The organism is Listeria aquatica (assembly GCF_014223975.1).
Lineage (GTDB): Bacteria > Bacillota > Bacilli > Lactobacillales > Listeriaceae > Listeria > Listeria aquatica.
The window spans coordinates 57,672-173,014 of record NZ_JAARRM010000004.1 but is presented as its reverse complement, the minus strand read 5'-3'; the positions used below and the strand labels follow the sequence as shown (position 1 = coordinate 173,014).

The following is a 115,343-nucleotide window of genomic DNA, read 5'->3' as shown; positions in this document are numbered from 1 at the left end:
GAATCAATATAGCTTCGTAATTCCTTCACATCATAGTCGATCGAAACCCCGCCCGATCGCTCTCGTTCAATTTTGCGGAAAAACTGCATCTTCATTTGAAACAGTAAAAATTCTTCATAAACCATACGCCTACGCGCTTGTTTTAATTCCGTCTCACTTTTTGGAAAATGCAAGCTTTTAACAGCATCTACGCGAGAAATTAATTTATACTTTTGCAAGAACTCCTCAGGAATGACTTCTTCAATTTGATTCCCGTAAAGCTCGAAAGCTTGCTTTGTATATTTCAAAATCGTCTTATTACGCAAATTTCCTTTTAGGCGATAAACGCCTTCAAAGTTTTCCTCCTGCGCTTTTAGTCCCGCATGAAATTTACTGGCTGTAATTTGAGCACGGTTTTGATCCCATTTTCCGGAAATAGTCACCTCACTATTTAATTCCACTTTATTCTTCAAATAAGGCTGATTGAAAAAATCAATCTTTAAAACTTGTCCATTTGCTGACAAGCGAAAAGATAGTTTCGATTTTTTTCGACCGTAGTAAGAAACCGTCGGCTCCGTCAAAACTTCACCAAATACCGTAATTCGTTCTCCATTTTCCACTTCCGTTAAATCACGCATCCGGTAATCTTCATAGCGATAAGGAAAATTCCAAAGCAAGTCATAAATCGTTTCAATGCCGAGCTCCTTGAATGCTTTAGCCATTTCCTCGCCAATCCCTTTAAGCGTCGTAAGTGGAAGGCTATTTAAATTATTCACCAATGCCGTCTGGCGACAATCCAAAGATCTTCGCTTGAATCATACGTCCCGTTGGCGTTGCCGCAAGTCCTCCTTCAGCTGTTTCTCTTAAACTACTCGGCATTTGGAGTCCAACACGGTGCATCGCTTCAATAACTTCATCGCAAGGAATTCGGCTTTTAATGCCAGCAAGTGCCATGTCTGCCGAAATAATTGCTTGTGAAGAACCTAGAGCATTTCGTTTCACACAAGGCACTTCAACAAGACCTGCAACAGGGTCACATACAAGCCCCAACATATTTTTCATCGTCATCGCCATCGCGTGTGCCGACTGTTCAGGCGTTCCATGAGCCGCTTCAACAACTGCCGCTGAAGCCATTGCACTCGCTGACCCTACTTCTGCTTGACACCCGCCCGCAGCGCCACTGATAAAAGCATTATTAGCCACAACATAGCCAAACGCTCCTGCTGTAAATAAGAAGTTAACCATTTCTTCCCGCGAAAGACCAAGCTTATCTTTAACGGCAAACAAAACGCCGGGAACGACACCCGCGCTTCCTGCTGTAGGAGTTGCGCAAATAACACCCATTGCAGCGTTCACTTCATTCGTCGCAATCGCTTTTTGAACAGACCGGAGCAAAACTTCCCCCGACAAAAATTGACCTTTTTCAATATAGTCATTCATTAAAACAGCGTCTCCGCCAGTTAATCCAGTTGTTGACTCAACGCCTGCTTCGCCTTGTTTGATCGCCTCTTCCATGACATCAAGATTTCGTTCCATCGCCTCAAAAACTTCTTCACGTGATTTACCGGAAACACCCATTTCACGTTCAATCATGATTTCCGAAACAGCTTTATTCTCACGTTCTGCGATATCGACTAGTTCTGCGACTGTACGAAACATAACTTTCATCCTCCTAAATTAAATAATAATGCTCGCTACCTGGAAAACGCCGTCTAATTTTGCAATTTCATCGAGCAGATCTTGTTCAACAAGTTGGTCGACTTCGATGACCATGAGCGCATCGTCACCTTTCACTTTCCGAGAAACCTTCATCGCGCCAATGTTAATTTCATGATTCGCGATAATTTTTGTCGTACTCGCGATTAAACCAAATTTATCTTCATGCAAGACAAGAAGTGCTGGAGCCGTCCCTGTGAATTCAAGTTCAAATTCATTCAAACGAATGATTTCCACTTTCCCCCCGCCAATAGACGCTCCGACAAGTGTCATTTGTTTCATTCCATTTTTAAGAACCAGTTTGACAGTATTTGGATGAGGGGCTTCTTCTGTTTCTTCGATGAATTGAATGTGCATTCCCGCTTCACTTGCTAATTCTGCAGCATTTTTAATCCTAGGATCGTCTGGCTCAAAGCCAAGCAAACCGCCAATTAATGCCACATCCGTTCCGTGTCCCTTATAAGTTTTCGCAAACGAGCCATATAAATGAATATCGACTTGAGCTGGCTGCTCGCCAAAGACACTTCTTGCAATCGAACCAATTCGACTGGCCCCCGCCGTGTGCGAACTGGACGGTCCGATCATAACTGGACCAATGACGTCGAAAACACTATTAAATTTCATCTCTTACCACCCTTTCCTCATCCTCATTTTCTCCTTTTATTCCACTGAAAAGATATACGGATAGACAGGCTGACCACCGTCATGAAGTTCAAACTGAGCATCAGGGAATGCCTCTACAAGCGCGTCACAAAGTTGCTCTGCATCCTCTTTAGAAGTGCCTTCTCCGTAAAGCACGGTTACAATCTCACTCTCTTCATCAAGCATCGCTTCTAGCGTTTTTTGCGCTGCATCTTGAAGGGCTTTTTCACTGAATTTAATTTTACCAGCCACCATGCCGATAAATTCATCTTTATGAATTTCAACCCCATCAATCGTCGTATCACGAACAGCCGTTGTCACAGATCCACTTGTCACATCTTGAATCGCCTCTGTCATCGCTCCTGTATTTTCAGCAAATGACGTTTGCGGTTGATAAATTAGCATAGCAGCAAGTCCTTCTGGAATCGTCTTCGTTGGAATGACTTGCACCGTTTCTTCACCAAGTACCGCTCCCGCTTGATTTGCTGCCATCAAGATATTTTTATTGTTTGGCAAAACAAAAACTTGCTCTGCGTTGACTTCCTCAATAGCCTTTACGATATCTTCCGTGCTTGGATTCATTGTTTGCCCGCCTGAAAGAACTTTCGCACCCATACTTTCAAATAGTTGCTTTGTTCCTTCACCAGCAGCTACTGCGACAACTCCAACAGCTACCCGCTCAGTTTTTACTTCTTCAGGCTTCGCGATAATCGCATCGTGCTGTTCTCGCATATTTTCAACCTTCATTTTAATCAAGCTACCAAATTCTTGCCCATAATTGAAAACATCGCCTGGGTGCTCTGTATGAACATGGACTTTAGCGACTTCATCATCCGCAACAACAAGAAGTGAATCTCCCATTGTGCTTAAATGCTCGCGAAATTCCGACTCATTAAATTTCTTTTGACCCGCTTTATTTTCATTAATACGCACCATAATCTCTGTGCAATAACCATATTTTATATCATCTGTTGACATGAAATCTTGGACATGTTTGTGATGCTCGGCGGTTACAAGTTCACTCATAGATAGCATATAATCTGGAATTTCCATATTTCCTGTAAGTGCACCATAAAAGCCTTCATAGATAATAATCAAACCTTGTCCACCACTATCAACTACTCCAACTTCTTTTAAAACTGGAAGCTGCTCGGGTGTTTTTTGTAAGGCTTCTCTACCTTTTTCAAGAATTCCATGCATCACCATTTCAATCGTTGCATTTTCCTTTTTTGCTGCTTCAATACCTGCTTTTGCAGCTTCGCGAGCAACGGTAAGGATCGTCCCTTCAACAGGCTTCATAACAGCCTTGTAAGCTGTCTCTACGCCCTTTACAAATCCGCCAGCAAAATCAACTACAGAAAGCGTTTCTTTGCCTTCTACAGCTTTTGAAAAACCGCGAAACAGTTGAGACAAAATCACGCCTGAGTTTCCTCGTGCACCCATCAAAAGTCCTTTTGCAAGATTCGCACTAACAGCTCCTGCATGTGTTCTTTCGTTTGTTTTGACTTCTTCTGCGCCACTTGTCATCGATAAATTCATATTCGTTCCCGTATCTCCATCTGGAACTGGAAACACATTTAATGAATCCACGAAATCTGCATTTTTCGTTAAATTTTCAGCACCAAGTGCAATCATTGTCGCCCATTTTTCACCGTTTAACTGATAAGTAGTATCCAAATTTCATAAACCTCCCTTAATCCTCGTCCAAAACTTTAACGCCTTGAACAAAGATATTTACAGAGTCAACTGTAAGTCCAAGTGTTTTTTCAAGCGTATATTTTACGCGTTCCTGAACATTATGTGCTACTTCAGAGATTTTTGTTCCAAACCGGACGATAATATACATATCAATGTGAAGTCCATTTTCTTCTTTGCGAACAATGACACCTTTTGTATAGTTTTCACGTCGTAAAATTTCCGTTAAGCCATCACGAATTTGATGGCGACTTGCCATACCGACAATTCCAAAGTTTTCTTCCGCTGCCCCGCCAGCAATGGTCGCAATCACATCATCCGTAATCGCTACTTTGCCGTGCTTCGTTTCTATTTCAAGTGACATTAAATTTCCTCCTTGAAATCAGTTCCATTAACTGATTTAGTCTGCTTCGAAAGCGTTTAGTTTCCTTATCAGCCTCTATTTTACTATAATCCCCAAACGATTGAAAGCCTCTCTTCCCGAGGTTCATTCTTTCTTTTAGTGTCAAGTAAAAAATCTTTGCAGCAATTTCGCATAAGTCCTTGCAAGAAATGAATTTCTATGATAAATTATTCTAGTGTATGAAAATAACCGTAAAGATGCTCTTTAGATTTTCTTTCTGAAACATCTTTGAGAAGTTTGGTATAAGGAGGGGTTATAATGGCTAAAGAATGTGTGATTACAGGTCGTAAATCTCGTTCTGGTAACCGTCGTTCCCACGCGATGAATTCAAGCAAACGTACATGGAAAGCGAACTTGCAAAAAGTCCGTATCCTCGTAGATGGAAAACCTAAAAAAGTTTGGGTTTCAACTCGTGCGCTTAAATCTGGTAAAGTAGAACGTGTTTAAAAGATAGGAATGCAGCGGAGCCTCGTTGCATTTTTTCTTTGCTTAAAAATGACAAAAGAAAAAATCGGGTAGCTTGCCAAAATCGCCTTCAGCGCTTTCGCTTGAAGGTGGTTTAGCTTTACCCGATTTTTTTATGGTTTAAATTCTGGTTCAGAAGCCTTTCCGAGAAGCCCACAGATGACCATAAACATTCCCGCAAAAATATGAACAAAAATAAAGGACGGAATTCCACTTACGAAAATGATTGGAATCGCGATCTTGAATTTTTTTTGCACGAGAAATGAGTAGCCTACGACAAATCCAATAATAAAAACGAGGCTTGCAATTGTCATAATCATCACAGGAACTTTCAAATTTTCCGAGTAATTGGCAGAAAAGGCATTTCTCACAGTAAAAATTTGGACAACTAAACTAAAAATAATGCCCAGTCCACCAGAAATGAGTGACCAGGTATACTTACTTTTCAAAATGAGCCTCGCCCCTTTCCTGTTAGTCTTTACTTTGAATCATCAAAATAAGCCCAGAATCAAACGAAAACGTTCCAGAATCTTGGAGAAATTCATTACTCGAAAGCGCCCTTGCAAATGGGAACGTCGCATTTTGAAGCGGATATTTAAATCCCGTAAGCGTGAGCCCCGTTACATTTTCCATCGTAATAAACGCAGCATAGCGCATTTCTTGTAGTTTCTGAATTTCATGATGACCTGGTAAATACATTTTCATCCAATTATAGCAATCAATAATTTCAACAAGCGGAACCGCCTGCCTAAATTCCGGTTTCGTAAGCATCATCAAATTGGCTAACAAATGATCCATCCGACCACCTGTTGCTCCAAAAATCCGAATTACATCCGGTTTCTCTTCCATGGCAGCCATTAAGCCAATTTCCGTATCCGTCAAATCCTTTTCAGCAGGAAACTCCGTCACATCTCGCACTCGTTGCTTTAGTTGCGTAAGCTCCTCCGCTGATAGCGAATCAAAGTCGCCCAGTGCCTTTTTCATTGGAATATCGAATTCAAGAAGACGCTTTGCACCGCCATCAATACCAATCCATTCAGCATCCGCCAAGTAAGAATCAAGCGGTGGAACGAGTTCCACCGGTCCCCCTACCATAATGTGTATTGCTTTCAAATCCCCAACCCCTTTTACGGCCAAAAAGTCTTATCTAGCCTTTTTTCCTGCTACTATTCTCCAACGACTTGGCGCAGTTTATCGACTGGAATCGAGCGATCGGGATTTCCGTAAATATAACTTCCTGCAACAAAAATATTAGCACCCGCTTCAAGGCACAATTTAGCCGTTTCTTCATTGACGCCACCATCGACTTCAATGTCAATTTCGTATCCACGTTCAGCGATGTAGGCTTTAAAAGCAGCAATTTTATTCAGAACTTCCGGTATAAAGCTTTGACCTCCAAATCCGGGGTTTACTGTCATAAACAGCACCATGTCAAGCTCATCTAACACATGGAAAAGCGTATCAATCGGTGTAGCCGGATTTAAAACAGCAGAAGCTTTCACATCAAAAGAACGAATGTGTTGTAAGGTGCGGTGCAGGTGCGGACAAGTTTCCACGTGAACGGAAATTACGTCTGCACCAGCTTTTGCAAATTGCGGAATATAGGCATCCGGATCTTCAATCATCAAATGCACATCCAGAGGTAGCTTCGTTCGTGGACGAATCGCTTTTACCACATCTGGTCCAAAAGTTAGATTTGGAACAAAATGTCCATCCATCACATCCACATGCAAATAGTCAGCCCCAAGATCCTCAACTTCTTTAATATCTCGTTCTAAATTCGCAAAGTCAGCGCTCAAAATTGAAGGTGCAATTTTTCCCATTTTCAATACCTCGGCTTTCTATTTTTTAGTTCCGTCAAAATTTGTAAATAATCTTCATAACGAAAACGCGCAATTTCATTTTCAGCAACCGCTGTTTTCACAGCACAAGCAGGTTCATTTTCATGTAGACAACCACGAAACTTGCAGCCCGTTCGCCTGTCTTCAATTTCTGGAAAACAAAACTGCAAATTTCCAGGGGAAAGATCGTCGTAGTCAATCGAACTAAACCCAGGCGTATCCGCAATGAAACCATCGCCAATTGGAAGGAGCTCAACATGTCGCGTCGTATGCCTCCCGCGTCCAAGCGCATTCGAGATTTCCGCCGTACTAAGCGTCAATTCAGGATTGAGTTGATTGAGCAAAGTTGATTTTCCAACACCAGACTGGCCAGCGATCACAGCAACCCGGCCGTTTACAAGCTCAAGTAACGCTTCTTGGCTAACTTGTTCGTTAGTCAAAAAGATTTCATAGCCGGCCGCCTCATAAACTTCTTTCACTTCTTTCACTACCTCTTGTTCGCTCTTTGAGGCGATATCCATCTTACTGATACAAATAACCGGTGTGATATCTTCTTTTTCAATCGCAACAAGAAAGCGATCCGCTAAATTCGTCGAAAAGGACGGTTCCGTAGCTGAAAAAACCAAAATGGCAATGTCGATATTCGCAATTGGCGGGCGAACCAATTCGTTTTCACGTGGCAAGATTTCTAAAATATAGCCGTCGGTTGTGTTATCAGCTTGAAACTCCACATCATCACCGACAAGCGGCGTTAGCTTTCGCTTTCTAAAGTTCCCCCGTGCTCTTGTTTGATACGTCTTCCCGTCGCTGTAAACGTAATAAAATCCACTCAGTGCCTTAATAATTTGACCTTTCAGTACGAAAACCTCCTTTTTTCAGCTTATTAACCCGGATAAGCAACCGTTTCTTCGCTGACTACAGAGCCATTATTTAACACTTTATAACTCGCACTTGAACCTTCTTCAATTTCAAAAGAAATGGTGACATTCGTATTTTGCGTAATGTCCATTTCCCGGTAAGGTGAGGACATGCTATGATTCTTATCTTCGATGTAGATCACAATATGCTGTGGTTCAGGGGAAGGCTCTTCCTCATTTGAATCACTATCTGAATTCTCTTCATCTGCTTGATAAGGAATTTGCAAAGTTTTAGTCACCTTTTTAACTTGCTTTTCTTTAGGTCCTTTCGACAAAACAACATTAATCGTCGCTCCACTACTTACACTAGAACCCGCGGAAGGACTTTGAGAAATCACTTGTCCTTTTTCGACAGAATCCGAATATTCCTCAGTCGATTTAATAGTAATCCCATTGGACGATGCGTAATCATCAAGCGCCCTTTGATTGTAGCCACGCAGATCTTTCAGCGTGATCGGCGGAGCTCCTTTACTAACAGTGAAGTTTATGCTCGTCTCTTTTGCTATCACTTCTGTTCCAGCAGAAGGATCTTGCGAGATAATCTTCCCAGCTTCAACCGAACTACTGTATTCTTCATCCTTAGTAATGGATTTAAACCCTTGTTCTTCAAGCGTTTTCTTCGTTTCCTCATAATTCTCACCACTATAGTCTTCAAGCGAGATTTTTTTCGATCCGATACTGATATAAAGCGTGACTTTCGTGCCCTTCGCTTTTTCTTCGCCCGCTTTCGGATCAGAACTAATCACGCGCCCTTCCTTGACTGAGTCGCTGTTGCGCTCCACCGTTCGGCCAATTGAAAACCCGTCTTTTTGTAAAATTGATAGGGCTTCCGCTTCCGTTTTCCCAAGAACATCCGGCATCGTTAAATCATCCGGTCCGCGACCAATTGCCCAAAGTGTCGTAATTAGACCCGCAAAAAGGAGAATAATCACCAAAATGATCCAAAATGCTTTTTTCTTCTTACTTTTTTTCTTTTTACTTTTCTTTGACTCCTCTATGTTCGCCGAGTCTCCCTCGTCAGACACAACTTGTTCAGCTTGGTTATCCGTGTTTTCCGGGACAAGCGTTTCATCCAAATTCCGAGCAGCCACTTTTGAGGGAATGATCGGAACCGTTTTCGTATCTCCCTCATCTGTCTTCAAAATATACTTGGGTTCATTCAGCCGATCAGGATCCAAACAAGTTCGCAAATCTGCTTCCATCTCTTCAGCTGATTGATAGCGAGCAAATGGATCTTTCGCTGTAGCCTTGATAATGATATTTTCAAGACTTTGTGGGATATCCGGATTCGTTTTTCGTACAGAAGGAATCTGAGCTTGCAAATGTTTGATGGCAATTGAAACAGCCGATTCCCCGTCGTAAGGAACTTCGCCACTTAAAAGCTCATACATGACGATTCCAAGTGAGTAGACATCTGATTTTTGTGTTGCCATTCCACCGCGCGCTTGCTCAGGTGACAAATAGTGCACAGAGCCAAGGAGCGAATTAGTTTGCGTAATTGATGTTTCAGAAAGTGCCATCGCGATACCAAAATCGGTAATTTTCACAATGCCTTTTTGGTCGATCAAAATATTCTGTGGTTTAATATCTCGGTGAATAATATGACGCTCATGCGCTGCAGAAACAGCCGATACAATTTGCCGCATAATATCAACCGCTTTTTCAAACGAAATCGGATGATTTTCTTGAATATAGCGTTTTAAATCCATACCATCCACATATTCCATCACAATATAATGCAAGTCATTTTCATCCCCGACATCATAGATGCTCACAATATTAGGATGATCTAAACTCGTCGCTGATTGCGCTTCGCGTTGGAACCTTCGAATCAAGTTGCTTTCATCGGTTAAGTCAATTCTTAAAATCTTAACCGCCACATCGCGATTCAAAATCATGTCATGCGCCAGAAAAACATTTGCCATTCCGCCGCCGCCAATCGGACTTAAAATCTTATAGCGTCCATTCAAACGTTTACCGATCATCATCTTTTCGTCTCTCCCCCTTCTTTAAGATTTCTAGTTAGGAGAAGAACTGTAATATTATCTTTGCCCCCATTAGCGTTTGCTTTTGCAATAAAAGCATCTGCCTTTTCGCTTAGCGTACGCTCACTTAAAAGCACCTGCTCCATTTCCGTTTCGGGAATCATATTGCTGAGGCCATCCGAACAAAGCAGAAGAATATCGCTCGCTTCAAATGGAACAGCAAACGTATCCGTTTCAACACTACCTTCAACACCAAGCGCACGTAGTAAAATATTTTTACGCGGATGATTTTCCGCATCTTCTTTTGAAATCTCACCTTTTCTTAGCAGCTCGTTTACAAGCGAATGATCTTCTGTAATTTGCTGCAACCGTTCACGATTCAAAAGATAAGCACGACTGTCGCCAACGTTTGCAATCACAACTTGACTGCGTGTAAAAACAGCAGCAACAAGCGTCGTTCCCATTCCCTTTAAGTCAGATTCTTCACGAGCATAAGCCACAATTTCCTGATTGATCTTTTGAATGGTTTCACGGAACCAGTCTTCCACATCAGGTGCATATAGAAATTCCTCCGTTTTTTTCCAAGCCTCACTGAGTAAGCGCACAGCCATTTCAGAGGCCACATCACCTGCACGGTGTCCGCCCATTCCATCCGCTACAATCACAATAGGATTGCCCGTTTGATTATGGAAAACTCCGCCATTATCTTCATTATGATGTCTGATTTTTCCTTTGTCGGTTCTAAATTCTACGTGCATAATCTGCTTTTCTCTCCATTCTTAAGGACGTCTTTTGAAACTAGAAACATAAAAACCGTCGCTTCCAAAATCAGTTGGTAAAACTTGCAAGTCATCGCCCGTTTTCAAGTGCCTCAATGTTTCCGGGACCGTAACAGAAAGTTGTTCAAATTCCGGATGCTTCTCCAAAAAGGCCGTCACCACCCCACGATTTTCTTCTTGATCAATCGTGCAGGTACTATAAACTAATATACCATTTTCTTTAACAAGTTGGCTAACTTCATCTAAAATATCCAGCTGAATTTTGGACAGCCTCAAGATGTCTTCTTCTCGCTTAGTATATTTAATATCAGGCTTTCGTCGCAAAACACCAAATCCCGAGCACGGTGCATCCACAAGTACACGATCAAAACTCGCCGCATCAAACTCTTCGCCTGCTTTTCTAGCATCAAGCTCATGCGCACGAATATTTAAAAGACTAAGCCTACTTGCGGCTTGCTCAATTAATTTAGTTTTATGACGATGAATATCAAGCGCCGTTACCGTACCTGTCCCGTGCATTCTTTCAGCAATATGCGTCGTTTTCCCGCCTGGTGCTGCACAAGCGTCAAGCACATGTAAGTCATCTGTCAGCTCAAGTGCATAAGCCACAAGCATCGAACTTTCATCTTGGATTGAGCATTTTCCATTTCGAAATGCAGCTGTGTCTGCCACGCTACCATGTTTAATTCGAATCGCTTCCGCAATCTCAGGAGACGGTTCCGCCTCTATTCCTTCTTTTTGAAGATCAGAAAGAAGAGCCTTACGCGTTGTCTCTGTTTCATTTACCCGAACCGTTTGATGTGGCGGGATAAGGAAAGCGGCCGCGATTTCTTCCGCTTGCGCGGCACCAAATTGGTCAATCCAACGACGCGCTAAAAAGTCAGGCAAGCTCCCCCTAACGGCTAGTTTTTTCACGGGGTCTTGTATCTCATCTGGATTTTTCACACCTTCTCGAAGCAAATTTCGCAAAACACCATTCACAAAATTAGTTATCCCCGCATGCCCTTTGCGCTTCGCAATCTCACCAGCTTCATGCAAAACGGCATGTTCTGGGATCTTATCCAGAAACTCTAATTGATAAACCGAAAGTCTTAAAAGCATCTGCACCCAGTCTTCCGGCTTTTTCTTCAAAAAAGGGTCTAAAAAATAATCCAAAGTAATAGTTCGCTGTAACGTTCCGTAAACAAGTTCCGTAAGTAACGCCTTATCTTCACGCTTCAGTGGATATTTTTTCAAAGTTTCATTAATCAAAAGATGACTATAAGAACCTTGTTTTTCAATTTTCAAAAGCAATTCCAGTGCGAGCTCACGTGTCGTTTTTTTCATTTATTCACCAAACCTCGTTTCTTCGCTCATCTGTCTTCCAGCCCCTTGCATAAATGCCGCCGTTTCCATTTTGGGTTTTCCTGTCGGCTGAATGACATCCGGTGCGATCACGCCTCCATCCCCGCAAACAATCCCAAATGCTGATTTAGTAAGAAGAAGAAAACTTCCCGGTTTCAGCTTGCTCGTCTGTTCGGACAAATGTGCCTTTGAAATTTTAAAGGGCTTCCCTTCAAGCGTTGTATAAGCCGTTGGAAAAGGGGAAAGACCACGTATTTGATTGAACACATCGCGAGCAGGCCGCCCCCAATCAATTTTTTCTTGTTCACGTGTAATATTTCGTGCATAACTCACCTCAGACTCTTGTTGCGGGATCGCCGTGAACTCCCCAGCAAAAAAGGCAGGTAAAGTTTCCATCAAAAGTGTTGCCCCAACTTCTGAAAGTTTTTGGAACATCACTCCTGTGTCATCTTGATCCGTAATCGGGATCTTGCGCTGAGCAATCATATCTCCTGCATCAAGTTGCTCCACCATATACATAATCGTAACACCCGTTTCTTTTTCCCCGTTCATCACTGCATAATGAATCGGCGCCCCACCTCTATAAGCAGGAAGAAGTGAAGCATGCACATTAATCGCTCCATATTTTTCCGCTTCAAGTAAACGCTTCGGTAAAATTTGACCGTACGCTGCAGTTACAAGTAAATCCGCTTGTAAATCGATAAGCGTTTCAAGTGCTTCCGACTGCCGTAATTTTTCTGGTTGAAAAACAGGAAGTCCGAGTTCTTCTGCCTTCTTTTTCACAGGCGGAGGTGTTAAAACTCGTTTTCTTCCAACTGGGCGGTCAGGTTGCGTGACAACCGCTACCACCTCGTATTTATTTGCCAGTTGTTCAAGAACAGGGACTGCAAAATCCGGTGTTCCCATAAAAATGATTCGTTTCATGTTTGACCTCCTACATTAAAACATATGGCTGAACATCAATTGAAATCGTGAGTCCTTTAGCCTGTTCTTTTTGATAATGATCGAGCAGTGTTTTTAGTTCTTTTTTTAATTCAGGTTCAACTTTATATTTAATCATGCACTGATAGCGATACTTATTATTAATACGGCTAATCGTACTAGGCACAGGACCAAGTATCAAAGACTTCTCAGTTAATTTTGTTTGTAAATAGCGACTCATTTCTTGAATTGTTTGAATGACTTTTCGTTCATTTTGATCGCTTACGCTAATCAAAGTTAAATAATAAAATGGTGGATATTCCCCTCGTTTTCGCATTCTCATTTCATGTTGATAAAATCCTAAGTAGTCATGTTCTTTTGCAAAACGAATACTGTAGTGTTCAGGCGCATAACTTTGAACAACAACTTCGCCTGGTAGCTCGTGCCTTCCAGCTCGTCCACTTACTTGTGTGAGTAGTTGAAAAGTCCGTTCTGCCGCTCTAAAATCGGGTAAAAATAACATCGTATCGGCATTTAGCACCCCAACCAGTGTGATATTCGGAAAATCAAGTCCTTTTGCAATCATTTGTGTTCCAAGTAAAATATCTGCCTCTTGGTTTTTAAATCGAGTTAATAATTTTTCATGTGCACCTTTTGTCCGTGTAGTATCAACATCCATTCGAATAATCCGCGCTTCTGGAATCAACTTAGTGAGGCTCTCTTCAATTTTTTGAGTTCCCGTTCCGAAATAGCGAATATGTTCACTCCCGCAAGAAGGACAATTTGAAGGGACTTGCTCTTCATGACCGCAGTAGTGACATTTCATCCTGTTCCCAGTTTGATGATAAGTTAGAGAAATGTCACAGTTTGGGCATTCCATTACAAAACCGCAATCGCGACACATGACAAAAGAGGCGTATCCACGCTTATTAAGCAAAAGCACAACTTGTTCTTTTCTTTCGATTCGTTCTTTTATTTTTTCAAGCAAATCCACCGAAAATTCCGTGCGGTTTTCACTGCGCAATTCTTCTCGCATATCCACCACTTCAACTTTCGGTAACACTTGTTGATTAATGCGTTCTGGCAGTTCTAGTAAGGTGTAAACCTCTTTTTGAGCTCGAGCAAAAGACTCAAGCGAAGGTGTGGCGCTGCCGAGCACAACCGGACAACCGTAACGCTTTGCCCGCCAAATCGCGACATCGCGAGCATGATAGCGCGGATTTTCTTCTTGTTTATAGCTTGATTCATGTTCTTCGTCAATAATGATAATGCCAATATTTTCAAACGGCGCAAAAATCGCTGAACGAGCACCCACTGCCACTTTTGCTTCTCCTCGTTCAATTTTACGCCACTCATCATATTTTTCGCCGTGTGAAAGCGCGCTATGCAGCACAGCCACTTCTTCACCAAAACGACTTTTAAATCGCTCTACCATTTGCGGCGTAAGCGAAATTTCTGGAACAAGCACAATCGCTTCTTTTCCTTGTTCGAGAACTTCCGCAATGGATTGCAAGTAAATCTCTGTTTTCCCGCTCCCCGTCACCCCATGCAGTAGAAAGGTTTCAGCACTTCGGGCCGCAAGAATGGCATCAAGCGCTTTTTGCTGCGCCGGCAAAAGAGCAAGCGGCTCACTTTGTTCAAACTGTCTTCCTTTATAGGGATCACGCCCAACTACTTGTTCCGTAATCCGAATAAGCCCCTCTTTTTCAAGGCTCGTAACCGTACTTGCTGAAGCCTTCGTTTTTTCCCGAAGCTCAGAAAGCGGTAAAGTGGCATTTGTTTGCTCGGCAAGAAAAAGTAGAACGCGCGCTTTAGCTTTTGCGTTTTTAGGAAGGTCTTGAATAGCTTCATCCATCCGTTCCACGCTCGCAAGTCGTTCCACAACTTTTGCTTTTTTCTTCACGGCCTTATTTTTCACTTCATAAGCGATTTCAATTTCGCCATCATGTAAGTAACGTTTTAACGCAGGAAGCAATTCGTTTTGTTCTGCCTTTTTGAAATCGAGCGTCTCTGCCCCTTCAAATAAAGCTTCAAGCTCCTCGTCACTTTCGTCAAGTCGAATAAAATACTTTTCATATTTTGCTCGGAGTGCAGCAGGTAGCATTGCTTGATAAACCGAAACACGGAAAGAAAGGGTCTCAGCAGCTATCCAGTCTCCAAGTTCTAGCAATTCTTGATTAAGTACGGGTACAATATCCATCGCAGCATCAATGGTCTTTAACTTATCTGTATCTGCTTCACCTTGGATTGCAACAACAAATCCCTGTACCTTTCGGTTGCCGAAAGGTACAGAAACACGCGTCCCTACTTGAACAATTTCTAAAAGTTCTGTTGGAATCAAATAGTCAAACGGGCGATCAACTTGTCTAGCCGGAACATCGACGATGACTTTGGCTACTTGGTTCATTTAAGTACGCCCCAATTTTCTTGCAAGTTTTTCCGTGATTTTTTCCGCAACCTCACGTTTTTCTAAAAGTGGCAGTTCTTCTTTGCTTCCGTCTGCTCCATAAATCGTCACGATATTTGTATCTCCTTCAAAGCCTGCTCCTTCTCGTGAGACATCATTTGCTACAATGTAATCGGCATTTTTCGCTTCTAGCTTCCGAAGTGCGTTTTCCTCCACATTCTCTGTTTCAGCAGCAAAGCCAAACACTACCTGATTAGCCCGCTTCGTTTTTCCAACCTCAGCTAAGATATCTTTCGTTCGTTTCATTTCAAACGTTTTATCGCCCGGCGTTTTTTTCATTTTTTGCTCAGAAACATGAGCTGGCGTATAATCCGCAACAGCGGCTGCCATCACAAAAGCGTCTTGCTTGTCCGCTCTTTCCATCACCGCCTGGTACATATCTTCTGCTGAATCAACAGCAACGACTTCCACTTGATCTGGGAGTAGCGGATTTTTAACAGCGGTCACAACTGTTACATGAGCCCCTCGCAACAAGGCCTGTTCAGCGACTTGAAAGCCCATTTTTCCGCTCGATCGATTGGTTAAATACCGAACTGGATCGATTTTTTCGCGAGTAGCTCCAGCTGTTACGAGGACACGTTTACCAAATAAACTTTTCTCTTCTTCTTGAAAAAAGTGGTGGATGTGGTTTACGATTTTTTCTGGTTCTTCAAGCCGCCCTCTTCCGACATAACCACACGCAAGGTAGCCTTCTTCTGGCTCGATAAAGCGCACGCCATCCCGGTATAGACGCTCGATATTTCGAACAACTGCTGGGTGCCTCATCATATGCACATTCATAGCAGGAGCTACCCACACAGGGGCTTCCGTTGCAAGAATGGTTGTTGTGACCATATCGTCAGCAATGCCATTCGCCATTTTCCCAATGACATTGGCGGTAGCTGGTGCAACGATAACAAGATCCGCCCAATCCGCTAAATCAATGTGCGCAACAACGGCAGGATCTTTTTCATCAAATGTATCTGTATAGACATCATTTCTGGATAAAACTTGAAAAGAAAGCGGTGGAACAAATTCCTGTGCGTGACGTGTCATCATCACTTTTACATTGGCACCTGCTTGCGTGAGTTTACTCGTTAGCGCTACTGCTTTATAAACTGCAATGCCGCCAGACACTGCAAGTAGAATATTTTTTCCGTTCATGTTTTCCACCCCTCTAGCACAAAAGTTTACTGTTATTATAACATGATTCAGCCAAAGAAAAACGAAACAAATTTCCCCAAAGATAAAGGAAAACTCCACATGCAATCTTTACATGCGGAGTTCATTTTTATACTTCGTGATCATCCAGAACGAGCTTACCGGCATAAATTTCCTCAAGTGCTTTACCGACATATTTATGTGATTCATAGCTTGGAAGAACACCTGGGTCATTCGTTGCTTGCATCTCGCGAGCACGACTTGCAGAAACCGTTACAAGCGAATATTTAGAATCAATCTTTAAAAGTAAATTATCAATCGATGGATATAACATCATTTTAAAATCCCTCCAGCATATTTTGGTAACGGTAAAGTATCCGTTCCGTTTTTAAATGTTCCGTTTCAACGATACCTTTAATTTTACGTACCGCCTCACTAACAACATCATTTACAACAGCATAATCATAGGAAGCCATCATTTCAATTTCAGCACGAGCTGTTTTCATACGCTCGTTAATGACTTCAAGCGGTTCTGTTCCCCGACCAATCAAACGGTTCTTAAGCTCCGCAAGATCGGGCGGTGTAAGAAAGATGAAGATTCCTTCAGGCATGCGTTCTTTCACCTTCATGGCACCTTTAATTTCAATTTCAAGAAAGATATCAACACCACTTGCTAGTTTTTCTTCTACGTAATCAAGAGGAGTGCCGTAATAATTACCGACATATTCCGCATATTCGAGCATACGACCTTCTTTAATCGCCGCTTCAAATTGTTCGCGGTTTCTAAAGTAATAATCGACGCCTTCTTTTTCACCTTCACGCGGTTTTCTCGTTGTCATCGAAATCGAATACTCAAATTTTGTCTCCGGATCTTTAAAAATGGCTTCTCGAACCGTGCCTTTTCCGACACCACTCGGACCCGAAAGAACGATCAACAGACCTCTTTCAGCCATGCTCTTTTTCCCTCATTTCTTCATCTATTCCACATTTTGAACTTGTTCGCGGATTTTTTCAAGTGTTGTTTTCATTTCCACTACACTTTGCGTGACTTGAAGAGACATCGCTTTTGAGCCCATCGTATTGACTTCCCGGTTCATTTCCTGAATCAAAAAATCAAGTTTTCTTCCAATCGCGCCTTCCTGCGTAAGTATACTATAAAATTGCTTCAAATGGCTAGCAAATCTTTCAATTTCTTCATTGATATCCGCTTTTTCTAGTAAAAGAGCGAGTTCACTTAGCACGATTTTTTTATCAAACTCCGCACCAACAAGCTTATTAAGCCGGTCTTCGAGTTTTTCACGATAAGCTTTTTCCATTTCAGGAAGTGCCGCTTTCACCGCTTCAAGCAAGCCCTCAAGCTTCACTAAGTGCTCCTTCAAGTAAAGCGCGAGTTCCGTCCCTTCTAGCGAGCGCATGTCATCCAGCCGAGTCACTGCTTTTTCTAAAACAGACGTAATAAGGGCAGGAAGCTCGGGGTCTGCTTCGCTCGATTCATTGACTGTTAAAAAAGCTGGATCACTGAGGAGCGCCTTGAAGTTCACCTCTTCTTGAATCGTATAGCGTTCCTTCGCTTGGCGTAAAAAACGAACATAATGGTCAAGCAATTCCCAGTCTACAGAAAGATGCTGCTGAGCTACTTTTGCCCCTTCAAAAGAAAAAAAGCATTCCAGCCTGCCTCGTTTCACTTTTTGTGCAACAACCTTTTTAAGTGAAGCTTCCATATAGTGAAACTGCCTTGGAAGTCTAAACACCGTTTCTAAATAACGATGGTTCACCGCTTTTAGCTCAATCGTCACTTTAAAATCTTCTGTTTCTTTTGAAGCACGTCCGAATCCTGTCATACTTTTGACCATGTATTTCGCCACCTCAATCCTTTTTTCACCCCATTATTATAGCAAAACTGCAGTTAAAATCCTAGTTAAACGTGAATTGAAAGATTTTATGCTACAATAGATGAAGACTACTTTGGAAAAGGAAGAAAAATAATGGCTTTTGATGCAATGTTCTTAAAATCAATCACTCAAGAAATCAAGGAAAGTGCCGAAAGCGGCCGAATTATGAAAATTCACCAGCCGTTTCCGCATGAACTGATTCTTTATATTCGTAAAAACCGCGAAAATAAGCGGCTTCTTATCTCTGCTCATCCGAGCTATTCAAGGCTGCAGTGGACAAGTGATATTCCACAAAATCCTGCTGAGCCTCCCATGTTTTGCATGTTGCTCCGAAAACACTTGGAAGGCGCAATTATCGAAAACATTCAGCAAATTCCAAACGAACGAATTCTCATTTTTGAAATCTTAAGCAAGGATGACATCGGTGAAAAGCGCTACGTTGATCTTTATATCGAAATTATGGGCCGGCATAGTAATATTACTCTTGTCGATCGTGAGAAAAAAACCATTATCGATTGTATTAAGCATCTCTCCCCCGCTCAAAATAGCTACCGGACACTACTTCCTGGAGCTCCTTATGTACTCCCTCCAGCAGGGGATAAAAAAAATCCTTTTGAAGTAACGCGCGAGGAATTTGAAGCGGAAAACTTTGAAGTTGGGGCGAATCTTTCCAAGCAACTGGTTGGAAAGTTCGCTGGATTTAGCCCACTTCTTGCGGGGGAAATCGTGCTTCGCTACCAAGAAACGAACGATTTATTTCAAGCCTTTTCAAGTGTTGTCGCTGAAACTAGCCGATTCTTGGGAGAAAATGCTTCTCCTAATGAATTTACTCGAGCGGGAAAAAGTGATTACTATTTTATGCCGCTCACGTCCGTTTCAGACCGCCAAATATTTCCTTCGCTGAGTGCGCTGTTAGACCACTTTTATAGTGGAAAAGCGAGGCGTGACCGGGTTCATCAAATGGGGCATGACCTCGAACGAATGCTTTCGACTGAAAAGGCCAAAAACGATCTAAAACTGCAAAAACTTGAGCAAACCCTAGAAGATTCGGAAAAAGCTGATCGCTATCGCATCATGGGAGAGCTTCTCACAAGTAATCTTCATCTCGTCAAAAAAGGAATGAAGGAAGTAACCGTTCAAAATTTTTACGAGGAAAATTCACCGGAAATGGTGATTCCGCTTGATCTCCAGCTTTCGCCGTCACAAAATGCGCAACGTTACTTTACGCGCTATCAAAAACTGAGAAATTCGGTTTCTCATGTCAATGAACAAATAAAACAAACCAACGAAGAAAATGCTTACCTCGAAGAAATTTTGTCGCAGCTAGAAACTGCTGAGCCCGAAGATGTAGAAGAAATCAGGCAAGAACTGGCGGAGGAAGGCTACTTACGACTTAAAAAATCCAAACAGCCGAAAAAGAAAAATGCCGCGCCAAAACTCGACAAATACCGCTCTTCAACCGGACTTTTGATATTAGTTGGAAAAAACAATAAGCAAAATGACTATTTAACGAATAAACTAGCACGAAATCAAGAATTGTGGTTCCATGTGAAAGATTTACCTGGGTCACATGTTGTCATTCAGTCAACTGAACCAGATGAAACCTCTATCCAAGAAGCCGCCATGATTGCTGCTTACTATTCAAAAGCGCGCCTTTCAGGAAGTGTGCCTGTCGATGCAACACTTGTTAAAAACGTCAAAAAACCAAATGGTTCTAAACCTGGATACGTGATTTATGACAATCAAACCACTTACTTCACAACACCAGACGAGGATACTGTGCTTAAACTACGTGAAGCTTAAACAAACCCTGCCGCACTTATGCGGCAGGGTTTGTTATTTTCCAATAAAAAATCGATTTTTAGTTTTGGTTTCCGCGAGCTGCTTCAAAAAAACAAGTCTTTCTTGTGGTGTTTTACGTGCATCCAGTGCGGCATCTAACTTGGCAAAAGAGAAGGTATCCGAATCCCGTTTAAAGCTAAAATCATCCGTTTCTTGAGTGAGTGAAGCTTCGGTTTCTTTTTCTTTAAAGGCATGGACGGCCGGTCTCATCCAAAAAACGTTGCGTTTCAACACTTTGGCAGGATTTCCGCCGATGCTCGCATTTGAAGGGAATTTCTTCGTCAAAACGGCAAAACCTGCTGCAATCGCCCCCGACCCGATTTGCGTTCCCTTCAAAAACTTTGCTTCCTGTCCAACCCAAACGTGATCGCCGATAAAAATACTTTGGCTCAAATTGAGACGCTTCTTTGTTTCGACATCATAAATCAAATGTGGATCAGCATTTCGGAACAATACATCATAAGAAAACATATTATCATCTCCAACGAACAGATGCTTTTGCTCCGAAAGAATAATCCGCGTTTGCCCATTAAAGGAATTATCTCGTCCAAAATGAAGCACATTGTCATGATGAAGATCGGCTTCAAGTTGATAAGGCCAAGCAGATTTCGCGAGATAAACCACGGAATTGTTTCCTGCAAACAGCAGTTTTGTATCCACGATTTTGGCTCCATCTTCTACAAAAAGTACATTCCCTGTTCCTTTAAAGCGGACGCTACTATTAAAAAAACAACTAGCTTCTGTTTGATTCAAATGAATGGTATTTGATTGAATGCTTGCGACATCTTGATAACTTTCCACTACTTCCAAGTTTATCCCTACCTTTATCGCTTCGATTTCACGCCTTTATCATACCATTTTTTCTGTTCGCATCTAAATGATAGCTCCTCTAACTAAATAAAAGACTTAATCTCACGATTTTTCGTACCTGAAAAGCTTGTTGTATAAGTTAACGCTTCAAAAATCCCGTCAAAACAGAAATCGCAAACGGAATTGCTTCTTCTTTAGGATTAAGTTTTGCATGGTGAAGTCCATACGGAGAATCCACACCTAGCCAAAACATCATACCTGGAATTTCATCTAGAAAATAGCCAAAGTCTTCTCCTGTCATCGCGGCACTTGCTTCCACGTAAGCATCTGGAAACTCCTGCTTAACGAATTCAACAAATTGTTTCGTTTCAGAAGCATGATTGTATACTTCAAGATAAGCCGAACCTGACAAAAACTCCACTTCACATTGAAAGGCTTCCTCCATGCCACGCGCTAGCGCTTTGAGGCGTGTCCAAATCAGCTCCATCGTTTCTTTCTTTGCGGTACGAATCGTCCCCTCAAGTAGCGCTGAACCCGCGATCACATTTTGCACATCACCGCCTGTGATTTTCCCTACCGTAATAACCGCCGCATCCATAGGATCCACATTCCGACTGATAATCGTCTGAATTTGACCGACAAACTGACTAGCCGCAACAACCATATCATTCGCCAAATGAGGATAAGCGGCATGCCCGGATAAACCTTTAAACGAAATAAAAAGTTCAGCAGTATTGGCAAACAAGAGCCCTTCTCTTGTCGCAATTTGTCCAACTTGATACTCTGGCGCGATGTGGAGGGCATAAATTTCGTCTGGGCGAAAATCTTCAAATTCTGCGCTTTCAAGTAGCGGCTTCGCCCCACCAGGGCCTTCCTCTGCTGGTTGGAAAATAAAGACCAAATGATTTTTCGGTTGATTTTTTGCAAAAAAAGCGAGCACGCCGAGTGCAATACTCATATGAAAATCATGCCCACACGCATGCATCTTTCCCTCATGTTTTGAAGCAAATGGTAAACCCGTTTCCTCTTTAATCGGAAGGGCATCCATGTCCGTTCGGTAACCAATCGTTTTTTCTGGCATAGTCCCGCGAAGTCGAACCAAAATCCCCGTGCGCCAAGTCCTTAATTCCAGAAAATCGCAGTTCAAGTTTTCAATAAAGTCGAGCAAGTAGCGCTGTGTTTGCACTTCCTCAAACCCAGTTTCCGGAATTTCATGTAGTTTTCTTCTAATCTCAATAAATTGATCCATCGCTTATTTGCTCCTTTTCATAAAAAAAGCCGGATTTAGCCTATCACGCCAAATCCAGCCATTTTTCTTATAATTGACGCAAGCCTTGCATGATCTCTGTTTTCGATGCCGTCTTTGCATCTAGCTCCTTAAGCACACGTGCTGGGATTCCTGCAACAACTGTTCCCGGCTCAACATCTTTTGTGACAATTGCGCCAGCTGCTACGACTGCTCCTTTTCCAACGCGAACGCCTTCTAAAACAACAACATTTGCACCAATCACAACGTCATCTTCAATCACAACCGGATTAGCGGATGGTGGCTCGATAACGCCCGCAAGCACTGAACCAGCTCCAATATGACAGTTTTTACCAACCGTCGCCCGACCACCAAGCACTACATTCATATCAATCATTGTGCCTTCACCAATCACAGAACCAATATTGATCGAAGCCCCCATCATGACAACAGCATTATCGTGAATGGTTACTTGGTCACGAATAATCGCACCAGGTTCGATCCGCGCATTAACCTTTTTAAGATCAAGCATTGGAATCGCTGAATTTCTACGATCATTTTCAATCACTGAGTCAATAATCTCAGCTTCATATTTTTTAAGAAGGGGTTCAATAACGGCCCATTCACCAAAAATAGTTCCCACTTCATCATGAATAAACGTTTGAACACCTTTTGGAAAATCTATTTTTGAAAGATTCCCTTTTAAGTAAACCTTGACAGGTGTGCTTTTCTCACTATGTTGAATAAACGAAATAATTTGATGCGCATCCATTTGTTCCATTAACTAATCCTCCTAAAGTTTCATCTTGCTTTAAGTTTGCCATAGCTACAGATGAGTTGCAAGATATTCATTCATCACTTTCATAAAAGCATCCACTTGCGGAAGTGCAAGCGATTGCTCATAGGCAAGCAAAGTCGTTTCTCTACCAAGAACAGAGCCATCTTTTTCAACAAGCGGAATCTCATTAATCCCTTCTGTATCCCCTAAAAGCGTGATTTCTGGCAAAATCGCAAATCCAATGCCATTTAATGCCATCTGCCTTGAGGTTTCCATTTGATCGACAAACATAGCTTGTTTCGGCATTTTGCCAAAATTCCGTTGCCAATAGTCTTGAATCACTTGATAATAGTTCGAATCACTTCTAAACTGAATAAACGGTCGCTCCGACTCAAAAACTTCTTCAATCCGCTCAATTTCCTGATCCACCAAAACGAGCTTATCCTTAAATAAGGGCTTTCTCACACTTTTCCAGTTTGTTCCCCCACGAACGATCCCAAAATGAACAACTCCTTGTGCAAGAAGCTGATGAACTTCACTACTCCAACCTGTTTGCAGAGAAATCCTCACTTTCGGATAACGCGCTGAAAACTCCTTCAACACCCGTGGTAAAAACGACTGAGCGACAACGCTTGCGCATGCAATTCGTAGCGTTCCGCGAACCACGCCTTCCATTGCTTCCAAGTTTTCCTGAATCTCACGCTCTTTTTCAATCACACTGGCCGCATGCTGAACGATCGCTTCCCCTTCCGGTGTTAGTAACAGTCCTTTTTGTGTCCGTACAAAAATCTTGGTGTTCCATCGGCTTTCAATCGTTTGTAGGCGCTGAGAAAGAGCTGGTTGGCTTAAGAAAAGCTTTTCCGCACTTTTTCGCATATTAAGCTCATCAGCGAGACAAACAAGCAGTTCATATTCTGTTACAATCATGTTCTATCCTCCACTTTAGAATGAATAAACCGGTTCACTTGTTTTAAAATAACACGCCGAGTGAGGATCCCTTGAAATTCTCGTTCCTCATTTACAACACTGATAAAAGGAGCATCAACAAGCATACTAACTACACGTTCAGCATCAAAGTTTTCTTTAACAACAGGAATATCCGTTTGCATAACATCTTCTACTTTCATCGTTTCCAGTCGTTCAAATTCAATCTTTTCAAGCCCTAAAATGGCTTCTGTAATCATTGCTGCACTGATTAAGCCATAAAGTTTAAAATTATAATCCAAAACAGGAATCACAGAATAACCGCATTTTGTTAATACTAAAAGCGCATGCTCTAAGTTATTTCCAAGCTGCACATGAGCGACTTTTTCGGCAGAGATCATATTTTCTTCAAGTTGATTCTTTATAAAAAATCCAAATTGATTTGAAATCATTTTCATCTTTCCTCTTCTCAAGTATTCTCTTGAATCTTTTTCTCTTTTCCTTCAAACGCTTCCACTTAAACACTCGCTTTCATTTTACCATAGTCAGTTGATGATTTCCTCTCTAATAAATCTTTTTTCGGGCAAAAAAAATACTAGAACAGAAAAATCTGTTCTAGTTGTTTCTGCTTAATTTTCTTGTAGAGCTTCGAAAATTTCAATTGCTGTCATATCAATATCATCAAAATTATACTTACTGTTTGAATCGTGAATTTCGATTTCAAAAGACTGAGAAGGCTCGAAATATTTTACCTCGCAAATCACCTTTCCATCTTTTTCAAATCGTCTCGATTGTGTTTCAGCAGCATCATCGTTCTGCATGGCCTCCAACCGTTGAATTATTCCTTTTAACTGAGACATAGTACATTCTCCTCTCAAAATCCACCTGATGAGTTTTCCTCATCCACTACTTAATAATACTATCAAATTTTAGCGCAAATCACACCCAATAAGCAAGCATTCTTTCAAAATTTCACATAATATTTTTTTAGACTGCATGAAACAAAGCAAAACCGCCTTGATTTTCAAGGCGGTTTCTCTATTATTGATCTGTTTTTTCATTTTTAACAGATTGAAGTCTTAACTTAACAGCTCGCATAATGGTTTTTTTGCGATTAAAACCTTTTACACAAATAGTTTCAGAACCAAGCGTTACGAACACTTCTCCCCATGAGCCACATGGATTAAAACCATACGCATGCACTTTTAGCAAACCTTCTCTCGTTGGGAAAAACAACATTTCATAATTTCCAGCCTTTGACATTCGCCAAACTCCTTCCTCCTACAATTTGAGCAACTAGCGATTGAAAATGATTCTCAATTATTATAGTCTTCATTTTACGGGAAAGAAGCAAAATATGCAACTTTTTCTTCAAAAAAGAGGAGCTTGTTCGGCTTAAGCTCCTCTCTTTCCTTTACAATCCAAATGCCGCATAGAGTTTCTCAAAAAATTCTGTTTCATTCTTGATCTCCCACTTTTCATGATTATCCTCATCACGTTTTAAGCGAAGTGTTACTTTCGTTTCCTTTTTCTTAGCTGGACTGTTTAAATAAATATACTCAAGCATTTCAAAGCTCGTTTGATTAACTAGTTTTTTCATCTCATCATCTGTACTATCAGCCGTGATTTTTGATTCCACGTTTTTTACTAGTTCATCCGTTTTGGCTTGTACAGCTTTATCATTTAAATCAAGCCCCTTAACATTAACTGAAACTACAGCTTCTTTATTGCTTTCTTTTTTCACATCAACCGTATAACTCGTTGTTTTCTTTAAATGAGCAATAAATTTTTGATTGAGTTGGGTGATTTTTTCTTTCTCAACCCCACTAAGTTCGCTTTCAACAGATGTCACGAATTCATTTTCATTTTCTTTTTGGATCCGCGTATCATCGAGTCCATAAATCTCTTGTAATTCTGGAACATCTTCTTGATAGATATAACTGTCTACAAGCGCTTTTGTCGATACATCTGCTTTTTCAGGGTGACTACAACTGGCTAGCAGAAAAATCGCAGCACATAATATACCGAAAAAAATACCTTTTTTCATTTGTTCCTCCTAGTGATGACTCTGATTATAATTTTTCTTTTCTTGGATGATTTTTTGACGCTCTGAATCTGAAAGATTAGGATCTCCCAATTTTTTCCCGTATTCCCGGTTTTTCTCTCCAATTTCACGGCCTCTTTGGCTGGCACTTGTTGTTGCATCGCTTTTAGAATGAGTTGATCCATTACTACCAGAGGTACTATTTGAACTCCCCGTTTGCGGAGCTTTGTCTGAACCGCTTGCTGCTTGATTTCCCCCTGCAGACTGAACAGGCTCTTTGTGTGTGACTTTACTTTGCTCAGATTGCTTGCTATTTTCAGCAGCTGCTACTTGCGCTTTCTTTTGTTCAGCCGCTTTTTTTGCTTCCGCTTGTTTTTTTGCAACTTCTTGTTTTTTCACAGCAACTTTTTCTGTATGGACAGCCTTTACTTTCGATTCTACTCGCGAACGAATTGAATTAATTTTTGTTTGAAGAGCTTCCCGCTGTACTTTTGAAAAACTAGAAAGTGGAGCTGCTTCAACGGGCTGAATGTGACTCAACCCAAAAAAGATTCCTGCTGCAAATACTAAAAACCACATTCTTTTTTTCCTTTTCATGGTGTTTTCCTCCTAAATAATAATTATTTTAACCAATAGTCCGGGGTATAAAATACCTTTTTCCTATTTGGATAATATGCACTTTTAAGTCCATTTTTAGATGGATAATGTCGTAAAGAAGTTTTTGGATTATAAGTAAATAGGCTCCCTCCATTTAAACGCGGAGAGTCCCACCAAATCGAAAAGGCTTTAACCGTCCCAGAAAACTTATCTGTTCCTTTAACCGGCTTCAACCCGACTACCATGGAATGATAGATATAACCACTCATCCATTTTCCATTCACTTGGACACTTGTCTTATACCAATACGAAGAATATTTTCGCACCTGAATTTTTGTCCCCGTTCGCCACATTCGAAGTGGAGTTTTATCATTAAAATTCGTGCTGTGAAGAAGCGGAGCTCCGTCTACAACACTCGCCTTGATACTCGTTGAACTTTGTTCAGCATTAAATGCTTCTTTGTCCCAAGCATCCAATTGATATTGCTTAATCAATGAAATCAGTTTGTTTGCATATTGTGGATCTGTCGCATAACCGTCTTGTTTCAATCTGTTTGCGACAAGTTGATAGTCTTTCACATTAACAATATTTTTATAGCGTGATTTCTGTAAAAATGCTCCGTGGTCTTCAGTGCTTACATTTTTATTTGGATATTTACGAAATTTAGCTTGTATAGTGATCCATTTTCCATTTTGATATTCAAGCGTTGGCATTACAACATATTGCCCTTTATAATCCCCTTTAACTCCAAATAGATTATGAGCTCGCGTGGCAAGTTCTGATTTTCCCCAGCCACTTTCAAGAATAGCTTGTGCACTTGTAATAGAAGGTAAAATTTTATATTTTTTCCATCCACTGATAGACCCTTGCTTAATACTTGCTAGAAAAGCTGATGTATTTGTTGCAGCACGTGTTTCTCGCGCTTCAGTTGTAGAATAATAGCCTGGACCTAATTCACTGTTCGGTTTTAAAGTAGCTATTTGATTTTCTTCCGCTAAGACCGGCTGCAATGAAAGAATGGATGAGAAAGCTAAAAAGCAAGTAAGCAAACTGATGATAAGTATTTTTTTCATTACTTCTCCTTTTTTTATGAGAAAATGACTCGATCGATTCAATCGAGTCATTTTCATTTGTGTATCTATTTTAAAGATTGAATAGCTTATTTAATTTTAAATTCAAATTCGGATTTGTTTGGGAATTCTACTTCATATTTGAATTTCTTGAAGTTGTTTTTTAGTTTAAGTTCGCCAAGTACGTGACTTACGATTTGGTTTTTATTTTTAGACTTCATATTGAAATCAGCAAAGATACCTTCAATAATGCGTTGTGCTTTCGCACCTTTCACTTCTACGCCAGTGAATTCATTTTCATATTTCGCTTCAACTGTACCATTTTTCTTCACTTCATATTGTAATTCAACGTCAAAGTTTTTGTACTCGATGTCAACATCAAGTTCTTTAACTGCTAATTTACCTGTAGAAGGTTTCACAGTTTCATTGTTGTTCGAGTTATCTTCGACATCGCCACCTGGTTCAACGATTGTTCCATTGTCATTTCCTTCTTCAGTATTGCCTTCGTTTTCTCTATCCCCGTATCCGCCAGTATATTCAGTACCGAAATTAATTTGCTCATTCCAAGCTTTATCTACATAAATTACTTTCAGACTCTTATTGCTGCTTGCTGCGATACCGCTCAAAATTCCTTTTAGTTGGTAAGTATACGCACTTACACCTTGAGCAATTTTTGCTGCTTGTGCTTTTGAATAACCTGCATCTACCCAAGTAGCCGCCTTCGTCAATTTGTTATAAACTGAGTCAACATTTTTTGCTGTTAGCGTGATTCCTGTTAGTGTTTGTAAGTCTGACTTGCTGAAAGTCTTGATTGTTTTGTAAGCGTCCTGATAAATAGTGTTTCCTTCTACGCTTGCTGCTTCCGATACTACTGGTGCGAGTGTTGCTACCCCCATTGTAAGAGCTAGCCCTGTTGCTGCTGTAACTTTAACTAGTTTGTTCATAATTGTATTTCTCCTTTATGGTTTTATAGTTTGCATAGTATTGTTTTATTTATACTAGCTGAATTAACTATAACTTGAATAAATAAAAACGTCAACCTTTTTCTACTATTTTTTTTATAATAGTATTTTAGTAATTGCCTTAAAGTATTGATAATGCTATACTTATAACTACCTAAACTAATATAAAAAAATGAATAGTATTTCGCAGGAGGAATAAAGAATGCGTCCAACCGCTCAATTTAAAAAAGGCGTTTTAGACATTTGCGTGTTGTACTTATTACAATACAGTGATCAATACGGGTACGATCTTACACAAAAAGTTAACAAACACATCCCGATTACTGAAGGTGCGCTGTATCCTTCTTTGCGTCGACTTGTAAAAGATGGTTATTGTTCCACTTATTTGCAAGAGTCTCCAAACGGTCCTTCCAGAAAGTATTACCATATCACAAACACAGGCAGAGTTTATTTACAAGACATGCTTGAGGAGTGGGACCACTTTGTTACAAGTTTTAAAGACTTACGAGAGGAAGCTGATCAACATGGATAAGCAAAAATTTTTAAAAGAATTGAATAAAGCAGCTTCAGGTCTTCCGAAAGAAGAACGTGAAGAACTTTTACAATACTATGATGAATATTTGACTAGTGCATTATTAGAAGGAAAAAGTGAAGAAGAGATTCGACAAGAAATTGGTTCACCTACTCAAATAGCGGGTGCCTTTATAGAAGCAAGTAGTGAAGAAGAGATTGAAAAAAAGGCCTATAAACGCGTGGCAAGAATTGGCTGGCTAAAGCGAACAGGTATTTCTACCTGGTTTGCTTTTCTAGCGTGCCTCCTTTTTCTTTTCTTGTTCGGGGGAATTGCAAGTATTGTTTTTCTCGGAATTGATGTGATTTTGTTTCAACAAATTCATGTTTTCCAAATTTTTATGGTCCTATTTTCCGCGGGAATTAGCTACTTAGCCTTCTTAGTACTTAAAATTCTCTACAAATTCTATCTCACACGAAAAGGACGATTTTCATGAAAAAACAAATTGGAATTGCTTTTATACTTATTTTCATCGGACTTGCCGGTTTAATTGCCTGCTTTATAGCCAAAAATAGTCAGGATATTGGACAAAACTATTATAAAGAGTGGAACATTTCAGCGAATCAAACCAAAAATCTGCAGATAAGCAGTGAAAAAGATACTGATTTACGTGTAAAGCGTACCTCAGATAACAAAGTTAGTTTGCGGGTAGAAGGAAAAATGGCGAAGGCCGAAGTGAAAGACCTTAAGGCTCTAACTGGAACAAAAAACGCTTTTCATTTAACACTAGGAACAAAGCACAACTGGCTTGAAAAATGGCACCGCCCTCATTACGGAGTTCAAAAAGTGACTTTGCTGATTCCTGAAAGTATGTCACTTGGAGAACTGAAAGCAGATTTGAACAAAGCCAATGTTCGCTTGGATAAAGTACAAGGAAAGAAGCTTGCGATTACTATTTATGATGGTGAAGTGATCGGCTCACATGGTCGCTTTGATGTCACTAAAATTGATACAAAGAAAAGTTTAACGGATTTGAGCTATTGGGATGGGACTATCTCGATGTTTTCTGAAAAAGGCGATCAATTTCTTAAAGACTCATCAGGCAATTTTACATTACAAAATCAATCGGGGTTGTCTCAAGTTCATCGTCACGGGGGAACAAAGGGAGAAATTCTTAACTTCTCTGGGAAAGTGATTGCAACGGAATCGCACTTGGATCATTTAACGATCAATTCCACTGAAGGAACGGAAATCGTGCAGGGCCTTCGTGGTGATCTTCTTCTCAGTACGAAGAAGGGAAAAAGCATTTTGCGGGATAATCGCGGTGAGCAGCTGGTTAGTAGCGAAAACGGTGATGTGATTGTGAGTCAAACCCATTTGATGAAAAAAATGAATGTGAAAAGTAAGAAAGGGCTAATTAAGTTAACTTTAAACAAGTCCTATCAGAAGCAGCCTATCACAATTAATGCCCCACTCGGTTCAGTCGAATCTGATTTTCACTGGCAATCCAAGCAAAAAAATGCTCGGATCGTATTAACAACAACGAAAGGTGAGATTAAAGTTTTTCAGGAAGAATAAAGCTACCTTTGGAAAACTACGCTACAAAAAAGTAGCGTAGTTTTTTCTTCGCACAAATTGCTATAGCCTCTCCCCACTTTCTCATTAAAAATTAGGGTTTTAACTATTTTTTCAAAATCTCTATTAAAAATTCTTCATCTTTTTTCGCTTTCGTGATAAAATGAACTTGAATGATAATGATTCTCAGTAGATGGGCAACATAGGAGGAAAAAATATGCAACTGAATGAAGCAGCTGTTGGTGATCACGTCACGATTACGCATTTAAATGTTTCAAGCGACTTGCTTAAAAAACGGCTTCTTGCACTTGGGTGTGTGGAAGGTTGTGAACTTTGTATCAAACAAAAGGGGTTTTTTCGTGGTCCCTGTACTTTCGAAACAAAGGGGCAACACATTAGTATCAGAAACTGCGATGCCTGTGAAATCATGGTAGAACTTCATGGAAAATAGCAGGTACTGTTTACTTGGCAATCCCAATACGGGGAAAACATCTTTATTTAATGCACTTACTGGTTCTTATGAATACGTGGGGAATTGGAGCGGTGTCACGGTTGAGAAAAAAATCGGAACGCTACACGGGAAAAAAGGCAAATTAGTCGATTTACCTGGCGTTTATGATTTAAATCCGATTTCGCGTGACGAAAGCGTCGTTGCTCGCTTTTTATATGAAGAGTCTTTTGATTCTATGCTCAATATTGTAGATGCTTCACAAATTGAACGAAACTTGAATTTGACGGTGGAGCTACTCGAATACGGAGCACCTGTCGTTATGGGACTTAACATGGTGGATGTGGCTCTTTCTCGAGGAATTAAAATTGATATCCCGCGCCTTACAAAAATACTCAAGATCCCTGTTCTTCCTGTTATTGCTCGCTCGGGAAAAGGAACGAACGATTTGCTTTCGGCTCTTACAGAAAAACATCCCGCGCCTCAAAAACCTTTGCTTCTGCAGTACGGCGAATTAGTGGATGAAGCTATTTCCAAACTTTCTGGGTTATTTTCGGGTATACGCGTAAAGAAAGAACAACGCTGGCTTGCCCTTCAGTTTTTGAGTAAAAACCCTGTTATTCACGAAAAATTACAAGCAGAATCTTTTTATGAACAAGCGGAACAAATTCGACTTGAAGTCGAACAAAAGCTTGAAGTTCCACTTGCCGAACATATCCATAAAGTTCGCTCTGCTTTTATTGCAGATATCTGTTTAGAAGCTGTTACTTACACGAAAAAGGCACACCTTCCTTTTTCTGATAAGCTTGATAAGCTTTTCACGCACCGTTTTCTCGGGATCCCAATTTTTCTTGCCATCATGTGGCTTGTTTTTCAAACCACCTTTGCTTGGGTTGGAACGCCCATTTCTGACTGGCTCGACAGCATTATCAATGGTCCTTTCAAAGAAGGTGTCGCAAGTTTTCTCACTTCAATCGGAGTCATTGATTTTCTCGTCAAACTTGTCACTGATGGTATCATTGCCGGAGTGGGCGGTGTCCTTGTCTTTATCCCACAAATTTTGATTATTTTCTTTTTCATTTCGATATTAGAAGATTCCGGTTATATGGCACGAATTGCCGTTGTCATGGACCGGATCATGGAACTATTTGGGTTGAATGGGAAATCGTTTATTCCCATGATTATTGGATTTGGTTGTAATGTTCCTGGCATTATGGCCGCTCGTTCGATTGAAGAATCCAAGGAACGAATGATCACGATTTTAATTACACCATTTATGTCTTGTTCCGCACGACTTCCTGTATATGCTTTATTTGCCGGTGTTTTTTTCGCTAAATATCAAGCGCTTGTAGTGTTGTCACTTTATGTGATCGGAATCATTATGGCTCTTCTCATTACAAAGCTACTATCAAAAACGATTTTAAAAAATGAAAACTCTGTGTTTGTCGTCGAATTGCCACCCTACCGCATCCCTTCGCTACGCACATTATGGCGAAGCACTTGGGAAAAAGGAAAAGGTTTTCTCAAGAAAGCTGGAACATTTATCTTTGCTGGTTCAGTGCTCATTTGGCTACTTAACTATGCAGGCCCTAGTGGCTTTGATGTTCCAATGGGCCAAAGCTTCCTAGCTATAATCGGCGGGTTTCTTGCGCCAATTCTTGCACCTCTAGGTTTTGGAACTTGGCAAGCTGGAGCCACATTAATTCCAGGTTTTCTTGCAAAAGAAGTTATTATTTCAACCATGGCGATTATTTATTCGGTTAGTGAAAATAGCCTAACCCAAATCGTCACGCAGTTTTATACGCCTCTTTCTGCTTATGCCTTTATGTTATTTATTTTACTTTACATTCCTTGCTTGGCTACTGTTGCGGCGATTCGAAAAGAAACTTCTTCCTGGAAATGGACGATTTTTGCAATCATCTACCCGCTTGTAACAGCTTATGTACTCACACTGATTTTCTACCAAGTAGGACGTTTATTTTTCTAAGAAAGGATGACAAAAATGCTTACTCTTTTACTCAATATCTTGCTTGGGGCATGCATTTTCGGCTACACCGCCTATGCACTCATTCGTTTTGTAAAGCGTAGCAAGAAAGGCAAGTGTGCGGCCTGCGAACTTGAAGAGACTTGTGAACATGAAACTTCTTTACCTCGTCATCTAAAACCTTAATAAACAAAACCGGAATTTGGCGAGTAGGCTAAATTCCGGTTTTATTTGTCGTAAGGACGATACTTATCTCGAAGAGCCGTTTGCTTTTCGCGTCGAAGTTCAAGGTCTATCCGGTGAAAGAGCGTCATCTTTCCTTTCTTGCAGGAAGGAATCTTATGACGTTTGGCTAGTGACAAAAGTGCTTGCTTGGAAATCCCTAAAAACGCTGCTGCTTCTTCAGATGTCAAAAAAGTTTCATTTAACCACATTCGATCTTTTTCTTGCGAATTTATTTCCATCCGAGCACCTCTTCTCTTTTCTAGTTTAGAAAAACAAACGAGTTTTTTCAAGTAAATCATTAACAGTTTCCAAAAAAAACGCTATACTTAAAGAAAATATACAGATGAGGTGATCGATTTGAATCCTGTTATTCTTCAAATGATGAAACATCGCTCCATTCGTTCTTACAAAGCGGATGAAACCATTCCAGATGAAAAGCTTGACCAAATTATTCGAGCGGCGCAAAGTGCGCCTTCCTGGATTAACGGTCAGCACTATTCCATTATCGGTGTAAAAGATAAGTCACGAAAGCAAAAGCTTGCAGAATATACCAAAAATCCTTATGTGGCTGATTGCTCTGTTTTCCTCGTTTTCGTTGGCGATTTTTATCGTGTGGAACTTGCAAGTGAAAAACATCAAAAACACTTTACAACAAGATCAGAGGAAGACTTGCTGCTTATCGCTTCTGTTGATGTTGGACTAGCTTGTCAAAATGCGTTAACAGCTGCTGAAAGCTTAGGCTACGGCACTGTTTGCATCGGTGGAATTCGCCGCAATATTTCGGATGTAGCAGACTTTCTTGGACTTCCAGAAATGACGTTCCCAATTGTCGGTCTTTGTATCGGGGTTCCAGATCAAGATTCACCTGTGAAACCGCGTCTACCTAAGGAAGCTGTTTATTTTGAAGAAGTCTATCAACCGGACACTTTGCCGCTTCTTGAAGCCTATGACAAAACTATTATTCCCTTCTCAAAACGCGAGGGAAGCATTGGATTCACAGAACGAATGGCAAATTTTTATGACAAACCTTATTATAGCGGGATTACAGAGTTTTTGAAAAAGCAAGGATTCCTAAAGGGTTCCAAGTAGCTTTTTTACAAAGGTTAGTATATACTTTTAATCGAAAATGAGCTTTAATGGCTCAAATTTGGAGGTTGAACGATGGAAAAGGAAGCACTATTTTTAAAACCTGTTTTTCAGGAGCGCATATGGGGCGGTACGAAGTTGCATGACTATTTCGGCTATCAAATTCCGACAGATAAAACTGGTGAAGATTGGGCCATTTCTGCTCATCCAAATGGTCCTTCGACGGTGAAAAATGGGACCTATCAAAGGGAAACTCTGGATACACTCTGGAAAACGCACCCCGAACTTTTTGGAAATCCAAGTGAGCCTGTTTTTCCTCTTCTCACTAAAATTTTAGATGCGAATACGGATCTTTCCGTGCAAGTGCATCCCGATGATGCCTATGCGAAAGTACATGAAAATGGAGAACTTGGGAAAACAGAGTGCTGGTACATTATTGATTGCGCAAAAGATGCGGAAATCGTTTATGGGCATAGCGCAGATTCGAAAGAAGCCTTTACCGAGATGGTTCAAAATGGCGAATGGGACAAATTACTCCGCAAAGTAAAGATTAAACCAGGTGATTTTTATTATGTTCCTAGTGGAACGATTCATGCGCTTGGAACAGGTACGCTTGTCCTAGAAACTCAGCAAAGTTCGGATACGACTTACCGGGTTTACGATTATGATCGCACGGATAAAGATGGAAATAAGCGAGAACTTCATCTTGAAAAAGCGATTGATGTGACGACGATTCCGCATGTAGATGCCAAGCTAGATATTCAAACAGAACAACGTGACCATGCGTCAATCACAACCTTTGTTTCCAATTCATTTTTCAGTGTGTATAAATGGGAAATAGCTGGTAAAGCTTCATTTGAAAAGATAGCTCCTTATACACTTGTCAGCATTTTAGATGGCAAAGCGGAACTTATCATTGATGGCAAAGCGGAAACTATTCAAAAAGGGGATCATTTTATTTTACCTTATGCCGTTACAGATTGGACAATTGATGGCAACGTGACAGCTATTGTTTCAACACCCCCACTTCATCATTAAGTTTCTAGCTCCTCTTCGGGGGAGTTTTTTTGTGGATGATTTCCTGAGCCTTTTTCACTGTGGTAGCCCCACCTCCTGTTCCAGTCATGAAAAAAGACATTGAACTCGAGGTGTGATAAAATTAACATTAAGTGAAATAACATACATAAAGGAGTGTCTTGCATGAATGAAGCTGTAAAAACGTTAGATGGTTGGTACTGTCTACATGATTTCCGCTCGGTAGATTGGACGAGCTGGCGCGAACTTTCAGAAGCTGAACGGTCGCGGATTTTAACGGAATTTAGTAAATTTCTTTCTGAACTTGAACTAACTAAAAATATTGGGGAAGGCGAGCAAACTTTTTACTCTATTGTTGGCCAAAAAGCCGATTTTGTCTTTTTCTTGCTTCGCCCAACGCTTGAAGATATCAATGCGATTGAAAATCGCTTGAACAAACTAGAAATTGCAGATTTTCTTATTCCAACTTATTCTTATGTTTCGGTTGTTGAGCTAAGTAATTACTTAGCGGCGCACATGGCAGGTGACGAAGATCCATATGAAAATAAACACGTTCGTGCGCGTCTTTATCCAGAGCTTCCACCGAAAAAACATATTTGTTTCTATCCGATGAACAAAAAACGTGAAGGTAATGATAACTGGTATATGCTCGACATGGAAGAGCGTCGCCGAATGATTCGCGATCACGGTTCAATTGGTCGAACTTATGCAGGTAAAGTCAATCAAATTATTGGCGGATCGATCGGTTTGGATGATTACGAATGGGGCGTAACTTTATTTGCAGATGACGCGCTAGATTTCAAACGAATTGTAACAGAGATGCGCTTTGATGAAACAAGTGCTCGATTTGGCGAATTTGGAGCTTTCTTTGTTGGAAACCTCCTTCCACTAGAAGAAATTGAAGCTTTCTTTAAAATTTAAAAGATACAGGCACGTGTCCCGTAGCGGGACGTGCCTGTTTTTATTTTGGAGGTTGAATCAAGACGTTGCCACACTGATATTTTTTACGCTACAATAGAGCAGAAAAAAGCTTCAGCATTCAAACAAACTAGCCAAGATGACGAATTTGTAAGGGTGGCGTGTCTTTTTGTCATCTTATAAGCAGGCAGAATGATACGTTTTGCAGTAAACTGATACTGGAGATCTTTTTAGGAGGAAGCTATTATGGAACCCGTTTTAGAAGCCAAACATGTTCGTAAAGTTTACGGAAGTAAGGGAAATGTGTATACTGCACTCGCGAACATCAGTCTAGAAATATACGAAGGCGAATTTGTTGGAATCATGGGGCCTTCTGGTGCTGGAAAGTCTACACTTTTGAATGTGCTTTCAACAATTGACCAACCGACATCCGGCGAAGTAATGATTAACGGTCGTGATTTAGAAGACATGGATGAACAGGAAATGTCTTTATTCAGACGTAATCAGCTTGGCTTTATTTTTCAAGACTACAATTTACTGGATACTCTTTCACTTCGCGAGAATATCATTTTACCACTTGCGCTTGCCAAACATTCAGTTGCAGAAATTGAAGAACGTCTTGATTTCGTTGCTGATGTTTTTTCTATTCGGCCTATTCTTGATAAATATCCAACCGAAGTATCTGGTGGGCAAAAACAGCGCACCGCTGCAAGCCGAGCTATTATTGCAAACCCTAATTTAATTTTTGCTGATGAACCCACGGGCGCGCTAGATTCAAAATCAGCAGCGGATTTGCTTGAAAGTTTTTGCAGTCTTAATGAAGAAAGAAAATCGACCATTTTGATGGTTACTCATGACGCTTTTGCAGCAAGTTTCTGTAAACGGATTTTATTTATTACAGATGGAGAAATTTATACAGAAATTTATCGTGGATCAAAAACTCGCAAAGAGTTCTTCCAGAAGATTTTAGATATTTTAGCTAAACTCGGAGGAAATATGAATGACATTATATGATCTAGCTAGAAAAAATATTAAGCATAATTTTATCCACTATTTTCTTTATTTTGCTTCTATGAGTTTTTCTATCATGATCTACTATACGCTCGTGGTTCTTTCCAAGGATCCGACTGTGACGGCAAGAATTAATCGCTCTGAACGGCTATCAGCTGCTTTTACAGCGGCTTCTATCATTCTATTGATTTTCATCATTATATTTATTTTATACTCCAATAATTTTTTTATGCGTAAGCGAAAAAAAGAAATTGGGCTTTATAATCTGCTTGGTCTGCGAAAATTCGAAATTTCTCGGATGCTTTTTTATGAAAATTTTATCATGGGGATTGGCTCCCTCGTTATAGGCATCATTCTTGGAACTTTTCTTTCCAAGCTTTTTGTAGCCATTTTATTACGCCTTATGAACGATGCCCTTCCAAGTAGCTTTATTTTTTCTTGGAGTGCCGTTATCAATGCTAGCCTTGTTTTTGTTTTAGTAACCCTCATTACTTCGCTTCTCAGTTTCTGGACTATTTACCGAAATTCATTATTAGATTTATTTCATTCGGAAGCAAAACGTGAAAAGGCACTGAAACCCTCACTTTTATGGACATGTATCGCCCTTGCTTTCATCATTACCGGCTACGTCATTGCTTTGCAGCCATTAACTGTCCAAAATTCGATTTGGAGCATACTTGGGGTTCCCCTTACGTCTTTACTTATTTTATTTTTCACCATCGTGGGCACTGTTCTTTTCATTAGTTTTTTCTTACCATATTTTTTAAAAAAATTACGCACTCGAAAAGCTTCATTTTATCGTGGGACGAATCTTGTAACAAATGCACAGCTTTCTTTTCGCATCTCTTCAAATGCCAAGACGCTCTCTGTCATTGCGATTTTAAGTGCCATTACGCTTTCTGCAATAGGAGCCATTGGCAGCGTTTATTATAACATCAATCAAAGTGTGCAAAAAGAAGTTTCGACCTCATTTGAATATACGATTCCATCAGATTCTAAAAAAGCAAACAAAGCACTAGCAGTTGTTGAGTCAAATCCTTCTCACCCTGTTACATTTAAACAAGCAACTACTATCTATCTTTTGAAACCAGATATGCCTACAAAAAAAATAAACGATATTTTCCTTTATGAAGATCAGTTTCAGGTGATGAGTGAAAGCCAATATAAACGGCTCTTCCATGAACTTTATCCCAAGGAAATGTCTATAAATTTAGGTAAAGAAAAGGCGCTTTTCATTTTACCTACGAGTGTAGCTGAGCTAGACAAAATAAATCAAAAGCCAGCTACGATTCATCTTGGCAAATCAAATACTTTTCAAGTGAGTTATGATAACCGCTCGGTCTTACAGAGCCTATATGGTGGTATCCTCGTTTTACCTGATGGGGCAATCAAATCACTTCATCCAGAAAAATATCTTCACATCCAGTCCATTAATATTTCAAATGAAAAACAAGCCTTCGATCTCAGTAAAAAACTAGAAGCGCAGCTTTCCTCAGATGCTGATCTTCTTAGCTATCCTGAAACATATCGTTATGTCATGAACACTATGGGCGTTTTATTATTTATCGGATTGTTTATTGGACTTGTTTTTTTAGCGGCAACAGGTTGTATTATTTATTTTAAACTTTTGACAGAAGCCTATAGTGACAGAGAAACTTATGTCATTCTTAAAAAAATTGGCGTAACAAGAAAAGAAATTCGCTTCAGCATTGCAAGACAAGTTCTAATTATTTTTCTGATTCCACTTGTTCTTGGTATTATGCATAGTAGCGTTGCTCTACTTTGTTTAGCCAACTTAATAGAAGTGGACTTAACACGTCCTGTTATTCTAACCACAGTGATCTATACCTTGATGTATATTATCTATTATCTCCTAACCGTAAACAGTTACACTAATATCGTGATTGGGAAAAACAAATAAAAATTCTCTCCAAATTGCGCCTTCACTTGACACAATTTGGAGAGAAATAAAAAAACGGAAAGCGTGCTTTCCACTTCGATGTTCCCTTAAAAATCCTTTTGAAACCCCATTCGTTCTAATTCCCAATACAGCAGTTTTCCTTTGTCAGTAATAAAATATGTCTTCTTTGATTGAATAAACGGTTGTTTGCGAATCACAAAGCCCTTCCACTCCAACCAGTAAATCGTGAGTAAGAGTTCGTTACGAGAAGGATAGCTTTTATCATGACTTATTAGCGCATCAAACCGTTCTTCTTGGAAGTTTACGAAATAAAAATTGGGATCATAGACATAATTCAACGTAATCCACTTCAATTTTTCTGTTGGTTCTTTCAAAATGCGCTCACCCTAATATGCTTGATTTAATCCTATTATAGCAAAGCCGGCCAATAAAAGGAATTTTTGTTTTCGAGAAAATTTATTTGAGCAATCTTCCATTAAAAATTTTTTAATGGAAGCCACAAGTTTTTATTTCTATTTGCGAACAGAAATAAAAACTTGCAATTTTTCGATAACCCGATATAATCAACGTCTAGACATGCATGTCTAGACGTTGATTAAAAGGTGGTTTTATCATGACTAATTATACTTTGATTACTGGCGCTTCATCTGGGATTGGAAAAGCATTTTCGGCTTACTATGCTAAAAATAAGGAAAACTTAGTTTTAATTGCACGCTCGAAAGAAAAATTACAAACAATGAAAGCCGAGTATGAAAAAAAGTTTAACATTCAAATCAAAATTTTAAATGTTGATCTCGCTCAAGAAAGTGCTCCACAAAAAATCTTTAAAGAAATCCAAAATCAGAATTTACTTATCGATCGTTTAATAAACTGCGCTGGCTTTGCTACAAGTGGAAATGTCTATGATACAGACTTCTCAAAGCAACACCAACAAGTAATGCTCAATGTCACCAGTTTATTTGATTTAACAAAGCTTTTTGTAGATGGCATGATTCAAAGAAATCGTGGACAAATTATTAATATAGCCTCCAGTTCTGCCTATCACCCAATCCCGACAATGGCTGTATATGCAGCAACAAAGGCTTTCGTTTTATCGTTTACAGAAGCCCTAAGCCTTGAATGTCGGGACAAAAATGTCCAAGTATTAGCGATTTCTCCTGGAGCGACTGATACAAATTTCTTTTCCGAAAACGGTGGGGTAGCAGTCGGTAACTTACGAACTCCTGAAGGCGTAGTAAAAGCAAGCATCGAAGCTTTGGAGAAAAAGAAAATATCCAAAATCGACGGTTTCAATAACTATTTTACAAGCGCTATCCTTCCCCGCCTCCTTACGAGAAATAGAATGGCCAATCTTGTTTATGGTATAATGAAAAAGCAACTTAAATAAGTAAGAGAGGTTGAAATCGTAAATGGATAAGATAGAAGAACTGAGATACCTAATTAAAGCTGCGGACAGAGAAGGAGAAGACATTTATCGCAAAATGTTAACTTCTTTGCATATCACGCCTAGCCAAAATGAAGTATTAAAAATACTCTCGTTTAAAGATGGTCTTTCCATTTCCGAAATTGGTGACCTTTTAATTTGTGGTTCTGATAGTCCTAGCCGCATTGTTAAACGACTAATTGACAAAGAATATGTTGTTAAAAAGGTAAACCCTAAAGATGTTAGAAAATCCGCCATTCACCTTACTCGTTCAGGTGCAGCAATTTTAAAAGAAGCCACAAAAATTGAAGATCAGTTTAATACACGTATTAGAACTTTACTCGCTGACCAAATTGATATTGATTTATTAATAAGCGTCCTAACTAAGCAAATTGAAGGTACAAAAACAGAGCAGCAGATAAACCAACGAAAAAAGTTTTAGCTTCACTCTTTTAGTTTCTTTCTTCACATGCTCGTAGGTAAAAAAACAGACTTCCCCTTTTTAAGGATAGTCTGTTTTTTTTTTTGCGGACTTTTACGCTTGCCTCTTACATACACATACAGGGAAAGCGTCAAACAGTCGATTTCTTTATTGTTGTTTTTGGTGAAGGGATCGCTACAAAGGAAAGACTTTTTCCAAAAAGAAATAACTTCACATTTTTCAAACGCCAGTAACTAGCAATTTAAACGCTCCAGCTCCTTTTGGCAATGATAGCTCGCCCCAAGCAAGTTTGCATCATTGAAAAATTGCGCTGGTAAAATTTTAGGGTGAACCTTGTGATGGGGTCGATGCCTCAAAATTCGTTCAAGTGAATCTTGCAACACTTGGATAAAAAATGGGTTTTCGCTAACAGCCCCTCCAATTAAAATGATATCTGGATCTAAGATGTACTGTAAATTAATTATACTGGCAGCCAAATAATCCATTCGCTGCTGGTAAAACTCTTTCACTTCTTGATTTTGTTTCATGACTTCAAATAAAATTTTTCCATTTTTTTCTAAGCCAAATTGCTGCTCTGCATCTTTTAATACGGCTTGAAACCCAATTCGTCCACCGAGTGTCTGAAAAGAAGCATCAGCAGGATTATTCGCAATTAACTCATAGCCAAAGTTTCCCGGCATTTAAATTAGCTCCATGTAGAATATTGCCTTGAATTGCAATCGCGCCGCCAACAGCAGAACCGATGACATACATCGCCACATTTTGAATCCCCTTAGCGCTACCTAGCCATAATTCTCCTAGGAGGGCACAATTCCCATCATTTTCAATGAAAACGGGTTTTTGAAGATCGACAACAAGTGATTTTCCGATAATATATGAAATGGCGGAAGAACCTGTAAGTATCTTTTTCACCTGGTTATAAATTCCCGGCACACTAAGTCCGATAGCACGAGCTGCTTGATGGTTATGTGAAGCCTTTTCCAGATAATCAAGCAAATCAAGATAGTTACGAGGAGTTGATTGCACTTTTTTGAAAGACAATTCTCCAGAACTATTTACTAATGCCTGTTTCACTGTTGTTCCGCCAAGATCGAACACAAGATCAGCCATTCTTTCCAACTCATACATAAATAGATCAATGCCCTACAGCCATAATTTGATACTGACAAAATCATATGGAGCAATCTCCTGCTGTTCTTGTAGCGGTTGCTCTTGTACGTTTACAAAACAAACTTTGCTAAATTTTGATGTGTCTAAACTACCAATGGATAAAACTCGTTCTGTCGGATTTTTCAGCCGTAAAATAAAGGCGTTTCGGTCATACAATGATGGCATAAATGTGCTGTCCCAAGCCTCTGATTCACTTTGTAAAAGCGAAAACTCCTGAATCGTCTCTTCTGCTTTTTGATGAGTTTGAATCTTATTATCTAATCGATGAATAAATTTGTTTAGCATTTGATTTTGATAACACATGGATTCATCCACGTATTCTTGCTGTTCTTCTGAAACAACAGATGAATCAAATGTGCCCTTTTGAACGGAGAAGGCAAATTCAAATTCCAATTCTCCTAGAAGTTCTGCCAATGGCGTCGGCATCATTATATGCCCCTTTTTGGTAGTGTCTCCAGAGGCACGCCCTGGCCGGTATAACAGGTTTGGCTTTCCAAGCTGACTAGTACTTGCAAATAGGGTTAGGTATAGTTTGGATTGTTGGAATTGGTATTCTTTAATCCCTTTTCCGAAAGCTGTTATAGTTTTCTCCTCGTCATAAACTGAAACACTTTTATCAAACGGTTCTAAGTCAATCGGATATTCTACATACTTTTTGTGCCAGTCCTTGAGTTCTCCCTGCAAGTTTTCTCGCCCGATAAATCCAAATGGCAATGACGCAATAGTGTTTCGATTTTCTACTTCTGTACGAATGAGTACTCGCAAACGGTGGCTTAAAATCTCATTTTGAACAATTAATTTGCATCGAATAACCGAACTGTCTTGACGAAGTTCCATTTCAAGCTTCATTTTAAGTTCGCCAGTTTCTTCTGTTTCTCCACATCTTGCTGCGAGGTCTTTCGGCAATTGAAAGTTCCCCGATAAATACATGATTTCAACTAATTCTGATTTTTTCACTGCATCCACTTTTAATCCAAATAAAGTAGGGTTTTCATTTTCTAGTGGTGAAAAATCATACGTATCTCCATTATTTCCAGTATCTTCAAATGCTAAGAAGTTCTCAATTTCCGTACCCTCACTGGTTTTTAATAAGAGTCCAGTTTTTGTTTCTTGAATCCGGTAATACTTGTTTTTAATTTCTTTCTCAGAGACTTCTTCAAGCTCTGAAAGTAGATTCTCTGCTTTTTCGATTTCTAAAACTTTGAATCCCATTGCTGGAATTTCAATATTTGCTAGAACAAATAGGCGATAATAAGGATCTTCATTGATATATTTGGGTCCTTCTGGTGTTTCTAGCAAAAGATTATCTTTTCCTTCAAAATAGATTTCATTCAATATAACAGCTTCTCGCTCCCCTTTAAAACGAATCATTTTATCAGAAGCCAGAAAATCAATTATTTTGTACCCGTGAAAAGCTTTTGACGTCGTATTAAAGACAATCACATGATTCGCATTTAATCCAAGTTTCTCTGACAAACGTTTCGCCAAATAATTTTCAAATCCGCTCGCTAACTCATCTGCTTCCTTCATTCGGTGTAAAATGTCTTTTGCAACGTCATCCGATACGCATCCGCCCATCGAATCATGCGCATGTCCTTCAAGGAGTTTCTTCCACGTTTTAATGAGTAATTCGGTTGAAAGCTCTATTTCATGTGCTTTCGCAATCGCAAGTAATGGCTCCACACGTTTTGTTAACTTTTGCTCAATTAAATAGTTCAACCGCTTAATGTCATAACGTACAGAACCAATGGATTTATGCGCTCTTGTTGTACAAGGCTCCCTAAATTCACCTTGATATTCAGGTAAATCCGTTTGGTTTCTAAGCGTCTCTAAAAAGGCTTCATAACTGCTTTGAAATAAATAATAATCGACCTTTTTATTTATACGGTTTAGCGTTTCTGGTAAATTTGGAATGATTTCAAGCTGATCCCCACCTGATGGAAGTAGTAGATTCTCGTTATCCGTCCATTTTTCAATCCGCTTTAATGCAGGAAGCAAACGCTCTTCGAGATAGTCATCGGAATCATTTAAAAAAGCAGCCGTTCCGTATCCATCCACAAGATTTGCCGCAATAATTTTCTTTTCACCTAACCCTTTCCAAATAAAATAGGGTGATTGGACTTGTGTTGCAAGATTGAGTCCCCGCCAAAAAACAATATTATCAATTCCACAGTTTTGTAAGAGCGTTGGCATTTGCGCATTAAATCCAAATGTATCAGGTAAATAACCAATTTTCATTTCCTCTCCGTAGCGTCTAGAATCACGAATGCCTATTGCAAGATTACGAAGAAAGGATTCTTCTCCAACGAAAAAAGCATCTGTCTGCGTGTACCAAGGGCCAATAGCTAGTTGCTTTTTTTTCACTAACTTTTGAATTGTCTCAAGCTTTTCAGGGTGAAGTTCGAGATAATCATCGACAATGGAAGACTGCCCGTCAAGACAAAACTTCGCCTCCGAATTTTTTTCAAGCTCCGACAAAACATCAGAAAATAAATTATCACTTAACAAAAGCGCATCCATCGTCGTGAAATACCACTCTCTATCCCAGTGTGAATGACTGACCACATGAACCTTCTTTTTCACCTCACTTCACCCCCAATTTCTGACAAATCAATTGATAAATCTCATTTTGTGTTCGGCTAGCCTTTATTCCTGAACGAAACTCATCATCGATTAAGGCTCGAGACAAAAGTGCTAAATATTTCAAGTGCTCATCAGCAGCTTTTTCAGGAATCAATAACACAAAGGAATCAGTAATTGGATTCCCGTCAAGACTATCCCAAGGAATTGGGGCTGTTTTAAAATACATTAGTTTAGGAGAATAAACCGTATCATTTTTACAATGAGGAATAGCAAATCCTTCTTGGAATCCGGTTGTTTGTTGCTGTTCTCTTTCCAGCAAGCCTTTTAGACAAGCTTCTTTCGAGGAAACAAGTTCTTTTTCCGCTGCCTTTTCTGCAACGATCTTCAAAAATGTATTTTTATCTGTCAGCCCTTCCTCTATAAAAAAGATATTTTCTTCCGCAAAAATTTCATTCATCTTTTGAACCCCTCCAAATTCGACTAAAGATTTCAATTATCCAACCTGTTGTAATTCATTTTTTCGTTTTCTAAGCAGGAATCGATATAGTAACGCATTTAAGAAAGCCGCAAATAAAATAGCAACTATCCAGAGTAACCAAGACATTTCAGGCCCCGTTGTATAACCAACGAAAGCACCTAGAGGAGAACCAACTCCTCCATAAAACTGAATCCCCATCGATGCAACAAGTGCACCTGATACTGCAGAAGAAATGGTATTCGCAATGATAAGCGATGGATGGGCGGCGGCAAATGGAATCGCTCCTTCTGTTACCCCGACCATGCCCATAACTAAAGCTGATGAACCAAGTGTCCGCTCTTCTGTTGTGAAATATTTTTTAAATAGAAGCGTGGCAATACCCGCTCCGAGTGGTGCAACAGCAATAGCTGCTCCTGTTGCCGCTTGAGGAATAGCGTTAACACCAGTTGGTCCAAACTGATTCATTGTATCAACAAAAATAGCAGAAGAAACGAGCAAAGCAGTTTTATTGATAGGCCCCCCCATGTCGACACCCATCATTCCACCTAAAACTGCTCCGTAAATGATTGGTGCAGCAGCATTATTAAGTGTTAAATCATTAATAAAGCTATATAAAGAATTCATTAACCCAGCAATCGGTTGTCCAATCAAATAATAGATCACTACAAAAGAAATAAAAGTAGCTATAACGGGGATAATTAAAATGGGAACAATAGGTTTAATTAGCTCAGGCCATTTAATTTTTTTCAGTGCTTTCACCATAAAACCAACACCAAAACCAACTAAAATGGCTCCGATAAATCCAGCCCCTGTTTCAGCTCCTAGAAATTTCGGATCATTGATAATATAGCCTGCAATGAATGCCGGAGCAACAGCTGGCTTGTCTCCAATTGCTCGGGCAACCCCAGCAGCAAAAATCGGAATCATCAAGGTGAAACCGACTTTACCTAAATCAAATAACTTGGAGAAAAATTCACCACTTGCTGTATCACTAAATCCCCAAACAACTAGATCGGCATTATTAGGATCTGGATGAAAGGCCATTGTATTAGCAATCGCAAAAAGTAAACCAGCAGCAATCGTAACAGGAATCATATCTGAGAGCCCAGACATTAGATATTGGACAAATTTATTCGATGAAGTCCCAATCTCCATTTTTCCGCCTACTTTTGTTCCCTTTCCCCCATGAATCGTTGCTTTCTCCATGGCTTCGCTCAACAAGATAGAAGCATCTTTGAGTGCATGGTTTGTATCTGTTTCAAATAACTTTTTACCGATAAAACGAGATTTATCAATGGCTATATCCGAAGCAATAATAACAAGATCGGCTTCTGCAATTTCTTTTTCAGTTAGCGCATTCTCTGTTCCAATCGTTCCCTGTGTCTCAATTTTTGCGTCTATACCGAGTTCTTCAGCTGCCTTTTCAAGTGCCGCTTGAGCCATATACGTATGTGCAATCCCTGCAGCACAAGCGGTTACCCCCACAATTTTTTTCATTTTTATCCCTCCAAGTTAAATTGACATAAAAGCGCTTTCATGATAGAGTTTAACTGCAAAAGAATTTTTTTCAATACCAATTTTAAATTTGAGAATTTGTTCTCAAAAAATCGGAGGTCTAAACATGAACGAAGTACTAAATCGAATCAAAAGATCCTACGAATCATTTACCTCCAACCAGCAGGATATTGCTAAATTTTTACTCAAACAACCAGAACAAATTGAAAAATTAAATGTTCGGGAACTTGCAAAAGTTACAAGAAGCGCTCCAAGCGCCATTATCAATTTTTCAAAACGCTTAGGTTATAAAGGCTATTCTGAGATGAAATATGAGTTTCTAAATAATCGTGAAGACTTATCTTCCTTTATGATTCCCTATATGGCAGTGAATAAGATCAAACAAACCAGCTCTTTCAAGCAAGTGGCAGATAAACTATATCAAGCAGAAAAAATCTACCTTCTTGCTTATCAAATGTCTCAAATTCCCGCTAAAGACTTTTACTTCAAAATGCATAAAATCGCGCCAAGTAAAATTGTTTTTTTCACTTCTTTTGAAGACCAAATACGTAATTTACCCATTATTAAAGATGGAGATGTAGTACTGATGATTTCAAACAGTGGCGAGTGCGAGGAGATTCTTTCTGCAACACCACTTTTACCTAGTGAGTGTTGTAAGATCTTACTTACAAATGGTGTGAAATCAAACTTATCAAAACATGCGGATATCGAACTTAGCCTAGGCATCTTGGAAGACGATCCACTTTTGTTCAAAGAAATTCCGACTCTTTCTCGAAATGCTCTTCTTTATGCACTTGATGAATTGTTCAAAATGATACTTGAACAGGATTACGAGAATAACCTAAAAAAAATTAGACAATCCAGTAAATTCTTTTTGAATAAACGTTAGCAAGTAAAATGGAGCTTATCATTTGGGTTATTCATTTTTCTTGGATAGGAGAAGGTCGCTAAATTTATATTAATTAAGAGGAAATGTGTCTATACAACATCACGAAAATCAGCCCGCACATTTTTCCGACACACATGTAAAAAGGCTTGATGAAGCGGGCTTAAGTGAAACAGCAATTCAGCAAAGAATTGGACATGTGAAAGGTTCAAAAATCACAAGAATTCACACTCACTCTGATGAAGTCATAAGAAAAGACACAATTAATATTTATTTAGAGTACAAAAAGGGCAAAAAATCTGATTTTAATAGTGAGGGATTTTGTGAGGGACAGCCCAAAAATTGAACAAAAAAAGACGCTCAACCCTTGCTATAAGGGAAAGCGCCAAACAAAAAGGGAGTTTAAGGTAAGAAAGGATGACCCACTACTAAAAAGGGAGAAAAAGTAATAAGCCATCGTTGCTTACTGTTTATTTACCCGCTTTTTTTCAATTAAACCGTTTTTTTTACTACAAAAACATTAACATTACTTAACAATCAAACGAAATTATGTAATTAAAGTTACAAAACAGATAAATTGATTGACTCAATATCTACTAAAAAATGAGTTTTGTCTAGCTGCTCCAATGATTAAACACAACCAGCCTGCGAGGAATGCAAAACCACCAAAAGGAGTAATGGCTCCTAAAATTGAAATTTTCGTGATGCTAAGTGCATATAAACTTCCTGAGAACAAAATGATTCCGATAGAAAACAATACAGCAGCAGAGGCATATAAACGACTTCTTTCTTTCATCAATAAAAGACCGCAAACTAAAATCCCGACAGAATGGAACATCTGATACTGTACTCCTGTTTCCCAAGTCGCTGCATTAGCTCCTAAAATTTCCTTTAATGCATGCGCTCCAAATGCTCCGATCGCAACGGAAAGCATTGCAAAAACACCGCCCGTAATCAACGCTTTTTTCATACTACTTCACACCTCCTAAAAATCGAATAATGAATCACCATTTGCTCCATCCTCAAAATCCATTTTTTCACTTTTTTCCTTTTGAATTTGCGGCGGACGGCTGCCCGTCATTTTTTCCCAAGTCAAATCCTCAGGAACCGCCGCTTTCTTGCCCTCATTTTCTGTTAAAAGCACTTCCGCTAGAACTTTCAGTGCACTTAGATGTATTTTGCGCTCCGTTTCATTCGAAGCTTCTTTTGCGGAACTTAATTCCTGCTCCATCTTTTTAAAAACAACTTGTATATCTACTTCCACTTGTTTACCCTCCAGGAATTTCTTTGATAATTTTGGCAGGATTTCCGCCAATGACCACATTATCGCCAAAACTTTTGGTGACAACTGCACCAGATGCTACAACGACATTATCGCCAAGCGTCACACCCGGATTAATAATTGCTCGTCCACCTATCCAAACATTATCACCAATTGAAACGGGCTTTCCAAATTCTAAACCGCTATTTCGTTCAACTGGATCAACTGGGTGTGCGGCTGTATAAATATGTACCCCGGGCGCAAACATACAATTATCCCCGATTTTCACTTCACAAATATCTAAAATGACGCAATCGAAATTAGCAAAAAAATGTTCACCTACAGAAATATTGGAACCATAATCCACGCGTATACAGGGTTCTACATTTAACTCTTTCCCAGTACTTCCAAACAGTCTTTTCAGGAGCTCTGCCCTTGTTTTAGGTTCAAGTGTTTCATTGATTTCTCTTGTTAATTTGCGTGCTCGTCTTCTTGCATAAACGAGCTCTTGATCTGACGGGTCATAAAATTCACCCGCAATCATTTTTTCCACCTCGGTTTTCATCCACACACCCCATTCCGAATTTGCTTCTTTCATTATAACGAAATTCATGAAGCGAAGCAAAAATGCTTGATTTTCGTACAAGAAAACTGCAAATTCCCTCAAAAAGTGCTATGCTAGTGATGGGTCAAGGAAAACACAGGAGGAATCTTATTTATGATCAAAGTTATTGCTTCTGACATGGATGGAACGCTTTTAAATTCGGATATCCGTGTGACGGAAGAAAATGTCAAAGCCATTGAACACGCACGCGGAAAAGGCATTCACTTTGTCCTTTGTACTGGGCGAATGTACGATGATGCTATGCGTCTTATCAATAAAGCTGGTTTATTTGCACCGGCGATTTGTATGAACGGCGCTGAAATTCGCGATGAACATGGAAAAATTCTACTACAACATGTTATCGACAAAGATCTTGCCAAAAAGACATTCCAAATTTTAACTGACTTAGGCATGTACACTGAGATTTTCACTAACATTGGTCCGGTTACTGTGGACCGTGAAAAGGGAAAAGCTTTTATGATCGAGATGTTTCAAAAAATCCATCCAGAATCAACTGTCCAAACGATTACAGAACAAATTGAAAATCGTTTTGAAGCGAAAAACATTCATGAAATTAAAGATCCCGAACGAATTTTTAGTAATGACGAGATGAAAATTTTAAAATTCATTACATTTTCTGCGGATCCTGACGTTTTAAAACAAGCCCGTGAAGCTCTTAATGTTTCTAATGAACTAGCCATTACTTCTTCTTTTTCGGATAATATCGAGATCACAAACCATGAAGCTCAAAAAGGAATTTCCCTGCAATACTATGTGGAAAAACTTGGTGTTTCGCTTGAAGAAGCTTTCGCAATTGGAGATAATATGAATGATATTTCCATGCTTAAAATGGCTGTTTATAGTGTTGCTATGGGTAATGCGGAAGATAAAGTGAAAAAAGAAGCTAAATTTATAACGACGACAAATGATGAAAATGGGGTTGCAGCAGCCATTTATAAAATGCTCGAAACCAATTCCTAAGAATATATTTGGAGGGAACAAAAATGACAATCAAAAAAACGTTAACAGTAGCAGGTTCTGATTCAAGTGGCGGAGCTGGTCTTCAAGCTGACTTAAAGACGTTTGAAGAATACGGTACATTCGGTTTTAGTGCAATCACAACGATTGTAACAATGGATCCTGATAACAACTGGGCACACGGAGTAACGCCAATTGATGCCGAGCTTGTTCGTGATCAGCTTAAGACCATCCTTTCTGGCGGTCCAGTGGATGCCATGAAGACTGGGATGCTTGGTTCTGTAGATATTATTCAAGCTACTCGAGAAGTAATCGACCGCTATCAACTCAAAAATGTGGTTATTGATCCGGTTATGGTCTGTAAAGGAGAAGATGAACTCATTCAGCCAGAAAATGCGGAAGCAATCCGGGATCTACTTCTTCCTGTTGCAACTGTAACGACACCAAATCTTTTTGAAGCCGGTCAGCTTTCTGGTTTTGGAAAACTTGAAACCGTTGAAGACATGAAGCGTGCAGCTGAAAAGATCAACCAACTTGGTGTTAAATATGTCGTCATAAAAGGTGGAAAAGCACTCGAAAGTAATAAAGCGATTGATTTGCTTTATGATGGCAAGGATTTCACGATCTATGAAGTCGAAAAGGTAGATACAGATTATAACCACGGAGCTGGTTGCACATTTGCTGCAGCGATTACTGCGGGACTTGCCAAAGGGATGACTGTTCCCGAAGCAGTTCAAAAAGCAAAGGATTTCGTGACGGCTGCGATTCAAAATGGTTTTGCTTTAAACAAATTTATCGGTCCTGTTTGGCACGGTGCCTATAATCAGGCTGAAAACCGAATAAAATAAATTAGCGAAAGCTCCCTTTTAAAAAAGCTAAATCGAAGTCGATTTAGCTTTTTTTATTTCTTGCATCAGCCATTTCATGTATAATGGAGGTGATCTGATTTTAAGGAGGATTTACATAACCATGGAGCAAAATCAAGAAAAGTTTTCCAAATCAACATCTGAAAAAAATTATTTTTGGCCGATTATGATTTTTTCAGCGGTTGCTGTTGTTATTATCTTATTACTATTCTTTTCACCCATCGGCTATCAAGGAAAAGTCCATTTTGATTTAACGATTTTACCACGAATGAACGCTATTTTTAACAGTTTTACTTTTGTCTTTTTATTAATTGCACTTTGGGCGATCGTTGTAAAGAAAAATGTGAAACTTCACCGTGGCTTCATTTTGGCCGCTTTCACTTCTACCCTTTTCTTTCTCGTCACTTATTTAAGCTTTCACTTCCTCTCTTCTGAACCAAACACATTTGGAGGAACTGGATTTATCCGCCCGATTTACTTTTTCATTTTAGTGACACATAGCTTTCTTGCCGCTGTTGTTGTTCCGCTTGCTTTATTCGCTCTTGTTTGGGGCTGGACGATGCAAGTTGAAAAACATAAAAAAATCGTACGCTGGACGATGCCAATTTGGCTTTATGTGAGTTTAACTGGCGTGCTCGTTTATCTCTTTATGGCTCCTTATTATTAAACACTAAAAACCCCTGCCAAGTGACGGCAGGGGTTTTTAGCTGCGCAATATTTATTTTTTGGCATTTGGAACCGTATCAAGATTGGCATCACTATCTCCTTCAACGCCATCTGGCAGGTTCCACAAGAAGCGGCTGACAAGCGTGTCTACTTCTGCATTTTCATGAAGTCCGCTGTGTGTTACATCCGGTCCTGCAACAACCCGCTCTTGATAGGTACCTTTAGGGAAAAAGGTTTTCGCATAAAAAACACTGCTTACTTTAACGAGACCATCAGAACCTGAATTGTTCCGATTTCCAGCAACCGCTAAAACTTGAATGTTTTTTGGGATGCCAGCTTTTTCTTTTACAAGAAGTTGTAAAGCAGCCGAGCCGACTTTTAAGTCATGTGCCGCCGGATCTTTTTGCAGTTTAAAATAATTTGCCTTATCAATTCCCGCAAAAGGCGTTGCGATCGCAATAAATTTTTGAGGAACCGGGTAAGCCGCATCAACAGGGGTCTTTTCCAAGTAGCTCAAAATAGCTAAACCTCCCATTGAATGTCCAACAAAATTAATTGTCTTCACCTGCTCATGTTCTCGTAAATATCGCATGGCTTTTTGTAACCAGATCGTTTGTCTTGCGAGGCTCGCGCGGTTATCTTCAAATAAAATTTGAACGGCCGAATCCCCGTCTTTTTCATATTTTCCAATTCCACCAGATACATCTAGCTCGCCGTTTTCAGCAACCACTATTCGCATGGCTATCTTCTTACCGCCTGATTCGTAACCAAACCGGTTCAACATATGCCCGAATGAATTCACTGTTCCTTTATAGCCATGTACGAAAACAGTTGGAATAATTGTTTCCTTTACTTTTGCTTCACTTTTTTCCTGTGTTTTCCAAAAATAAACGCCCAGCACAGCTGCGCTAATAATCAAAACGGCGACCAGCAAACCTAAAATTTTCGCTTTTTGCAAGGTGACACTTCCTTTATTTACAAACTAGGAACAATCACTTTGATAAGGTTCATCTTTTGAAACCATAAAGATTTTTGTGACTGCTTTTTCCTCCACGACAACAGCATTCAAACTGCCACCAAACACTGCCCCGCCGTCAATATCCATTCTAGTTTGATCTTGGGATAGCCAAATTCTACTCGATCCATCGCTATGTAAGTTCTGAACAGGTGTATGCCCGAAAATGAAAACTTTTCCAGTTCGATTTTCTCCAAACAAAAAGGGCTCACGAATCCAGTAAAAATCACTAGGCTTTGTATCATACCAGTTTTCACAATTAAAATCAACTCCAGCATGAACAAAAACATATTGATTCATTTCATAATAGAGAGGTCTTGATTCAATAAAGGCGATTAAATCCCCTGACTCTTCCATAACTTTTTTTGCCAGTTCTTCTGGAGTTGCTAAATCATCTACATTTTCAAGGAGAAGTGATTGAATCGTTTCCATACCACCTTGACTGATATAATAACTCATCTTCTCAGCAGGATTTTTCAACCAGTCGAGTAGCATAGCTTCATGGTTTCCTTTCAAGACTACGACATCCGCTTCATCATATAGTTTTTTCACAAGTCGTAAAACCGCGCCCGGATTCTCACCTCGGTCAATTAAATCACCCACGAATAAAAGTTGTTCTCGCTCTTTATTCCAGTTTTTCAGCATCTTTTCAAGTAGTGAAATCTCCCCGTGGACATCTCCAATCGCAAAAATCGGCTTCATCGCCTCTCCTCCTTTTCTTGTCAGATGGAACAAAAACGTCCCAATAAATCTGGACGTTTTCATTTTTATCATTTTCTTCTCATCAGTCGATTGGATCTTTACGAAGTTTTTCCTCAATTTCTTTAATTTCGCGCCGAATACTTCCAAGGCGCATTTCTGAACTGTTGATCGGTCCATTTTGAAGCATCGGATCTTCAAAGCCTTCTGGATCAGCAACAACTTCTTGGTATTCACGTCGCAACTCAATTAAGCGGTCTTCTAAATCTTGCCTGCTTTTCTCGTTCATTTTGCCACCTGCACTTTGGAAAACTCTTCTCTTCCTTTTCCCCAAAAAATAAAAAACAACCCTTTTTTTGAAAAATAATCGAACAAATGGATAAAAATACGTTTTTACTGTATTTCATTATCATTTTATGCTATTTTTAGGATGATATTAGTGAATTTCACAAAAAAGAAAGGAAGATGATAATATGCAATCTATTTCAGAACTACGTCGTTCTGCACGTGAATCACTCCGAGGCAAATGGGGACTTGCCATCGGCGTGTTTATTCTGAGCTATCTCATTATTGCCGCCGGAAGCTCAATCTTAGGATTCATTCCGATTCTAGGCTGGCTCGCTAGTTTTCTTTTAATTGGACCGCTTACAATCGGAGTCAGCTGGTTCTATCTCTCTTTAAGCCGAAAAGAACGCCCAGATGTTGGCTATATGTTTAGTGGCTACAATGACTTTGGACGAACCTTGCTCGCTTATGTACTTGTTTCAGTATTCACCATGCTCTGGTCATTACTCCTCATTGTTCCCGGCATTATTAAAATGTATTCTTATTCGCAAACCTACTATATATTACGTGACAATCCAGATATTTCAGCACTCGATGCCATCACAGAAAGTCGCCACATGATGAATGGCTATAAAGGAAAGCTTTTTGGACTTTCCCTCACCTTCCTACTTTGGTATCTGATTCCAGTAGTAATCTTTATCGTTGGTATTGCCGTAATGGGAACTGGTGCAGCCTTTTCCGATATGAGTTACTATGGACAGAATGGGAGCATTTCCATTATTTCAGTAGGCTCGATCATTGGTGGAAGTTTTGTCTTACTACTTGGCTTCCTTGCTTCTATCGCTATTTCTATTTTCATCTATCCTTACTCCCAAACAGCTTACGCAATCTTCCATGATGACTTGTATAGCGAACTCGAACAAGATTTAGCAGAAAATGCTTTTTACGACGAAGACTTTACAGAAGAATCAGCAGAAGTGCAAGAGGATTTTGGCTCCGAACCAAGCGAAAAAAAGACGCAAGAAACAAAAGAAGAAGATGACATCGAAAATGACAAAAACAAATAAGCTACTTGTAGCGGATGACACCTTTTCAATTCGAAAAGCAATGCCAGAAGATGCACAAGCCTTACAAGAATTAATGCTTGAAACGGCTCGTTGGCTGAAAGAAAAAGGCTCCTCGCAGTGGAACGAGATTCTCCAAGGAAAAGATGTTCACAATCTTAGTGAAAAAACAGCAGCTAACGAAGTTTTCCTCGTCCAAAGCCAAGATGGACAAGTCGCTGGATCCATGATTATACAAGAATCCCCAAATGACTGGGACAAAGCACTTTGGCAAGAAGAAACGGCTAACAAAGCTCATTATTTACATCGCTTGATGGTTGCCCGTGCATTTAGCGGGCAACATCTGAGTCAAGCCATGATTCAGTTTGCTGCAACTTTCACCATTTCCGAACAAGTTCCAAGGTTACGGCTTGATACAAAAAAAGACGTCCCTGTTCTTAATCAACTTTACCAATCAGCTGGGTTCACGTTAAAAGGTATCCAAAATGGTTACTCACTCTATGAAAAAATTTTAATTAATCCATAAAAAAAGGACTATCCCCCCTTTTAGCTCAAGGGGGAGATAGTCCTTTTAAATTCGAGTTTAACGAAAAGCACTGGCGCCATAGCTTAGTAAGAGTGTCTTGATTTCATCACTAGCTTCTAAGTAACGGCGTTCTTTGAGTAAAGCAAGAATGCTATTTAATTGCTTGATGTTATGTTCTCGCATTTCCTCTGAAAATTGATTGATCGGATCTGCTGAGAAATAGTTAATGTTGAAAAATACTTTTTTCGTCATTTCCTTGTAGTAAGGGTTTCCGGAGTAGTTGATCAAACGCAAGAAAAATTGATGTTCATTGAAAATATATTCATCCATGTCACGCAAATAAGAAGCACGATCCATAGATTGTATACATTTTTCTAGTTCGTCAATATCAATTTCTTCCTCAGTTTGTTCAAGTTTTTCAAGTGTTGCTTTAATAAATAATTCAACAACTTCAAGTAATTGCACATAACGTGTGGAATCGACAAGCGAGTCTTTTACAACCACGCCGCTGTAGGTTCTATAGTCCAAGATGCCTTCTGCAACAAGTGCTGTGATAGCTTTCCGAATAGGTGAACGACTAACCCCTAGCTCTTTTGAAAGTCTTTCTTCAGTTAGATGTTCATTGGGCTTCAATTCACCATTCTTGATTTTTTCAATAACACTGTAATAAACAACTTTATCGAGGGTCTTATAGTCTCGTTTACTTTTCAATTTATAACGCTCCTTCAATCGGTGAACTTTCTCATATTATACCACATGCGATAGATGAAACAAAGCTGATTTTTTAGGCTTTTTCAGAATCTCTAAAAAAAGACAATGAAAAAACCTCAAAAAACCGCTCAAATGATACATAGTTCCCATATACCCATGAAAAAGAGCCCCGAAACGAATTTTTGACAACTTTTTGACACTTTTTCAATTCAAATAAATGCTTATTGTTTCTAATTTCTTTTTATATTGTATACCAAATTCAGCGTTTAGTTAATGAATGAGTTTACTTCGTTTTGCTTTAGCCGAAAGTTTCGGCACAACTCGATCAAGTGGTTTTTTCAAAAGCGTTCCAATCAAAATGAATATAATCATAAAGCCAAACAAGACACCTATATCTAAATAAGCTCCTGGCCAGTAGATTCCGCCAACGCTTTCGCGGATTAAGTTCACAGCATAAGTGAATGGCAAGAATGGATAAATCGCTTGGAAAAACGGTGGTGACACTTGAATCGGGAAGTTTCCACCCGCGCCAGAAATTTGTAAAACAAGAAGAATAATCGCGATCCCTTTTCCGACATTGTTAAATAAAGAAACAAGCGTGTACACGATCGTCATGAAGACCATACTGATGAAAAGACTAAATATGATATGCCAAACTGGTTCACGAATATACACGTGGAGCAAGAAAATATTTCCGAGTGTAACAAACATGGCTTGCATAAATCCAATGGAAAGAAAAGTTAAAAGTCGACCAAAATAGCGATGAATATTCGTGAAGATCCCACCAGGAACTTCAACATCCACCCGGAGAAGCGAGATAACAAGTAGAGCTCCTACCCAAAGACAAAGCGCTGTGTAAAACGGTGAGGAAGCAGAACCGTAATTTGGAATTTTGTAATACTCCGTTTGATTTAGCTGTACCGGGCTCGCGATAAAGTCACTGTCCTTATCTGCATCATTTCGAAGGAACGAAATAATTTCTTGTAAATTATATTCCTTATCAAAATCATTTATCTTAGAAGCCGCTTGATTGATCGCTTTTTCAAACGTAGGCAGTTCATTTCGCGAAAGATCAGCCGCGATCGTTACCGCTTTTTCAAGCTCAGGCATCTTTTCTTTGATCAATTTAGAAGCCGCTTGTAACTCTTTTTCAAGATTCGGAAGATCATTTCGAACAAAATCTCCTGCTCGGTGTAGCTTCGTTTTAATAGCCGGGAAATCATTGCGATAAAAAACAGCCGCTTGATTGATTCCAGAAATCACTTGATCGAGTTTTGTATCAATCAACTGAGAAGTATCCTTCAAGATTTTTTCAATTTCCGGCAGTTTAGCTTGAAACTCTTTCAAATAAGCTTGACCTGTTTGAAGAGTTTTCTTCGAATTTGTCAAAACATCAGCAATTTCCGGTATTTTCCCTTGAGCCGTTTTCAAAAGCTCTCCAGATTTCGCTAAATCCGCCTTGATTTGACTAAGCCCCGCCTTGATTTTTGGAACAATCGTGCTATCATATTTTCCAAGAATTTGGTCTAGCTTGCCGCTAATTTGCTTAGCCTCGCTGTTCAAACGATCTACGAGCTCTTCGGTCGGTTGTTTGCCGGCCTGAACGTCTTGCTTCAACTTCTCAACCGTTTCTTTTTGCTCAGCAAGTAGCTGTTTCACTCCCGATAAATCAGAAATAAAGCCATCTAAAGGATGATTAGGAAGCGTCTCGTTAAGCTCTGTCAACAAATCAATTTGTTTCGTAAGAAGCCCTTCTAAGTCCGTCATTTGTTTTTCAATTTGATTTAGCGCTTTTAGAGCCTCTTCAGGCGTCAAGTTGCCATCCTTCAGATCCCCTGTGATCGCGACAACATTATCCGCAACTTGCTTCATTAGCGTCAAATTCGTTTTAATCGCTGGCGCTACCGTATCAAAAGATGCATCCACTTGATCTGCAAATTTCGAAACTTCACTTGCGTACCGACTACCATCCGAAGCGATTTTTTGTACTTCTGGAAGCGCCTCTTCAGCTGTATTAATGATCCCAAGTGCCTGACTGGATTCATCCAAGGCATCATTCAAGGTTTTTTTCACCGTACCAAAGTTTGCCTCTACTTCGTTAATTCCCGCCGCCACTTTGCGAATTTCCGGTATTTTCGTTTGCAGAGTTAAAATTTCACCGCCCAGTTCATCCATTTTCGGAATAGCTGCTTCTACTTTTAAAAGTTCAGAAGCCGCTTCATTCAGCTCTGGTATGCGGTCACTTAATTCTTCCACCTGTTGAGCTTTTTCCTTGATGTCCGGAAGTTTCGACTCAATTCGCTGTGCCTCTTCTCCCATTTTGTTCATTTCTGGGATTGCATCTTGAACAGCAAAAACTTTATTTTTCACTTTTCGAATAGTCGGCAGCTCATTTTCAAGGTCAATCCCCGCCTCGTTAAACTCAGCAAGAACCGATTTACTAACAGTCCCCACAAATTCACTGCTAATTTGATTCACAATCGTTGAAGCCCCAGCATCCGTCATCTTAGGCGCTATCGCATTGATTTTTTCATTTACCGAATAATCAATTTGCGGTTTCTTAGCATCATCAGTCACAACCGATACCATATCCTTCGAAAAGTCAGCTGGAATGTGGATTGCTGCATAATATTTCCCACTTTTTACACCCTTTTGTGCTTTCTCGTTGCTGACAAAAGTCCATCCTAATTTATCATTTTTCTTCAATTCTTTCTTAAGTTCAGTTCCCACATTCACTTTTTGATCTTTTCCAGGAACTGAAACCTCAGCGCCTTTATCATCAATGGAAACCGCCACTTTGATTCCTTTGGTATTCGAATACGGGTCCCAGAGCGCTTCGATGTTGAACCATGCATAAAGCGAAGGCAAAATGATTAGAGCAATCACAAGGAGAAGTGCTAGTGGCGCTTTAAAGACACGTCGCCAATCTAAAATAAAAATTCCAAATACCTTTTTTATTTTAATCCCCTCCTATCTAAATGTTTGCACGATAAATTTATTTATTAATTCTTTCACGTTTTTTCTTGCTTCCTCGTAACTTCCATTCTGCAGATTTTTTATAACCGAACTCATTCCTTGCTCCGTTTCTGCAGCCAAAATAAGAGGTAATACTTTGATTTCCTTTTGTGCTTTTAGATCAAAATCGCTTTCTAACACCTGAATAAACCGGTCAGCATAACTATTTTGCATAAGATGAACAAAGCTTTTAAGTGAATCAAACAAAACTTCGATGTAAAGAGTTTCCTGCTTTTTTTGCAAATGCTTTTGAAGAATTTCTTTCTTCTCTTCAAACCGTTCAGCTTCAAAAGTAATTCGTTTATTTTCTAATTTAGAAATCGTCTGAAGAACTAGTATTTCAACGATTTCAAGTAGCGAGACAAAATGACTTGCTGTCATTTCACTTTCAATAACTGTCGCTCCCCGATTAACTTTTATTTCTAACAATTGTTCGGCTTCAAGTCGTGCGATCGCCTTCCTAACAGGTGTCCTTGAAATATGTAACTCACTCGCGATAGAAGCTTCAGAAATATGATCGCCAACCCGTAGTTTTCCGCTTAAAATCTTTTCTTTGATCGTTGCGTAAGCTAATTTTTCAAACGTTTCTTTTTCGGGCACTCAGCCTTCCTCCTTCTTTTAAAAATACTTTTTCCTCCAAAAAACGAGGGTAACAACAAGCGTTACGACAAGAGTAAATATCATAATAAGTGAAAAAGCATGGGCATACTCGGCAAATGGCAATTTCACGTTCATACCGTAAATACTTCCTATAATTGTTGGGAGAGACAAAATAATCGTAAATGATGTCAAAAACTTCATGACCATGTTCAAGTTGTTGGATATGACAGAAGAAAAAATATCCGACATCCCACTAATGATTTGCGTATATGTATCTGTCATCGCAATAGCTTGTTTGTTTTCGACAAGAACATCTTGCAATAAATCACGATTCCCTTTATCCCACATAAAATGGCCTACACTTGCAATCTTATCTAAAGTTGCCTTATTAGATTGTAGAGCAGTAGCAAAAAACACAAGACTTTTTTGAACAGCCATAAATGCATATAACTCTTCATTTTTCATCGATTGTTTAATTTTTAATTCTAGTTGATTCGTTGAGCGAATGATTTCATTCAAGTAACGCAAATAATAGAATGATACAGCATAGAGAATCATAAGTAAAAACTGCCCACGCTTATGTGTATCGAAGTATTTTTCTGTTTTATCCGTTCCAACATTTTCTAGTACTGGTATTTTCTTGAGTGTAACCGTCATAATCACTTCATGTGTCAAAATAATTCCAATCGGTAGGGTTTCATACATTTTATATCCCATTTCATCTTTTGAAACATACGGACAGTCTACAATCACAAGTGAATGTTTAAAGGTTTCAACCTCTCGCTCCATCTCTACCCGCGAGCGTTCTTCCGTATCGAGTGCATCGAAAAAATAGTCATGCGGAATCCCATATTTTTCACATAACTGGTCAACTTCTTCATCCGTCGGTGCCGTTACTTTAATCCAGCAGCTTGAATTTGGTGCATCAATCTGTTTGATTTTATGTTGCTCATCTGTTTCAAAGAACTCAATCATATTTCTTCCCTCGCTTCATAGAAACTCTCCTTCTATATTAGCAATTTTTCCGCGTATTGTCGCTTTTATTTGTTTATTACAACAGATGCTATCTTATCACTCAATACAAAAAGATGCAAAGACGTTTACTACTGAAACATCTTTGCATCTCTTAGTTATTTATTTAGCTGACTGTGCCGCTTTCCGTATAAGAAATAAATCAGTAAACCAATTGCGAACCAAATCCCACATACAAGCCATGTGAGGGGTTGGAGTCGTGTTATTAGGAACAAGCAAAGTAAGGTTGAAACGATCGGCAAGACAGGATAAAATGGTGTTTTAAAGCCATCTTGCGACACTTCTTTATTTTTTCTAAGGAATAAAATTCCAAATGAAACCATCATGAAAGCAAACAGTGTCCCCATATTAACAAGCTCTGCTAAGCGGCTTAAAGGAACCACACCCGCAAAAAAAGCGATAATCGTTGAATAAATCCATGTATTTTTCACTGGCGTATGATGCTTAGGATTCACTTCTGCCATCATTTTCGGGAGCAAACCATCACGACCCAGTGCGTATACAAGACGTGTTCCACCATAAAGCATCACGAGAATAACGGTCAGCATTCCAATAACAGCACCGAGTGAAATAATCCCCGCAACCCAGTTTTGGTCAATCAACTGCAGCGCAAACGCAACAGGATCAGAAACATTTAAATTCTTGTAAGATGCAATCCCCGTAAGGACTACAGAAACTGCCATGTAAAGTATCGTACATACAAGAAGTGAACCGATGATCCCTATTGGCATATTTCTTTTCGGATTTTTCACTTCTTCAGCTGCACTGGATACAGCATCAAATCCAAGATAGGCGAAAAAGACAAGAGCCGCGCCATTTAAAACGCCAGAAAAACCAAACGGCATGAAAGGCTGCCAGTTAGATGGTTTTACATAAAATACACCTACAATAAGAAATAACAGGATAACTCCAATTTTAAGAAATACGATCATTGTATTAACGCGTGTTGATTCTTTGATTCCTCGAGTTAGTAAGAAAGCCACTAAAAAGACGATTAAAATAGCTGGAATATTAATATATGTCCCGTTTGCAGGATCAAAAGAATTGGAAAATGCGGCTGGAATTTCGATATGAAACCCTCTCAAAAAGGCATTTAAATAGGAAGACCAACCACTTGCAACAGAAGCCACTGCTAGCCCGTACTCAAGCAAGAGCGCCCATCCAAGTAGCCACGCAATAAATTCACCAAAAATCACATAACCATAGGTATACGCGCTTCCTGCAACAGGTACAGCAGATGCAAATTCAGAATAGCACATCGCTGCAAGTGCACAAACAACAGCCGCAATCACAAATGAAAAGACGATGGCAGGTCCTGAATGAAGTGCAGCAACAGTTCCAGGTAAAATAAAAATCCCAGTTCCAACAATGGCCCCCACACCTAGCAAAATTAAATCCATTCCATTTAAGGTTTGTTTTAATTGGATACTTCCACTTTTATTTTTGTGAATTAAATCATGAATCGGTTTTTTTCTAAAGATAGACAAACTTTTTCACACTCCCTCTACTTCAATACAACTTTTTTCTATCATACATTTTTACACGTTAAAGTTCAATAGCATTAAAGAAATAAAATTATTTTTTATTTGACGAGAATATTTGTACTTATATCGGGTTTGTTGTAAAATAGCTATAATTGGAAAAGTTGCCTTTGTACAAATCCATTATTTTAAAATAGAAAGAGGCTATAGCATTGCTAATCATTTATCTTCTTTTAATCGTTGGTCAATTTGCATTTGCTTATTTTCAAATTTTTCAAGACCCAAGCTTTTTTAGCTTCATAGCAGATTTGGCTTTCGTTTTTCTCATTCTTCTATTCGTTCATGCATTCGTCAAAGAACGTTATCATATTTACGTTTACGCTTCGCTCACCTTTATTGTTGGCGTACTCATGTTGGTATTCGTTTTATATAGCCGCTTCTATCATGAAATTCCAACCTATCACAGCTTCTCGCTAATTGGCGAGGTTGGCGTTGTAAAAGATAGTGCCTCAAGTTTACTTAAATGGTATGACTGGTTGTTCTTTGCTAATTTATTGCTTTTCCCTGTCGTTCTTTACTTACGACTTAAAAAACACGTTGCTTTTAAATCTTTTCGAATCAAGCGTAACTGGTTTGGGGCTCTTGCTTCTATTTCGGTTTTACTGATCGGACTTTTCACTTACGACATGATGAATCAAAACATTATCAGTGATACAAAACGTGCTGAAAAAATGGGCGTGTTTACTTTTAACCTCGCCACTGCTTTTACCGGAACCGCCCATGTTCGTGCAGCTGATTTAAATGCTCAAAATGTTCAAAAGCTAAAAGGAATAACACCGAAGAAAAATCCTAAATATTTTGGAACAGCTAAAGGAAAAAACTTGATTATCATTCAATTAGAATCCTTGCAGCGGAATTTGACAAGTGTCAAAATAAACGGGCAGTCTATTACGCCAACGCTTGACAAATTGCAAAACGAAACGCTTTACTCTGATTCGTTTTTCCAAACCGTTTCAAAATCAAACACAGCTGATGCGGAATGGTCCGTTTATACTTCTACATTCCCAAGTGGCTACTACACGAACACACAAACTTATGGAGACCGAGTCATTCCTGGCTTGCCACGCGTTCTTGGAAAGAAAGGTTATACATCTGCTACGTTCCATACAAACGATGCAAGCTTTTATAACCGTGAGAATTTCTATCCAGCAGTTGGTTTTGATAAATTTTATGATCGTTCATTTTTTGGAGACGAAGACAAAATTGGATTTTCTGCAAGTGATGAAGTCTTGTATAAAAAATCACTGCCTGTTCTTGAAGAGCACTATACAAATAAAGAGCCTTTTTATGCCCAGCTTATTTCTGTAAGTTCACACATGCCGTTTAAAATTCCAGAAGAAAAACAAGAATTGACACTTCCAGCTGATCTTGAAGGCACGGAATTAGGAGATTACTTCCAAGCCGTACATTATGCGGATAAACAACTTGGTCAATTTATTGATGAACTAAAGGCAAAAGGAATTTGGGATGATTCTGTTGTTGTAATGTACGGTGATCACCATATTATCGACACGACAGCACTTCCTGACAATCAAAAGAAATATATTAATCGTTCCTCAGAACTGAAAGCTCAACCTGCTGATGATTATCGTATTCCATTTTTCCTTCATGCTCCTGGGATTGAAAAAACTGGGAAAATCAATAATATTGGTGGGGAAATTGATGTAATGCCAACGGTTCTAAATCTTCTTGGTATCAAGACGGATAATCAAATTATGTTCGGGGAAGACATTTTAAATTCTAAGACAAACTTTGTTCCTGAGCGTTATACAATGCCTGAAGGTAGCTATTTTGCTAATGATTATATGTACGCGCCAGATGAAAGTTTTGAAACTGGGAAAGCCACCCACTATGATGGCTCTAAAATGCCACTAAACGACTCCATCAAAGAACGCTTTGATGCTAGTCGGAAGTTGTTGCAGTACTCAGACAGCTATGTGGAAAATTTCCCGAAACAAAAAGATGAAGAAAAGCAAGAGGAGAAATAAAAAACGAGACTAACTAGCCAAAAATAAAAGAACAGAAATCGTTCAATGAAGCCATTTGTAGAAATGGTAGATTTAACGATTCTGTTCTTTTTTGTTTTATTCCGAGCTTATTTTCATTTGGTTTTCTTCCAATTTTTCCGCTTAAAAGTAAATTGCTTCATCCACGGTAAGCCCTTCTTAAGCGCGATATAACCAATTATCGCAATAACAAGTGCTCCTAAAATATCTACAATGATGTCTCCCATCGTATCAGCAAGTGCTGCCCGTCCAACATAAGGCGTGCCTCCTGATGATTCAAAGCGTTGCATGTTAAGTCCAAGTAACCCATCAAACGTGTATTCATAGACTTCCCAAAATGCGCCAAGTGTGACTGCGAAACAAAAAGAAAAAACAGCTACAAAGCCTGGCTTCATTTTCAATACAACATTTTCATTGAAGTTCAACAAGCTTACAAAAGAAAAACCTATCGCTCCTAGCATCGCACCACTGAAAATATGCAAAATTTTGTCCCAATAAGGAACAATCGAATAAAACTTTTGAATCGTTCCTAAATAAATGGAACCGTAAAGGAAAATAATAAACAATAAATACACGAGTCCAGGAATTTCAAACTTAAAACTTCTTGCAAGAATTGACGGAAGCGCCAAAATTAAAATCCCTAAAATAATTTCGACCAATAAGAAAATATAGTCACTTTGTAAAGTTACTTTTGGGCCGTGTACGGGTTGCTCAACAGGTGCGGTGAAAATCTCAAATACCGTAAAAACAAGTGACACCGCCATTGACGCAAAAATAAATAGTGCTACCCACTGCGTCCAGTTCAATTTTTTAATCCAGTTCATTCTTTTGTACCTCCCAATCATTTTAACAAGGCTCTCCGCCTTTCTTTACCCAAAAATAGTCAGAAAAAAACCGACATGATTTTCTCATGCCGGCGCAAAAGCTTTCTTTAATTTTTGGAAGGATAATTTTCCAAGAAATAAATGAGCGTTTGCAGTTCCGTCGTCAAATCAATGTGGTGTACGCGAACTTGTTTAGGAACGCTGATTCTCGCTGGGGTAAAGTTTAAAATTCCTTTCACATCAGCTTCTACGAGCTTATCTACCGTTTCCTGAGCTTCATCAGCTGGAACCGTTAAAATGACTACTTCCACTTGATTTTCTTTCAAAATCTCTTCCATATCATTTAAATGATAAATTGGAATTTCTTGTTGAACCGTACCCACTTTGGCAGGATCAACGTCAAAGGCTGCACAAACGCGGATATTGTTGTTTTTCATGAAGTTATAATGAAGCAGAGCCATCCCAAGGTTTCCGACTCCAATGATGGCTACATTAGTTTCTTTATCTTGACTTAATGTTTTACCAAAAAAATCAAGTATGTAAGAAACATTATAGCCATACCCTTTTTTCCCTAACGCTCCGAAGTAAGAGAAATCACGACGAATCGTTGCAGAGTCCACTTTCACAGCTTCGCTTAATTCCGCTGAAGAAACGCGCTCCTTGCCTGATTCGTAAAGATATTTCAAATAACGATGATAAAGCGGTAAACGCTTCGCCGTCGCCTGCGGGATTTTTGTTGTTTCATCCATATTCTTCATTCGTCCTTTCTACCTTAAAATTCACTTTTTTGACTACAAATCTGCAGTTAATTTAGTTTGAAGCTGTTCTTACTTTCACAATGCTTGCTTTACTACTATAAACATTTCACAAGCAATGCACAATCTTTTTGCTCAAAAAAACCAAAAAAAGTACTTAATTGTTTAATTCAACAGACCGTTCTATTTTATTTTACTGTAAAATCACAAATAAAGCTAACTATTTCACATAATTTTTTTATGTGATTGCATGATAAACCGCTTTAAGCTAAACTAATAGAGATGGGAGAGAGAAAAATGATTCTATTACAAGCGCAACAAATTGCAAAATACTTTGGCGCAGAAGTGATTTTAGAAAATATAAAACTCGAAGTGAAAACAAACGACCGGATCGCGCTTGTTGGCCGAAATGGTGCTGGGAAATCGACACTTCTTAAAATTATTGCCGGACAAATCGGCTATGATGCAGGAACCATCTCACATCCAAAAAATGTGCGGATTGGTTACTTGGCACAAAACACTGGACTTGAATCAAGCAAAACCATTTGGAATGAAATGCTTGCTGTCTTTGATGATTTATTGGAGCTTGAAAAAGAGATCCGTATGATGGAAAAACGCCTTGCAGATACTAGTTTATATGAGGACCCTGAGTCTTCAAAACAAGCGCTTGAAACCTATGATAACTTACAGCATCTTTTCAAAGAACGCGGTGGTTATACGTATGAAGCAGAAATTCGTTCCATCTTGAACGGCTTTAAGTTTTATCAAGAAGACTATGATAAACTCGTCTCCTCGCTAAGTGGCGGGCAGAAAACACGACTTGCGCTTGCCAAACTACTTTTATCAAAGGAAGACTTGCTGATTCTTGACGAACCTACCAATCATCTTGATATCGAAACACTCGCTTGGCTAGAAAATTATTTACAAAACTATGCGGGCGCGCTTTTGATTGTTTCACACGATCGCTATTTTCTCGACAAAGTGGTCAATCAAGTTTATGAAATCAGCCGTACGAAAATGCAGCACTACACGGGAAACTACAGTCGCTACTTGGTTCTCAAACAAGAAAAACTAGAACGTGAATGGAAAGAATTTGAAAAGCAACAAACTGAAATTGGAAAACTTGAGGATTTCGTTGCCCGCAATTTGGTTCGCGCTTCAACCACTAAACGAGCGCAGAGCCGCCGAAAGAAGCTTGAAAAAATCGAACGTCTGGACCGGCCTGAGGGAGCGGAAAAAGCGGCTCACTTTGGTTTTCAATTTGAGCGTGCCTCTGGAAACGATGTTTTATTTGTTGAAGAACTTGCAATCGGCTATGACAAAGAAAAAACAGTTTCGAAAAACTTAACCTTTGAAATGAAGCGTCAAGATAGTCTTGCACTTGTTGGACCAAATGGAGTCGGAAAATCGACATTGCTCAAAACGCTAATCCAAGAACTTTCTCCACTAAGTGGTAGCTTTCACTTCGGTGCAGGCGTGAAAATCGGTTATTATGACCAAGAGCAGGCGAAACTTTCTTCAAACAAAACCGTACTGCTGGAGCTTTGGGACGACTATCCCGAGCTTGACGAAAAAGTCATTCGAACAACACTCGGCAATTTTCTTTTTTCTGAAGACGATGTTTTAAAACTAGTTTCTACACTGAGTGGTGGCGAAAAAGCCCGACTTGCTCTTGCCAAACTAACCCTTCTTGGCGCTAACGTACTTATTCTTGATGAACCGACTAATCACCTTGACATTGAGAGTAAGGAAGTACTCGAAGCGGCTTTAATTGATTTCGCTGGAACGATTCTTTTCGTTTCACATGATCGCTATTTCATTAACCGGATTGCTTCTAAAGTCGTTGAACTGAGTCCAAACGGAGCTCTAGTTTATCTAGGCGATTACGACTACTACCTAGAAAAACTAGCATACGAAAAAGAAATTGCTCAACTTGAATTTGAAGAAAAGCTTCAAACTGGCCAAATTGAAGAAAAAAGTGTTTCTGGTAGCAAAGAGTCCTATCAAAAAAGTAAAGAAAACCAAAAATTGTTCCGCCAAAAAACTAGAAAACTTGCAGGGGTTGAAACCGCGATGGAAGATGCCGACAGCAAAATTGCGGAGCTTGAACAGCTTCTAACACAACCTGATGTATTTAACGATCATGAAAAAACGCTACAAATCACAGAGGAACTAGATAGCGTAAAACAAGTAGCAGAGGCACTAATGGAAGACTGGGAAATTTTAAGCACGGAAATTGAAGAACTAACTGAATCATAAAAAAAGACAAGCTCGTAGATACTCTACGAGCTTGTCTTTTTTTGATTTTATTCAACCGTTACACTCTTCGCTAGATTACGTGGCTTATCCACGTCACAATCCCGATGAAGAGCGGCGTAGTAAGCTAGCAACTGACAAGGAATGACGCTAACAAGCGGTGTTAACAATTCATGAACGTGCGGTAACACCAACTGATCTCCCGGCTGTTCTAAGCCTTCCATCGCGAAAATACAAGCATTTGCTCCACGTGCTAACACCTCGTTTACATTTCCGCGGATGTTCCAGTTGATATTTTCTTGCGTAATAATCGCAAAAACAGGCGTTTCATCTTCAATGAGAGCAATGGTTCCATGCTTCAATTCCCCACTTGCAAAGCCTTCCGTTTGAATATAGGAAATTTCCTTCAACTTAAGCGCCGCTTCCATAGCTACGAAATAATCAACACTTCTACCGATGAAGAAAGCATTGCGTGTTGTTGCTAAAAATTCACCTGCAATGTGTTCCACAAGTTCCTTGCTTGAAACCATCGCTTCCATGGCCGTCGCTGCGATCCCAAGTTCCGATACAAGATCAAATTGAATGGCAACTTTATTTCCCCGAGCACGCCCAGCCGCTACAGCCAAAATGCTTAACACTGCTACTTGTGCTGTATAAGCTTTCGTTGAGGCTACCGCAATTTCTGGACCAGCATGAAGATACATGGCTTGATCTGCTTCCCGGTCAAGCGTTGATCCCGGTACATTCGTAAGCGTCAAAGTCCGGTACCCCATTTCTTTCACTTTCACAAGAACTTGACGGCTGTCAGCTGTTTCCCCGCTTTGCGTAATGAATAGGAATAACGGATTCTCTGAAAGAAGGGGCATATTATAACCAAACTCACTTGAAATATGCACTTCTACAGGAATTCCTGCTAAACGTTCGATTAACACTTTTCCTACATAACCTGCGTGGCTACTTGTTCCACAAGCAATAATGTAAACACGGTCTGAGGCAAGAAGTTCGTCAAGTACGGCTTGATCGACTGAAATTTCACCAGTATCATTTTGATACGCTTGAATGATACGGCGCATCACAGCTGGCTGCTCATCGATTTCTTTTAACATATAATGCGGATAAGTGCCCTTTTCAATATCAGAAGCATCGATGGTCGCAGTAAATGGAGCACGTTCTACTTCTTCCCCATCAAGTGTTTCAATTTCAATTTGATCGCGCTTCAAAATAACAAGTTCTTCATCAGCAATTTCAATAAATTCACTTGTTTCCTTTAATACAGCCATTGCATCACTTGCAATCACATTAAAATTAGTCCCAGTGCCAATTAAAAGCGGACTTTTATTCTTAGCTGCAAAAAGAGTATCTGGTAGGTTTTTATCAATAACACAAATTGCATAAGAACCGTGAAGAAGCCCTAAAGTCTTACGAATTGCTTCTTTAGTTTCCAATCCTTCTTGCGCAAATTTTTCAATGAGTTGAACGATAACCTCTGTATCTGTATCACTTTTAAAGAGTGCACCCTCTAGATATGTTTCTTTTAGTGAAGCATAGTTTTCAATAACGCCATTATGCACAATAACAAACCGTCCTGATGCGCTTTGATGCGGGTGGGCATTTTCTTCACTTGGTTTACCGTGAGTCGCCCAGCGTGTGTGACCAATCCCAACTTCACCAAACGCCTCATTTCCCACTTTCTTACGCAAATCTACAATGCGTCCTTTTTCTTTAATCACCGTTACTTGTTCATGGTCTAATAGCGCAATACCCGCTGAATCATAACCACGATATTCTAATTTTTCAAGTCCGTTTAATAAAATCTCTTTTGCATTATTTCTTCCAATATACCCAACAATTCCACACATAATAAAAAGCCTCCAATTAATTTAAGGCAGACAAATCCAATTTCTCTACTGCCTCCTATTTTTCACGTTCCCTTGGAGGTTGTCATGCACATGTTCTTTAGCGCTCTGTTCAACCAGTCACCTGATTGGTTTGTAGCTAAAGCATAACGACTGCATGCACAGCCGGGAGACTCCCGCCGAATTCTCGATTAATCTCCTCCTCGTCAACTGATTTCAGATAAGCCGGAATTTCACCCGCTCATTTATAGACTGCAATCAGTTCTGGCGCTTTTATTTAGTTTTTAACGATCCTCCTTTTTCTTATCATTCAAGGAAACTTCTCTAAGTTTACAATAAAATGTATATGCCGTCAAGCATGACAATTAGTCATTCTAACAAAATTGGTCTATACAAAAAAGAACGTAATGCCTCTTGGCATTACGTTCTTTTTTTACCAACTAATTGGAAGACTCCAGAAAGAGTTGCAAATAAAGCAATTAATAAATTGATGCCAAAAATGCGATTTTCTCCGTTCCCAAATTTCAAACCATTTTTAGCCGCATAGCGCATCCACTCGTCAAACCAGAAATAATTCGTCAAATAAATAAACCCAATTCCTAACACAATCCCTGCCAAAAGGTAAGAACCTTTTCTAAAAGTCCAAATTGCCGCCAGAATAAGCAAGATAATGCATACCCCCGCAAAAACTGCATCAAAATCGTTACTGAATAAAAATGGATTATTTTTCGCCGGACTACTATATTCCATCACAATAATAATTAACGCCCAAATAGCAAGTCCCGCAGCTAGTAATGCTGTTATTGCCCCAGAAATTCGCCATTTTGTCTTCCACGCTTCACTTTGTAAAACCGAACTCGTCGAATCGCTCATCCGAATAAAAAGTAAAACCACAAACAATGCGAATGCAAGAACCGTGAGGATTAGATTCGTGTAATTAAAGGGCATTTTTTGCTTTAATTCACTTAGCGGTTTAATTTGATAAAAATACGTTGATAAACCTTGAAAAACTACAAAACTAAGGAGGACAATAAGCGCTGGGATTCGAGTCGGATGACTTTTTAAAAGTAAAAAGCCCGCTCCAACTAATAAAAGCATGAATAAGCCTATAACCCAGTAGTTCCAGATAAAGTCGTACCCTTCTTCACTTGCAAAATAGCCATAAGCGGCACTCAAAAAGCTATAAAATTGTGTAAACCCAAGCATAAAAATTATACTCGCGCTTATTTTTCGAGCTCGTTCTGTCATTTTTTCAAGTCCTTTCTCTAAATAAAAAATCCCGCTACCGAAAAGCGATAACGGGATGCATTTAAAATTAGTTATCTAAACCCATTTCTTCTTGTACAACAGCAGCGATTCGGTTACAGTAACCTTCAGTTTCCTCAGCTGTCTTCGCTTCCACCATTACCCGTACAAGTGGCTCAGTTCCAGAAGGACGAACAAGTACTCGACCATTTCCAGCCATATCTGTTTCAACGTCTTCAATAACAGCATGAACTTTCGGATTATCCGTTACAGCGTGTTTATCGGTTACGCGAATATTCACGAGTTTTTGTGGGTACGTCTGCATTTCACTAGCCAGCTCAGAAAGTTTTTTGCCGGTCGCTTTCATCACATTGATCAACTGAATTCCAGAAAGTAACCCGTCACCTGTTGTATTGTGATCAAGAAAAACAATATGTCCGGATTGCTCGCCACCAAGATTATAATTCCCGCTCCGCATAGCTTCAACAACGTAGCGATCTCCAACAGCAGTTTGTACATCATGAATGTGAAGCTCTTCTAAGCCTTTATAAAAGCCAAGATTACTCATCACTGTTGAAACGACAGTGTTTTGTTTTAACAAGCCTTGTTCATTTAAATATTTAGCACAAATGAACATGATTTTATCTCCATCCACAATGGTTCCATTTTCATCAACCGCAATGACACGATCGCCATCACCATCAAAAGCAAGTCCAACATCCGCTTCTTTTTCTTTCAAGAATGCGGCAAGTGCTTCAGGATGTGTCGATCCAACACCATCATTAATATTCAAACCATCTGGCGAAGCGCCCATTGACACAGTGTCCGCCTCTAAATCTGCAAACAAATGTGTTGCAAGGCTCGACGTAGCCCCATTTGCACAATCAAGCGCCACTAATAGGCCTTCAAAATTTTGATCAACCGTTTGTTTTAAGAACTGCAAGTATTTTTGTTTACCTTCAAAATAATCGCTTACAGTTCCGAGTCCCTCAGCACTCGGCCGAGGCAAATTATCAGTCGTCTCGTCAAGCAAAGCTTCAATTTCAAGCTCTTGATCGTCTGAAAGCTTGAAGCCATCAGAACCGAAAAACTTGATTCCATTGTCTTGTACAGGATTATGTGAAGCAGAAATCATTACACTTGCTGAAGCGCCTTGTGCTGTTGTTAAATAAGCCACGCCAGGTGTTGAAATAACACCAAGTCGCATCACTTCAATCCCAACAGAAACAAGCCCAGAGATAAGAGCTGCTTCAAGCATTTCCCCAGAAATTCGCGTATCACGTGCAACAAGTACTCGCGGATGTTCTCCCACATGACGCGTTAATACGTAGCCGCCCATACGACCTAATCGGAAAGCTAGTTCAGGTGACAACTCTTCATTAGCAACTCCACGAACTCCATCTGTTCCAAAATATTTACCCATTATTAATTCTCTCCTTCTATTCAAAGAAACATTAAAATTTAATTTTCCACTACTGAATCAAGCAGAATTTATTTTTCTCTTAACTAACAAAAATTCACTGCAGGTTACATTATACCTTTTTTATAAGAAAAATTCATCTAAAGTCTAAAATCCAGCTTCAAAAGCGTTTGCCTGACTGATTTATAACATTTTATTCTTCATTTTTTTCTTCAACTGTGAAAACCGCTGTGCTTGTAGAAAGTGAATAGGTGACTCCTCTTGGGATCCCTCCGACTTCAATCATTGTGCTATAGCGTCCAACTGTTGCATTGGCTAAGTTGGTTGTAATGCTTACATTTGAAGAATTAAGACCGTTCAGTAAACTACTTTTCCCATGTAGCGTCAAATTCACTTTGCCATTTGCTGGTGAAATTAAAGTTGCTGTTAAATTGGCTGGCAGAGATTGCGTTGAAATAGTGTGTCCAGATAAAGTCTTTGAAGACTCGGTATCTTCTTCATTATTTTCTTGACCTGAATCGTTCTGCTCGTTCGTGTTACCGGTTGAATGATTTTCTTCTGCATCCTCATTTCCATTTCCACTTTCATTTGAGGAATTTTCATCCCCACTAGACTTTTTTGCTGTTTTGATCCGCACTTCAATTGATGAAGGTTGTACAGCTTTTGCCCCACTAGGAACTGGGATCTTAACCTCTTTTACCGTGTCCGCAGTTAAACTTGACACAGGGACGTTCACCGTGATTTGATCAATACCTTTTAGTACATCGTCATCACCAACGACTACAACCTCATCTTGATCTGTCGTCATGCTTTGGATAGAAATATTATCTGGCAAGTTGCCTTCCGCTTTTAATTTAAGCGGAACGGACTTCCCCACCTTATTCACCGGAACCTTTACGTTTACTTTTTGCGGGCTGATCTCGACATCTAATTTATTCAAGTTCCTATCAAATGCAGAGACCGTCGCTTCGGCTTCAAAATCGTCCTTATGCTTCTTGTTATCATCTACATTGGCTTTGACATAGGCAATCTCTTCAATCGTATCTTTTGCACCTGTCACAGAAACTTTTCCAGGACTGATTTTAATATTTCCAGCTTTATAACCACTCGCAATCGCACTACTACTTAGTTCAGCATCTACTGAAAATTTCTTCGTTACTTTTTCCTGAACGTTCACTTTTACAGTTTGCGGACTAATAGTGGCTTTTAAGCGATTCGAAAGGTTTTTGATTTTAAGCTTCGTATTTTGTTCTCCAATCGAAGCATTCCGCAAATCTGCATATACTTTGAAGTCCTGTTGAGCCTTTGTATTTTGAACAATGCTTCTTGGACCACTAATCGTAACGGATACCGTTTCAGGAAGCCCCGAAACATAAAGGTTTTTCTTATCATAGTAGACCTCTACCGGGACGTTTTGAACAACCTCCGTATCATTTTGTGTCGTTGTTTGGAAAGTTCCACCGCTATTTTTATTATCTGTATTCACAGAAGTAAACAAAATGGCAGCTAACACAAGAGCAAGAATGCGAATCGACCATTTATTATTTAAAATTCGATCCATCATTTTTTACCGCCTCCTAGCCATTTAGAAAAGAAGGTCGTCTTTTTCTCTGGTAATTTTACGAGTTCTTTTTCAAGAATCTCTCTTAAGCGTTCCTCTGAAACATCGCGAAATAGCTCGCCGCTTTTCGTTACAGAAATCCCACCCGTTTCTTCTGAAACAACAACCGTTAAACTATCTGTCACTTCACTAATTCCAAGTGCAGCGCGGTGTCTTGTTCCGAGTTCCTTAGACAAATAAGGACTATCTGAAAGTGGCAAATAACTAGCTGCTGAAGCAATTTCATTGCCTTTAATAATAACCGCGCCATCATGGAGCGGCGTATTTGGAATGAAAATATTAATTAAAAGTTGAGAAGAAATCCGAGCATGTAGTGGGATTCCCGTTTCAATATAATCTTCCATTCCCGTATCTTTCGCGATTGAAATCAGCGCACCAATTCGTCTTTTTGACATATATTTGGTTGAATCAATGATCGCATCCACAATTTGATGCTGTTCCTTTTCAATACGCGAGCCAATCCGCATAAAGATATTTCCCCGTCCGAGCGTTTCAAGAGCTCGTCTCAACTCGGGTTGGAAAATAATGATAACCGCAAGAAATCCCCAAGTTAGCGCTTGATCCGTGATCCATTCTACAGTTTGAAGGCCAAGGAAGCTACTGATGATTTTTACCGCAATAATAATGAAAATTCCTTTTAAAAGTTGAACAGCTTTTGTTCCGCGGATGAGCATGATCAGCTTATAGATTACAAACCAAACAACAAGGATATCTATGATGTTTGCAAGATAGTGCAAAATTGAAATGTTTGAAAAGCTCATCTTTTCGCCTCCGTCTTTTAGGCAAACTTGCCTACATAATTACAAACTATCCGACAACATTCGGACAGATTCACTTTTCTTATTGTATCATAAAAGCTTTCTAACAACGATTAATATCACATGAGAAATGAAGAAGATTTTGCTTTTCTTGAATAAAACTATTCCGAGCTTTTCCTTAAAGAATAAAAAAACATCCACAAAAAATTTTGAGGATGTTTTAGCTTCTAAATTTCATGATATTGCGTTTTCAAATCTTTTTTAGGCGTTCTTTTTTTCTTATATTCCGTATTAAAATGCATCACGAACCCAAACAACTGGTGCAAGGCACCAATTAGCCCACCAGAAACACAAGCAACAAGTGTTATCATAAGAAAATTAAGTAGTGGAAAAGCTATACCACCGGTTCCAGCAATGCCAAGTATGAAAATAACAATCATGGGTATAACATAGTATCGAATATCCAGATTTGACATCTTGCGCACTCCTCACCTTCCAAAAAACTTCAAAATCCTTTACACACTTGTTTCTAATTACAAGTATACGCTCAGATAAGCCCAATTTCAAGACGTTTTTCAAAGTTCACAAAATTGTCAAGTTTAACGAATGAAAGGTGATTTTTCACAAATATTTCTCCTTGTCTTTCTCATGAATTTTCAAGTCAAACCTTTAGCTTTTTTTCATCTACTAGAGATCGAGTTTTAAAATAAATTTCAAACATTCTAGCCATAAATTTAGCCGATTTATTCCCCTCATCTCGAAGTGGATTTAAGCCCGCAACCATAATCGACGAAAACGAGCCTCTCTCCGCCATAACTTCCATAAAATGTGCAACTTCTCTATACGCGAGTCCGCCAACAGATATCCGGTTTACACCAGGAACAAACACTGGATCTATCGCGCTTGCACTCAGCAGTAAATGAATAGGCGTATCTTTTTTGCGAGTCCAAGCAAGCAATCTCAAAATGACTTCTTCAAAGCCCAAATTTTCAATATCCGCTAGCCCAAAATATTTTACGCCAACTTTCTCAAAGAAAGCTTTTTCAGTCTCAAGTTCTCTTTTGGCACTCAAAATACAAAACTGTGAAGGTTTTAACCTCAAATTTCCTAATTCAGAATTAGGTTCCTCCAAAAGCTTTTTTAAAACGCCAAGGTATGAAGCAAAAAAATCTGTTTGCACCGGTGCGTCAAGAATGACATAAATACTCTCATCATTTTGTTTTTGAGCGGCGAGAAAAAGCAACTGTGCAACCCACTCATCTCCAGCAAGAACAAGAGAAGTGTCTACTTGTCGAAGCATTACTTCAAGTAACTCCGTATGACTTAACATTTTATTTGTAATCGCTTTCAAATTAGATCTTAAAAAAAGCATCTCTTCCGTACAAAAATCCAAGTTTTCAAAATCACACAGTTCTATTTCCATGTTGCTCAATTGTTCCAAAATCCCCGTATAACGAATCGCAAAAGGAGCTAATGCCGTTCCTTGTCGCTCATCTGAAAAAACCCAAGGGATTCCAACTACCCCTACTTTCTGCATCATTCATCCACCTATTCTCTATTTATTAGTAACACGTTCATTCTATCATGATTCAAGCTAAAAAGAAAAAATTTCGATGAATTATTAAAATTGATTTTTTAGGTCAAAGAAGACATAAAAAAGCGTATTTTCCTAATGGGAAAATACGCTTTTTAAAAGAAAGTTCGTGAAGAAAAACAAATAGTTCACTTTTTACAGGTTTGTTCCGTTTTGTTAAGCTTACTTCATTCCGAATACGAAATAGAAGTGAAGTTCCCCTACTTTTAATTCGTAATTATTCCTTTAGATGGTACGGATAGGTGGCAACAATAACATCACGCTGCATCATAAGCCTTGTCCGAATCATTAAACTGGTTTGGTTATGCAATAAGTTTTGCCAACCCTTCTTAGGAATGAATTGAGGAATAAGCACAGTTAATGAATAGTTATCATGATCTGCTTTTTGTTTAGCCGTATCAATGAACTTCATCAGCGGTTCAGAAATCGAGCGATAGGTCGAATAAAGATGGGCAACACGAACCTCAGGGTGAATTCGGTTCCACCTCTCGACGAATTCTTTTCCCTGCATCCGGTCAATCGAGACATGAACCGCAATAACTGTGTCGCCAATAGATTTCGCATATTTAAGCGCTCCTTCCACCACTTTTGTCGTATCAGAAACCGCAACGATCACAACATTTCCTTTGAAATCAGAAACGTCAATATCCATGGATTCATCCACTCGAAGTTGTCGTTTTAATTTTATATAGTGGCTTCTCGTCCGGTGAAAAACAAAAATCATAATCGGCAAGAAAATAAAGACAGGCCACACCGAATCGATCCGCGTAAGGAATAAAACAATTAACACTGTGAAAGAAATGATCGCCCCTAACAAATTGGCGGCGAGCTTTTTATGCCAACCTTCTGAACGCTCTTTCCACCATTTAATAATCATCCCCGTTTGTGAAAGCGTAAATGGAATAAACACTCCAACCGAGTACAGTGGAACGAGCAATTCTGTTTTTCCTTTAAATAAAATGATCAGTAAAATCGAGCCAACTGCAAGAGTAATAATGCCGTTTGAGTAACCAAGTCTGTCCCCTCTTGCCAGATACATGCGTGGCATATATTTATCTTTCGCAAGGTTAAATGCTAGGAGCGGAAAAGCAGAAAAACCGGTATTAGCAGCAAGCACCAAAATCAATGCGGTCGTTGCTTGAATAAAGTAAAACATGAAATTTCTACCAAAAACATTTTCTGCAATTTGTGAAAGAACGGTTACTTTAAGTTCAGGTACTGTTCCGTAAACGAAAGCAAGCACAGTAATTCCGAGGAAGAAGAACCCAAGAATCGTCGCCATAATCGTCAATGTTTTAGCAGCATTTTTAGCTTGCGGCTTTTTAAAAAGCGGCACTGCATTTGAAATGGCTTCAATCCCTGTTAACGAAGCCGAACCAGATGCAAAGGCCCTTAATAGTAGAAAGAGTGTCACTCCTTGTACATGTGTGCCAATTGAAGCCGTTTCGTGTGTAGCATCCATTCCTAAAAGAACTTTGATGATCCCCGTTAAAATCAGCACAACAATTGAAAAGACAAAGAGATAGACAGGAATTGCTAAAATGCTAGCAGATTCCGTAATACCACGCAAATTAATAATCGTGACAACAATGACGAGAAAAACTGCAATCGGAACTGCAAAAGGAAAAAGTGAAGGAACTGCGGAAACAATGGCATCAGTTCCTGATGAAATACTTACGGCAACCGTAAGCATATAATCGACAAGAAGAGAACCACCTGCGACAAGTCCAGCATTTTTCCCAAGATTTTCTCGTGAAACTACATAAGCGCCACCGCCATGCGGATACGAATGGATAATTTGTTTATAAGAAAGATTGAGCGCAAATAAAAGAACCAATACGCAAAGTGCGATTGGAATCGAATACCACATAGCCGCTGCACTCACAGCAACTAAAACGAGCAGAATTTGTTCTGTTCCATATGCAATAGATGATAACGCATCTGATGAAAGCACAGCTAAAGCTTTCAATTTCCCTAATTTTTGTTCTCCCGCTTCTGAGCTTTTAAGCGGGCGCCCAATGAGTAGTCTTTTTAAAGGCGATGCCAATTTCATTCCCTACCTTTTTTTGAATTTCGTACAACAAGCTATACAATACCACACATTATAGCACAGGGCGCAATCAATATGTGCAACTTTTTATTACAAATCAAATACAGCTTGATGTTAGCAGCGTTACGGTAGATTTTTTGACCAATTAATGATATTCTTTATCCGTATTTTGGCAAAGTCTTATTTTCAGAAAAAAAAAACTTTATTTTAACTATTTACAAATGTCGTGACAGTTTATATAATAGTTTTTGGCTGTGAAAATTCTTTTCAAAGTTTGGCCCGTTGGTCAAGTGGTTAAGACACCGCCCTTTCACGGCGGTAACACGGGTTCGAATCCCGTACGGGTCATCAAAGCCCAGTTTCCTCAAAAAACTGGCATTATTTTAAAAAATGTTATACTATAATAAAGTGACGATTCACTTGGTATAACATGCCGACTTAGCTCAATCTGGTAGAGCAACTGAATCGTAATCAGTAGGTTGCGGGTTCAATTCCTGCAGTCGGCACTTTATTGGAGGAGTAGCGAAGTGGCTAAACGCGGCGGACTGTAAATCCGCTCCTTCGGGTTCAGTGGTTCGAATCCACTCTCCTCCACCAGTTAATGGGCTATAGCCAAGCGGTAAGGCAACGGATTTTGATTCCGTCATGCGCTGGTTCGAATCCAGCTAGCCCAGCCATTAATGAGCCATTAGCTCAGTTGGTAGAGCATCTGACTTTTAATCAGAGGGTCGATGGTTCGAGCCCATCATGGCTCATCAAAAGGATGAAAGAGACTTCTCTTTCATCCTTTTTCTTATTTTTAATGCTATAATTTAAAAAACAATCAACTGAAAGGAACTAAAAAAATGAAGCTCGTAATTAATGCAGATGACCTCGGTTATACAAAAGCAAATACAGATGGAATTTTTCTCAGTCATAGTGAAGGTGTTTTAACCTCGACAACACTTTTAATGAATGCGAACGCAACAGCGTATGCAATAAGCGAAGCAAAAAACTACCCAGCTCTTGGTATCGGAGTTCATCTAACATTAACAGCGGGTTACCCGCTCACCAGTCCTAAAACACTGATACAATCAAACGGTGCTTTTTTAGATCAACTTACGCTTCGGCAAGCAGTGATTTCTGAAACAGAAGTCTTGCAAGAATGGCAGACACAAATAGAGCATTTTGAAAAGCAAATGGGTAAAAAACCGACGCACCTCGACAGTCATCATGATGTCCACTTCGACCCGCGCTTTTTTGAACTTGCGAAAGCTCTTGCTAAAAAATGGGATATTCCTCTTCGCGGCGCCGATCCAAGAATCCCAAACGTTCAAAACGCTTTCCCAGAGCCTGAAGCGATTTCACCTGATTCTTTCATCAAGCACCTTGATCATCAAAGTAGTTACACAGGAACCGAGTTATTTTGTCATCCAGGCTTTTGCGATGCCGAGCTTCGTAAATTAAGTTCCTATAATGAAGCACGTGAACTTGAATTAAAAGTCTTAACTGATCCAGTGATTCAATCTTATCTTGCTGATTCGCAATTTGAACTTTCTACTTATTAAAAGGAGTGTTTCTATGCTGAATTCCAAAAAACAACCTGCTCATTCGATTTTGCTAGTTAGCGGAACGTTTTTTGCACTTATCTTTCTCTTTTTCTGGAGAAGTGTTTCCACCAAAGCAGAATGGCTCACACAGCTTGATCAAAGCTTGAATCACCTGATTCGTTCCGACTTAAAAGAACCTTTTATCAAATTTTTTAAAGTTTTTACTGATCTTGGCGGAACAATGATTCTCACCCTTTTTTCAGTTCTCCTTTTTCTTTTTTTATGGAAAACGAAAGGATTGCTTTTTTCACTTTGGGCCGGTTTCACCCTTCTACTCGGTGAACTTGTATTGCCACAAATTGTGAAACATATTGAACTACGTCCTCGTCCGCTTGATAAATTAATTTCCATTTCTGGTTACAGCTTTCCAAGTGGTCATGCAGCTGGATCAACTGCTTTTTATGGACTCACAGCTCTCATTCTTATTTTATTTTTCTTAAAAAAAGCACGGCAAAAATGGATTATTAGTATCTTAGCCTTTCTTTTAATTAGTCTGATCATGTTCTCGCGTGTATATCTTGGCGTCCATTATCCAAGTGATGTATTTGCCGGCTTTTCCCTTTCTGCTTCACTACTCTCTTTTTCTTTCTATTTTTTGTTTAAATCACCAATTTTGCAAAGAAGTTAACAAATCCTGTTGACTTCCCTGCAGTAAAAGGATACATTTAGTAACGGAATAAATTAAATTCGAGGTGACAGAATGAAAAAAAGAAAATGGATTGCGCTTCTTTTTCTTGCTCTCATCGTTGCGCTTGCAGGTTGTGGAAAAAGTGAAACGACAGATAAAAAGCAAGCAGAAAAAACAACTATCCTAGAAACCCCTTACAAAAAAACAGAATTCTTAATGGGGACAGTTGTCACTCTTTCCATCTATGATAAAGGCAAAGAAAAGGTGCTTGATAAAGGCTTTGATCGTGTAAAAGATTTGGCAGATAAAATCGATGTTAATGACGAAAAGACCCGTACGTCCGAAGTAGATAAAATCAATGCTGCAAGCGGTGTAAAAGCTGTCAAAGTGGACGACGACATTTATTACCTTATTAAAGAAGGTCTCAAATTCAGCGCACAAACTGGTGGTTCCAAAGATATCACAATCGGTCCCATCACTTCACTTTGGCATATTGGTTTTCCAGACGCGCGTAAACCTTCGCAAAGTGAAATTGATGAACGTCTTCCTCTTATCGGCTATAAAAATGTTGAATTAAATGATCAAAATAAAACCGTTTATTTGAAGAAAAAAGGTATGGAACTTGACCTTGGCGGAATTGCCAAGGGCTTTATTGCCGACGAAGTGAAAAAAGTTTTTAAAGAAAACGGCGTCACAACAGCCATCATTGATCTAGGTGGTAACATTTTACTTGAAGGTGAAAGTCCAAAAGGAAAAGACTGGAATGTTGGGATTCAAGATCCATTTTCCCCGCGAAATACAATTCTAGGAAAACTGCCAGAAACCGATAAATCCATCGTAACTTCTGGTATTTATGAACGCTATCTAGAAGTGGATGGCAAAAAATATCACCATTTATTTGACCCGACAACTGGTTATCCATTTGATAATGATGTTGCTGGTGTCACAATCATTAGTAAAAAATCAATTACTGGAGATGGCCTTTCTTCAGCTGCCTTTTCAAAGGGTATCGATGAGGGACTTGCATTTATCGAAAAACACAAAGGGGTTGAAGCGATCTTTGTCAGCAAAGAAAAGAAAGTCTATATAACTTCTGGTCTCAAAGGAAAATTCGAACTTACAAGTTCTGAATTTAAAATGGGGAATTAAGAGAAAGTAAGCCTGACAAGCCTTAGTAAATGTTTGTCAGGCTATTTTTTCATCAAAAAAGCCTTCACGAGAGCTTCAATAGCTCTCGTGAAGACTTCTTAAGATTATTTAACTTTAACGATCCAATCTTCTGGAGCCTTTCTTTCGCCAAATTGAATGCCACAAAGTTCGTCATAAAGTTCTTTTGTTACTGGACCAACTTCTGTTTCGCTATAAAAAACATGGAAGTCATCGCCATTTTGAATACCACCAATAGGTGTGATGACCGCTGCAGTCCCACAAGCCCCTGCCTCTTTAAAGTCATCTAACTGGTCGATATATACGTCTCCTTCTTCTACTTCAAGCCCTAGTCTGTGTTCAGCTAAATAAAGTAGCGAATACTTAGTGATACTTGGCAAAATAGAAGGCGAAAATGGTGTAATGAAGCGATCATCTTTCGTAATAGCAAAAAAGTTCGCTGCACCCACTTCTTCAATTTTCGTGTGTGTAGCTGGATCTAAATAAATAGCATCCGCAAACTCACGTTTTTTAGCTTGTTTGCCGGGAAGTAAACTCGAAGCGTAGTTTCCGCCGACTTTAGCTGCACCTGTGCCGCGTGGCGCTGCTCGGTCGAATTCAGATACAATAAAGTTTGCAGGCTGCAAACCACCTTTAAAATACGCACCTACTGGCGTACAAAAAATCGAAAAGATATATTCATTAGCAGGTTGAACCCCAACATTATCTCCCACACCGATGACAAATGGACGAAGATAAAGCGTGCCCCCAGTTCCATAAGGAGGTAGATAATCTTCATTGGCAGAAACAACTTGTTTGCATGCTTCAATAAATTTCTCAGTTGGAATTTCTGGCATTAACAGACGCTCACAACTTTTTTGCATCCGCTGTGCATTTTGATCGGGACGGAACAAATTAATCGAGCCATCTTTGGCGCGATAAGCTTTGAGCCCTTCGAAACACTGTTGGCCGTAGTGAAGCGCCGTTGAACCCTCGCTAATGTGAAGTACGTTATCTTCTGTAAGTGTTCCTTCGTCCCATTTTCCGTCTTTAAAATAGGAAATGTAACGCTTATCTGTTTTGATATAACTAAATCCTAAATTTTTCCAATCAATGTCTTTCGGCATTCTTTTCCCTACTTTCTCTCTCCAAAATCCACTGGAGCTTCTTTTAAATTCTAGTATAGCACAACATCTTTTCAGTTTCAGTAATTTTTTAAACCTATTTTTCAAATAAATCAAACTATCTAAATTCATTATATTTTCTATTTTTCCCATTCAAATAAGCAAAATAGCCGCCTTTTTTATTCAATCCATGATAAAATGAAAGCATTCTGAACTGGAAGGGGAGATGGATTCATGGCTGAAGGAAAAATACTTGAAGAAAAATTGTTTAGTAAGCACTTAAATGAAGAAATGGAAGTCATCATTTATTTGCCAAAGCAGTACTCAACTCTTTACAAATATCCGCTTTTCATTATCCAAGACGGGAAAGACTATATTCGGTTCGGTAAACTCCCAAAGCTTGTTGACGAGCTTACAGAAAGCGGTCAAATCCAAAAATCTGTATATGCCTTTCTCCCGTATAAAACGGTGGAAGATCGACGAAAAAAATACCATCCAGATGGCGAGCAAAATGAGGCTTATTTACGCTTTTTAGCCCATGAACTCGTGCCTTTTCTCGAAAATTTAGTCCCATCTTTCCAAATGGCTGGCAGTCGTTTCCTAATGGGCGATTCACTTGGTGCGAGCACTTCCCTAAAGGCCTGCCTCAAGTACCCCTACACATTCGGAAATGCCGTACTCCACTCGCCATTTATAAATGATGACCTGCTAGAACTTGTGAAACAGGCTAATCCCGGGATGCTCAAAATCTTTCACATTATCGGGGACCAGGAAACGGAGGTTGAGACTACAAACCACACAATCGATAACTTCTTGCTTCCAAATGAAGCCTTACATAAGTTGATTCAAGATAAAGGCTTTGAATCTGAATTTCACTTATTCGAAGGTGGACACCGCTGGACTTACTGGCAACCCTTTTTAAAACCAAGCTTAACATATATGCTTCCGGCTCACACGTTTGACTTAGAAAGTATGGAAAGCTGATTAGAGGAGGAAAACAAACGATGACTGTACAAAAAGCAACTACTGAACAAATGCGCAAAGATGCGCTTCAAATTCGTAATGACGTTTTTGTAAAAGAGCAACATGTAGATCCAGAGCTCGAATGGGACGAATTTGATGATGATCCAGAAACTACCATGTTTGTAGATTATGATCAAGACCATACTCCCCTTGCGACGGGGCGTTTCCGGATTGTCCATGGCTATGGCAAAGTTGAGCGCATTTGTGCTCAAAAAGTCGCTCGCGGAAAAGGCTCTGGTAGAAAAATCATGGAAGCTATTGAAGCGGAGGCAAAAAAACGAGGTGTGAGCAAACTTAAACTGGGCGCTCAAGTAACCGCGATCCCCTTTTATGAAAAACTAGGTTACGAAGTGTGCTCGGATATTTTCATGGATGCTGGTATTGAACATAAAGAAATGCAAAAGCAAATTTAATCAAAAAATAAGCCGGTCGTAAGCTTGCGACCGGCTTATTTTTTAGATCTACTTGGTCAAAATGATGGGTCCTTCTTTCGTCAAAATAAGTGTATGTTCAATTTGTGCTACATAACTCTTTTCAGTCGCATAAGTCCAACCATCCGTTTCTTGAAAAACTTCTTCTTCAAAAGTTGAAATAAATGGTTCGAAAGCAATCACCATTCCATCTTTCAGTAGCTCATCATCCCAAGTGGCATTGTAGTTAAAAATATGGTCGGGAGCTTCATGAATCGTGTGCCCAATTCCGTGTCCCGTGAGGTTTTTAATGACCGTCAAATCATGCTCCCGAGCCGTTTTCCAAACTGCTCGACCAATTCCACTTTTTTTAGAACCAGGTTTTGCTTTGACAAGTCCTGCATCAAAAGCTTTTTTAGCAACTTCGCAAAGTTGCTTAAGCTCTTCCTTTCCGTTTCCTACTACAAACGAAAGACCCGTATCCGCAAAATAACCATTTTTCGATCCAGAAACATCAATGTTGACTAAATCCCCATCTTTAATTTCACGATTTCCCGGAATCCCATGGGCAACTTCTTGTCCAACGCTAATACAAGTGAATCCCGGGAAATCATATTCACTCTTAGGTGCAGAAACAGCACCTTCTTCTTCAAAAAGCTTACCTGCTAGTTCGTCAAGCTCTTTTGTTGTTACACCAGGTTGTGTTTTTCGAACGAGTTCATCGCGAATCCTAGCTACGATTTTCCCAATTTCTTTTAACGCTTCAAAATCTTCATTTGTTTTTGCTATCATTTTATTCCTCCATTACTTATTCAAAATAAGATTTTAAATTTTTATTAAAGATCTATCAAAAACAGGTATAATAGAAATTAGACAGCCTGAAAGGAGTTGCTACTTAAAATGAAAAAGCTGATCTGGGCTTGCCGAATTTTTTATTTAAGCCTTATGTTGCTTCTTTTTTTCGTTCTAGATTACTATCATTTTCTAATTTTAAATGTAACACTTGCTTATATTCCATTTGAAATCGCCGTATTTCTTTATCATAAAAAGCGAAATCCTTTTGTATTTTGGATCGTAGCAGTCGCTTGGCTACTCTTTTTCCCCAATGCCTTCTACCTTGTGACAGACTTTTTTCATCTGAAGCAATTCCGAATTTATGATTACAATGGGATTCTCAAAAAGGATAGTTTTCTTTGGCAAAGCTTTTCTGTGATGGCTGCCTCCATCTTCTTCGGTCTTTTCGTAGGCAACCTATCACTACAGTTTTTCTTAGATGCATCCAAAGAACGAATGAAAAAAGATCGAACATTCCTTTTGCTTCCCCTTGTGCTCCTTTTATCGAGTTATGGCATCTACCTAGGACGTTTCGAGCGACTCCATACCATTCATCTTATCACGGAACCACTGGAAGCTGTAAAAAGTATACTAGATATCTCAAGCTTTCAATTTGAATTTATCGGTTACTTATTTATTTTGCAACTACTCGTATACTTGATGTTCCGTTTTTTCCCAAAAAGGCCTTAATCAACGTTTTTCGATTGTGCCATCTTTTTTACCAATTAAAAGTTCACTTGCCACCTGTAAAAATAGTCCATGCTCTAAAATACCGGAAATGCTATCGAGTTTTTGTGCCAGCAATTCGGTATTTTTTATTTTTTTTAACGAAAGATCAAAAATATAATTTCCATTGTCGGTTATAAATGGCTCTTTACTATTAAATACATTTCGAAGCCTTGGATGAAACCCTAGTGCTACAAGTTCTTTTTCAACTTGTCTGTAGCCAAAAGGTAAAACTTCAACCGGTAGTGGAAAAGCTCCCAGTTCCTGAACAAGTTTGGTTTCATCAACCACCCATAAATTCCGTTTAGAATGAAGTGCGACCATTTTTTCACGAAAGAGAGCTCCCCCACCGCCTTTTATCCCATTTAAGAAAGAATCTACTTCGTCAGCCCCATCAATGGTTAAATCAATCTCATGAACTTCATTTAAAGAAACAAGTGGAATCAATCGTTCACTTGCTAGCTCTTCCGTTTTTTTTGATGTTGCAACCGCCTGAATTTTGAGCCCAGCACTTACTCGCCTTCCGAGTTCTTCAATCGCATAAAACGTTGTTGACCCCGTCCCAAGTCCGACGACCATTCCTTCTTCTATCTCTTCGCATGCTTTTTCGCCAGCCAACTTTTTCATGTTTACCATTTCTTCACCCAACCTTACATTTTTAACATCTTTCTGACCGTTAAAATTGATTTCCTTCTTTCATTATACCGATAATCCTTGTTATTTTCAGGATTTTATTACTCCTCCACTGATCGTAATCGCTAAATGTTTATTTTTCGCCATATGTAAGCGCTTCAACCTTACAAAAATGTAATTAGACATTTGCAAACCCCTGGGTTACATTATTAATTGAGTAAAAGCTTAATATTTGTAACACAATAGTAATATTAATGAGGTGAATACATGAACAAAGTCAAGCATTTTTTCTGTCTTCCCGGAACGATTTTTGTTTTAAAAACAATCTTCTATTTAGCTGTCTTACTTGGCTTGCTCTGGTTTTACGGATTCAAAAATCCGAACAGTACAAACTTTATCTATAACGAATTTTAAAAAGAAAGGATGAATAAAATGAGTGTGCAAACCATGGCAACATCTATTGTCGAACGAATTGATGAATGGGCAGAACGAACACCTGACTTTCCTTGCTATGATTATCAGGGAAGAGCACTTTCCTATCTGGCACTCAAACAAATGTCAGATGCTCTTGCCAGTCACTTGTTGAAAAAGCTGAAGCAAACAGATAGTCCGATTGTTGTTTACGGTCATATGAATGAACTTATGCCCGTTGCATTTATGGCTTCACTAAAAAGTGGACATGCTTATATTCCAGTGGATGTATCCATGCCAAGCGAAAGAATCGAACAAATCATTCAAGTATCCGAGCCTTCTATGGTTCTTGCTGTTGAAAGTTTACCTGAAGATGTACTTTCGAAAGCTCAAGTTATGACAAGAGCAGAAATAGATGAAGCGATTCAATCAGAAGTAGGCGTGCAAGTTGATCGCAGTCATTTTGTAAAAGATGACGCCAATCATTATATCATTTATACTTCTGGAAGCACTGGTATGCCTAAAGGAGTTCAAATCAGTCAAAATAACTTAGTCAGTTTTTCCAATTGGTTGTTGCAAGATTTTTCGCTTCGTGAAGGAATGCGTTTCTTAAATCAAGCCCCTTTCTCCTTTGACCTTTCTGTCATGGATTTATATCCTTGTCTCCTTTCTGGGGGGACACTTGTTCCAGTTGACAAAACGATTACCTCTAATTTGAAAGACCTTTATAGCGCACTGGGTACTTTAGATTTAAACGTTTGGGTTTCAACCCCTTCTTTTATGGACATTGCGCTTCTTAGTCCAGATTTTAACGCTGAAACTTGTAAAACTTTATCTTCCTTCATTTTCTGTGGTGAAGTCTTAACCAAAGAAACCGCACGTGAACTTCTGAAACGCTTCCCAGATGCTAAAATCTTTAACACATACGGACCAACAGAAGCGACCGTTGCAGTGACTGAAATTCAAGTAACTAAAGAAATAATTGATGCCTATCCAAGTTTACCACTTGGTAAAGTCAAACCAGATACTAAGCTTCTAATTGTAGATCCAGAAACCAAGCAAGAAGTTGCTTCTGGTGAAAAAGGAGAAATTGTTTTAGTGGGACCTAGCGTTTCAAAAGGTTACTTAAACGAGCCAGAAAAAACGGCAAAAGTCTTTAAGCACACAAATGAAGCTAATGCGTACTTTACAGGTGACTGCGGTAGCATTCAAGATGGCTTTCTTTTCTTCTATGGTCGGCTTGATTTTCAAATTAAACTTCACGGCTACCGAATTGAGCTAGAAGATATTGAAAACAACTTAAAAGAAGTCAGCTATATTCGCTCGGCTGTTGTAATTCCTAAAATTGTCAGTGGAAAAGTTGATAGCTTAGTGGCTTTTGTTGTCCCTAATCCACATTCTTTTGACAAGCCGTTTAAGCTAACTAAAGCGATTAAAGAAGAACTCCAAGTGAAGATGCCAAGCTATATGATTCCGCGTAAATGGATTTATAAAGACGAGTTTGCACTTACGAATAACGGAAAAATTGATCGCAAAGTTTTAAATGACGAGGTGAACGAATGACAACCCCATACGGTACAATATTTTACTTTGCAATCCTGGCTCTTTTTATCGCGCCTATCGTGATTGCAAATTTAATGGGGAAAAGACTTCCCGTTTATAACGCATTTGTAACGTTACTCTTTATTTTCTTTATGTTTTCAAGCAACATGGTACAAGGTATTGCTTTTATTGTTTTCATTTTTTGGCAACTAGTGGTCGTCCGATTTTACTTTAATTACCGGCGCGTCCAAGGAAAAAATCATGGTGGCATTTTTGTATTAGCAGTGATTCTATCTATCCTGCCGCTGATTATAGTAAAAGTGCAACCTCTGCTTGAAAGTCAAACAACACTCGTCGGGTTTCTCGGCATTTCGTATTTGACCTTTAAAGCGACCACAATGGTAATGGAAATTCGCGATGGACTCATTAAAGAATATGATTCCACACAATTCGTCAATTTCTTGCTATTTTTCCCAACTATTTCTTCTGGTCCAATTGACCGGTTCAGACGCTTTCAAAAAGATGTCACAAAACCAGTTGATCAGGAAAAATACTTGGGGCTTTTAAATCGAGGTATTTTTTACATCTTCCTTGGTTTTCTGTACAAATTTATTATCGCTTATTTGATCGAAACCTACTGGAAAGGACCACTTGAGTTCAATGTCTTGCATCATGTTGACTTTGGTTCTAGCTTGTTCGGCTATATGTATGGCTACAGCATGTATCTCTTTTTCGACTTTGCTGGGTATAGTTTATTTGCCGTCGGTGTTTCGTACTTACTTGGTGTGAATACGCCAATGAACTTTAATAAACCATTTCTCGCTCGCAATATTAAAGACTTCTGGAATCGTTGGCACATGACACTATCTTTCTGGTTCCGAGATTTCATCTTCATGCGACTTGTCTTCTGGCTAACAAAGAAAAAATGGTTTAAAAGTAAGTTTACAATTGCCTACATTGCCTATTTCGTAAATTTCTTCGTGATGGGAATCTGGCACGGTCTACACTGGTATTATATTGTTTACGGTCTTTATCAAGCCTTGCTAATTGTCTGCTTTGATATTTTCGAACGTATCAATAAAAAATATAAGTTTTATCCAAAAAATAAAATCACTTATGTCATCGGAATGTTCATTACCTTCAACTTCGTTTGTTTTGGTTTCTTGATCTTCTCCGGCATATTTGACAAATTAATCAATTTAAACTAAAGGTGGGAATTAATTATGGCTTTTCGTGACGAAGTTTTAGATATTTTAGAGGAAATCACAGAATCAGAAGAAGTAAAAGAAAATACAGATGTACAACTATTTGAAGAAGGACTCCTTGATTCGATGGCAACTGTCCAGCTGCTTGTTGAAATTGAAAACAACCTTGACATCACAGTCCCTGTTTCTGAATTTGAGCGCGACGATTGGGCAACTCCAGAAATGATCATCAAACAGCTTGAGGCATTAAAAGGATGAAAAAAAAGCTTTGGATGATTTTTGGGCCGATTTTAGTGGCAGGTTTTATCTTCCTATTCATTTTATTTGGACCAAGCGCCATTTTTGGTGGTGTCTCCGAACGAGCTGTTAGTGAAGGGGCAACTTCAATGAGCCCCGCCGTGGTTGGTGGAGAAGAGATTCAGCGTGTAGCTTTTGGATCTGATAAGTATTTACCAATTTTTGGTTCATCGGAACTTTCACGAATTGATCCGCTTCATCCAAGTGTCTTTGCTAAAAAATATAAAACCGGCTACACGCCCTTTTTAATCGGTCGACCAGGCACTCAGTCGCTCTATCATTACTTGGATATTAACATGCTAGAAAATGAACTAAAAAATAAGAAAGTCGTCTTTATTTTATCACCTCAATGGTTCCAGCCAAAAGGGGTAGACGATAATCACTTTGGCGCTACATTTTCACCAATTCAAGCCTATACATTTGCGTTACAAGACGAAAAGGAAACGCCTGAACGTCGCTACGCTGCACGCAGATTGTTAAGTTTTAAAGTCGTTCAAAATGACGCAACTCTTTCGAAACTACTTGAAAACATCGCAACAATTGGTCCTAATAAGCCACACAGTCCGTTTCTTACAAAAAGAGCTGGTGAAATTCAGTATCGTGTTTTAAAACGCAAAGACGAACTGCAATCGAAGTTTGTAACAGGATCTAAACAAGCAAAAATCGACAAAGAAGTAAAACAACTACCGGATCAACCAAACTTCAAAGAGTTAGATGAGTTTGCAAAATCACTTGGTGAAAAACAAACTGATAACAATGATTTCCATGTAAAAAATCACTACTATACTAAAAAAATCAAACCTATTGAAGAGAAATTAAAAGATAGCAAGAAAGATTTAAGTTACGTAGAATCTCCGGAATACGATGATTTACAACTTATGATGGATGCCCTTAAGAAGGTGCACGCAGATGTGTTATTCGTAAATCCACCGATCAATCGTGAGTGGACAAACTATCTTGGAATGGATCAATCAAAACTTCATAAGTACTATGAAAAATCAGAGGCTCAGGTTAAGAAAAATGGATTTAAATACCTTTCCTTAGAAGAGTATTCCGATATGCCTTACTTCTTAGAAGATCCGATCCACTTAAGTTGGCGCGGATGGGTTCAAGTAGACAAATCTTTAAATCGCTTTATGAAAGAGCCTCTTCCGGTTCATTATCCGAAAACAGATCCAAAATACTATTTCAAGAAGCAACCTTTACAGAAAAATTTAAAACAAGAACTAAAAAAGAAAAATTAATTTAAAAAGCGAACGCGTTAGAAGATACCATCTTCTAACGCGTTCGTTTTTGTTATTTTAGGGGAGTCATTTTAGCAACTTGCTGTTCGGATATGATTTGAAACCTAGTCGGTTCAGTTACCTTTTCAAGCGATAACATTTGTATTTGTCGATTATCATATAAATGGACATATAGTGCTTTTTCTTTTAAATCATACGCTGAGGTATATTGTGTAAACTGCACTTTATGGTTATCTCCCGATACCACTACACCTTTTGGAATATCAAAACTATCTAGAACATGGAAAATCAATTCAATTGCTTTATCATCATCTACAGGATCTGAAAATTGGTTTAAAAAAGTCGCGCGAACAAAACGAGAATGAGGCGTGAAGTCTCCCGGAATACCATAAAGTCCATTTCCCTTTCCTGAAGAAAAGATGTTTGCCTCGCCGATTTTACGAGCCGGGGCAATTTCCTGACTTAATCCTACATAATTTTCAAGATTCGTTACGTGCCAATCAAATTTGGGACTATTCGTAAAGGTTCCCACTAAATTATCATAGATTTCAAAACTACCTGGAATAGATGGCTCAACAACAAGCGACTTGCCGGACAAATCTTGAAAAACATAGTGCTGCGGGAGTGAGGTTCCAAGCATTCCACCGTCCGATGAAATCGCTACCTCGGCTAAGGCTTTTTCCCGCACTTCTTCAACATTTTTACAGTTTGCAAGTGCCCAGGTCACAAACTCTTCTCCTGCAAGTGGCAACTTACTTGCGGCTTCAATCTCACTTTTTGGTTCGTAGCGATTGACATTGCCAAAATAAAATGAACCGCCAGCTAATCCTGCATCGTTAACACCGTCAACGACCATGTCAGCTCCTTTTATGGAAACTCCTACAAAGGAATGTTTAGCCACATACTCTGTAAGTGATGCTTGAATCACTGTTTGAGCAGGTATAATTAATCCAAGATACTCTAAATCCATATCAAATTCTTGGGTTCTTCCCCAAAAAGGATTTCCTTGCTTCGAAAACACACTAATTCCTGTACACATATTTATCTTCTCCTTTTACACAAGTTGTTTTTGTTTTTTCCGTTTTCCTCTAATCATAAGAACGGCCAAGCCGCCAAAAAGAAAAGTACCCGCTAGGAATAGAAAAGCGGACTGATACGAGCCTGTTTTTTGGACAAGCGCCCCAATAATCATCGGCGCAAAAAAACCACCGAATACGCCACCCGCATTTACCGTTGCATACTTAGTTGCCACTTCATCTGGTCGGAACAACTGATGCGGCAAGCTCATCAATGTCGAAAAGGCGATGATACAAAGCATGTTAGCAATACAAAGCATGATGATTGATGTCAGTAAACTTTGCATCATAAAAACGCCATAAATACAAAGCGCTCCAACCAGGCCAGAAAGAACAATGATGTGCTTTTCTTTTCCTCTGAAAAATCGTCCAATCAAATATCCACCTAAAACGCCTGCAAGTAAAATGAAGACCCCCGTTAAAGAACTCACGTAGCCGACTTGATCAATAGGAAGCCCGCGAGCTTCACTTAAATAAGAAGCAAGCCAACTTGTTAAGCCGTAAACCGACGCATTCATAAGAAACGCAGCGATCACGAGCACCCAAATCACAGGATCTTTAAGAATTTGGAGAAATGAAAGGCTTTGCTTAGCTTCCTTCGTTCCACTGCTTGCTGTTTTAGTTTGCTTAGGCAATATTAGAAGCGAAAGACCTATCAAAATAACGATACCACCCATTATGTAATAGGTGTTGCGCCAACCCACAGTTGTCAAAAGCGGAGCCACAAGTAGTGGTCCAATAAACATTGCAAAACCTGATGAAGAAATCATGATCGTTTGTGCAAATCCTTTTTTCTCAGCTGGAACATTTGTCGCGATAAAACCACTCACAGAAGGGGGATATCCAGCGTGAGCAAGTGCCCCCGTCAAAAAGCGAATAATCACTAAAAATAACAATGAAAAACCAAAGCCAAAGATCATTAAAAAAAGACCCACTCCAACGAGTGAAAAAACAAGTACAATCTTAGAACCAAATTTATTGCTTAAATAGCCCATCGGTATTTGCATGATCGTATAGCCAAGGAAAAAAGCACCTAAAATAATTCCTTTTTCACTCGGATCAAAACCAAGATCTTTTGATATTGTGACTAGTGAAATGCCGATCGTATATTTATCTACATAAACACACGTATAGCCAATAAATAAAAGAAGCAGTAGAAAAAACGATTGATTAGCTCTTCCCTCTTTTTCAGTTGTCACGGCAAATTGCCCCTCTCTTTGATTTATTCTCTTGTTTCTACCGTCTAGCAACCTAAAACTGCACCCCGTTTGACTGCGCTTACATTCATCTCCTCTCTAAAAGGCAAATTACTTCTATCACGATAATTATATCATCAGATAGCTTTTCAAGATAGATAATTAATAAACTAAAGTTTTATTTATCAAATTAGTTAACAAATTTGTCAAAAATAAAAAAATCCTTGCGATGCAAGGATTTAACAATCTTTACCGGTCGCCCGATTCAACCTTTAATAAATTCATTTTTTAAGAGCGCGTAGGTGTTTAAATCTGTAAATTCATCATAAAGTTTCTTGGCCTGTCTAAATGTTCCTTCTTTTTGAAACCCACTTTTTTCAGCCACACGATTACTGGCTACATTAGTTATATCCGCTAAAATCGTCAAGCGATTTAGCTTCATCTCTAGAAAAGCAACTTCACAAACAGCTCGCACCGCTTTTGTCGCAATGTTTTTCCCGCAATGAGTAGAACTCACCCAATAACCAATCTCTGCACATTGATCGCTTAAACTCATGAAATGCAAATCAATCGAGCCAATAATTTCGTCATCAAAGGCAATAAAAAATAAGCGGTCTGTTCCTTTCATGTAGCCATCTAATTTCATTTTTATGTAGGCGCTCTCGTCTTCTGGGCTTTTTGTGCTATCTACGAAATCCAAAAATGTTCGCAAATGGTCGCGATTTTTATCGAGCACATCAAAAACCTCCGTTGCCATCGAAAGACTCGGTTGAACCAAACTCAACTGTTCATCAATCATTAATTTAAAAGCTTTCTCCATTTGTAGTTCCCCCTAAATTCAAATTTTTTCCGTTCAAACATTGCTAAAAGTCAGATTTTTCTTTTCATAGTAACATGTCTTCACTTTTTGAACAACAAAAAAGCATTGCAAGGATATGGTCGTAGAAAAGAGAGTTCTAAACAACTTAGGGAGCCTTGCAATACTTTATTTAATCATATCCTATTTCTAAAAAGAAGTCTGTGACAAATTTGTGAATAATTTATGAATTTATAGCCTTTTGTGTTGCTTTTTCGGTCCCATAAGAATAAATTATGAGACTTTTACTCAATTAGACGATAAATCACGCATTTTTTGCAAAATCTCAGAGGCACTTGTAAGACTCACACTGCGATTTTTCAGCAAAATTTCTGCCACTCGTTCCACTTCCGCTCCGACTGCTCCAGCTGCGATCGCCGTTGATTTGGCTTGTAGTGACATATGACCGCGCTGAATCCCTTCAGTAACTAATGCACGCAAAGCCGCAAAGTTTTGCGTAAGCCCCACCGAAACAATGAACTCGGCAAGTTCACTCGCTGATTTCACACCCGAAATTTTTTTTGAAAGGGAGACAAGTGGGACAATCCCAATTGAACCGCCGACCATGGCAACTGGCATGGGAAGCGTAAGTTCACCAACCAGCTCCCCCGCATCAGAAACTGACCAGCTACTCATCGGTTGATACATACCCGTTTTTGCCGCAAAGGCATGTGCCGCTGCTTCCACCGCACGGGTATCATTGCCAAAAGCAAGAACAACTGCATCCACACCGTTCATGATTCCTTTATTATGCGTTGTCGCTCGGTAAATATCGGCCGACGCAAATTCGTAAGCACGAACTATACGATCACGAACTTCTTCTCCACTAAAGCCCTTTCCTGAAAGCAAGTCAGGTGAGATCACACATTTAGCCGTTGCCGTTGCTTGATCGACCAAATTGGTCAAAATCCGCATTTCCGCGATTCCACAAGAGAGCTCTTCAAGCCTTGGAGCAAGGGCTTCCACCATTGTATTAATCATATTTGCTCCCATCGCTTCAAGTGTTTCAACCGATACATGCACAACTAAAAGCGTCTCACGCACCGTCTTTACCTCTCGAACAGTCAAATCAACAGCACCGCCCCCGCGCTTTTGTAAAGACGGATAGGCACTATTAGCAAGAAACAATAGCTCTGTTTTCTGCGCCAAAATGGCGGCCCGACTTTTCTTGACATCTTTTATCCCGCATAGCTCAATTTGCCCTGTCATTTCACGTGAACGCGACTCGGCCTTGATTCCCCCAGCTTGACGAATCAACTTTCCTGCTCCACTTTGTGCAGCAATCACAGAAGGTTCTTCCGTTGCCATTGGAACGAGATAATCCCGACCATTCATTCGCATGTTTAATCCCAGTCCAAATGGCACTCCATAAGTCCCAAGTAAATTTTCTACCATATGATCTGCTGTCTCAAAAGAGAGTGCCCCTGCTTGATTAAACAAAGCACGTTCCTCATCAGACAGTCCGCACAGCTCTTGAACCGCATCCAGTCGTTCTGTTCGCGTCTTCTTATAAAAGCCCTCAAGCATTTTTTCTCACCTCCCTACATCGGATAAATTTTATGTGTCTGCGTCGTCTCCCGTTTATCCTCATAAAATGTAAAACGCATCTCAAGTTCCTGACGCAATTTTTCCGGTGCAACGATTGCATCCACAATAAGTTCAGAAGCTTCTTGATAAATATTAATTTCCGCTTGATATTCTGCCGTTTTTTCCGCGATAAACGCCGCACGTTCCTTTTCATCTAACTCCGCAATCTTTCCTGCATAAACCGCATTAACAGCCGCATCAGGCCCCATCACCGCCACCTCAGCCGAAGGAAGTGCAAGAACTGCATCTGGCTCAAACGCCGGACCAGCCATCGCATAAAGACCTGCTCCATATGCTTTGCGTACAATCACAGAAATCATCGGAACCGTTACTTCGCTTACGGCTGCAATCATTTTTGCCCCGTGGCGAATAATTCCTGACCTTTCAACTTGTGAGCCGATCATAAATCCAGGTACATCCGCTAAAAACAAAAGTGGAATCCGGTAAGCATTACAAATCTGGATAAACTTCGTCGCTTTATCCGCAGAATCCGGGAACAACACGCCGCCCTTTACAATCGGCTGATTCGCCACAACGCCAATCGATTTTCCGTTCAAGCGAGCAAAACCCGTAATCAGTTCCTTGGCAAACAGCGCTTTTATTTCAAGAAAACTGTCTGCATCGACAAGCGCTTCAATGACTTGATACATATTTAGTGGTGCGTTGGGGTTTTCTGGAATGAGCGAACCAAGATCTTGCCCATTGGGAAGGTTAGGAATTTCCCCATCTGCCTCATCTAAAACTGCTAAATACCGTCTAGCAAAAAGAATAGCCTCATCCTCTGATTTCGCAAGGACATCGCCACATCCCGATACCGTACAGTGCATCCGTGCTCCACCCATTTCTTCAAGCGTCACCTTTTCACCAATGACCTTTTCCGCCATTCGTGGTGATCCTAGATACATTGAAGCATTTCCTTCCACCATGACCACAATATCACAGAAAGCAGGTATGTAAGCTCCGCCTGCAGCAGATGGACCGAATAGCAAACAGATTTGCGGGATTTTTCCAGCAAGCTGCACTTGATTGTAAAAAATTCGTCCAGCCCCCCGTCGCCCTGGAAACATTGCGACTTGATCTGTAATGCGCGCCCCTGCGGAATCCACAAGGTAAAACAGCGGAAGTCCCAATCGCCCTGCCGTTTCTTGCATCCGAACGATTTTCTCTACCGTTTTTGTTCCCCATGAGCCAGCTTTCACCGTCGAATCATTAGCAATTACCGCCACTTTTCGCCCATTCACAAAACCCAAACCGGTTACGACCCCGTCCGCCGGAAGTCCTTCTGCTTCACTTTCCGCAAACAAACCATCTTCTTGAAAAACGCTATCCGTATCGAGCAATAGTCGAATCCGCTCACGAACAAAACGTTTACCTTTTTCGCTATTAGCTTGATGATATTTGGCTTTACCACCCGCTTTAATCTTCTCTATCCGTTCATTCAAGTCCACTATATCGTTACCTCCCTTGAAATTTGGCTCTCCGCTTCTCTTGAAAAGCCAAAAGCCCCTCACGTCTGTCCGCTGTTGGAATCGTCTTTAAATAGCCTTCTTTTTCTAGCAAGAAAGCGTCCTTCTCAGGCAATTCGCTTGCTCCGCCAATCACTTCCTTGGCAATTTGAACCGCGATGGGCGCATTCTTTGCCAGCTGTTCTGCCCAGTTTAGCGCCGTATGGAGAGCATCTTCCGCTACTTGATTCACTAAACCAATCTCAAAAGCAGTTTCAGCCGTTACTTTCTTCGCCATCAAAATCAGCTCCATTGCTTTGCTTTTTCCTACAAGCTTTGTGAGCCGTACCGTTCCAAAAGAACCCGGAATAATGCCAAGGCTTGTTTCCGTAAGCCCGAGTTTCGCTTCTGGCGCCGCAATTCTAAAATCGCATGCGAGGGCGAGTTCAAGCCCGCCTCCAAATGCGCCACCTTTTAAAACGGCAATCGTAGGACACTTTAGCACTGCCACTTGCGCACATACCGACCGAATCCGTTCTACAGCGGGCCAAACTTCATCCTCACTTAAACCTGCTCGTTCCGACAAATCTGCCCCAGCCGAGAATACGCGTTCGCCACTTCCTGTAATGAGAAGCGCACGAACTGGCTTTAATGTTTGGAGCGTCTGCTCTAAATCAGCAAGCATTTCCTTTGAAAGTGCATTGGCCTTTTCAGGGCGATTTAGCGTCAAAATGGCTACTTCATTTTCTAAGTATTCCAAGTTGATCAGTGCCATTTAATCAAGCATCCCGATCGTATCATTTTCATTTACAAACTCGCCTTCTGTAACTGACCATTCTACAATTTTCCCCGTATTTGGAGCTTCAACAGGAATCAGCATCTTCATGGATTCAATTTCTGCCAAGACTTCTCCTTTTTTTACTTTGTCCCCTGCATGTTTTTTAAATTGATGAAGCGTTCCTGTAATGACCGCACGAATTTCTTCCATTATTTGTTCTCTCCTTCTTCCTTAAATAGTTGTTTTGCAATCACGAGACGCTGAATTTCTGATGTGCCTTCACCAATTTCAAGAATTTTAGCATCCCGAATCAAGCGTTCAACTTCTGCAGGTCGCATATAGCCTGTCCCACCTAAAATTTGCATTGCCCGATTAGCATTTCTAGTAGCTGTTTCCGATGCAAAAACTTTTGCCATAGCGGCTTCCTTAATATAAGTTTCCCCAGCATCTTTGAGTAAACAAGCTTTTTGAACAAGCAATCTTGCAGCCTCCGTTTCAGTCAGCATGTCCGCAAGCTTAAACTGAACAGACTCAAATTGCCGAATGGGACCGCCAAACTGAACGCGTTCCCCGGAATGACGGAGCGCTTTATCAAACGCATCTTGCGCAAGGCCAACTGAAATCGCTGCAATCGAAATGCGGCCGCCATTTAGCACATTTAGCAACTGTTTCAAACCATCCGTTTCTTGCCCTAATAAGTTTTTTTGCGGGACGTGCACATTTTTAAAAGTGATTTCACCTGTGTCAGATGAACGAGCGCCCATTTTATCATACGGGCTCGTCACGGTAATCCCTTCTGTACTAAGCGGTACAACAATCGCCGAAATAATTTTTTCGCCAGAAGATTTATAGCCCGTGATCGCCGCAACCGTGATGATAGAAGCGTAGTTCGCATTTGTAATCCACTGCTTGGTTCCATTCAAAATATATTCATCGCCCACTTTTTCAGCCGTCATCTCGATTCCCTTCGCGTCAGAACCTGCTGTTTTCTCTGTTAGTCCAAACGCTGCCAGTTCGTGGCCCTCTGCAAGCGGTCGTAAAAATTTCTCTTTTTGTTCGGGTGTTCCGTATCTTGCAATCGGTTCTGTTCCGATCGAAACCGTTGCGACATAACTCAGCGCAACGCCTAAACTTGCTCGAGCAATTTCCTCAGCGGCAATCATGTAAGCAAGTGTTCCCATGCCTTTACCGCCATATTCCTTAGAAAAAGGTAGCCCAAGATAGCCTCGTTTTCCCATTTCTGTAAATAATGCGCGCGGGAAACGGGCCTCTTTATCGAGCTTATCCGCCATAGGACGAATTTTTTCTTCCGCAAAAGCACGTACCTCTTTTTTTAGCGCGACAAGTTCCTTTGAAAATTCAAAATCCATGTTGCTTCCTCCTTCTTGGATTGTAAAATTACTTCCCTTCAATGATAACTATTCTCATTTTGAAAAGCAATTTTCAGGATTGCAAAAAAATCCTGCACAAGGCTACCTTGCGCAGGATTTTAGCTTCTTTAAAAATTAAAATTGTCTGGATCTGGGCCCGTTCTTTCATCTTTATTCATCCCTGAGATTGCAAGCATATCTTCCTCAGAAAGTTTAAAGTCGAACACATCCGCATTTTCCAAAATCCGTTCCTTGTGAACCGATTTTGGAATCGTCACAATCCCATTTTGCAGATCCCACTTAATAATTACTTGGGCTACTGATTTTCCGTATTTATCTGCAATTTTTTTAAGTTCAGGATCGCTTAACATTTGGCCATTTCCAAGCGGCGACCATGCTTCAACAACAATTTTATGGTCGCGACAGAATTTCCGAAGCGGCTCTTGCGTTAAATGCGGGTGAAGCTCGATTTGGTTCACCATCGGAACAATATCTGCATCTGCAATGAGTTCCTTCAAGTGATGCTCTTGGAAATTACAAACTCCAATCGCCCGAATTTTACCATCTTGGTAAAGTTGTTCAAAAGCACGCCACGTATCTTTGAATTTCTGAGCAACTGGCCAGTGAATCAAATAAAGATCAAGATAGTCGGTCCCAAGTCGTTTAAGGCTTGCTTCAAAAGCTTCGATCGTTGCATCATAGCCTTGATCAGCATTCCAAAGTTTACTTGTAATAAAGAGATCTTCACGCTTTATTCCCGACCCCTTGATTGCTTGTCCGACGCCAGCTTCATTTCCGTAAGCTTTTGCCGTATCAATGGCCCTGTACCCAGCTTGAAGTGCCCATTTAACAGGATCAATCACTTCTTTGTCATCCACTTTCCAAACACCGAAGCCAAGGCGAGGCATTTTCACGCCGTTAGCGAGTTCAACGGTTTCTGTTATACTCATTCTCTTCACCTTCCTATTCTTTACGACTTTATTTTATACCCTTCTAAATGAATTTCAAATCATCCGCTCACAAATTTCATTCGCCATTAAAGCGATAACCCGTTCCCCAGATCGTTTCAATTAGCCGTGGTTTATTGGAATCAAACTCAATTTTTTCGCGCAAACGCCGCACATGAACAACAACCGTCGTCGTGTCACTAAGCGCCTCCATTCCCCAAATCAATTCAAATAAATCGTCCTTGTTAAAAACTTGATTCGGGTGCTCGATAAAAAACTTCAAAAGCTCAAATTCTTTGGTTGTGAAAACCACTTCTTGATCAAGTATGAACACCTTGTGTGCGAGCGTATCGAGCCGAATATGATGTACTGTAATTAAATGGGCTTGACTATTTCCTTCATTGTCCACTTGAGTTAATCGCTTGTACCTCGAAAGATGTGCCTTGACACGCGCCACAAGTTCGCTTGGACTAAACGGCTTGCTAATATAATCATCAGCTCCAAGACCAAGTGCGCGGATCTTATCAATATCTTCTTTTTTCGCTGAAACCATCAAAATTGGCTGCTCCATTTTTTTCCGCAACTCTTCACAAATTTCGAGACCGGAGAGGCGAGGAAGCATCACATCTAACAAAATCAAATCATATTGCCCTGTTAGCCCCATGTCAAGCCCCGTTTCTCCGTCCGTTGCAATCTCAACTTTATAGCCACTTAATTCTAAATAATCCCGCTCAAGTTCCGCAATTGCCTGATCATCTTCAACAATTAAAATTCGCTCCATCGCTATTCTCCCTCTTCCAGCTTCAAAGTAAAACTAATCCTTGTAAATTCCCCTAGTTTGCTTTCCGCCCAAATTCTCCCGCCATGTTCCGCGATAATCTGCTTCGAGATAGCAAGACCAAGCCCACTTCCCCCAGTGTCCCGGTTGCGAGAACTTTCAACTCGGTAAAATCGCTCGAAAATCAAGGCAAGCTTATCCTGTGGAATACCGCTTCCGTGATCTTGAATAACAATCTGAGCTTCCCTGCCTTGAATCTTAGCGTATAAATAAATCCGTTTCTCTTGCTGCAAATACTTGCTACTATTTTGTAGTAAATTAGCTAGCACACGCCTAATTTTTTGCCCATCAAAGCGGACAAGCGTATCCTGAAGCGCATCCACATCAACGACAAGCTCAATTCCCTGCTGCTCCAAATCAAGCTGATATTCATCCGCAAAATGAACTAAAAACTTACGTAAATTGGCTACTTCAAAATCGAACGGCAACTTATGCAAATCAAGTTTCGAAAACGTAAATAAATCATCAATCAAGTAGTTCATGTTTTGCGCTTGGCTATGAATCATGTTTAAATAGCTCAGCTGTTTTTCTGGCGTTCGTGCTACTCCATCCCTCAAACCTTCGACATACCCCATAATCGATGTAATCGGCGTCTTCAAATCATGCGAAATATTTGATAATAGCTCTTTGCGATTTTTCTCGTATTTGCGATTTTCTTGATTGGCCGTATTTAAAGCGCTACGCAGTTGCTCAAATTCCTTCGCTAAATCAGCCACTTCGCCTTTTGCTTTACTAGAAATCTCCAATTTTTCATCAAGCTTCCCACTTTTCAGTTGCTGTACTTTGCGGCTCAACTCTTGTAAAGGATTAATAATCGTCTGCCGAAGCGAGCGATTTAACCAAAGTATCAGCAAAAAAGCGACAATAACGATCATTGCACTAAACAAAAAACCCCACTTTTGCAAGAACTCGGAGAGACTGCTTTCTCTTTTTAAAATCATAACACTGCCGTTTTCCTGGTCTTTAAAGTGAAAGTCAAATTTCAAATAACGAAATAAATTGCCTTTGTTATCAATCGTACCTTGTGTAAAAATATTGTCTGTATCAAAAGAAGGAGCATGCACTTTAAGCGATTTTAAAACGAGGTCTTTAGAAGAATAAACAATTTCTTCATTTTTCCGAATCACAATAGCAAGGTTTTGGCGTTCATATTTCTTAATTTCCTTCTGAATTTCAGGTTTTAGAAGGTCATTTGGATCATGCTTAGCAATACTCCGAAAAGCAATGAGCGCATCTTGTTCATTTTTAGAAATCGTTTTTTGCTGCGTCATCATTTTATAAAATTTAGCTGGCGTTGCAATTTCACCATTGATGGCATAAAAAATCAGCATAAAAACCGCAAAAATAGCGGCCAATGAAACGAATAAACTTCCCAAAAATGTCACTAAAAATCGCGTTCGCATCCAAAACTCCTCCTAGAAAAAAGAAGAAAAGGTCTTCCCTTTTCTTCTTTTCATCTTAATCAAAATGTAAATGCTGGTTTAAAATCACCTTGATACGGCTCGTGTTCAACAAAGACTGTAATCGCTTCGCCAGCTGCATTTTTTCCTTCTCGTTTATACGTAAAGCGTTTCGAATTTAGCTCAGTGATTTCAAGAACAGCTCCATATTTATTTGTTCCAATTGAAGCATGTGCTCGAATTTTGTTATGACGAAGCACATCAAAGTAACCAAAATCGCCTCGTGTTTCTCCCGTTTCAAGATCAAAGAATTCATATTGGTTCGTTCTAGCATCGAATTTTGCAAGACTAATGAAATTTTGATTATATTTTGTCACATCTTTCCCATCAGCGTCAACTACTTTTGTGCCATTCCATAAAGTTTTTCCTAAAAGATTCGCCCCAGATTCATTTCTCACAATTTTCCCAGTTTGCGTGGAAAGTTCCTCAAGCGGATTTGTGAAGCTTAATTTTTTCTCATGATAAGGAATATGGTCTACATAAACCTCAACTGGATTCCCTGCTTCATCTTTTCCCATTCGTTTATAAGTAAATTTTTGCTTGGTCAACTTAGTAATATCCACAACTGCTTGATAATTTTTCGTTTGCGAAATCAAAATTCGTTTTGTCCCGTTATTCGTTATGAAATAAGTTCCTGAATCCCCGCGACTTTCTCCTGTTTTTTGATCAAAGAATTCATAACGTCCATTCTTCTGATCATATTTCGCAAAACTGATAAATTCTTGATTTTCTTTTGTTAAATCTTTTCCATTTTTGTCATAAACTTTGGTTCCTTGCCAGTTTGTGCTCGATAAAATTTGATCTTTCTTATCACCCATTGTCTCACTGAAATGTCTCTTTTCCTTTGTACTTTCCGCCTGTGCTTGTTCCCCGTCTGCTTGCCCCATTCCACAACCTGAAATAATAAGCCCTGCTCCTAAAATAGCAATCATCATTTTTTTCTTCATTTTTTTCAGCTCCTCTTTCTTTGATAATTTTATTATAGGAGAGAGTTCTAAACTGCCGATAAACCAATTCTTAAATAATTCTTAAATCCCAAAAAAGCTTGCCCTCACTCGGACAAGCTTTTGCGTTTGTTTTTTCGCTTACGAACAACAACAAAAATGATTCCCGCAAGCACTATAAGTAGAATTCCTGCAAAAATAGCGATATTTAGCACATTCGGAACGCCTACTTCCACAAACAGTTTATTTTTTTGATCGAGTGGCACTTTCCAAGTTAGCTGTCCGCCATCTTCCCGGTCCGCATTGCTATCTTGAACTTGCGAAATTGGCAAATCGAGCACAAAAGTATAATCAATCTGTGCAAGCACTTTCTCTGGAATAGGGATTTCTCCACTGCCCAACTCTCCAATAAGTTTAGGAATATCCAAATTCGCTTCCACTCGGTAGGAAGTCATAAAAAAACCACGTTTCTCCCGAATTTTCACGCCATATTTTGCAAGTTCCTGCTTTGAAAGCGCCTGTTGATCCATTTCCTTCACTTTTTTACGAACTAGAAAATGTGTGGTTGACTCTTTTTTAACTGAAAAACCTTGCTCTTTCAATTTTGCTTGAATATCACCGCTGACCTGCTCAGAAAAAAGCCATGCTAGTTTCGAAAGTTTGATATCAAAAGTGAGTTCAGCGGAACGATCACGATTCACCTTCACTGTATTTGTCACACTAGCACAGCCAGCTAAAAATACGACTAGTACTAACAACCATAAAACAAGAATTCGTCCTTTTCCTTTCATCGCTTAACCCACAACAATCTTCGGAAGCTCTTCAAGCGATTCAATTTCAAAAGTTGGTGTGTTTTCAGAGCTATTAACATCTTTATGCGGATTAAACCAGCAACTATCTAGTCCAACTAAATTCGCCCCGCGAATATCCGAGCTAAGCGAATCACCAATAATCAGACTTTCTTGTAAAGAAAAAGCAGGAATTCGTTCAAAGCAATATTTAAAGAATTCAGGCATTGGTTTTTGAAACCCTGTATCTTCTGAGACAAAAATCCCCCGAAAATATTGATCCATTCCAGAATCCTTCAAACGTCTATATTGCGTCTTCGATACACCATTTGTCACGATATACAAATCAAATTCCCGGTACAACCTTTCAATTAGCGGTTTAGCTCCATCAATCAACTGATGCCCGTCTTCAAGAAACTCTCGGTACCGACTTTCCATCAAAAAGCCATCCACTTGTTTATTAAATTCCGCAAATACCCGTTTGAAGCGCGTATTTAAAACTTCTTCACGAGAAATTTCTCCACGTTCAAATTGACGCCACAAACCCGCATTCAGGTTTTTATACACCATTAAAAGCTCTTGACTAGCATCAATTTTTTCACTTTGAAACAAACGCTTTAAAGCACTATCTTCAGCCGCTTTAAAATCAAGCAACGTATCATCCACATCAAAAAGTAACGTCTTATACCCCATTTCCCAAGACTCCTCTCAAAACTCTATTCTCAACAAATCCTATCATAAAACGCGTCCCCTTGCCATTAAAAGTTTCCATTTAAAACGAAAACTTGCTGGCCTTTGGGCCAGCAAGTTCCTATCTTATTTCCATTCAATCCACTTATAGCTATAAGGAGCACCAAACAAGTGATGAACCATCCCAGTTAAGTTTGACTTTTGAAGTGCTGCCGTTCCATTTTGATAAAGTGGAGCGATCCCAGCATCATCTATCAAAATTTTCTCTGCATTAATCATCGTTTGCCACCGCTCTTCTGGTTTAGTTGCAAGCGTAGTTGAAGCTTCATTTAAAAGCTTATCATATTCTGCATTTGAATAATTCGCTCGATTATAGTTGTTGTTTGTAATTTGCGTCGCAAGGAATGTGATTGGATCTTGATAGTCTGGCCCCCAGCGCGTCAGTTGAAGCGTGTAATCCTTATCTTCATCCAGTTTTAGCCGTGACTTATAAGGAACCGCCTTAATTTTCACTGTCACACCGTCTAAGTTCGACTGCAAAGCATTTTGAATGAACTCCCCAGATTTCTTGTTAAAATCTTGATCATCGACAAGAAGTTCCACCGTAATTTTATCCAGTCCCAATTCTTTTTTCGCTGTTTTCCAGTATTCTTTTGCTTTTTTCGCGTCTATTTTAACTAACGCCCCACTTTCTTTCCGGAAATCTTCTTTAGTTTCTGGATTGAACGTGAATTTTTCTGGCACATACCCCTCAGCCGGCTTCGAACCATTTCCAAGAACAGTATCGACCAATTGTTCACGATCTAGTGTAAGTGCGAAGGCTTGACGCGCATTTTTATTCGCAAATAGGGTATCTTTTCCATCTAGTTTTTGATTAAATTTCAAATAGTAAACAAAAGCTTCTAGTTCAGTTTTATAATCCTGATCTTTTTGTTTTTGCTTAGCGTAATCACCTGTAAGCGTTGCCCGGTCCAGTTTTCCAGTATTGTAAAGATTGACCGCTGCACCAGGTTCTTTTACCACTTGCACATTAATTTGGTCCACTTTCGTTTGCTTTTTGTTCCAGTATTTATCATTTTTCTCGAACGTCCACTTTTTGCTTGTGTTCGTCCAGTCTTTCATCACAAAAGCACCATTATAAATCATATGCTCACTGTCTTTAGCATAATCTTTCCCTTGTTTTTCCACGTACTCTTGTTTTTGTGGATAAAACGTCGGGAAAGTAAGTAGTGAAAGGAAATAAGGCGTCGGTTGCTCAAGAGTAACCTCAAGCGTTTGATCGTCCTTTGCTTTTACCCCTAGTTCTTCAGGTTTTTTCTTCCCTCCAATAATATCCCCAGCATTTTTCACAACTCCTTCAAAAATACTAGCATATTCCGCAGCTGTTTCAGGATTCACAATGGTTTGCCATGCATATACAAAGTCATGTGCTGTAACAGGGCTCCCATCGCTCCACTTCGCATCCTTACGAAGCTTCATCGTATAAACCGTTTGGTCTTTATTCACTTCTGGTTCCCCGGCTGCAACACCTGGCGTCACTTGATCTTTTTGATTCAAGTAATAAAGTCCTTCAAAAGCTTGATTGATAGCTGTAAAACTCACGCCATCTGTGCCTTTCTTCGAGTCCATTGAAGGAATCTCAGCTAATTCCATCAGATTTACAACTTTCTTTCCATTTTCACTTGAGCCACTTTTCGAACTAGAATCACTGTTTCCTCCGCATGCAGACAAAACAAAGCTGATAATCATGATGCTCGAAATAAGCCAAATACCCTTCTTTCTCATACAAAACTCCCTTTCTTTTTTGTTAGTCACACGCGAAATAGTTGTTTTCAAAAATCATAATAGATTTTATACATCAAATTTTCAGTGTTTTTATATATTAGCATATTTATGATAAATAAAAAAGGGGAATTTTCAGTGTTTTTAAAAAAGATGCAAAAAAAAAGAAATCACAGCGATTAAACTGCGATTTCTTTTCTTAAATTCTTTTTTGCATATGGTCGTATAAGTGTCCACTCAAAACGATTTCTGAAGTGGCAATGAACCCTTGCCGTTGATAAAGCTTTTTGGCTTTCGGGTTGGCTTTATCGCAACTAAGACCGATTAATTTTTCACCTTCAGATCGAGCGATTTCCGGCAATGCTTCAAGCAGTTGCGTCCCGATCCCTTTACCGCGAAACCGAGAATCTGTCACAATCGAGTCTAAATACCATTCACCTGGAAATGTTTCTTTTTCAGTAAATACAGGAAACGTATAGTTCAACTTATTTCGTTTTGCGAGGGCTTGCCAAGGCTCATCAATAATTGGTTCATCTTCACCAGGATACCCCGCCACAACGCCTGCAATTTCGCCCTTTTCTTCAAAGACATGCATTCGGTTATATCCGTAGCGGTAATCAGGTACAGCAATTCCCTCTTGAAGAGTAGCTAAAATCGCCTCTTCAGAGTCTGCCTCAAAAATAGGAAGTTCCATATCCTTCCAAATAGTGAGTAAAAGTGGTGCGATTTGTTCAGCATCTGCTGGTGTCGCTTTTCGAATCATTTTATACAATCCCCCAAAACTAATTAACGTTAGGTTAATTATAACATGCTTCCAAAAATCCGTCTATGACTCATAAAATTGGTGAAAGCAAACTTGATAAGTTTTCTTTCATTTTCGTAAACGTAGATTTCTTATCCATATCAGCCATCGTATACAAATGGCTTTCTGCAAAATCTCGTTCAAAGTCTTGTTGCATTTTAAGAATGGCATCATCACGATCGTATAAAAAGACCATCAGTTCATGATTTAAACGGAAACTTCTTACATCAAAGTTTGCCGTTCCGACTGCACCACATTCGCCGTCGACAAGCACTTGCTTCGCATGGATGAAGGAATCATCACGATAAGCATAGACTTTGGCTCCCGCTTCAATCATTGTTTCAATATTTCCATTGCTACCATAAAAAGAAATGCCTCGGTCACCTTTTCCTGGCAAAATGATTCTCACATCAATCCCACTCATGGCTACACGCCTGATCACGGCAAGAGCTTCCTCATCTGGCACAAAGTAAGGAGAGGTTATCCAAACAGATTCTTTAGCCGAATCCATTAAATCAAGCAATGCATCTCGAACCCATTTTTCTTTATCATACGGTCCTCCGTAAATAACTTGCGCCCAGTTATCACCTACTGGTTCTGGTGAAAAGTATCTTGCTAATCCTGCAGAATCAACAAACGGCTTTGCAGAATCGGCCTTGTTTTCCATATACACCCAGTCAACCAGAAATGATTCTTGAAGCTCCATAACAGCTGGACCTTCAATTTTAATATGGGTATCACGCCAAATAACGAACTCTTTCGAATTACTTCGATATTCTTCTCCGACATTCAAGCCCCCTGTAAAGCCAATTTGACCATCTATGACCACCATTTTTCGGTGATTTCTCAAATTAGCTGTCCGCGCAATCCAGATAGAACCAAGCGGATCAAAAGCATGAATCTTAATCCCAACTTTTCGCATCGGCGCTAAAAAATGTTCCGATAATTTTGAGGATCCCCATGCATCATACATAAATTTCACTTCTACACCAGCTTCTGCACGTTCGATTAAAAGATCTCGGATTTCCTGTCCGATTGCATCTGACCGGTAAATATAATATTGAATATGGATATGATCTTGCGCTTGTCGCATTGATTCAAGTAAAGCAGGGAATGTTTCTTCTCCATTTGTAAGCAAGGTCAACCGATTTCCGTTAACAGGTTGAATCTGCGTAAGGTGCTCAATTCGTTTTGATAAATGTGGTGGTTTCTGACCCTTTGTATAGGGTGCTAACTCATGGATTGTATCTGTAATGCGATCCATTTCTTCAATCTGGTTGTGTTGAAAAATGCGATTTTGTGGATTTCTACCAAAGAACCAATAAATAATGACACCAAATATAGGTAAAATGAAGATTGCTGCAATCCAAGCAATTTTTGATGAAGTTACGCGACGGTCAAAGAAAAGCAACCGAATTGCAATAATCATCCCACAAAGCTCAACAAAAATACCGGCACTGTATAAAATAATGGATGACCATTGTTTTAAGACAAATCCAATAATCAGGATAAGTCCAATCAGTATGACTAACTGAAATCTTTTTTTCATTTTTTTTCCCCTTTTCCCAAGTTTCGCTTTCTATTGTATGTAAATTTCGTTTAAGATTCAATCTAAAACCCCATCTTTCAAAATTCTCCATCTAATAAAGCGAACCAAATTTAAAGATACCTTGAAATTGGGTAGATGGGTACTCAAAAAATAGTTTTTCAAAACAGGAATATTGATGACTTGCTAAAAAGACGTAGGTGAACAATCACCTACGTCAGACGGATAGATTTTATGCATTTTCACGTGGTTTCTTCCAAAGCCCGTAAATCAAGCCTGAGATGACCATCCCGATTAAAATTGCGGCTAAAAACATCAGCGGTTTATTCGCAAGGAAAGAAACAAAAATACCGCCGTGAGGTGCTGGTACATTGACAGCCCAAATTTGTGTAAGTGCACCAGCTACCGCTGAACCAATAACAGAAGATGTGATTACACGAAGCGGATCAGATGCTGCGAACGGAATGGCACCTTCTGTAATAAACGCGAGTCCAAGAACATAGTTTGTAATCCCTGATTGCCTTTCTTGTTCAGTAAATTTATTTTTAAAGAACGTTGTCGCAAGTGCAATCGCAAGCGGTGGAACCATCCCACCGGCCATAACAGCCGCCATAAATGCGCCATCGCCTGTCGACGTAAATACACCGATCGCAAATGTATAGGCTGCTTTATTAAATGGACCACCCATGTCGATCGCCATCATTCCACCAAGCACAAGTCCGAGAATAGCAGCATTTGCTGTTCCTAATCCTTCTAGTTGCGTTGTTAAGAACGAGTTGATTACCTTGAAAATCGGATTGACAATAAAGTACATCAAAGCCCCAGAAATTAAGAGCCCAAAAACAGGATAAAGCAGAATCGGTTTCAGTCCATCAAGCGAGCGCGGTAAGCCACGGAACAAGCGTTTCAAACCAACCACTACATAACCAGCTAGAAAACCGGCGGCAAGACCGCCGAGGAAACCTGCACCAGAATTAAGAGCCATCAAACCGCCTACCATACCAGGCATAAGTCCCGGACGGTCCGCAATACTGCTTGCAATAAAACCAGCGAGAATCGGAATCAGGAATAGAAACGCCCCAGTTTCTCCCCCAGAAATCGTCGAAAGCATATTGAAAATAGGACTTTTTGGATAAAATTGCTCGATTAAGAAGGAAATCGCCATAAGAATCCCGCCGCCAACAACAAATGGCAACATATGCGAAATCCCATTCATCAAATCTTTATAAATTTTGCTTCCAACTGAAACTTTTTCGCCCTCCGCTTCAGTTTGATCTCCATTTGGATCTGCGTGGTAAACTGGTGCTTCTTGTTTTAGTGCTCGATTAATCAATTCTTCCGGCTTACGAATCCCATCACTAACCGGCGTTTCCAAAACATGTTTCCCATCAAAGCGAGCCATCTCCACTTTTTTATCTGCCGCAACAATGACACCAGAAGCCCGTTCAATGTCTTCACTTGTCAACCGGTGTTTAATACCTTCCGAACCGTTTGTCTCAACTTTAATTTGCACGCCCATTTCCTTGGCTTTTGCTTTCAAAGCATCCTCTGCCATGTACGTGTGAGCAATCCCAGTTGGACAAGCTGTAACTGCAATAACAAGAGGCTCATCTGTTGCTTTTGCTTCTGCTGGCTTTTCAGGCTCAGCTTCCGCTTCTTCTGATTTCGCTTGTTCAGCATCAAAAAGTTGAACGACTTCATCCGGTGTTTGCGCATTTTTTAGGCTGTTTACAAAATCTGGATGCACAAGGAGACGAGATAAAGCAGCGAGAGTTTCAAGATGGGTTTCATTTGCCCCGTCCGTTGCTGCAATCATGAAAAACAAGTGTGCAGGTGCCCCGTCAAGTGATTCATAGTCAAGCCCTGCTTCGCTCTTTGCGAAAACAACAGTCGGCGTATTCACCGCTTTTGTTTTCGCATGTGGCATCGCAATCCCATCGCCAATTCCCGTTGAGCTCTGCGCTTCACGCTTCATAATTTGTTCTTTAAACAAAACGGGATCATTTATCTTTCCATGCTCTTCAAGCGAGGCAATCATTTCATCAATCGCACCTTCTTTTGTTGTCGCTTTTAAAGACATGATCATAACATCTTTACTGAGTAAGTCCGTAATTTTCATTTCGAATCCTCCATTTTTACGATTTCCACTTGCGGTAAGATTTCTTCAATCCGCTTCGCTTCTGCAAGATCAGTTGAAAAAGCTGTCGCAGTTCCTGTTGCAACACCAAGACGGAACGCTTCTACAGCATCACCAGACTGATGAAACTTCCCAACAAAACCAGCAATCATCGAATCTCCAGCACCTACAGAATTTTTCACTTTGCCTTTAATGGGTTTCGCAAAATAAACTTCGTCTCCTGAAAAAAGTAAGGCGCCGTCTCCTGCCATCGAAACAATCACGTGTTTCGCTCCCATTTCTAGACACTTTTTACCATATGGAATCAAATCTTCTTTTGTCTCAAAATTCACATGAAACAAATCAGCGAGCTCATGATGATTTGGTTTAATCAAAATTGGTTTTTTAGGAAGTGCAGCAAGAAGCTCTTCCCCAGTCGTATCAATCATGAAATCAGCATTTTTCGCCTGAGTAAATTCAATAATTTTATCATAAAAGTTTTTCCCAAGCGAAGGCGGGACACTTCCCGACAAAATCACGATATCGCCAGCACCAATTCCAGCAAGGGTTTCAAAAAAATGCTTTTGTTCGCTTTCTGTCACAACTGGACCAAGCCCGTTAATTTCGGTTTCTTCCCCAGATTTCAGCTTGATATTAATGCGCGTATCATCAAGAACTGGCGCAAAGTTGGTTTTTACCCCTTCTTTTTTCAACCAGTCCGCAATGAAACCGCCTGTGAAGCCTCCGAGAAAGCCACTCGCTTTTGACTCAATTTGAAGTTGACCAAGTACACGTGAAACATTAATGCCTTTTCCACCAGGAAGCTTATGGTCTTCCTTCATTCGATTTAATGCACCAATTGAAAAATTTTCTACTTCGACAATGTAATCAATCGAAGGGTTAAGTGTCACTGTATAAATCATTTTTCTACCTCGATTATCTTGGTTTTTTGGATAAAGGTTTCTCGGTTTTGTTCTTCCGGTAAAAAGTCTGTGATAATCACAGCTTGTTCCAGTTCAAACATTTTCGCAAAATTTGCTTCGCTAAACTTCGAATGATCCGCTAGCACAAAAGATTGTTCTGACAAATGAACTGCTGCCCGCTTTAAAAAAGCTTCTTCAGGGTCAGGCGTCATAAACCCACTTCGTTCATGAATGGCATTTGTCCCCATAAAAACTTTATCAAAGTGATAATTTTGGATATTATCAAGAGCCACAGCACCAATCACTGCTTTTGTATGAGCTTTCATTTTTCCGCCTAACAAGTAGCTATCAATTTGAAGCTGAACGAGCTTTTCAATATGCATCAAACCATTTGTGACAACGGTTACTTTCTTGTCCTTCAAAAAAGGAATCATCTCAATTGTTGTAGAGCCAGCATCCAAGTAAATAAAGTCATTCGTTTCAACTTGTTCCGCCGCATATGCAGCAATTTCACGTTTACTTTGAATGTTTTTGAAAGATTTTTCATTCATGCTTGGTTCCAAATTGTGTTGCTTCACAAGTTTAGCCCCGCCATGAACACGTTCAAGTAATCCATCTTCTTCAAGTTCAATCAAATCTCGGCGAATCGTCGACTCAGAACAATTGAGTTTTTCTACCAGATCCATTAACTTCACAACGCCAAAGTGCTCTAAAGTGCTAAGAATTCGTTCCTTCCGTTCTGCATTTAGCATTTCCTTTGCCTCCATCCATTTGTAGTTTACCATCATATTCATTCAAAAACAATCATTTTATTTCATTTTCATTCTTTTTTATTCATTTTCTATCTTCATTTTACCATAAAATAAAGAGCTAGCTTGTTCTTCTTTAAGCGCAATTCGTTGAAATGTGCTTTTTTACCCTGAAAATTGTGTTTTTTCTGGTGTTTTATAAAAGCGCTTGGTAGACTACTAATAAGCAAACCTTTTCGAATTAGGGGGATAAAAATGGAAACATTAACGGAATACTTAGACACGCTTGAAATACCAGAGCAGCGTGCACGCATGGTGGAGATTTTTGATTGGATAAAAGAAAGTTTCCCGGATCTCGTTCCAGTCATCAAATGGAATCAACCAATGTTTACTGACCACGGCACTTTTATCATTGGCTTCAGCACTTCCAAAAAACATATCTCGGTAGCGCCTGAGGTGAAGACCATGAAGAAATTTGAAGAAAAAATAGCAGATGCTCATTACGGAGCCACTTCTAACTTGTTTCGAATCACTTGGAAACAACCGACCAATTTCGATTTATTGAAAGAAATTATCGAATTTAATGTGACTGATAAACAAGATTATACAAAATTTTGGCGAGAAGCTTGATTGCGCAAGAACTGCAATACCGAAATAAAAGCACAAAAAAGGATTAGCTGTTTTCAGCTAATCCTTTTTTGGAACTTATTTCGATCTACCAGTTACAAATGCTGTAGCGATAGCACCGATTCCTTCGAGAATGAAGAAAAATCCCATCAACAAGACGATACCAAGTGCGCTCACAACTGGATTGAATAGGGCGATAAAACCAAGTATGATTCCAACAATCCCGATAAAGAGTACAAAGCCCCAACTTGAACCTCCAGCTTGTTTGAGCGTAAATGCGCCGATCGTCCGAACGATTCCAGCGAAAAGAACCCACATTGCAAACACAAGAATGAGCGATGCGGCTCCAGCAAATTGATTGGCCAACATCAAAATCCCAAGTAACGTTGATAAGATCCCGTCTGCTAATACCCAACCGGACAAGTGACGTTCACTTTCAGTAAAGTATGAAATGATGTGGAAAATCCCCGATATCAAGAGTAGTAAACCAATCACAACGTTTAGTGTCAACAAGGACGCTACTGGATTGAACATCACCCAGAATCCCATGATGATCATCGCTATTCCCGCTAGAACGATTAAAATTTTTGTAAAAGTCTTCATACATTTTCCCCTCTCTTCTTATTACTCTTGAATATTACCTCATTTTTAAGTTTTTGAAACCCAGAATTCCTCTTTTAAAAAAATAAAAAAAGGTGCCCTACTTACCTTTTAGGCAAATCGGACACTTTTTCTTTTAAATTTCAGCAACGACTGTAAACTTAGTTCCATCAAGCGCTTGATTCAAGCGTTCCACTGAAACCTCTTCTCCTGTCACTTTAGCTTGTTTCTTTTCTAGATCCACATCAACAGATGCAACACCTGGAATCTCTTCAAATGAAGATTTGACGATATTTTTGCAACCATCACATTTCATCCCACTAATACTGACCGTTTTTTCCATTTCCCATCTTCACCTCCTTCAAACTCATTATTTAGCTGGTTTAAACCGTTTTAAACGCAGTGCATTCATTAAAACTGATACCGAACTAAAACTCATAGCTGCCCCAGCAATCATTGGGTTGAGTAGTGGTCCGCCGAACAAATACAAAAT

At 39.6% G+C, this 115,343-nt stretch carries 119 protein-coding genes and 5 tRNA genes (2 of these 124 cut by a window edge); 41 read left to right on the top strand and 83 right to left on the bottom strand.

What is annotated here, in order from left to right:
• The 5 genes in view from recG to HB912_RS10580 are tightly spaced (at most 58 nt apart) and all read right to left on the bottom strand, a layout consistent with a single transcriptional unit that may run on beyond the window.
• Positions 1-755, bottom strand: partial view of an ATP-dependent DNA helicase RecG gene (gene recG, locus HB912_RS10600; RefSeq protein ID WP_185374433.1) — the 5' portion only. Its footprint begins 1,294 nt before the window's first position; only the first 755 of its 2,049 coding nucleotides appear in the window; the start codon lies at positions 753-755; the stop codon falls past the left edge of the window.
• Positions 748-1,638: an L-serine ammonia-lyase, iron-sulfur-dependent, subunit alpha gene (sdaAA, locus tag HB912_RS10595; RefSeq protein WP_185374431.1), complete on the bottom strand. Its 891-nt coding sequence runs from the start codon at positions 1,636-1,638 to the stop codon at positions 748-750. Before sdaAA ends, recG begins: the two co-directional genes overlap by 8 nt.
• An 18-nt stretch (positions 1,639-1,656) precedes the next feature.
• Positions 1,657-2,319 carry an L-serine ammonia-lyase, iron-sulfur-dependent subunit beta gene (sdaAB, locus tag HB912_RS10590; RefSeq protein WP_185374429.1) on the bottom strand — a complete coding sequence of 221 codons (663 nt, stop codon included), beginning with the start codon at positions 2,317-2,319 and terminating at the stop codon, positions 1,657-1,659.
• A gap of 36 nt (positions 2,320-2,355) precedes the next feature.
• The gene (locus HB912_RS10585) at positions 2,356-3,972 is read right to left on the bottom strand and encodes a DAK2 domain-containing protein (protein WP_185374507.1); all 1,617 of its coding nucleotides are present in this window, start codon (positions 3,970-3,972) and stop codon (positions 2,356-2,358) included.
• 58 nt (positions 3,973-4,030) lie between these two features.
• Positions 4,031-4,396: an Asp23/Gls24 family envelope stress response protein gene (locus HB912_RS10580; protein ID WP_036070467.1), complete on the bottom strand. Its 366-nt coding sequence runs from the start codon at positions 4,394-4,396 to the stop codon at positions 4,031-4,033.
• A gap of 297 nt (positions 4,397-4,693) precedes the next feature.
• On the opposite strand from HB912_RS10580, the gene rpmB reads away from it, so the two are divergent.
• Complete coding sequence (rpmB, locus tag HB912_RS10575; RefSeq protein ID WP_036070470.1) at positions 4,694-4,882, top strand: 50S ribosomal protein L28; 189 nt, start codon at positions 4,694-4,696, stop codon at positions 4,880-4,882.
• Between the two features lie 131 nt (positions 4,883-5,013).
• Here rpmB and HB912_RS10570 read toward each other — a convergent pair whose 3' ends face one another.
• The 13 genes from HB912_RS10570 to HB912_RS10510 form a co-directional block, all read right to left on the bottom strand.
• Positions 5,014-5,349, bottom strand: coding sequence for a hypothetical protein (locus HB912_RS10570; protein WP_185374427.1), 336 nt, complete (start codon positions 5,347-5,349; stop codon positions 5,014-5,016).
• 22 nt (positions 5,350-5,371) lie between these two features.
• Positions 5,372-6,013, bottom strand: a complete 642-nt coding sequence (locus tag HB912_RS10565; protein WP_185374425.1) for a thiamine diphosphokinase — start codon at positions 6,011-6,013, stop codon at positions 5,372-5,374.
• Between the two features lie 53 nt (positions 6,014-6,066).
• Positions 6,067-6,723, bottom strand: a complete 657-nt coding sequence (gene rpe, locus HB912_RS10560; RefSeq protein ID WP_036070972.1) for a ribulose-phosphate 3-epimerase — start codon at positions 6,721-6,723, stop codon at positions 6,067-6,069.
• Positions 6,724-6,725: 2 nt separating this feature from the next.
• Positions 6,726-7,598, bottom strand: coding sequence for a ribosome small subunit-dependent GTPase A (rsgA, locus tag HB912_RS10555; protein WP_185374505.1), 873 nt, complete (start codon positions 7,596-7,598; stop codon positions 6,726-6,728).
• 26 nt (positions 7,599-7,624) lie between these two features.
• Complete coding sequence (gene pknB / locus HB912_RS10550) at positions 7,625-9,646, bottom strand: Stk1 family PASTA domain-containing Ser/Thr kinase (protein ID WP_185374423.1); 2,022 nt, start codon at positions 9,644-9,646, stop codon at positions 7,625-7,627.
• Complete coding sequence (locus HB912_RS10545) at positions 9,643-10,401, bottom strand: Stp1/IreP family PP2C-type Ser/Thr phosphatase (RefSeq protein WP_185374421.1); 759 nt, start codon at positions 10,399-10,401, stop codon at positions 9,643-9,645. The genes pknB and HB912_RS10545 overlap by 4 nt, the downstream gene beginning before the upstream one ends.
• A 21-nt stretch (positions 10,402-10,422) precedes the next feature.
• The gene (gene rsmB / locus HB912_RS10540) at positions 10,423-11,748 is read right to left on the bottom strand and encodes a 16S rRNA (cytosine(967)-C(5))-methyltransferase RsmB (protein WP_185374419.1); all 1,326 of its coding nucleotides are present in this window, start codon (positions 11,746-11,748) and stop codon (positions 10,423-10,425) included.
• A complete protein-coding gene (gene fmt, locus HB912_RS10535; protein ID WP_185374417.1) occupies positions 11,749-12,690 on the bottom strand; it encodes a methionyl-tRNA formyltransferase in 942 nt (313 codons plus the stop codon).
• 10 nt (positions 12,691-12,700) lie between these two features.
• Positions 12,701-15,094 (bottom strand): primosomal protein N', encoded by a 2,394-nt coding sequence (priA, locus tag HB912_RS10530; protein WP_185374415.1) that lies wholly within the window; start codon positions 15,092-15,094, stop codon positions 12,701-12,703.
• Entirely contained in the window at positions 15,095-16,297 is a 1,203-nt protein-coding gene (gene coaBC / locus HB912_RS10525; RefSeq protein ID WP_185374413.1) for a bifunctional phosphopantothenoylcysteine decarboxylase/phosphopantothenate--cysteine ligase CoaBC, read from the bottom strand.
• Positions 16,298-16,424: 127 nt separating this feature from the next.
• Positions 16,425-16,628: a DNA-directed RNA polymerase subunit omega gene (gene rpoZ / locus HB912_RS10520; RefSeq protein ID WP_115753733.1), complete on the bottom strand. Its 204-nt coding sequence runs from the start codon at positions 16,626-16,628 to the stop codon at positions 16,425-16,427.
• 4 nt (positions 16,629-16,632) lie between these two features.
• Positions 16,633-17,247, bottom strand: a complete 615-nt coding sequence (gene gmk, locus HB912_RS10515; protein ID WP_185374411.1) for a guanylate kinase — start codon at positions 17,245-17,247, stop codon at positions 16,633-16,635.
• 24 nt (positions 17,248-17,271) lie between these two features.
• Positions 17,272-18,147, bottom strand: coding sequence for a YicC/YloC family endoribonuclease (locus HB912_RS10510; RefSeq protein WP_185374409.1), 876 nt, complete (start codon positions 18,145-18,147; stop codon positions 17,272-17,274).
• Positions 18,148-18,279: 132 nt separating this feature from the next.
• On the opposite strand from HB912_RS10510, the gene HB912_RS10505 reads away from it, so the two are divergent.
• A complete protein-coding gene (locus tag HB912_RS10505) occupies positions 18,280-19,989 on the top strand; it encodes an Rqc2 family fibronectin-binding protein (RefSeq protein ID WP_185374407.1) in 1,710 nt (569 codons plus the stop codon).
• A gap of 33 nt (positions 19,990-20,022) precedes the next feature.
• Here the strand turns inward: HB912_RS10505 and HB912_RS10500 are convergent, their stop codons facing one another.
• The 11 genes from HB912_RS10500 to HB912_RS10450 all read right to left on the bottom strand — a co-directional run bounded on the left by HB912_RS10500 (position 20,023) and on the right by HB912_RS10450 (position 28,441).
• Positions 20,023-20,838, bottom strand: a complete 816-nt coding sequence (locus HB912_RS10500; RefSeq protein WP_185374405.1) for an acyltransferase — start codon at positions 20,836-20,838, stop codon at positions 20,023-20,025.
• Positions 20,839-20,977: 139 nt separating this feature from the next.
• Positions 20,978-22,087, bottom strand: coding sequence for an N-acetyldiaminopimelate deacetylase (locus HB912_RS10495; protein ID WP_185374404.1), 1,110 nt, complete (start codon positions 22,085-22,087; stop codon positions 20,978-20,980).
• 67 nt (positions 22,088-22,154) lie between these two features.
• Positions 22,155-22,865 (bottom strand): 2,3,4,5-tetrahydropyridine-2,6-dicarboxylate N-acetyltransferase, encoded by a 711-nt coding sequence (dapD, locus tag HB912_RS10490; protein WP_185374402.1) that lies wholly within the window; start codon positions 22,863-22,865, stop codon positions 22,155-22,157.
• A 45-nt stretch (positions 22,866-22,910) separates the two neighbouring features.
• Positions 22,911-23,789, bottom strand: a complete 879-nt coding sequence (locus HB912_RS10485; RefSeq protein ID WP_185374400.1) for a transcriptional regulator CcpC — start codon at positions 23,787-23,789, stop codon at positions 22,911-22,913.
• Positions 23,786-24,238, bottom strand: coding sequence for a cyclic-di-AMP-binding protein CbpB (gene cbpB / locus HB912_RS10480; protein ID WP_036070979.1), 453 nt, complete (start codon positions 24,236-24,238; stop codon positions 23,786-23,788). Before cbpB ends, HB912_RS10485 begins: the two co-directional genes overlap by 4 nt.
• A gap of 177 nt (positions 24,239-24,415) precedes the next feature.
• Positions 24,416-24,646, bottom strand: coding sequence for a YkuJ family protein (locus HB912_RS10475; RefSeq protein ID WP_036070511.1), 231 nt, complete (start codon positions 24,644-24,646; stop codon positions 24,416-24,418).
• Positions 24,647-24,827: 181 nt separating this feature from the next.
• Positions 24,828-25,049, bottom strand: a complete 222-nt coding sequence (locus HB912_RS10470) for a hypothetical protein (RefSeq protein WP_036070513.1) — start codon at positions 25,047-25,049, stop codon at positions 24,828-24,830.
• A gap of 151 nt (positions 25,050-25,200) precedes the next feature.
• Entirely contained in the window at positions 25,201-25,833 is a 633-nt protein-coding gene (locus tag HB912_RS10465; RefSeq protein WP_185374398.1) for a DUF5105 domain-containing protein, read from the bottom strand.
• 9 nt (positions 25,834-25,842) lie between these two features.
• Positions 25,843-26,427, bottom strand: a complete 585-nt coding sequence (locus HB912_RS10460; protein WP_185374396.1) for a hypothetical protein — start codon at positions 26,425-26,427, stop codon at positions 25,843-25,845.
• A gap of 23 nt (positions 26,428-26,450) precedes the next feature.
• Complete coding sequence (locus HB912_RS10455) at positions 26,451-27,500, bottom strand: glucosaminidase domain-containing protein (protein ID WP_185374394.1); 1,050 nt, start codon at positions 27,498-27,500, stop codon at positions 26,451-26,453.
• A gap of 86 nt (positions 27,501-27,586) precedes the next feature.
• On the bottom strand, positions 27,587-28,441 hold the full coding sequence (locus HB912_RS10450; protein WP_185374392.1) for a YusW family protein: 855 nt from the start codon (positions 28,439-28,441) through the stop codon (positions 27,587-27,589).
• A 220-nt stretch (positions 28,442-28,661) separates the two neighbouring features.
• On the opposite strand from HB912_RS10450, the gene HB912_RS10445 reads away from it, so the two are divergent.
• From HB912_RS10445 to HB912_RS10420, 6 genes are all read left to right on the top strand, one after another.
• Entirely contained in the window at positions 28,662-28,991 is a 330-nt protein-coding gene (locus HB912_RS10445; protein WP_036070519.1) for a PadR family transcriptional regulator, read from the top strand.
• Positions 28,984-29,466 carry a DUF1700 domain-containing protein gene (locus tag HB912_RS10440; protein ID WP_185374390.1) on the top strand — a complete coding sequence of 161 codons (483 nt, stop codon included), beginning with the start codon at positions 28,984-28,986 and terminating at the stop codon, positions 29,464-29,466. The genes HB912_RS10445 and HB912_RS10440 overlap by 8 nt, the downstream gene beginning before the upstream one ends.
• The gene (locus HB912_RS10435; protein WP_185374388.1) at positions 29,463-30,548 is read left to right on the top strand and encodes a DUF4097 family beta strand repeat-containing protein; all 1,086 of its coding nucleotides are present in this window, start codon (positions 29,463-29,465) and stop codon (positions 30,546-30,548) included. Before HB912_RS10440 ends, HB912_RS10435 begins: the two co-directional genes overlap by 4 nt.
• A 214-nt stretch (positions 30,549-30,762) precedes the next feature.
• The gene (locus HB912_RS10430) at positions 30,763-30,996 is read left to right on the top strand and encodes a FeoA family protein (protein ID WP_185374386.1); all 234 of its coding nucleotides are present in this window, start codon (positions 30,763-30,765) and stop codon (positions 30,994-30,996) included.
• Entirely contained in the window at positions 30,986-32,980 is a 1,995-nt protein-coding gene (gene feoB / locus HB912_RS10425; protein WP_185374384.1) for a ferrous iron transport protein B, read from the top strand. Before HB912_RS10430 ends, feoB begins: the two co-directional genes overlap by 11 nt.
• Before the next feature lie 15 nt (positions 32,981-32,995).
• Positions 32,996-33,163, top strand: coding sequence for a FeoB-associated Cys-rich membrane protein (locus HB912_RS10420; RefSeq protein WP_185374382.1), 168 nt, complete (start codon positions 32,996-32,998; stop codon positions 33,161-33,163).
• A gap of 41 nt (positions 33,164-33,204) precedes the next feature.
• Here the strand turns inward: HB912_RS10420 and HB912_RS10415 are convergent, their stop codons facing one another.
• Positions 33,205-33,441, bottom strand: a complete 237-nt coding sequence (locus HB912_RS10415; protein WP_221635710.1) for a helix-turn-helix domain-containing protein — start codon at positions 33,439-33,441, stop codon at positions 33,205-33,207.
• Between the two features lie 118 nt (positions 33,442-33,559).
• Between HB912_RS10415 and HB912_RS10410 the strand changes: the two genes are divergently transcribed.
• From HB912_RS10410 to HB912_RS10390, 5 genes are all read left to right on the top strand, one after another.
• Positions 33,560-34,291: an NADPH-dependent oxidoreductase gene (locus HB912_RS10410; protein ID WP_185374381.1), complete on the top strand. Its 732-nt coding sequence runs from the start codon at positions 33,560-33,562 to the stop codon at positions 34,289-34,291.
• Between the two features lie 72 nt (positions 34,292-34,363).
• Positions 34,364-35,326: a mannose-6-phosphate isomerase, class I gene (gene manA / locus HB912_RS10405; protein WP_185374379.1), complete on the top strand. Its 963-nt coding sequence runs from the start codon at positions 34,364-34,366 to the stop codon at positions 35,324-35,326.
• 162 nt (positions 35,327-35,488) lie between these two features.
• The gene (hemQ, locus tag HB912_RS10400; RefSeq protein ID WP_036070529.1) at positions 35,489-36,244 is read left to right on the top strand and encodes a hydrogen peroxide-dependent heme synthase; all 756 of its coding nucleotides are present in this window, start codon (positions 35,489-35,491) and stop codon (positions 36,242-36,244) included.
• A 243-nt stretch (positions 36,245-36,487) separates the two neighbouring features.
• Positions 36,488-37,255 carry an ABC transporter ATP-binding protein gene (locus HB912_RS10395; RefSeq protein ID WP_185374377.1) on the top strand — a complete coding sequence of 256 codons (768 nt, stop codon included), beginning with the start codon at positions 36,488-36,490 and terminating at the stop codon, positions 37,253-37,255.
• Positions 37,242-39,173 (top strand): ABC transporter permease, encoded by a 1,932-nt coding sequence (locus HB912_RS10390; RefSeq protein WP_185374375.1) that lies wholly within the window; start codon positions 37,242-37,244, stop codon positions 39,171-39,173. The genes HB912_RS10395 and HB912_RS10390 overlap by 14 nt, the downstream gene beginning before the upstream one ends.
• Before the next feature lie 86 nt (positions 39,174-39,259).
• Here HB912_RS10390 and HB912_RS10385 read toward each other — a convergent pair whose 3' ends face one another.
• Positions 39,260-39,547 (bottom strand): DUF3116 family protein, encoded by a 288-nt coding sequence (locus HB912_RS10385; RefSeq protein WP_036070535.1) that lies wholly within the window; start codon positions 39,545-39,547, stop codon positions 39,260-39,262.
• Positions 39,548-39,801: 254 nt separating this feature from the next.
• Here HB912_RS10385 and HB912_RS10380 point away from each other — a divergent pair, with 254 nt between their 5' ends.
• Together HB912_RS10380 and HB912_RS10375 are read left to right on the top strand one after the other, a co-directional pair.
• On the top strand, positions 39,802-40,560 hold the full coding sequence (locus HB912_RS10380; RefSeq protein WP_221635709.1) for an SDR family NAD(P)-dependent oxidoreductase: 759 nt from the start codon (positions 39,802-39,804) through the stop codon (positions 40,558-40,560).
• A 22-nt stretch (positions 40,561-40,582) separates the two neighbouring features.
• The gene (locus HB912_RS10375; protein WP_185374371.1) at positions 40,583-41,038 is read left to right on the top strand and encodes a MarR family winged helix-turn-helix transcriptional regulator; all 456 of its coding nucleotides are present in this window, start codon (positions 40,583-40,585) and stop codon (positions 41,036-41,038) included.
• A 233-nt stretch (positions 41,039-41,271) separates the two neighbouring features.
• Here the strand turns inward: HB912_RS10375 and HB912_RS13315 are convergent, their stop codons facing one another.
• Genes HB912_RS13315 through HB912_RS10350 form a run of 5 tightly spaced genes read right to left on the bottom strand, consistent with a single transcriptional unit; the run spans position 41,272 to position 46,766 of the window.
• Positions 41,272-41,718, bottom strand: coding sequence for an ROK family protein (locus HB912_RS13315; protein ID WP_185374368.1), 447 nt, complete (start codon positions 41,716-41,718; stop codon positions 41,272-41,274).
• A complete protein-coding gene (locus tag HB912_RS13310; protein ID WP_185374366.1) occupies positions 41,696-42,148 on the bottom strand; it encodes an ROK family protein in 453 nt (150 codons plus the stop codon). Before HB912_RS13310 ends, HB912_RS13315 begins: the two co-directional genes overlap by 23 nt.
• A 33-nt stretch (positions 42,149-42,181) precedes the next feature.
• Positions 42,182-44,791 (bottom strand): glycoside hydrolase family 38 N-terminal domain-containing protein, encoded by a 2,610-nt coding sequence (locus HB912_RS13375; protein ID WP_185374364.1) that lies wholly within the window; start codon positions 44,789-44,791, stop codon positions 42,182-42,184.
• 1 nt (position 44,792) lies between these two features.
• On the bottom strand, positions 44,793-45,248 hold the full coding sequence (locus tag HB912_RS10355; RefSeq protein WP_185374363.1) for a PTS sugar transporter subunit IIA: 456 nt from the start codon (positions 45,246-45,248) through the stop codon (positions 44,793-44,795).
• Between the two features lie 36 nt (positions 45,249-45,284).
• Positions 45,285-46,766: a PTS fructose transporter subunit IIC gene (locus tag HB912_RS10350; protein WP_185374362.1), complete on the bottom strand. Its 1,482-nt coding sequence runs from the start codon at positions 46,764-46,766 to the stop codon at positions 45,285-45,287.
• 124 nt (positions 46,767-46,890) lie between these two features.
• Here HB912_RS10350 and HB912_RS10345 point away from each other — a divergent pair, with 124 nt between their 5' ends.
• On the top strand, positions 46,891-47,673 hold the full coding sequence (locus HB912_RS10345; RefSeq protein WP_185374360.1) for a MurR/RpiR family transcriptional regulator: 783 nt from the start codon (positions 46,891-46,893) through the stop codon (positions 47,671-47,673).
• A gap of 85 nt (positions 47,674-47,758) precedes the next feature.
• Positions 47,759-48,016 (top strand): hypothetical protein, encoded by a 258-nt coding sequence (locus tag HB912_RS10340; RefSeq protein WP_185374357.1) that lies wholly within the window; start codon positions 47,759-47,761, stop codon positions 48,014-48,016.
• Positions 48,017-48,256: 240 nt separating this feature from the next.
• On the opposite strand, the gene HB912_RS10335 is transcribed toward HB912_RS10340, so the two are convergent.
• Genes HB912_RS10335 through HB912_RS10325 form a run of 3 tightly spaced genes read right to left on the bottom strand, consistent with a single transcriptional unit; the run spans position 48,257 to position 49,496 of the window.
• Complete coding sequence (locus HB912_RS10335; protein ID WP_185374355.1) at positions 48,257-48,640, bottom strand: DUF423 domain-containing protein; 384 nt, start codon at positions 48,638-48,640, stop codon at positions 48,257-48,259.
• Between the two features lie 15 nt (positions 48,641-48,655).
• The gene (locus tag HB912_RS10330) at positions 48,656-48,934 is read right to left on the bottom strand and encodes a DUF5327 family protein (protein ID WP_185374353.1); all 279 of its coding nucleotides are present in this window, start codon (positions 48,932-48,934) and stop codon (positions 48,656-48,658) included.
• Positions 48,935-48,938: 4 nt separating this feature from the next.
• Complete coding sequence (locus HB912_RS10325; RefSeq protein ID WP_036070990.1) at positions 48,939-49,496, bottom strand: maltose acetyltransferase domain-containing protein; 558 nt, start codon at positions 49,494-49,496, stop codon at positions 48,939-48,941.
• Positions 49,497-49,649: 153 nt separating this feature from the next.
• Between HB912_RS10325 and HB912_RS10320 the strand changes: the two genes are divergently transcribed.
• The 3 genes from HB912_RS10320 (at position 49,650) to HB912_RS10310 (ending at position 52,046) form a co-directional block, all read left to right on the top strand.
• Positions 49,650-50,516, top strand: a complete 867-nt coding sequence (locus tag HB912_RS10320) for a Cof-type HAD-IIB family hydrolase (protein WP_185374351.1) — start codon at positions 49,650-49,652, stop codon at positions 50,514-50,516.
• A 23-nt stretch (positions 50,517-50,539) separates the two neighbouring features.
• Positions 50,540-51,361: a pyridoxine/pyridoxal/pyridoxamine kinase gene (gene pdxK, locus HB912_RS10315; RefSeq protein WP_185374349.1), complete on the top strand. Its 822-nt coding sequence runs from the start codon at positions 50,540-50,542 to the stop codon at positions 51,359-51,361.
• A 121-nt stretch (positions 51,362-51,482) separates the two neighbouring features.
• Positions 51,483-52,046 carry a DUF420 domain-containing protein gene (locus HB912_RS10310; RefSeq protein ID WP_185374348.1) on the top strand — a complete coding sequence of 188 codons (564 nt, stop codon included), beginning with the start codon at positions 51,483-51,485 and terminating at the stop codon, positions 52,044-52,046.
• Between the two features lie 51 nt (positions 52,047-52,097).
• Here the strand turns inward: HB912_RS10310 and HB912_RS10305 are convergent, their stop codons facing one another.
• The 3 genes from HB912_RS10305 to HB912_RS10295 form a co-directional block, all read right to left on the bottom strand.
• A complete protein-coding gene (locus HB912_RS10305) occupies positions 52,098-53,003 on the bottom strand; it encodes an alpha/beta hydrolase (RefSeq protein ID WP_185374346.1) in 906 nt (301 codons plus the stop codon).
• A 24-nt stretch (positions 53,004-53,027) separates the two neighbouring features.
• Complete coding sequence (locus tag HB912_RS10300) at positions 53,028-53,762, bottom strand: metallophosphoesterase (RefSeq protein WP_185374344.1); 735 nt, start codon at positions 53,760-53,762, stop codon at positions 53,028-53,030.
• 82 nt (positions 53,763-53,844) lie between these two features.
• Positions 53,845-54,048: an Lmo0654 family protein gene (locus HB912_RS10295; protein WP_036070562.1), complete on the bottom strand. Its 204-nt coding sequence runs from the start codon at positions 54,046-54,048 to the stop codon at positions 53,845-53,847.
• A 184-nt stretch (positions 54,049-54,232) separates the two neighbouring features.
• Between HB912_RS10295 and HB912_RS10290 the strand changes: the two genes are divergently transcribed.
• The gene (locus tag HB912_RS10290) at positions 54,233-55,111 is read left to right on the top strand and encodes a DUF975 family protein (RefSeq protein ID WP_185374342.1); all 879 of its coding nucleotides are present in this window, start codon (positions 54,233-54,235) and stop codon (positions 55,109-55,111) included.
• Positions 55,095-55,634 carry a GNAT family N-acetyltransferase gene (locus tag HB912_RS10285; protein WP_185374340.1) on the top strand — a complete coding sequence of 180 codons (540 nt, stop codon included), beginning with the start codon at positions 55,095-55,097 and terminating at the stop codon, positions 55,632-55,634. The genes HB912_RS10290 and HB912_RS10285 overlap by 17 nt, the downstream gene beginning before the upstream one ends.
• Positions 55,635-55,691: 57 nt before the next feature.
• Here HB912_RS10285 and HB912_RS10280 read toward each other — a convergent pair whose 3' ends face one another.
• The 5 genes from HB912_RS10280 to bcaP all read right to left on the bottom strand — a co-directional run bounded on the left by HB912_RS10280 (position 55,692) and on the right by bcaP (position 62,479).
• Positions 55,692-56,345, bottom strand: a complete 654-nt coding sequence (locus HB912_RS10280) for a GntR family transcriptional regulator (RefSeq protein WP_185374338.1) — start codon at positions 56,343-56,345, stop codon at positions 55,692-55,694.
• Positions 56,346-56,615: 270 nt separating this feature from the next.
• Positions 56,616-59,303: a YhgE/Pip family protein gene (locus HB912_RS10275; protein ID WP_185374502.1), complete on the bottom strand. Its 2,688-nt coding sequence runs from the start codon at positions 59,301-59,303 to the stop codon at positions 56,616-56,618.
• A 12-nt stretch (positions 59,304-59,315) separates the two neighbouring features.
• Positions 59,316-59,960, bottom strand: coding sequence for a GntR family transcriptional regulator (locus HB912_RS10270; RefSeq protein WP_185374336.1), 645 nt, complete (start codon positions 59,958-59,960; stop codon positions 59,316-59,318).
• Positions 59,961-59,978: 18 nt separating this feature from the next.
• Positions 59,979-60,935: a magnesium transporter CorA family protein gene (locus HB912_RS10265; RefSeq protein ID WP_185374334.1), complete on the bottom strand. Its 957-nt coding sequence runs from the start codon at positions 60,933-60,935 to the stop codon at positions 59,979-59,981.
• Between the two features lie 155 nt (positions 60,936-61,090).
• Positions 61,091-62,479 (bottom strand): branched-chain amino acid transporter BcaP, encoded by a 1,389-nt coding sequence (bcaP, locus tag HB912_RS10260; RefSeq protein ID WP_244964475.1) that lies wholly within the window; start codon positions 62,477-62,479, stop codon positions 61,091-61,093.
• A 206-nt stretch (positions 62,480-62,685) separates the two neighbouring features.
• Between bcaP and HB912_RS10255 the strand changes: the two genes are divergently transcribed.
• Entirely contained in the window at positions 62,686-64,521 is a 1,836-nt protein-coding gene (locus HB912_RS10255) for an LTA synthase family protein (RefSeq protein ID WP_185374332.1), read from the top strand.
• A 113-nt stretch (positions 64,522-64,634) separates the two neighbouring features.
• On the opposite strand, the gene HB912_RS10250 is transcribed toward HB912_RS10255, so the two are convergent.
• Together HB912_RS10250 and HB912_RS10245 are read right to left on the bottom strand one after the other, a co-directional pair.
• A complete protein-coding gene (locus tag HB912_RS10250) occupies positions 64,635-65,354 on the bottom strand; it encodes a DUF2238 domain-containing protein (protein ID WP_185374498.1) in 720 nt (239 codons plus the stop codon).
• Positions 65,355-65,470: 116 nt separating this feature from the next.
• The gene (locus HB912_RS10245; protein ID WP_036070572.1) at positions 65,471-66,112 is read right to left on the bottom strand and encodes a redox-sensing transcriptional repressor Rex; all 642 of its coding nucleotides are present in this window, start codon (positions 66,110-66,112) and stop codon (positions 65,471-65,473) included.
• 303 nt (positions 66,113-66,415) lie between these two features.
• Here HB912_RS10245 and HB912_RS10240 point away from each other — a divergent pair, with 303 nt between their 5' ends.
• Positions 66,416-68,377 carry an ABC-F family ATP-binding cassette domain-containing protein gene (locus tag HB912_RS10240; protein WP_185374330.1) on the top strand — a complete coding sequence of 654 codons (1,962 nt, stop codon included), beginning with the start codon at positions 66,416-66,418 and terminating at the stop codon, positions 68,375-68,377.
• Between the two features lie 47 nt (positions 68,378-68,424).
• On the opposite strand, the gene glmS is transcribed toward HB912_RS10240, so the two are convergent.
• From glmS to HB912_RS10200, 8 genes are all read right to left on the bottom strand, one after another.
• Complete coding sequence (glmS, locus tag HB912_RS10235) at positions 68,425-70,233, bottom strand: glutamine--fructose-6-phosphate transaminase (isomerizing) (protein ID WP_185374329.1); 1,809 nt, start codon at positions 70,231-70,233, stop codon at positions 68,425-68,427.
• Positions 70,234-70,650: 417 nt separating this feature from the next.
• The gene (locus HB912_RS10230) at positions 70,651-71,478 is read right to left on the bottom strand and encodes a hypothetical protein (RefSeq protein ID WP_185374327.1); all 828 of its coding nucleotides are present in this window, start codon (positions 71,476-71,478) and stop codon (positions 70,651-70,653) included.
• A gap of 67 nt (positions 71,479-71,545) precedes the next feature.
• The gene (gene glmM, locus HB912_RS10225; RefSeq protein ID WP_185374325.1) at positions 71,546-72,898 is read right to left on the bottom strand and encodes a phosphoglucosamine mutase; all 1,353 of its coding nucleotides are present in this window, start codon (positions 72,896-72,898) and stop codon (positions 71,546-71,548) included.
• A 190-nt stretch (positions 72,899-73,088) separates the two neighbouring features.
• Positions 73,089-74,459 carry a CdaR family protein gene (locus HB912_RS10220; protein WP_185374323.1) on the bottom strand — a complete coding sequence of 457 codons (1,371 nt, stop codon included), beginning with the start codon at positions 74,457-74,459 and terminating at the stop codon, positions 73,089-73,091.
• Complete coding sequence (gene cdaA, locus HB912_RS10215; RefSeq protein ID WP_185374321.1) at positions 74,456-75,277, bottom strand: diadenylate cyclase CdaA; 822 nt, start codon at positions 75,275-75,277, stop codon at positions 74,456-74,458. The genes HB912_RS10220 and cdaA overlap by 4 nt, the downstream gene beginning before the upstream one ends.
• A 224-nt stretch (positions 75,278-75,501) precedes the next feature.
• Positions 75,502-75,750: a hypothetical protein gene (locus HB912_RS10210; protein ID WP_185374319.1), complete on the bottom strand. Its 249-nt coding sequence runs from the start codon at positions 75,748-75,750 to the stop codon at positions 75,502-75,504.
• A 185-nt stretch (positions 75,751-75,935) separates the two neighbouring features.
• Complete coding sequence (locus HB912_RS10205) at positions 75,936-76,811, bottom strand: arginase family protein (protein ID WP_185374317.1); 876 nt, start codon at positions 76,809-76,811, stop codon at positions 75,936-75,938.
• Positions 76,812-77,085: 274 nt separating this feature from the next.
• On the bottom strand, positions 77,086-78,915 hold the full coding sequence (locus tag HB912_RS10200; RefSeq protein WP_036071001.1) for an APC family permease: 1,830 nt from the start codon (positions 78,913-78,915) through the stop codon (positions 77,086-77,088).
• A gap of 279 nt (positions 78,916-79,194) precedes the next feature.
• On the opposite strand from HB912_RS10200, the gene HB912_RS10195 reads away from it, so the two are divergent.
• The 8 genes from HB912_RS10195 (at position 79,195) to HB912_RS10160 (ending at position 82,284) form a co-directional block, all read left to right on the top strand.
• Positions 79,195-79,266: transfer RNA gene (locus HB912_RS10195), tRNA-Glu, on the top strand.
• An 84-nt stretch (positions 79,267-79,350) separates the two neighbouring features.
• Positions 79,351-79,424: transfer RNA gene (locus HB912_RS10190), tRNA-Thr, on the top strand.
• A 7-nt stretch (positions 79,425-79,431) separates the two neighbouring features.
• Positions 79,432-79,515, top strand: a tRNA-Tyr gene (locus tag HB912_RS10185).
• 5 nt (positions 79,516-79,520) lie between these two features.
• Positions 79,521-79,595 (top strand) — tRNA-Gln (locus HB912_RS10180).
• A gap of 5 nt (positions 79,596-79,600) precedes the next feature.
• Positions 79,601-79,673 (top strand) — tRNA-Lys (locus HB912_RS10175).
• A 90-nt stretch (positions 79,674-79,763) separates the two neighbouring features.
• Positions 79,764-80,465 carry a ChbG/HpnK family deacetylase gene (locus tag HB912_RS10170; protein WP_185374315.1) on the top strand — a complete coding sequence of 234 codons (702 nt, stop codon included), beginning with the start codon at positions 79,764-79,766 and terminating at the stop codon, positions 80,463-80,465.
• A gap of 13 nt (positions 80,466-80,478) precedes the next feature.
• Positions 80,479-81,135 carry a phosphatase PAP2 family protein gene (locus HB912_RS10165; RefSeq protein ID WP_185374313.1) on the top strand — a complete coding sequence of 219 codons (657 nt, stop codon included), beginning with the start codon at positions 80,479-80,481 and terminating at the stop codon, positions 81,133-81,135.
• A gap of 72 nt (positions 81,136-81,207) precedes the next feature.
• On the top strand, positions 81,208-82,284 hold the full coding sequence (locus HB912_RS10160) for an FAD:protein FMN transferase (protein WP_185374311.1): 1,077 nt from the start codon (positions 81,208-81,210) through the stop codon (positions 82,282-82,284).
• 104 nt (positions 82,285-82,388) lie between these two features.
• Here the strand turns inward: HB912_RS10160 and HB912_RS10155 are convergent, their stop codons facing one another.
• Positions 82,389-83,408, bottom strand: a complete 1,020-nt coding sequence (locus HB912_RS10155) for a branched-chain amino acid aminotransferase (RefSeq protein ID WP_185374309.1) — start codon at positions 83,406-83,408, stop codon at positions 82,389-82,391.
• A 231-nt stretch (positions 83,409-83,639) separates the two neighbouring features.
• Here HB912_RS10155 and HB912_RS10150 point away from each other — a divergent pair, with 231 nt between their 5' ends.
• Complete coding sequence (locus HB912_RS10150; RefSeq protein ID WP_185374307.1) at positions 83,640-84,389, top strand: alpha/beta hydrolase; 750 nt, start codon at positions 83,640-83,642, stop codon at positions 84,387-84,389.
• 20 nt (positions 84,390-84,409) lie between these two features.
• A complete protein-coding gene (locus HB912_RS10145) occupies positions 84,410-84,841 on the top strand; it encodes a GNAT family N-acetyltransferase (protein WP_185374305.1) in 432 nt (143 codons plus the stop codon).
• Between the two features lie 48 nt (positions 84,842-84,889).
• Here HB912_RS10145 and map read toward each other — a convergent pair whose 3' ends face one another.
• Entirely contained in the window at positions 84,890-85,630 is a 741-nt protein-coding gene (gene map / locus HB912_RS10140; RefSeq protein WP_185374303.1) for a type I methionyl aminopeptidase, read from the bottom strand.
• A 108-nt stretch (positions 85,631-85,738) separates the two neighbouring features.
• Between map and HB912_RS10135 the strand changes: the two genes are divergently transcribed.
• Entirely contained in the window at positions 85,739-86,362 is a 624-nt protein-coding gene (locus tag HB912_RS10135) for a DUF1361 domain-containing protein (protein WP_185374301.1), read from the top strand.
• On the opposite strand, the gene rpiA is transcribed toward HB912_RS10135, so the two are convergent.
• Positions 86,363-87,034 carry a ribose-5-phosphate isomerase RpiA gene (gene rpiA / locus HB912_RS10130; RefSeq protein ID WP_185374299.1) on the bottom strand — a complete coding sequence of 224 codons (672 nt, stop codon included), beginning with the start codon at positions 87,032-87,034 and terminating at the stop codon, positions 86,363-86,365.
• Between the two features lie 264 nt (positions 87,035-87,298).
• Between rpiA and HB912_RS10125 the strand changes: the two genes are divergently transcribed.
• Genes HB912_RS10125 through dltD form a run of 5 tightly spaced genes read left to right on the top strand, consistent with a single transcriptional unit; the run spans position 87,299 to position 91,730 of the window.
• Positions 87,299-87,445: a teichoic acid D-Ala incorporation-associated protein DltX gene (locus tag HB912_RS10125; RefSeq protein ID WP_185374297.1), complete on the top strand. Its 147-nt coding sequence runs from the start codon at positions 87,299-87,301 to the stop codon at positions 87,443-87,445.
• A gap of 33 nt (positions 87,446-87,478) precedes the next feature.
• Positions 87,479-89,005, top strand: a complete 1,527-nt coding sequence (gene dltA / locus HB912_RS10120; RefSeq protein ID WP_185374496.1) for a D-alanine--poly(phosphoribitol) ligase subunit DltA — start codon at positions 87,479-87,481, stop codon at positions 89,003-89,005.
• A complete protein-coding gene (gene dltB / locus HB912_RS10115) occupies positions 89,002-90,192 on the top strand; it encodes a D-alanyl-lipoteichoic acid biosynthesis protein DltB (RefSeq protein WP_036070596.1) in 1,191 nt (396 codons plus the stop codon). The genes dltA and dltB overlap by 4 nt, the downstream gene beginning before the upstream one ends.
• Before the next feature lie 15 nt (positions 90,193-90,207).
• Positions 90,208-90,447, top strand: a complete 240-nt coding sequence (gene dltC, locus HB912_RS10110; protein WP_036070598.1) for a D-alanine--poly(phosphoribitol) ligase subunit DltC — start codon at positions 90,208-90,210, stop codon at positions 90,445-90,447.
• On the top strand, positions 90,444-91,730 hold the full coding sequence (dltD, locus tag HB912_RS10105) for a D-alanyl-lipoteichoic acid biosynthesis protein DltD (RefSeq protein WP_185374295.1): 1,287 nt from the start codon (positions 90,444-90,446) through the stop codon (positions 91,728-91,730). The genes dltC and dltD overlap by 4 nt, the downstream gene beginning before the upstream one ends.
• Before the next feature lie 52 nt (positions 91,731-91,782).
• On the opposite strand, the gene HB912_RS10100 is transcribed toward dltD, so the two are convergent.
• The 20 genes from HB912_RS10100 to HB912_RS10005 form a co-directional block, all read right to left on the bottom strand.
• Positions 91,783-92,769 (bottom strand): choloylglycine hydrolase family protein, encoded by a 987-nt coding sequence (locus HB912_RS10100; protein WP_185374293.1) that lies wholly within the window; start codon positions 92,767-92,769, stop codon positions 91,783-91,785.
• 15 nt (positions 92,770-92,784) lie between these two features.
• Positions 92,785-94,005, bottom strand: a complete 1,221-nt coding sequence (locus HB912_RS10095; RefSeq protein WP_185374291.1) for an MFS transporter — start codon at positions 94,003-94,005, stop codon at positions 92,785-92,787.
• A 262-nt stretch (positions 94,006-94,267) separates the two neighbouring features.
• On the bottom strand, positions 94,268-94,822 hold the full coding sequence (locus tag HB912_RS10090; RefSeq protein ID WP_185374289.1) for a GNAT family N-acetyltransferase: 555 nt from the start codon (positions 94,820-94,822) through the stop codon (positions 94,268-94,270).
• 285 nt (positions 94,823-95,107) lie between these two features.
• Positions 95,108-96,385 carry a hydroxymethylglutaryl-CoA reductase, degradative gene (locus HB912_RS10085; RefSeq protein ID WP_185374288.1) on the bottom strand — a complete coding sequence of 426 codons (1,278 nt, stop codon included), beginning with the start codon at positions 96,383-96,385 and terminating at the stop codon, positions 95,108-95,110.
• 14 nt (positions 96,386-96,399) lie between these two features.
• Complete coding sequence (locus HB912_RS10080; RefSeq protein ID WP_185374286.1) at positions 96,400-97,893, bottom strand: carboxyl transferase domain-containing protein; 1,494 nt, start codon at positions 97,891-97,893, stop codon at positions 96,400-96,402.
• A 7-nt stretch (positions 97,894-97,900) separates the two neighbouring features.
• Positions 97,901-98,665, bottom strand: coding sequence for an enoyl-CoA hydratase-related protein (locus HB912_RS10075; RefSeq protein ID WP_185374284.1), 765 nt, complete (start codon positions 98,663-98,665; stop codon positions 97,901-97,903).
• Positions 98,666-98,878, bottom strand: coding sequence for an acyl-CoA carboxylase biotin carboxyl carrier protein subunit (locus tag HB912_RS10070; RefSeq protein WP_185374282.1), 213 nt, complete (start codon positions 98,876-98,878; stop codon positions 98,666-98,668). It lies immediately after the preceding gene.
• A complete protein-coding gene (locus HB912_RS10065) occupies positions 98,878-100,038 on the bottom strand; it encodes an acyl-CoA dehydrogenase family protein (protein ID WP_185374280.1) in 1,161 nt (386 codons plus the stop codon). Before HB912_RS10065 ends, HB912_RS10070 begins: the two co-directional genes overlap by 1 nt.
• A gap of 128 nt (positions 100,039-100,166) precedes the next feature.
• Positions 100,167-100,988, bottom strand: coding sequence for an aldo/keto reductase (locus HB912_RS10060; RefSeq protein WP_185374279.1), 822 nt, complete (start codon positions 100,986-100,988; stop codon positions 100,167-100,169).
• 76 nt (positions 100,989-101,064) lie between these two features.
• The gene (locus tag HB912_RS10055; protein ID WP_185374277.1) at positions 101,065-101,766 is read right to left on the bottom strand and encodes a response regulator transcription factor; all 702 of its coding nucleotides are present in this window, start codon (positions 101,764-101,766) and stop codon (positions 101,065-101,067) included.
• 2 nt (positions 101,767-101,768) lie between these two features.
• Positions 101,769-103,226 (bottom strand): sensor histidine kinase, encoded by a 1,458-nt coding sequence (locus HB912_RS10050; protein ID WP_185374276.1) that lies wholly within the window; start codon positions 103,224-103,226, stop codon positions 101,769-101,771.
• A 59-nt stretch (positions 103,227-103,285) separates the two neighbouring features.
• Positions 103,286-104,101 carry a DUF4822 domain-containing protein gene (locus HB912_RS10045; protein WP_425324774.1) on the bottom strand — a complete coding sequence of 272 codons (816 nt, stop codon included), beginning with the start codon at positions 104,099-104,101 and terminating at the stop codon, positions 103,286-103,288.
• Between the two features lie 233 nt (positions 104,102-104,334).
• Positions 104,335-105,018, bottom strand: a complete 684-nt coding sequence (locus HB912_RS10040; protein WP_185374272.1) for a DUF3153 domain-containing protein — start codon at positions 105,016-105,018, stop codon at positions 104,335-104,337.
• 3 nt (positions 105,019-105,021) lie between these two features.
• Positions 105,022-105,708 (bottom strand): YjjG family noncanonical pyrimidine nucleotidase, encoded by a 687-nt coding sequence (locus HB912_RS10035; RefSeq protein ID WP_185374270.1) that lies wholly within the window; start codon positions 105,706-105,708, stop codon positions 105,022-105,024.
• 123 nt (positions 105,709-105,831) lie between these two features.
• The gene (locus HB912_RS10030; RefSeq protein WP_185374269.1) at positions 105,832-107,490 is read right to left on the bottom strand and encodes a peptide ABC transporter substrate-binding protein; all 1,659 of its coding nucleotides are present in this window, start codon (positions 107,488-107,490) and stop codon (positions 105,832-105,834) included.
• Positions 107,491-107,686: 196 nt separating this feature from the next.
• Positions 107,687-108,250 carry a GNAT family N-acetyltransferase gene (locus HB912_RS10025; protein WP_185374267.1) on the bottom strand — a complete coding sequence of 188 codons (564 nt, stop codon included), beginning with the start codon at positions 108,248-108,250 and terminating at the stop codon, positions 107,687-107,689.
• Positions 108,251-108,320: 70 nt separating this feature from the next.
• Positions 108,321-109,838: a cardiolipin synthase gene (cls, locus tag HB912_RS10020; RefSeq protein ID WP_185374265.1), complete on the bottom strand. Its 1,518-nt coding sequence runs from the start codon at positions 109,836-109,838 to the stop codon at positions 108,321-108,323.
• A 229-nt stretch (positions 109,839-110,067) separates the two neighbouring features.
• Entirely contained in the window at positions 110,068-111,954 is a 1,887-nt protein-coding gene (locus HB912_RS10015; RefSeq protein WP_185374263.1) for a PTS fructose transporter subunit IIABC, read from the bottom strand.
• Positions 111,951-112,874: a 1-phosphofructokinase gene (pfkB, locus tag HB912_RS10010; protein WP_185374261.1), complete on the bottom strand. Its 924-nt coding sequence runs from the start codon at positions 112,872-112,874 to the stop codon at positions 111,951-111,953. Before pfkB ends, HB912_RS10015 begins: the two co-directional genes overlap by 4 nt.
• The gene (locus HB912_RS10005; RefSeq protein WP_185374260.1) at positions 112,871-113,626 is read right to left on the bottom strand and encodes a DeoR/GlpR family DNA-binding transcription regulator; all 756 of its coding nucleotides are present in this window, start codon (positions 113,624-113,626) and stop codon (positions 112,871-112,873) included. Before HB912_RS10005 ends, pfkB begins: the two co-directional genes overlap by 4 nt.
• Positions 113,627-113,878: 252 nt before the next feature.
• Here HB912_RS10005 and HB912_RS10000 point away from each other — a divergent pair, with 252 nt between their 5' ends.
• The gene (locus HB912_RS10000; RefSeq protein WP_185374258.1) at positions 113,879-114,253 is read left to right on the top strand and encodes an iron chaperone; all 375 of its coding nucleotides are present in this window, start codon (positions 113,879-113,881) and stop codon (positions 114,251-114,253) included.
• 75 nt (positions 114,254-114,328) lie between these two features.
• On the opposite strand, the gene HB912_RS09995 is transcribed toward HB912_RS10000, so the two are convergent.
• From HB912_RS09995 to HB912_RS09985, 3 genes are all read right to left on the bottom strand, one after another.
• Positions 114,329-114,853 carry an HdeD family acid-resistance protein gene (locus tag HB912_RS09995; RefSeq protein WP_036070638.1) on the bottom strand — a complete coding sequence of 175 codons (525 nt, stop codon included), beginning with the start codon at positions 114,851-114,853 and terminating at the stop codon, positions 114,329-114,331.
• Positions 114,854-114,986: 133 nt separating this feature from the next.
• Complete coding sequence (locus HB912_RS09990) at positions 114,987-115,193, bottom strand: heavy-metal-associated domain-containing protein (RefSeq protein WP_185374256.1); 207 nt, start codon at positions 115,191-115,193, stop codon at positions 114,987-114,989.
• A 27-nt stretch (positions 115,194-115,220) separates the two neighbouring features.
• Positions 115,221-115,343 carry the end of a heavy metal translocating P-type ATPase gene (locus tag HB912_RS09985; protein ID WP_185374254.1) on the bottom strand. Its footprint extends 2,337 nt past the window's final position, so 123 of the gene's 2,460 nt are visible here — the last part of the coding sequence; its start codon lies off the right edge, out of view; the stop codon is at positions 115,221-115,223.

Coding starts and splice junctions, on each gene's coding strand:
- sdaAA (WP_185374431.1), bottom strand. CDS start 1,638: ATGTTTCGTACAGTCGCAGAACTAGTCGATATCGCAGAACGTGAGAAT.
- sdaAB (WP_185374429.1), bottom strand. CDS start 2,319: ATGAAATTTAATAGTGTTTTCGACGTCATTGGTCCAGTTATGATCGGA.
- HB912_RS10585 (WP_185374507.1), bottom strand. CDS start 3,972: ATGATTGCACTTGGTGCTGAAAATTTAACGAAAAATGCAGATTTCGTG.
- HB912_RS10580 (WP_036070467.1), bottom strand. CDS start 4,396: ATGTCACTTGAAATAGAAACGAAGCACGGCAAAGTAGCGATTACGGAT.
- rpmB (WP_036070470.1), top strand. CDS start 4,694: ATGGCTAAAGAATGTGTGATTACAGGTCGTAAATCTCGTTCTGGTAAC.
- rpe (WP_036070972.1), bottom strand. CDS start 6,723: ATGGGAAAAATTGCACCTTCAATTTTGAGCGCTGACTTTGCGAATTTA.
- pknB (WP_185374423.1), bottom strand. CDS start 9,646: ATGATGATCGGTAAACGTTTGAATGGACGCTATAAGATTTTAAGTCCG.
- HB912_RS10545 (WP_185374421.1), bottom strand. CDS start 10,401: ATGCACGTAGAATTTAGAACCGACAAAGGAAAAATCAGACATCATAAT.
- rsmB (WP_185374419.1), bottom strand. CDS start 11,748: ATGAAAAAAACGACACGTGAGCTCGCACTGGAATTGCTTTTGAAAATT.
- fmt (WP_185374417.1), bottom strand. CDS start 12,690: ATGAAACGAATCATTTTTATGGGAACACCGGATTTTGCAGTCCCTGTT.
- priA (WP_185374415.1), bottom strand. CDS start 15,094: ATGAACCAAGTAGCCAAAGTCATCGTCGATGTTCCGGCTAGACAAGTT.
- coaBC (WP_185374413.1), bottom strand. CDS start 16,297: ATGAACGGAAAAAATATTCTACTTGCAGTGTCTGGCGGCATTGCAGTT.
- rpoZ (WP_115753733.1), bottom strand. CDS start 16,628: ATGTTATATCCATCGATTGATAATTTACTTTTAAAGATTGATTCTAAA.
- gmk (WP_185374411.1), bottom strand. CDS start 17,247: ATGGCTGAAAGAGGTCTGTTGATCGTTCTTTCGGGTCCGAGTGGTGTC.
- HB912_RS10510 (WP_185374409.1), bottom strand. CDS start 18,147: ATGGTCAAAAGTATGACAGGATTCGGACGTGCTTCAAAAGAAACAGAA.
- HB912_RS10505 (WP_185374407.1), top strand. CDS start 18,280: ATGGCTTTTGATGCAATGTTCTTAAAATCAATCACTCAAGAAATCAAG.
- HB912_RS10495 (WP_185374404.1), bottom strand. CDS start 22,087: ATGGATCAATTTATTGAGATTAGAAGAAAACTACATGAAATTCCGGAA.
- dapD (WP_185374402.1), bottom strand. CDS start 22,865: ATGGAACAAATGGATGCGCATCAAATTATTTCGTTTATTCAACATAGT.
- HB912_RS10485 (WP_185374400.1), bottom strand. CDS start 23,789: ATGATTGTAACAGAATATGAACTGCTTGTTTGTCTCGCTGATGAGCTT.
- cbpB (WP_036070979.1), bottom strand. CDS start 24,238: ATGATTTCAAATCAATTTGGATTTTTTATAAAGAATCAACTTGAAGAA.
- HB912_RS10475 (WP_036070511.1), bottom strand. CDS start 24,646: ATGTCTCAGTTAAAAGGAATAATTCAACGGTTGGAGGCCATGCAGAAC.
- HB912_RS10470 (WP_036070513.1), bottom strand. CDS start 25,049: ATGTCAAAGGCTGGAAATTATGAAATGTTGTTTTTCCCAACGAGAGAA.
- HB912_RS10465 (WP_185374398.1), bottom strand. CDS start 25,833: ATGAAAAAAGGTATTTTTTTCGGTATATTATGTGCTGCGATTTTTCTG.
- HB912_RS10460 (WP_185374396.1), bottom strand. CDS start 26,427: ATGAAAAGGAAAAAAAGAATGTGGTTTTTAGTATTTGCAGCAGGAATC.
- HB912_RS10455 (WP_185374394.1), bottom strand. CDS start 27,500: ATGAAAAAAATACTTATCATCAGTTTGCTTACTTGCTTTTTAGCTTTC.
- HB912_RS10450 (WP_185374392.1), bottom strand. CDS start 28,441: ATGAACAAACTAGTTAAAGTTACAGCAGCAACAGGGCTAGCTCTTACA.
- HB912_RS10445 (WP_036070519.1), top strand. CDS start 28,662: ATGCGTCCAACCGCTCAATTTAAAAAAGGCGTTTTAGACATTTGCGTG.
- HB912_RS10440 (WP_185374390.1), top strand. CDS start 28,984: ATGGATAAGCAAAAATTTTTAAAAGAATTGAATAAAGCAGCTTCAGGT.
- HB912_RS10435 (WP_185374388.1), top strand. CDS start 29,463: ATGAAAAAACAAATTGGAATTGCTTTTATACTTATTTTCATCGGACTT.
- HB912_RS10430 (WP_185374386.1), top strand. CDS start 30,763: ATGCAACTGAATGAAGCAGCTGTTGGTGATCACGTCACGATTACGCAT.
- feoB (WP_185374384.1), top strand. CDS start 30,986: ATGGAAAATAGCAGGTACTGTTTACTTGGCAATCCCAATACGGGGAAA.
- HB912_RS10420 (WP_185374382.1), top strand. CDS start 32,996: ATGCTTACTCTTTTACTCAATATCTTGCTTGGGGCATGCATTTTCGGC.
- HB912_RS10415 (WP_221635710.1), bottom strand. CDS start 33,441: ATGGAAATAAATTCGCAAGAAAAAGATCGAATGTGGTTAAATGAAACT.
- manA (WP_185374379.1), top strand. CDS start 34,364: ATGGAAAAGGAAGCACTATTTTTAAAACCTGTTTTTCAGGAGCGCATA.
- hemQ (WP_036070529.1), top strand. CDS start 35,489: ATGAATGAAGCTGTAAAAACGTTAGATGGTTGGTACTGTCTACATGAT.
- HB912_RS10395 (WP_185374377.1), top strand. CDS start 36,488: ATGGAACCCGTTTTAGAAGCCAAACATGTTCGTAAAGTTTACGGAAGT.
- HB912_RS10390 (WP_185374375.1), top strand. CDS start 37,242: ATGACATTATATGATCTAGCTAGAAAAAATATTAAGCATAATTTTATC.
- HB912_RS10375 (WP_185374371.1), top strand. CDS start 40,583: ATGGATAAGATAGAAGAACTGAGATACCTAATTAAAGCTGCGGACAGA.
- HB912_RS13315 (WP_185374368.1), bottom strand. CDS start 41,718: ATGCCGGGAAACTTTGGCTATGAGTTAATTGCGAATAATCCTGCTGAT.
- HB912_RS13310 (WP_185374366.1), bottom strand. CDS start 42,148: ATGGCTGATCTTGTGTTCGATCTTGGCGGAACAACAGTGAAACAGGCA.
- HB912_RS10355 (WP_185374363.1), bottom strand. CDS start 45,248: ATGAATGAAATTTTTGCGGAAGAAAATATCTTTTTTATAGAGGAAGGG.
- HB912_RS10350 (WP_185374362.1), bottom strand. CDS start 46,766: ATGAAAAAAATTGTGGGGGTAACCGCTTGTGCTGCAGGGATTGCACAT.
- HB912_RS10345 (WP_185374360.1), top strand. CDS start 46,891: ATGAACGAAGTACTAAATCGAATCAAAAGATCCTACGAATCATTTACC.
- HB912_RS10335 (WP_185374355.1), bottom strand. CDS start 48,640: ATGAAAAAAGCGTTGATTACGGGCGGTGTTTTTGCAATGCTTTCCGTT.
- HB912_RS10325 (WP_036070990.1), bottom strand. CDS start 49,496: ATGAAAACCGAGGTGGAAAAAATGATTGCGGGTGAATTTTATGACCCG.
- HB912_RS10320 (WP_185374351.1), top strand. CDS start 49,650: ATGATCAAAGTTATTGCTTCTGACATGGATGGAACGCTTTTAAATTCG.
- pdxK (WP_185374349.1), top strand. CDS start 50,540: ATGACAATCAAAAAAACGTTAACAGTAGCAGGTTCTGATTCAAGTGGC.
- HB912_RS10310 (WP_185374348.1), top strand. CDS start 51,483: ATGGAGCAAAATCAAGAAAAGTTTTCCAAATCAACATCTGAAAAAAAT.
- HB912_RS10300 (WP_185374344.1), bottom strand. CDS start 53,762: ATGAAGCCGATTTTTGCGATTGGAGATGTCCACGGGGAGATTTCACTA.
- HB912_RS10295 (WP_036070562.1), bottom strand. CDS start 54,048: ATGAACGAGAAAAGCAGGCAAGATTTAGAAGACCGCTTAATTGAGTTG.
- HB912_RS10290 (WP_185374342.1), top strand. CDS start 54,233: ATGCAATCTATTTCAGAACTACGTCGTTCTGCACGTGAATCACTCCGA.
- HB912_RS10285 (WP_185374340.1), top strand. CDS start 55,095: ATGACAAAAACAAATAAGCTACTTGTAGCGGATGACACCTTTTCAATT.
- HB912_RS10265 (WP_185374334.1), bottom strand. CDS start 60,935: ATGATTGAGTTCTTTGAAACAGATGAGCAACATAAAATCAAACAGATT.
- HB912_RS10245 (WP_036070572.1), bottom strand. CDS start 66,112: ATGGATGAAACAACAAAAATCCCGCAGGCGACGGCGAAGCGTTTACCG.
- HB912_RS10240 (WP_185374330.1), top strand. CDS start 66,416: ATGATTCTATTACAAGCGCAACAAATTGCAAAATACTTTGGCGCAGAA.
- glmS (WP_185374329.1), bottom strand. CDS start 70,233: ATGTGTGGAATTGTTGGGTATATTGGAAGAAATAATGCAAAAGAGATT.
- HB912_RS10230 (WP_185374327.1), bottom strand. CDS start 71,478: ATGACAGAACGAGCTCGAAAAATAAGCGCGAGTATAATTTTTATGCTT.
- glmM (WP_185374325.1), bottom strand. CDS start 72,898: ATGGGTAAATATTTTGGAACAGATGGAGTTCGTGGAGTTGCTAATGAA.
- HB912_RS10220 (WP_185374323.1), bottom strand. CDS start 74,459: ATGATGGATCGAATTTTAAATAATAAATGGTCGATTCGCATTCTTGCT.
- cdaA (WP_185374321.1), bottom strand. CDS start 75,277: ATGAGCTTTTCAAACATTTCAATTTTGCACTATCTTGCAAACATCATA.
- HB912_RS10210 (WP_185374319.1), bottom strand. CDS start 75,750: ATGTCAAATCTGGATATTCGATACTATGTTATACCCATGATTGTTATT.
- HB912_RS10205 (WP_185374317.1), bottom strand. CDS start 76,811: ATGCAGAAAGTAGGGGTAGTTGGAATCCCTTGGGTTTTTTCAGATGAG.
- HB912_RS10170 (WP_185374315.1), top strand. CDS start 79,764: ATGAAGCTCGTAATTAATGCAGATGACCTCGGTTATACAAAAGCAAAT.
- HB912_RS10165 (WP_185374313.1), top strand. CDS start 80,479: ATGCTGAATTCCAAAAAACAACCTGCTCATTCGATTTTGCTAGTTAGC.
- HB912_RS10160 (WP_185374311.1), top strand. CDS start 81,208: ATGAAAAAAAGAAAATGGATTGCGCTTCTTTTTCTTGCTCTCATCGTT.
- HB912_RS10155 (WP_185374309.1), bottom strand. CDS start 83,408: ATGCCGAAAGACATTGATTGGAAAAATTTAGGATTTAGTTATATCAAA.
- HB912_RS10150 (WP_185374307.1), top strand. CDS start 83,640: ATGGCTGAAGGAAAAATACTTGAAGAAAAATTGTTTAGTAAGCACTTA.
- HB912_RS10145 (WP_185374305.1), top strand. CDS start 84,410: ATGACTGTACAAAAAGCAACTACTGAACAAATGCGCAAAGATGCGCTT.
- map (WP_185374303.1), bottom strand. CDS start 85,630: ATGATAGCAAAAACAAATGAAGATTTTGAAGCGTTAAAAGAAATTGGG.
- HB912_RS10135 (WP_185374301.1), top strand. CDS start 85,739: ATGAAAAAGCTGATCTGGGCTTGCCGAATTTTTTATTTAAGCCTTATG.
- rpiA (WP_185374299.1), bottom strand. CDS start 87,034: ATGGTAAACATGAAAAAGTTGGCTGGCGAAAAAGCATGCGAAGAGATA.
- HB912_RS10125 (WP_185374297.1), top strand. CDS start 87,299: ATGAACAAAGTCAAGCATTTTTTCTGTCTTCCCGGAACGATTTTTGTT.
- dltA (WP_185374496.1), top strand. CDS start 87,479: ATGGCAACATCTATTGTCGAACGAATTGATGAATGGGCAGAACGAACA.
- dltB (WP_036070596.1), top strand. CDS start 89,002: ATGACAACCCCATACGGTACAATATTTTACTTTGCAATCCTGGCTCTT.
- dltC (WP_036070598.1), top strand. CDS start 90,208: ATGGCTTTTCGTGACGAAGTTTTAGATATTTTAGAGGAAATCACAGAA.
- dltD (WP_185374295.1), top strand. CDS start 90,444: ATGAAAAAAAAGCTTTGGATGATTTTTGGGCCGATTTTAGTGGCAGGT.
- HB912_RS10100 (WP_185374293.1), bottom strand. CDS start 92,769: ATGTGTACAGGAATTAGTGTGTTTTCGAAGCAAGGAAATCCTTTTTGG.
- HB912_RS10090 (WP_185374289.1), bottom strand. CDS start 94,822: ATGGAGAAAGCTTTTAAATTAATGATTGATGAACAGTTGAGTTTGGTT.
- HB912_RS10085 (WP_185374288.1), bottom strand. CDS start 96,385: ATGCTTGAGGGCTTTTATAAGAAGACGCGAACAGAACGACTGGATGCG.
- HB912_RS10075 (WP_185374284.1), bottom strand. CDS start 98,665: ATGGCACTGATCAACTTGGAATACTTAGAAAATGAAGTAGCCATTTTG.
- HB912_RS10070 (WP_185374282.1), bottom strand. CDS start 98,878: ATGGAAGAAATTCGTGCGGTCATTACAGGAACGCTTCATCAATTTAAA.
- HB912_RS10065 (WP_185374280.1), bottom strand. CDS start 100,038: ATGGATTTTGAATTTTCAAAGGAACTTGTCGCGCTAAAAAAAGAGGTA.
- HB912_RS10060 (WP_185374279.1), bottom strand. CDS start 100,988: ATGAGTATAACAGAAACCGTTGAACTCGCTAACGGCGTGAAAATGCCT.
- HB912_RS10055 (WP_185374277.1), bottom strand. CDS start 101,766: ATGGAGCGAATTTTAATTGTTGAAGATGATCAGGCAATTGCGGAACTT.
- HB912_RS10050 (WP_185374276.1), bottom strand. CDS start 103,226: ATGCGAACGCGATTTTTAGTGACATTTTTGGGAAGTTTATTCGTTTCA.
- HB912_RS10045 (WP_425324774.1), bottom strand. CDS start 104,101: ATGGGTGATAAGAAAGATCAAATTTTATCGAGCACAAACTGGCAAGGA.
- HB912_RS10040 (WP_185374272.1), bottom strand. CDS start 105,018: ATGAAAGGAAAAGGACGAATTCTTGTTTTATGGTTGTTAGTACTAGTC.
- HB912_RS10035 (WP_185374270.1), bottom strand. CDS start 105,708: ATGGGGTATAAGACGTTACTTTTTGATGTGGATGATACGTTGCTTGAT.
- HB912_RS10030 (WP_185374269.1), bottom strand. CDS start 107,490: ATGAGAAAGAAGGGTATTTGGCTTATTTCGAGCATCATGATTATCAGC.
- HB912_RS10025 (WP_185374267.1), bottom strand. CDS start 108,250: ATGATTCGAAAAGCGACACCAGCAGATGCTGAACAAATCGCACCACTT.
- cls (WP_185374265.1), bottom strand. CDS start 109,838: ATGAAAAAAAGATTTCAGTTAGTCATACTGATTGGACTTATCCTGATT.
- HB912_RS10015 (WP_185374263.1), bottom strand. CDS start 111,954: ATGAAAATTACGGACTTACTCAGTAAAGATGTTATGATCATGTCTTTA.
- pfkB (WP_185374261.1), bottom strand. CDS start 112,874: ATGATTTATACAGTGACACTTAACCCTTCGATTGATTACATTGTCGAA.
- HB912_RS10005 (WP_185374260.1), bottom strand. CDS start 113,626: ATGCTAAATGCAGAACGGAAGGAACGAATTCTTAGCACTTTAGAGCAC.
- HB912_RS10000 (WP_185374258.1), top strand. CDS start 113,879: ATGGAAACATTAACGGAATACTTAGACACGCTTGAAATACCAGAGCAG.
- HB912_RS09995 (WP_036070638.1), bottom strand. CDS start 114,853: ATGAAGACTTTTACAAAAATTTTAATCGTTCTAGCGGGAATAGCGATG.
- HB912_RS09990 (WP_185374256.1), bottom strand. CDS start 115,193: ATGGAAAAAACGGTCAGTATTAGTGGGATGAAATGTGATGGTTGCAAA.